At 69.8% G+C, this 115,343-nt stretch carries 107 protein-coding genes, 1 tRNA gene, 1 other RNA gene and 1 pseudogene (1 of these 110 running past the window's edge); 70 read left to right on the forward strand and 40 right to left on the reverse strand.

The genetic code is table 11. The annotated features are described in order from the left end of the window. Positions 1-1,518 (reverse strand): annotated as a pseudogene (locus AC4D12_RS04790) (hypothetical protein); the annotation flags it as partial. A 318-nt stretch (positions 1,519-1,836) separates the two neighbouring features. Here AC4D12_RS04790 and AC4D12_RS04795 point away from each other — a divergent pair. The 17 genes from AC4D12_RS04795 to AC4D12_RS04875 all read left to right on the forward strand — a co-directional run bounded on the left by AC4D12_RS04795 (position 1,837) and on the right by AC4D12_RS04875 (position 16,459). Continuing rightward, the gene (locus AC4D12_RS04795) at positions 1,837-3,063 is read left to right on the forward strand and encodes a TadA family conjugal transfer-associated ATPase (protein WP_490948787.1); all 1,227 of its coding nucleotides are present in this window, start codon (positions 1,837-1,839) and stop codon (positions 3,061-3,063) included. Beyond that, complete coding sequence (locus AC4D12_RS04800) at positions 3,060-3,917, forward strand: type II secretion system F family protein (protein WP_490948788.1); 858 nt, start codon at positions 3,060-3,062, stop codon at positions 3,915-3,917. Before AC4D12_RS04795 ends, AC4D12_RS04800 begins: the two co-directional genes overlap by 4 nt. After that, entirely contained in the window at positions 3,914-4,855 is a 942-nt protein-coding gene (locus AC4D12_RS04805) for a type II secretion system F family protein (RefSeq protein ID WP_490948789.1), read from the forward strand. Before AC4D12_RS04800 ends, AC4D12_RS04805 begins: the two co-directional genes overlap by 4 nt. Positions 4,856-4,893: 38 nt before the next feature. Beyond that, the gene (locus tag AC4D12_RS04810; RefSeq protein WP_490948790.1) at positions 4,894-5,109 is read left to right on the forward strand and encodes a hypothetical protein; all 216 of its coding nucleotides are present in this window, start codon (positions 4,894-4,896) and stop codon (positions 5,107-5,109) included. A 75-nt stretch (positions 5,110-5,184) separates the two neighbouring features. Then, positions 5,185-5,532: a TadE family protein gene (locus AC4D12_RS04815; RefSeq protein WP_490948791.1), complete on the forward strand. Its 348-nt coding sequence runs from the start codon at positions 5,185-5,187 to the stop codon at positions 5,530-5,532. Next, the gene (locus AC4D12_RS04820) at positions 5,513-6,025 is read left to right on the forward strand and encodes a hypothetical protein (RefSeq protein WP_490948792.1); all 513 of its coding nucleotides are present in this window, start codon (positions 5,513-5,515) and stop codon (positions 6,023-6,025) included. Before AC4D12_RS04815 ends, AC4D12_RS04820 begins: the two co-directional genes overlap by 20 nt. A gap of 94 nt (positions 6,026-6,119) precedes the next feature. Further along, entirely contained in the window at positions 6,120-6,530 is a 411-nt protein-coding gene (locus tag AC4D12_RS04825; protein ID WP_490948793.1) for a pilus assembly protein TadG-related protein, read from the forward strand. Between the two features lie 46 nt (positions 6,531-6,576). Further along, on the forward strand, positions 6,577-7,692 hold the full coding sequence (gene prfB, locus AC4D12_RS04830) for a peptide chain release factor 2 (protein WP_490948794.1): 1,116 nt from the start codon (positions 6,577-6,579) through the stop codon (positions 7,690-7,692). Positions 7,693-7,876: 184 nt separating this feature from the next. Beyond that, positions 7,877-8,581: a cell division ATP-binding protein FtsE gene (gene ftsE / locus AC4D12_RS04835; RefSeq protein WP_490948795.1), complete on the forward strand. Its 705-nt coding sequence runs from the start codon at positions 7,877-7,879 to the stop codon at positions 8,579-8,581. Then, positions 8,578-9,492 (forward strand): permease-like cell division protein FtsX, encoded by a 915-nt coding sequence (gene ftsX, locus AC4D12_RS04840; protein ID WP_490948796.1) that lies wholly within the window; start codon positions 8,578-8,580, stop codon positions 9,490-9,492. The genes ftsE and ftsX overlap by 4 nt, the downstream gene beginning before the upstream one ends. A 4-nt stretch (positions 9,493-9,496) precedes the next feature. Then, positions 9,497-11,113, forward strand: coding sequence for a peptidoglycan DD-metalloendopeptidase family protein (locus AC4D12_RS04845; RefSeq protein WP_490948797.1), 1,617 nt, complete (start codon positions 9,497-9,499; stop codon positions 11,111-11,113). A 71-nt stretch (positions 11,114-11,184) separates the two neighbouring features. Further along, positions 11,185-11,658 carry an SsrA-binding protein SmpB gene (gene smpB, locus AC4D12_RS04850; RefSeq protein ID WP_105030166.1) on the forward strand — a complete coding sequence of 158 codons (474 nt, stop codon included), beginning with the start codon at positions 11,185-11,187 and terminating at the stop codon, positions 11,656-11,658. Continuing rightward, a complete protein-coding gene (locus AC4D12_RS04855; protein ID WP_490948798.1) occupies positions 11,655-12,041 on the forward strand; it encodes a hypothetical protein in 387 nt (128 codons plus the stop codon). The genes smpB and AC4D12_RS04855 overlap by 4 nt, the downstream gene beginning before the upstream one ends. Positions 12,042-12,154: 113 nt before the next feature. Next, positions 12,155-12,522, forward strand: a transfer-messenger RNA (tmRNA) gene (ssrA, locus tag AC4D12_RS04860). Between the two features lie 140 nt (positions 12,523-12,662). Beyond that, a complete protein-coding gene (locus AC4D12_RS04865; protein WP_490948799.1) occupies positions 12,663-13,967 on the forward strand; it encodes a D-alanyl-D-alanine carboxypeptidase family protein in 1,305 nt (434 codons plus the stop codon). A 58-nt stretch (positions 13,968-14,025) separates the two neighbouring features. Continuing rightward, complete coding sequence (locus AC4D12_RS04870; protein ID WP_490948800.1) at positions 14,026-14,253, forward strand: hypothetical protein; 228 nt, start codon at positions 14,026-14,028, stop codon at positions 14,251-14,253. Positions 14,254-14,308: 55 nt separating this feature from the next. Further along, a complete protein-coding gene (locus AC4D12_RS04875) occupies positions 14,309-16,459 on the forward strand; it encodes an alpha-galactosidase (RefSeq protein WP_490948801.1) in 2,151 nt (716 codons plus the stop codon). A gap of 100 nt (positions 16,460-16,559) precedes the next feature. On the opposite strand, the gene AC4D12_RS04880 is transcribed toward AC4D12_RS04875, so the two are convergent. From AC4D12_RS04880 to AC4D12_RS04930, 11 genes are all read right to left on the reverse strand, one after another. Beyond that, positions 16,560-17,657, reverse strand: a complete 1,098-nt coding sequence (locus AC4D12_RS04880; RefSeq protein WP_490948802.1) for a carboxylate-amine ligase — start codon at positions 17,655-17,657, stop codon at positions 16,560-16,562. Positions 17,658-17,862: 205 nt separating this feature from the next. Further along, positions 17,863-18,588, reverse strand: coding sequence for a metal-dependent transcriptional regulator (locus tag AC4D12_RS04885; protein WP_490948803.1), 726 nt, complete (start codon positions 18,586-18,588; stop codon positions 17,863-17,865). Further along, complete coding sequence (locus tag AC4D12_RS04890; RefSeq protein WP_490948804.1) at positions 18,585-19,538, reverse strand: metal ABC transporter permease; 954 nt, start codon at positions 19,536-19,538, stop codon at positions 18,585-18,587. Before AC4D12_RS04890 ends, AC4D12_RS04885 begins: the two co-directional genes overlap by 4 nt. Positions 19,539-19,541: 3 nt before the next feature. Next, positions 19,542-20,330, reverse strand: a complete 789-nt coding sequence (locus tag AC4D12_RS04895; protein WP_490948805.1) for a metal ABC transporter ATP-binding protein — start codon at positions 20,328-20,330, stop codon at positions 19,542-19,544. Continuing rightward, positions 20,327-21,244 (reverse strand): metal ABC transporter substrate-binding protein, encoded by a 918-nt coding sequence (locus AC4D12_RS04900; protein ID WP_490948806.1) that lies wholly within the window; start codon positions 21,242-21,244, stop codon positions 20,327-20,329. Before AC4D12_RS04900 ends, AC4D12_RS04895 begins: the two co-directional genes overlap by 4 nt. A 31-nt stretch (positions 21,245-21,275) precedes the next feature. Then, entirely contained in the window at positions 21,276-22,034 is a 759-nt protein-coding gene (locus AC4D12_RS04905; protein WP_490949482.1) for a class I SAM-dependent methyltransferase, read from the reverse strand. A 26-nt stretch (positions 22,035-22,060) separates the two neighbouring features. Beyond that, positions 22,061-22,870: a histidinol-phosphatase gene (hisN, locus tag AC4D12_RS04910; RefSeq protein WP_490948807.1), complete on the reverse strand. Its 810-nt coding sequence runs from the start codon at positions 22,868-22,870 to the stop codon at positions 22,061-22,063. A gap of 182 nt (positions 22,871-23,052) precedes the next feature. After that, positions 23,053-23,256 carry a cold-shock protein gene (locus tag AC4D12_RS04915; protein WP_490948808.1) on the reverse strand — a complete coding sequence of 68 codons (204 nt, stop codon included), beginning with the start codon at positions 23,254-23,256 and terminating at the stop codon, positions 23,053-23,055. A gap of 161 nt (positions 23,257-23,417) precedes the next feature. Next, positions 23,418-24,548, reverse strand: a complete 1,131-nt coding sequence (rsgA, locus tag AC4D12_RS04920; RefSeq protein ID WP_490948809.1) for a ribosome small subunit-dependent GTPase A — start codon at positions 24,546-24,548, stop codon at positions 23,418-23,420. Then, positions 24,545-25,984 (reverse strand): 3-phosphoshikimate 1-carboxyvinyltransferase, encoded by a 1,440-nt coding sequence (aroA, locus tag AC4D12_RS04925; RefSeq protein ID WP_490948810.1) that lies wholly within the window; start codon positions 25,982-25,984, stop codon positions 24,545-24,547. Before aroA ends, rsgA begins: the two co-directional genes overlap by 4 nt. Positions 25,985-25,988: 4 nt before the next feature. Beyond that, a complete protein-coding gene (locus tag AC4D12_RS04930; RefSeq protein ID WP_490948811.1) occupies positions 25,989-26,537 on the reverse strand; it encodes a DoxX family protein in 549 nt (182 codons plus the stop codon). Between the two features lie 197 nt (positions 26,538-26,734). Between AC4D12_RS04930 and AC4D12_RS04935 the strand changes: the two genes are divergently transcribed. Continuing rightward, complete coding sequence (locus AC4D12_RS04935) at positions 26,735-27,553, forward strand: sigma-70 family RNA polymerase sigma factor (RefSeq protein WP_490948812.1); 819 nt, start codon at positions 26,735-26,737, stop codon at positions 27,551-27,553. Further along, positions 27,550-27,810, forward strand: coding sequence for a mycothiol system anti-sigma-R factor (gene rsrA, locus AC4D12_RS04940; RefSeq protein ID WP_490948813.1), 261 nt, complete (start codon positions 27,550-27,552; stop codon positions 27,808-27,810). The genes AC4D12_RS04935 and rsrA overlap by 4 nt, the downstream gene beginning before the upstream one ends. A gap of 102 nt (positions 27,811-27,912) precedes the next feature. Here rsrA and AC4D12_RS04945 read toward each other — a convergent pair whose 3' ends face one another. Further along, positions 27,913-27,987 (reverse strand): 50S ribosomal protein bL37, encoded by a 75-nt coding sequence (locus tag AC4D12_RS04945; RefSeq protein ID WP_490949483.1) that lies wholly within the window; start codon positions 27,985-27,987, stop codon positions 27,913-27,915. A 155-nt stretch (positions 27,988-28,142) separates the two neighbouring features. Here AC4D12_RS04945 and AC4D12_RS04950 point away from each other — a divergent pair, with 155 nt between their 5' ends. Beyond that, on the forward strand, positions 28,143-29,108 hold the full coding sequence (locus tag AC4D12_RS04950; RefSeq protein ID WP_490948814.1) for a zinc-binding dehydrogenase: 966 nt from the start codon (positions 28,143-28,145) through the stop codon (positions 29,106-29,108). 120 nt (positions 29,109-29,228) lie between these two features. Here AC4D12_RS04950 and AC4D12_RS04955 read toward each other — a convergent pair whose 3' ends face one another. The 6 genes from AC4D12_RS04955 to AC4D12_RS04980 all read right to left on the reverse strand — a co-directional run bounded on the left by AC4D12_RS04955 (position 29,229) and on the right by AC4D12_RS04980 (position 40,302). Next, positions 29,229-31,007, reverse strand: a complete 1,779-nt coding sequence (locus AC4D12_RS04955; protein WP_490948815.1) for an ABC transporter ATP-binding protein — start codon at positions 31,005-31,007, stop codon at positions 29,229-29,231. Continuing rightward, a complete protein-coding gene (locus AC4D12_RS04960; RefSeq protein WP_490948816.1) occupies positions 31,007-32,041 on the reverse strand; it encodes an ABC transporter permease in 1,035 nt (344 codons plus the stop codon). The genes AC4D12_RS04955 and AC4D12_RS04960 overlap by 1 nt, the downstream gene beginning before the upstream one ends. 9 nt (positions 32,042-32,050) lie before the next feature. Continuing rightward, positions 32,051-33,583: an ABC transporter permease gene (locus tag AC4D12_RS04965; RefSeq protein ID WP_490948817.1), complete on the reverse strand. Its 1,533-nt coding sequence runs from the start codon at positions 33,581-33,583 to the stop codon at positions 32,051-32,053. A 100-nt stretch (positions 33,584-33,683) separates the two neighbouring features. Further along, entirely contained in the window at positions 33,684-35,468 is a 1,785-nt protein-coding gene (locus AC4D12_RS04970; protein WP_490948818.1) for an ABC transporter family substrate-binding protein, read from the reverse strand. Between the two features lie 293 nt (positions 35,469-35,761). Next, positions 35,762-36,361 (reverse strand): GDSL-type esterase/lipase family protein, encoded by a 600-nt coding sequence (locus tag AC4D12_RS04975; protein WP_490948819.1) that lies wholly within the window; start codon positions 36,359-36,361, stop codon positions 35,762-35,764. Positions 36,362-36,474: 113 nt separating this feature from the next. Continuing rightward, on the reverse strand, positions 36,475-40,302 hold the full coding sequence (locus AC4D12_RS04980) for a multifunctional oxoglutarate decarboxylase/oxoglutarate dehydrogenase thiamine pyrophosphate-binding subunit/dihydrolipoyllysine-residue succinyltransferase subunit (RefSeq protein WP_490948820.1): 3,828 nt from the start codon (positions 40,300-40,302) through the stop codon (positions 36,475-36,477). Positions 40,303-40,611: 309 nt separating this feature from the next. Between AC4D12_RS04980 and guaB1 the strand changes: the two genes are divergently transcribed. The 6 genes from guaB1 (at position 40,612) to AC4D12_RS05010 (ending at position 47,897) form a co-directional block, all read left to right on the forward strand. Beyond that, entirely contained in the window at positions 40,612-42,063 is a 1,452-nt protein-coding gene (gene guaB1, locus AC4D12_RS04985; RefSeq protein ID WP_490948821.1) for a GMP reductase, read from the forward strand. 273 nt (positions 42,064-42,336) lie between these two features. Then, a complete protein-coding gene (locus AC4D12_RS04990) occupies positions 42,337-43,839 on the forward strand; it encodes a hemolysin family protein (RefSeq protein WP_490948822.1) in 1,503 nt (500 codons plus the stop codon). Then, complete coding sequence (locus AC4D12_RS04995; RefSeq protein ID WP_490948823.1) at positions 43,836-44,927, forward strand: hemolysin family protein; 1,092 nt, start codon at positions 43,836-43,838, stop codon at positions 44,925-44,927. Before AC4D12_RS04990 ends, AC4D12_RS04995 begins: the two co-directional genes overlap by 4 nt. A gap of 95 nt (positions 44,928-45,022) precedes the next feature. Next, the gene (locus AC4D12_RS05000) at positions 45,023-46,081 is read left to right on the forward strand and encodes a metal ABC transporter solute-binding protein, Zn/Mn family (RefSeq protein WP_490948824.1); all 1,059 of its coding nucleotides are present in this window, start codon (positions 45,023-45,025) and stop codon (positions 46,079-46,081) included. 89 nt (positions 46,082-46,170) lie between these two features. Beyond that, a complete protein-coding gene (locus AC4D12_RS05005; RefSeq protein ID WP_490948825.1) occupies positions 46,171-47,010 on the forward strand; it encodes a metal ABC transporter ATP-binding protein in 840 nt (279 codons plus the stop codon). 2 nt (positions 47,011-47,012) lie between these two features. Next, the gene (locus AC4D12_RS05010) at positions 47,013-47,897 is read left to right on the forward strand and encodes a metal ABC transporter permease (RefSeq protein ID WP_490948826.1); all 885 of its coding nucleotides are present in this window, start codon (positions 47,013-47,015) and stop codon (positions 47,895-47,897) included. A gap of 48 nt (positions 47,898-47,945) precedes the next feature. Here AC4D12_RS05010 and AC4D12_RS05015 read toward each other — a convergent pair whose 3' ends face one another. The 3 genes from AC4D12_RS05015 to AC4D12_RS05025 form a co-directional block, all read right to left on the reverse strand. Beyond that, the gene (locus AC4D12_RS05015) at positions 47,946-48,518 is read right to left on the reverse strand and encodes a MarR family winged helix-turn-helix transcriptional regulator (protein ID WP_490948827.1); all 573 of its coding nucleotides are present in this window, start codon (positions 48,516-48,518) and stop codon (positions 47,946-47,948) included. 65 nt (positions 48,519-48,583) lie between these two features. Beyond that, complete coding sequence (locus AC4D12_RS05020; protein ID WP_490948828.1) at positions 48,584-49,180, reverse strand: MarR family winged helix-turn-helix transcriptional regulator; 597 nt, start codon at positions 49,178-49,180, stop codon at positions 48,584-48,586. A 112-nt stretch (positions 49,181-49,292) separates the two neighbouring features. Continuing rightward, entirely contained in the window at positions 49,293-49,730 is a 438-nt protein-coding gene (locus tag AC4D12_RS05025; protein WP_490949484.1) for a Fur family transcriptional regulator, read from the reverse strand. A gap of 132 nt (positions 49,731-49,862) precedes the next feature. Here AC4D12_RS05025 and AC4D12_RS05030 point away from each other — a divergent pair, with 132 nt between their 5' ends. The 4 genes from AC4D12_RS05030 to AC4D12_RS05045 all read left to right on the forward strand — a co-directional run bounded on the left by AC4D12_RS05030 (position 49,863) and on the right by AC4D12_RS05045 (position 52,895). Further along, the gene (locus AC4D12_RS05030; RefSeq protein ID WP_490948829.1) at positions 49,863-50,519 is read left to right on the forward strand and encodes an MBL fold metallo-hydrolase; all 657 of its coding nucleotides are present in this window, start codon (positions 49,863-49,865) and stop codon (positions 50,517-50,519) included. 160 nt (positions 50,520-50,679) lie between these two features. Beyond that, positions 50,680-51,501, forward strand: a complete 822-nt coding sequence (locus tag AC4D12_RS05035) for a sulfurtransferase (RefSeq protein ID WP_490948830.1) — start codon at positions 50,680-50,682, stop codon at positions 51,499-51,501. Between the two features lie 295 nt (positions 51,502-51,796). Next, positions 51,797-52,222 carry an HIT family protein gene (locus AC4D12_RS05040; protein WP_490948831.1) on the forward strand — a complete coding sequence of 142 codons (426 nt, stop codon included), beginning with the start codon at positions 51,797-51,799 and terminating at the stop codon, positions 52,220-52,222. Between the two features lie 58 nt (positions 52,223-52,280). Continuing rightward, on the forward strand, positions 52,281-52,895 hold the full coding sequence (locus AC4D12_RS05045) for a hypothetical protein (protein ID WP_490948832.1): 615 nt from the start codon (positions 52,281-52,283) through the stop codon (positions 52,893-52,895). On the opposite strand, the gene hrpA is transcribed toward AC4D12_RS05045, so the two are convergent. The 11 genes from hrpA to AC4D12_RS05100 form a co-directional block, all read right to left on the reverse strand. Beyond that, positions 52,855-56,946 carry an ATP-dependent RNA helicase HrpA gene (gene hrpA, locus AC4D12_RS05050; RefSeq protein ID WP_490948833.1) on the reverse strand — a complete coding sequence of 1,364 codons (4,092 nt, stop codon included), beginning with the start codon at positions 56,944-56,946 and terminating at the stop codon, positions 52,855-52,857. The two genes, AC4D12_RS05045 and hrpA, sit on opposite strands and share 41 nt — an antisense overlap. A 45-nt stretch (positions 56,947-56,991) precedes the next feature. Next, positions 56,992-57,975 (reverse strand): helix-turn-helix transcriptional regulator, encoded by a 984-nt coding sequence (locus tag AC4D12_RS05055; RefSeq protein WP_490948834.1) that lies wholly within the window; start codon positions 57,973-57,975, stop codon positions 56,992-56,994. 56 nt (positions 57,976-58,031) lie between these two features. Continuing rightward, entirely contained in the window at positions 58,032-58,613 is a 582-nt protein-coding gene (locus AC4D12_RS05060) for a hypothetical protein (protein ID WP_490948835.1), read from the reverse strand. Continuing rightward, a complete protein-coding gene (locus tag AC4D12_RS05065; RefSeq protein ID WP_490948836.1) occupies positions 58,610-60,076 on the reverse strand; it encodes a DUF58 domain-containing protein in 1,467 nt (488 codons plus the stop codon). The genes AC4D12_RS05060 and AC4D12_RS05065 overlap by 4 nt, the downstream gene beginning before the upstream one ends. Beyond that, a complete protein-coding gene (locus AC4D12_RS05070; RefSeq protein ID WP_490948837.1) occupies positions 60,069-61,040 on the reverse strand; it encodes an AAA family ATPase in 972 nt (323 codons plus the stop codon). The genes AC4D12_RS05065 and AC4D12_RS05070 overlap by 8 nt, the downstream gene beginning before the upstream one ends. Before the next feature lie 98 nt (positions 61,041-61,138). Beyond that, complete coding sequence (locus tag AC4D12_RS05075; protein ID WP_490948838.1) at positions 61,139-61,582, reverse strand: hypothetical protein; 444 nt, start codon at positions 61,580-61,582, stop codon at positions 61,139-61,141. Continuing rightward, a complete protein-coding gene (locus AC4D12_RS05080) occupies positions 61,579-62,331 on the reverse strand; it encodes a DUF4129 domain-containing protein (protein ID WP_490948839.1) in 753 nt (250 codons plus the stop codon). Before AC4D12_RS05080 ends, AC4D12_RS05075 begins: the two co-directional genes overlap by 4 nt. Positions 62,332-62,455: 124 nt before the next feature. Continuing rightward, positions 62,456-62,528 (reverse strand) — tRNA-Arg (locus tag AC4D12_RS05085). A 169-nt stretch (positions 62,529-62,697) separates the two neighbouring features. Next, positions 62,698-64,215 carry an FAD-dependent oxidoreductase gene (locus tag AC4D12_RS05090; protein ID WP_490948840.1) on the reverse strand — a complete coding sequence of 506 codons (1,518 nt, stop codon included), beginning with the start codon at positions 64,213-64,215 and terminating at the stop codon, positions 62,698-62,700. Continuing rightward, entirely contained in the window at positions 64,212-65,072 is an 861-nt protein-coding gene (locus AC4D12_RS05095; protein WP_490948841.1) for an FAD:protein FMN transferase, read from the reverse strand. Before AC4D12_RS05095 ends, AC4D12_RS05090 begins: the two co-directional genes overlap by 4 nt. Before the next feature lie 11 nt (positions 65,073-65,083). Further along, a complete protein-coding gene (locus tag AC4D12_RS05100) occupies positions 65,084-65,671 on the reverse strand; it encodes an FMN-binding protein (RefSeq protein ID WP_490948842.1) in 588 nt (195 codons plus the stop codon). 242 nt (positions 65,672-65,913) lie between these two features. Between AC4D12_RS05100 and argS the strand changes: the two genes are divergently transcribed. The 10 genes from argS (at position 65,914) to AC4D12_RS05150 (ending at position 79,169) form a co-directional block, all read left to right on the forward strand. Beyond that, a complete protein-coding gene (argS, locus tag AC4D12_RS05105) occupies positions 65,914-67,563 on the forward strand; it encodes an arginine--tRNA ligase (protein WP_490948843.1) in 1,650 nt (549 codons plus the stop codon). Between the two features lie 2 nt (positions 67,564-67,565). Then, the gene (lysA, locus tag AC4D12_RS05110; protein ID WP_490948844.1) at positions 67,566-69,143 is read left to right on the forward strand and encodes a diaminopimelate decarboxylase; all 1,578 of its coding nucleotides are present in this window, start codon (positions 67,566-67,568) and stop codon (positions 69,141-69,143) included. Further along, positions 69,140-70,471: a homoserine dehydrogenase gene (locus tag AC4D12_RS05115; RefSeq protein WP_490948845.1), complete on the forward strand. Its 1,332-nt coding sequence runs from the start codon at positions 69,140-69,142 to the stop codon at positions 70,469-70,471. The genes lysA and AC4D12_RS05115 overlap by 4 nt, the downstream gene beginning before the upstream one ends. Next, entirely contained in the window at positions 70,472-71,575 is a 1,104-nt protein-coding gene (gene thrC / locus AC4D12_RS05120) for a threonine synthase (protein ID WP_490948846.1), read from the forward strand. A 1-nt stretch (position 71,576) separates the two neighbouring features. After that, a complete protein-coding gene (thrB, locus tag AC4D12_RS05125) occupies positions 71,577-72,566 on the forward strand; it encodes a homoserine kinase (protein WP_490948847.1) in 990 nt (329 codons plus the stop codon). Positions 72,567-72,911: 345 nt separating this feature from the next. Next, the gene (gene rho, locus AC4D12_RS05130) at positions 72,912-75,152 is read left to right on the forward strand and encodes a transcription termination factor Rho (protein ID WP_490948848.1); all 2,241 of its coding nucleotides are present in this window, start codon (positions 72,912-72,914) and stop codon (positions 75,150-75,152) included. Between the two features lie 252 nt (positions 75,153-75,404). After that, positions 75,405-76,484 carry a peptide chain release factor 1 gene (prfA, locus tag AC4D12_RS05135; protein ID WP_490948849.1) on the forward strand — a complete coding sequence of 360 codons (1,080 nt, stop codon included), beginning with the start codon at positions 75,405-75,407 and terminating at the stop codon, positions 76,482-76,484. A 2-nt stretch (positions 76,485-76,486) separates the two neighbouring features. Then, positions 76,487-77,350 (forward strand): peptide chain release factor N(5)-glutamine methyltransferase, encoded by an 864-nt coding sequence (prmC, locus tag AC4D12_RS05140; protein ID WP_490948850.1) that lies wholly within the window; start codon positions 76,487-76,489, stop codon positions 77,348-77,350. Beyond that, entirely contained in the window at positions 77,347-78,303 is a 957-nt protein-coding gene (locus AC4D12_RS05145) for a glycosyltransferase (RefSeq protein ID WP_490948851.1), read from the forward strand. Before prmC ends, AC4D12_RS05145 begins: the two co-directional genes overlap by 4 nt. Positions 78,304-78,344: 41 nt before the next feature. Continuing rightward, entirely contained in the window at positions 78,345-79,169 is an 825-nt protein-coding gene (locus AC4D12_RS05150) for an L-threonylcarbamoyladenylate synthase (protein ID WP_490948852.1), read from the forward strand. 168 nt (positions 79,170-79,337) lie between these two features. Here AC4D12_RS05150 and AC4D12_RS05155 read toward each other — a convergent pair whose 3' ends face one another. Both AC4D12_RS05155 and AC4D12_RS05160 read right to left on the reverse strand, forming a co-directional pair. Then, positions 79,338-80,267, reverse strand: a complete 930-nt coding sequence (locus AC4D12_RS05155; RefSeq protein WP_490948853.1) for an NAD-dependent epimerase/dehydratase family protein — start codon at positions 80,265-80,267, stop codon at positions 79,338-79,340. Beyond that, complete coding sequence (locus AC4D12_RS05160; protein WP_490948854.1) at positions 80,264-81,256, reverse strand: glycosyltransferase; 993 nt, start codon at positions 81,254-81,256, stop codon at positions 80,264-80,266. The genes AC4D12_RS05155 and AC4D12_RS05160 overlap by 4 nt, the downstream gene beginning before the upstream one ends. 231 nt (positions 81,257-81,487) lie before the next feature. Here AC4D12_RS05160 and AC4D12_RS05165 point away from each other — a divergent pair, with 231 nt between their 5' ends. From AC4D12_RS05165 to AC4D12_RS05225, 13 genes are all read left to right on the forward strand, one after another. Continuing rightward, the gene (locus tag AC4D12_RS05165; RefSeq protein WP_490948855.1) at positions 81,488-83,332 is read left to right on the forward strand and encodes a polysaccharide biosynthesis protein; all 1,845 of its coding nucleotides are present in this window, start codon (positions 81,488-81,490) and stop codon (positions 83,330-83,332) included. Further along, positions 83,329-84,351 (forward strand): MraY family glycosyltransferase, encoded by a 1,023-nt coding sequence (locus AC4D12_RS05170; RefSeq protein WP_490948856.1) that lies wholly within the window; start codon positions 83,329-83,331, stop codon positions 84,349-84,351. The genes AC4D12_RS05165 and AC4D12_RS05170 overlap by 4 nt, the downstream gene beginning before the upstream one ends. Before the next feature lie 170 nt (positions 84,352-84,521). After that, positions 84,522-85,085, forward strand: a complete 564-nt coding sequence (locus AC4D12_RS05175) for a Cg1360 family ATP-synthase-associated protein (RefSeq protein ID WP_490948857.1) — start codon at positions 84,522-84,524, stop codon at positions 85,083-85,085. Further along, the gene (locus AC4D12_RS05180; protein WP_490948858.1) at positions 85,082-85,420 is read left to right on the forward strand and encodes a hypothetical protein; all 339 of its coding nucleotides are present in this window, start codon (positions 85,082-85,084) and stop codon (positions 85,418-85,420) included. Before AC4D12_RS05175 ends, AC4D12_RS05180 begins: the two co-directional genes overlap by 4 nt. Before the next feature lie 85 nt (positions 85,421-85,505). Beyond that, on the forward strand, positions 85,506-86,327 hold the full coding sequence (atpB, locus tag AC4D12_RS05185; RefSeq protein WP_490948859.1) for a F0F1 ATP synthase subunit A: 822 nt from the start codon (positions 85,506-85,508) through the stop codon (positions 86,325-86,327). A gap of 74 nt (positions 86,328-86,401) precedes the next feature. Beyond that, complete coding sequence (locus AC4D12_RS05190; RefSeq protein ID WP_490889163.1) at positions 86,402-86,617, forward strand: F0F1 ATP synthase subunit C; 216 nt, start codon at positions 86,402-86,404, stop codon at positions 86,615-86,617. A gap of 50 nt (positions 86,618-86,667) precedes the next feature. Further along, a complete protein-coding gene (locus AC4D12_RS05195; protein ID WP_490948860.1) occupies positions 86,668-87,237 on the forward strand; it encodes a F0F1 ATP synthase subunit B in 570 nt (189 codons plus the stop codon). After that, a complete protein-coding gene (locus AC4D12_RS05200; RefSeq protein WP_490948861.1) occupies positions 87,237-88,049 on the forward strand; it encodes a F0F1 ATP synthase subunit delta in 813 nt (270 codons plus the stop codon). Before AC4D12_RS05195 ends, AC4D12_RS05200 begins: the two co-directional genes overlap by 1 nt. Before the next feature lie 96 nt (positions 88,050-88,145). Next, positions 88,146-89,780 carry a F0F1 ATP synthase subunit alpha gene (atpA, locus tag AC4D12_RS05205; RefSeq protein ID WP_490948862.1) on the forward strand — a complete coding sequence of 545 codons (1,635 nt, stop codon included), beginning with the start codon at positions 88,146-88,148 and terminating at the stop codon, positions 89,778-89,780. Between the two features lie 84 nt (positions 89,781-89,864). Continuing rightward, positions 89,865-90,758: a F0F1 ATP synthase subunit gamma gene (locus tag AC4D12_RS05210; protein WP_490948863.1), complete on the forward strand. Its 894-nt coding sequence runs from the start codon at positions 89,865-89,867 to the stop codon at positions 90,756-90,758. Positions 90,759-90,839: 81 nt separating this feature from the next. Beyond that, the gene (gene atpD, locus AC4D12_RS05215) at positions 90,840-92,303 is read left to right on the forward strand and encodes a F0F1 ATP synthase subunit beta (RefSeq protein ID WP_490948864.1); all 1,464 of its coding nucleotides are present in this window, start codon (positions 90,840-90,842) and stop codon (positions 92,301-92,303) included. 6 nt (positions 92,304-92,309) lie between these two features. After that, the gene (locus AC4D12_RS05220; RefSeq protein ID WP_490948865.1) at positions 92,310-92,603 is read left to right on the forward strand and encodes a F0F1 ATP synthase subunit epsilon; all 294 of its coding nucleotides are present in this window, start codon (positions 92,310-92,312) and stop codon (positions 92,601-92,603) included. A 5-nt stretch (positions 92,604-92,608) separates the two neighbouring features. Next, positions 92,609-93,040 (forward strand): DUF2550 domain-containing protein, encoded by a 432-nt coding sequence (locus AC4D12_RS05225; protein WP_490948866.1) that lies wholly within the window; start codon positions 92,609-92,611, stop codon positions 93,038-93,040. Between the two features lie 26 nt (positions 93,041-93,066). On the opposite strand, the gene AC4D12_RS05230 is transcribed toward AC4D12_RS05225, so the two are convergent. Then, positions 93,067-94,275, reverse strand: coding sequence for an N-acetylglucosamine-6-phosphate deacetylase (locus tag AC4D12_RS05230; protein WP_490948867.1), 1,209 nt, complete (start codon positions 94,273-94,275; stop codon positions 93,067-93,069). A 39-nt stretch (positions 94,276-94,314) separates the two neighbouring features. Further along, complete coding sequence (gene nucS / locus AC4D12_RS05235; RefSeq protein WP_490948868.1) at positions 94,315-95,010, reverse strand: endonuclease NucS; 696 nt, start codon at positions 95,008-95,010, stop codon at positions 94,315-94,317. A gap of 147 nt (positions 95,011-95,157) precedes the next feature. Here nucS and AC4D12_RS05240 point away from each other — a divergent pair, with 147 nt between their 5' ends. Together AC4D12_RS05240 and AC4D12_RS05245 are read left to right on the forward strand one after the other, a co-directional pair. Next, the gene (locus tag AC4D12_RS05240; protein WP_490948869.1) at positions 95,158-95,490 is read left to right on the forward strand and encodes an Rv1322 family protein; all 333 of its coding nucleotides are present in this window, start codon (positions 95,158-95,160) and stop codon (positions 95,488-95,490) included. A 67-nt stretch (positions 95,491-95,557) separates the two neighbouring features. Beyond that, positions 95,558-96,364 (forward strand): alpha/beta hydrolase, encoded by an 807-nt coding sequence (locus AC4D12_RS05245; protein ID WP_490948870.1) that lies wholly within the window; start codon positions 95,558-95,560, stop codon positions 96,362-96,364. A gap of 94 nt (positions 96,365-96,458) precedes the next feature. Here AC4D12_RS05245 and AC4D12_RS05250 read toward each other — a convergent pair whose 3' ends face one another. After that, positions 96,459-97,745, reverse strand: a complete 1,287-nt coding sequence (locus tag AC4D12_RS05250) for an AI-2E family transporter (protein WP_490949485.1) — start codon at positions 97,743-97,745, stop codon at positions 96,459-96,461. Positions 97,746-98,087: 342 nt separating this feature from the next. Between AC4D12_RS05250 and AC4D12_RS05255 the strand changes: the two genes are divergently transcribed. From AC4D12_RS05255 to AC4D12_RS05290, 8 genes are all read left to right on the forward strand, one after another. Continuing rightward, positions 98,088-99,827 carry a DUF8094 domain-containing protein gene (locus AC4D12_RS05255; RefSeq protein ID WP_490948871.1) on the forward strand — a complete coding sequence of 580 codons (1,740 nt, stop codon included), beginning with the start codon at positions 98,088-98,090 and terminating at the stop codon, positions 99,825-99,827. Positions 99,828-99,943: 116 nt separating this feature from the next. After that, positions 99,944-100,900: a co-chaperone YbbN gene (locus AC4D12_RS05260; RefSeq protein ID WP_490948872.1), complete on the forward strand. Its 957-nt coding sequence runs from the start codon at positions 99,944-99,946 to the stop codon at positions 100,898-100,900. 17 nt (positions 100,901-100,917) lie between these two features. Further along, positions 100,918-102,054 (forward strand): NADH:flavin oxidoreductase/NADH oxidase, encoded by a 1,137-nt coding sequence (locus tag AC4D12_RS05265; protein WP_490948873.1) that lies wholly within the window; start codon positions 100,918-100,920, stop codon positions 102,052-102,054. Positions 102,055-102,142: 88 nt separating this feature from the next. Next, complete coding sequence (locus AC4D12_RS05270; protein WP_490948874.1) at positions 102,143-102,952, forward strand: ABC transporter ATP-binding protein; 810 nt, start codon at positions 102,143-102,145, stop codon at positions 102,950-102,952. After that, entirely contained in the window at positions 102,934-104,499 is a 1,566-nt protein-coding gene (locus AC4D12_RS05275; RefSeq protein ID WP_490948875.1) for a transporter, read from the forward strand. Before AC4D12_RS05270 ends, AC4D12_RS05275 begins: the two co-directional genes overlap by 19 nt. Before the next feature lie 97 nt (positions 104,500-104,596). Next, positions 104,597-104,896, forward strand: coding sequence for a DUF3039 domain-containing protein (locus tag AC4D12_RS05280; protein ID WP_490948876.1), 300 nt, complete (start codon positions 104,597-104,599; stop codon positions 104,894-104,896). Positions 104,897-104,947: 51 nt separating this feature from the next. Beyond that, a complete protein-coding gene (locus AC4D12_RS05285; protein ID WP_490948877.1) occupies positions 104,948-106,390 on the forward strand; it encodes an MFS transporter in 1,443 nt (480 codons plus the stop codon). Then, positions 106,387-108,168, forward strand: a complete 1,782-nt coding sequence (locus AC4D12_RS05290) for a DEAD/DEAH box helicase (RefSeq protein ID WP_490948878.1) — start codon at positions 106,387-106,389, stop codon at positions 108,166-108,168. The genes AC4D12_RS05285 and AC4D12_RS05290 overlap by 4 nt, the downstream gene beginning before the upstream one ends. Positions 108,169-108,247: 79 nt before the next feature. Here AC4D12_RS05290 and AC4D12_RS05295 read toward each other — a convergent pair whose 3' ends face one another. Then, positions 108,248-108,871, reverse strand: a complete 624-nt coding sequence (locus AC4D12_RS05295) for an isochorismatase family protein (protein WP_490948879.1) — start codon at positions 108,869-108,871, stop codon at positions 108,248-108,250. Next, positions 108,868-110,136 (reverse strand): nicotinate phosphoribosyltransferase, encoded by a 1,269-nt coding sequence (locus AC4D12_RS05300; RefSeq protein WP_490949486.1) that lies wholly within the window; start codon positions 110,134-110,136, stop codon positions 108,868-108,870. Before AC4D12_RS05300 ends, AC4D12_RS05295 begins: the two co-directional genes overlap by 4 nt. A 177-nt stretch (positions 110,137-110,313) precedes the next feature. Here AC4D12_RS05300 and clpS point away from each other — a divergent pair, with 177 nt between their 5' ends. The 7 genes from clpS to AC4D12_RS05335 form a co-directional block, all read left to right on the forward strand. Beyond that, complete coding sequence (gene clpS, locus AC4D12_RS05305; protein ID WP_490948880.1) at positions 110,314-110,622, forward strand: ATP-dependent Clp protease adapter ClpS; 309 nt, start codon at positions 110,314-110,316, stop codon at positions 110,620-110,622. A gap of 8 nt (positions 110,623-110,630) precedes the next feature. After that, positions 110,631-111,206: a DUF2017 domain-containing protein gene (locus tag AC4D12_RS05310; protein ID WP_490948881.1), complete on the forward strand. Its 576-nt coding sequence runs from the start codon at positions 110,631-110,633 to the stop codon at positions 111,204-111,206. Positions 111,207-111,349: 143 nt separating this feature from the next. Beyond that, on the forward strand, positions 111,350-112,261 hold the full coding sequence (gene murI, locus AC4D12_RS05315) for a glutamate racemase (protein ID WP_490948882.1): 912 nt from the start codon (positions 111,350-111,352) through the stop codon (positions 112,259-112,261). Further along, complete coding sequence (locus AC4D12_RS05320) at positions 112,258-113,055, forward strand: MBL fold metallo-hydrolase (RefSeq protein ID WP_490948883.1); 798 nt, start codon at positions 112,258-112,260, stop codon at positions 113,053-113,055. The genes murI and AC4D12_RS05320 overlap by 4 nt, the downstream gene beginning before the upstream one ends. A gap of 110 nt (positions 113,056-113,165) precedes the next feature. Then, positions 113,166-113,957, forward strand: a complete 792-nt coding sequence (gene rph / locus AC4D12_RS05325) for a ribonuclease PH (protein WP_490948884.1) — start codon at positions 113,166-113,168, stop codon at positions 113,955-113,957. Continuing rightward, positions 113,950-114,585: an RdgB/HAM1 family non-canonical purine NTP pyrophosphatase gene (gene rdgB / locus AC4D12_RS05330; protein WP_490948885.1), complete on the forward strand. Its 636-nt coding sequence runs from the start codon at positions 113,950-113,952 to the stop codon at positions 114,583-114,585. The genes rph and rdgB overlap by 8 nt, the downstream gene beginning before the upstream one ends. Positions 114,586-114,677: 92 nt before the next feature. Further along, on the forward strand, positions 114,678-115,343 hold the 5' portion of the coding sequence (locus tag AC4D12_RS05335) for a DedA family protein (protein WP_490949487.1). It continues 15 nt past the right edge of the window; only the first 666 of its 681 coding nucleotides appear in the window; the start codon lies at positions 114,678-114,680; its stop codon lies beyond the right edge, outside the window.

The following is a 115,343-nucleotide window of genomic DNA, read 5'->3' on the forward strand; positions in this document are numbered from 1 at the left end:
GGTGCGGGCCGCGACCGCCGCGATCGCCGCCCCAGCCGCCGACGTGGTGGACTCCGGACCGGCGATGGTGACGGTCGCCGCCTCGTTGCTCACGGAGTTGATGCGTACCTGGGTGCCACCGTGGGTCGTGAAGGTCTGACCCTGCTGCCAGGTGAGCGACGAGTTCCCCCACCCTGAGCGCGTGCTGTTCGGGGTCAGCACGATCGACGCATTGCCGCTCCATCCGAGGATGTCCTTCTTCGTGATCTTCACGCCCCGGTTGCCTCCGATTGCGGTCGCCGAGTCGAAGCCGACCGGTGCACGCAGTTCCAGGTAGTACACCTCGCCGCTCGTCGGATCGGTGAAGCGGGCGGCCCTGTTGGACGCGGTGCCCGACCACGGGCGGAGTGTCACGGTCCTTGTCGAAGAAACGGTTCCCATGTTGAGGATCTCGTCGCCGCGTCCGAAGCCTCCGTATTCCCAGAGGAAGGCGTTGATGGGCGGGGTGCTGGTCTGCGCGAACCCCATGAGGTCGGTGAGGTCGCTGTACTCGGAGGAGTAGCAGGCGGGGTCCGCCCACGAGCCCCCGGAGCGGGGGACGTCCGACCGCGCGTTGGAGCAGACGAGGGAGTTGGCGTGGTGCAGGCCGAGTACGTGGCCGAATTCGTGCGCCACGACATTGTTGGTGAGTGCCGAGGGGTAGGGCATGAGGATCCGGCCACTCGTGGGGCCGTCCGTGAAGCCACCGCCCAGGATTCCGCCCCCGTTGCCGTACTTGAGGTCCGCGTGCGGAACGAAGACGAAGAGTGATTCGTACGGTCGCGTCTGCCAGTTCAGTTCGCGCGTGACGGTCGCCATGATCGTGGTGTAGGAATCCGTCGATCGGGCGGCTGACTTGTGTCGTCGTTCGTCGACCTTCGTGAGGGACAGCCGCCCCGCGGACATCGTGTTCCAGAACTCGCTCGCCTTCGTGATGGAACCTCGCGCGGCGTTCATGTTGATGGCGTCCGTGTCCGCGACGGTCTTGTCGGCGAGCTGCACCGTCACGAGCGTGATCCTGAAGACGCCGGAGCGCGGAGCGATGGCGGCCAGACCGGCCGCGTCGTTGTTCAGCGTGGGTGCCTTGAGGGGCGTGATGGGCTCCGCGAAGTGCTCCCCGTAGCGGGCGTCGGAGTTCGGATCCGCCAGGGGGTTCCACGAGAGGTCGGGAACGAAGGACGTGATCTTGTCCTGGGAGGGTCCCGAGCCGGGAGCGGTCGTCGCCTGCCCGGCGGCCGGTGCCGGCCGGCCCGCGTCGGCAGGATCCGTGACGGTCGACGTCGGCGCCGCTGTCTGTGTGTCCGATACTTCGGCGACCGGAGTCTGGGACGGCGACGGCGACGGCGACGGTGCGGTTCCGCTCGTTCCGGTGGGCGCCGAGGTCGCCTGGGTCGGCGGTGGGGGCGCCGTCTGCAGCGCCACCGCGGGAACTGCACCGCCCAAGAGACCGATGGACAGGACCGCGGCGCACAGGAGCCGAACGGGGAAAGGCAAGGTCACGGGTTTCTCCAGCAGAATCCGGGCGTTAGCCAGCGTGTGAAATCCCGTGCAGCCTACATTCGTGTTACCAGTGTGACGAACGTTTCGGATGTGAAGGCGGAATACTAGGTAAAACCTGCGCGTGTCGCGGTATTTACAGCGGCGTGTCGTGGGTGTGCGGGGGTGGCGTGGGTCTCAGCGTCCGGTGCATGTGGTTATGCACACCCGACGAGCACGTCTGGGCAGGCGCGTGTGCGCTCTATATTGTGAGGGAGTCACGAGCCGATCGGCTCCGATCCGCCGTTGTCATGACCGCGGGAATGCACACGGGGGATACGTATGGATGCTGTGCGACTGGTCGAGGACGAGGTGCGTGAGCTCATCCGCCGGCGTGGCCTCGACCCTGCACGCCAGGTGGTCGAAGTGCAGTCGCTCGTGCGGGACGCCGTTGCCGACTACGAGGACAGGGCGCTCCTCGGCGTTCTGCCTCCGCTGGGCCGGGGAGATCTCGCCCGCAAGCAGGTGTATGACGCCGTCGCGGGCTTCGGGGCCTTGCAGCCTCTCCTCGATGATCCCACCGTCGAGGAGATCTGGATCAACGCGCCGTCCGAGGTGTACGTCGCCCGGAACGGGGAGTCGGAGCTCACTGCTCTCTCGCTCAGCGACCAGCAGGTCCGCGACCTCGTGGAGAAGATGCTTAAGTCCTCCGGCCGCCGCCTCGACCTCTCCTCGCCCTTCGTCGACGCGTCGCTGCCCGACGGCTCGCGTCTGCACGTCGTGATCCCCGATGTCACGAGGAACCACTGGTCCGTCAACATCAGGAAGTTCATCGCACGCGCGTCGAGACTCGAACACCTGGTCGAACTCGGTTCGCTCTCCCCCCAGGCCGCACGATTCCTGCACGCGGCGGTCGCGAGCGGCCTCAACATCCTCGTGTCGGGTGCCACGCAAGCCGGCAAGACCACCTTGCTCAATTGCCTGGGAGCATCGATCGGTCCCCGCGAACGCGTGATCACGGTCGAGGAGATCTTCGAACTGCAATTGCCCCTGCGGGATGTGGTCGGTCTCCAGTGTCGTCAGCCGAACCTCGAGGGACACGGCGAGATACCGCTGCGTCGGCTGGTGAAGGAGGCGCTACGCATGCGGCCGGACCGTCTCATCGTCGGTGAGGTCCGCGAAGCGGAGAGTCTGGACATGCTCATCGCCCTGAACAGCGGGCTGCCGGGGATGTGCAGTGTCCATGCGAACAACGCACACGACGCCATCACCAAGATCTGCACCCTGCCGCTTCTCGCGGGTGAGAACATCTCGAGCAGCTTCGTCGTGCCGACCGTGGCGTCATGCATCGATCTCGTCGTGCACTGCGCCCGGCTCTCCAGTGGCCAGCGGCGTGTCATGGAGATCATGGCCCTTGGCCGGAGGGTCGAGAACGGCGTCATCGAATCCTCGACCGTGTTCAAGCGTGTCGACGGTGTGCTCGAACTGACCGCCACCGGGATGCCGTCCGAGGAGAAGTTCGCCGCGGCCGGGGTGGACGTCTCGGCCCTCCTGGGGGCCAGGGCGTGAGCACCGCCCTCGGGATCGCGCTCGGAGCCGGCTTGTTTCTCATCTGGTGGTCCTTCTGGGAGCGCCCTGAACGTGCGCGGGCCGAGCAGGTGCGGCGACACCGCCTGGACGACCTCCTGTTGCGTGCAGGGATCGAACGCGTCTCGTCCACAGGTCTGATCGGATCGTGCATCGCGGTGGGCTCCTTCGTGCTGCTGGCCGGGTTCGTGCTCACCGCGTCGGTGCCGATCGCCCTGTGTTTCGCCCTCTTCGGCGGCTTCCTCCCCTTCACTGTCGTCCGGTGGCGGGCCGCGAAGCGCACGGCTTCCCTCCGCGAGCTGTGGCCCGACGTCGTGGATCATCTTCGTTCCGCCATCCGCGCGGGCCTGTCCCTCCCCGAGGCGCTGATGCAGCTCGGCGACAAGGGTCCCCTCGAGCTGCGGCCCGCCTTCCGCGCGTTCGGTGCGGACTACCGCGCAGGCGGACGGTTCGACGACGCCCTCACCCGGCTCAAGGAGCGCCTCGCCGACCCCGTTGCCGATCGCATCGTCGAGGCCCTCCGTATGACCAGGGAGGTTGGTGGGTCCGACCTCGGGCGCCTGCTCGGCACGCTGTCGGAGTTCCTCCGCGATGCCGCACGGACACGGAGTGAACTCGAGGCGCGTCAGTCCTGGACCGTCAACGCAGCTCGCCTGGCGGTCGCAGCTCCCTGGCTCGTGCTCATGCTCCTCGCGACCCGCCCCGAGGCCGTCCGTGCCTACAACTCCGCCGCAGGGGCTGCCGTCCTCCTCGGAGGTCTCCTCGTCTCGGTGGTCTGCTATCGCGTGATGCTGCGCATAGGGGCGCTGCCCGAGGACGAGCGGGTGTTGCGATGACCCCGGTGCTGGCCATCGCGGCCCTGTGCGGCGTGGTGCTCGGTGCAGGACTGTGGCTCGTCGTAGTGCGACTGCCTCCCATGCGTCCGGTGTCCCTGACCGAGCGGATCGCGCCACAGCTCCGCGCGGTGGACGTGCAGTCGCGTCTGCTCGCCGAGACGAATGCGGACGTCACGCCGTTCGGGCCGCTGGGTCGCATCGTCCGGCCCCTCCTGGTGGACCTCGTCACCTGGTCGCACCGCTTCAATCCTGCAGCGGCCACGCTGGCGCGTCGCCTCGCGCAGGCCGGACGGGGACAGAGCACCACGGACTTCCGCGCCCAGCAGCTGCTCTGGGCCGCGGCGGGCCTCGCGGCGTCCACGCTGGTGATGGTGCTTCTGGCGGCTGCGGGTTCCGTCAACGTGCCGCTGGCCGTCGTCATCATCCTCGGCTGCGCCGTCATGGGCTTCGTCGGACGCGACTACGTCCTGTCCGCCGACATCCGCCGCCGTGAGGCACGGATGCTCGCCGAGTTCCCCAGTCTGGCGGAGCTGATGGCGCTTGCCGTGTCCGCGGGCGAGAGCACCACGGGAGCACTCGAACGCATTTGCAGGACGGCGCACGGAGAGCTCGCGCGGGAATTCGGTCTGGTCCTGGCGGCGACCCGCGCCGGGAAGCCCCTGGTCGACGCACTGCAGGACTTCTCGCACCGCACCCGTCTGGCCCCGCTCGCGCGGTTCGTCGACGGGATCACGGTTGCCGTCCAACGCGGGACGCCGCTCGCCGACGTCCTTCGTGCCCAGGCTCAGGACGTCCGTGATCTCGCCAAGCGCGACCTCATGGAGTCCGCCGGGAAGAAGGAGATCGCGATGATGGTCCCACTCGTCTTCGGGGTCCTTCCACTGACCGTCCTGTTCGCCGTCTACCCCGGCATCGCTCTCATCAATCTGGGTTTCTGACCAATGCACGCTGTCCACAACAACCAGGGGGACCTTCCATGAAGATCCGAACCACCATCATCCGCATCGCCGTCCTGATCCTCGCCGTCCTGACCTCCCTCGTCAGAGGAGGGGAGGACCCGGAGCGCGGTGACGTCCCGGGATGGGTCATGATCACGCTCATGTCGGCGGTTCTCGTTGCTGCGCTGCTCGCGATAGCAGGGCCCGCCCTCGAAGGACTGTTCAACCAGGCGATCGACCAGGTCTCGCCCTAGGTGACACTCGCATCACGTGCCCGGGCCCAGCGGGCTGCTCCGCGCTCGGGGGATGACGGGGAACGAGGGGCGGCGGTGGTCGACTTCGCCTTGATCGGTGGTCTGCTCACGGTCATCTTCATCGCCATCATCCAGCTCACGCTGGTGCTCCACGTGCGGAACACGCTCATCGACGCCGCGGCGTCCGGCGCACGGTACGGGACGCTGGCGGACCGCACCCCGCAGGACGCCGTCGGACGGACGTCCGATCTGATCCGCGGGTCCCTCGCGGATGCGTACGGTTCCGACGTGACCGTCGGAACCAGTTCGGTCGGCGGGGTCGAGACCCTCGAAGTCATGGTCCGCGCACCCCTGCCCGTGATCGGGCTCGTCGGGCCCGGCGGTGTGATGGAGGTGCGAGGCCATGCTGCCCTCCCGTCGTGAGCGTTCCCGCGCGCGGAACCCGAGCGGGGCCGCTCCGGGTATCGACACAGCGACGCGCCGCAGGTCACTACGGCTCGCGGCGATCGCCGAGGAAGGCAGCGCCGTCGTCGAGTTCGTGTTCCTCGGCGTGCTGCTCCTCGTCCCGGTGGTCTACCTCGTGCTGACGGTGGGGCAGCTGCAGGGTGGCTCCTTCGCCGTCGTCGGCGCTGCCGATCAGGCTGCGAAAGTGTACGTCGATGCTTCCGGCCCGGAGGAGGCCGACGCCCGGGCACGCGAGGCGGTCGCCGTCGCCCTCGCCGATTTCGGATTCACGCAGGACCAGGTGGACGTCGCCATCAGCTGCAGCGACGAGTGTCTCGCACCGGGCTCGTCCGTGACCGTGACCGTGGCCCTCGAGGTTCCGCTGCCGCTCATCCCCGCGATCGCAGGATCGTATCCCTCGGCCGCCACGGTCGATTCGGCGGCGACGCAGATCGTCGAGCGCTTCGGGTGACGGCGGCCGGACGATGAAGGCGCGAAATTGTCCTGCCACGAGCTGCCCGGCCATACTGTGCGACCGCGATGACGCGGAGAGCGGACAGGTCGGTGTGCTGATCATCGGCTATCTGCTCGTCTCCCTGCTGGTCGTCACCGTGGTGCTCGCGGTGTCCGCCGTCTACATAGAGCACAAGAAGCTGTTGTCCGCGGCGGACGGCGCAGCCCTCGCGGCTGCTGACGAGTACAGCATCGGCGTGGGCACGGGTGACGGAGCCGCGACGCCCCTTCCGGCGCTGCAGGATTCCGGCGTCGAGCGCTCCACCGCCGGGTACCTCACAGCCGTCGGAGCGGACGCGCGGTTCGAGCAACTCGCCGTGGATCCGTCCACAGGAGCGCCTGACGGCCGGACCGCCCGCGTGGTCCTGACCGCCGTCGTGCGGCCGCCGATCGTCAACTTCCTCGTTCCCGATGGCATACCGATCGTCGCGCAGTCGGACGCCCGTGCCGAGCTGACCCGATGACACCACGATCGGGGCCTCGAAGGCCATGACGTAGGCTGGAACAACCATGGCAGCCACTGATTTTCCCGCTGAGATCCGCGCACTCCGCGCCAAGTACCAGTCCATCGAGCAGGTGTCGGACGTCGAAGGCATCCGTAAGGACATCGAGGAACTGAGCGAGGAAGCAGGCGCCCCCGACCTCTGGGACGATCCCGCCGCGGCCCAGAAGGTCACCTCGAAACTCTCGCACCGCCAGTCCGCGCTCGAGCGCCTAGAGACACTCGAGAGCCGGATCGACGACCTCGAGGTGCTCGTCGAACTCGGGCAGGACGAGCACGACGACGACTCCATGGCGGAGGCCGAGAAGGAGCTGATCTCGCTGGGGAAGTCCCTCGACGACCTCGAGGTCGTCACGCTGCTGGCCGGCGAATGGGACGAGCGTGAGGCGGTCGTGACCATCCGGTCGGGCGCGGGGGGAGTGGACGCCGCCGACTTCGCCGAGATGCTCCTGCGCATGTACCTGCGGTGGGCCGAGCGCCACGGGTACCCCACGCAGGTGCTGGACACCTCCTACGCGGAGGAGGCCGGCCTGAAGTCCGCGACGTTCGAGGTCAAGGCGCCCTACGCGTTCGGGACCCTCTCGGTCGAGGCGGGAACGCACCGCCTCGTCCGAATCAGTCCCTTCGACAACCAGGGCCGCCGCCAGACCTCCTTCGCCGCCGTCGAGGTCATCCCGCTGATCGAGCAGACGGACGTGATCGAGGTGCCGGACAACGAGATCCGCGTCGATGTGTTCCGCTCCTCGGGCCCAGGAGGGCAGTCGGTCAACACGACCGACTCCGCCGTCCGGCTGACACACCTCCCCACCGGCACGGTCGTCTCGATGCAGAACGAGAAGTCCCAGATCCAGAACAGGGCAGCGGCCATGCGGGTGCTGCAGTCGCGCCTGCTGCTGCTCAAGAAGGAGCAGGAGGACGCCGAGAAGAAGGCGTTCGCGGGCGACGTCAAGGCGTCCTGGGGGGACCAGATGCGGTCCTACGTGCTGAACCCGTACCAGATGGTGAAGGACCTCCGGACGAACCACGAGGTGGGGAACACCTCGTCGGTGTTCGACGGCGAGATCGACGACTTCATCGACGCGGGTATCCGGTGGCGGACCAACAACAGGAACGACACCGCCTAGGCATCACGCAGCGCATCACCAGCAATGACGGCGGACCACGGCGTGGGCGACCCCCGGCGCACGACGACACACCCCCCGACTACGGCCCTCGCCGTGACGCCGTCGTTATAGTCGGAACAGCCGCGGCTCCCTTTCCCCCATCAAATGCCCGTGCCCGGCGCAGTTCCATGGGCGCAGAGTGATCATGATCAGATTCGACAGCGTCACGAAGACCTACGACCAGAAATCGCAACCGGCCCTCGAGTCCGTCTCACTCGACGTAGACCGTGGCGAGTTCGTCTTTCTGGTCGGCGCCTCCGGCTCGGGAAAATCCACGTTCATCCGCCTGGTCCTCAAGGAGGACCGCGCGACGAGCGGTGCGGTGTACGTCGCCGGGCAGAACGTGGCCAACATCCCCAGCTGGCGCGTACCGCGCCTCCGCCGGGGGATCGGCGTCGTCTTCCAGGATTTCCGCCTCCTGCCCAACAAGACCGTGTTCGCGAACGTCGCCTTCGCCATGCAGGTCATCGGCAGGAGTCGGGCCGTCATCCGCGAGACCGTGCCCGACGTCCTCGCGACGGTGGGCCTCGAGGGTAAGAACAACCGCATGCCGCACGAACTCTCCGGCGGTGAGCAGCAGCGCGTCGCGATCGCTCGCGCCATCGTCAACCGCCCCGGGATCCTCCTGGCCGATGAACCGACCGGCAACCTCGACCCGACGACGTCGATGGGGATCATGAAGGTCCTCGACAGGATCAACCAGAACGGCACCACGGTGGTCATGGCCACGCACGACGACGACATCGTGAACACGATGCGCAAGCGCGTGGTGGAGCTGCGGGCCGGGTCGGTGGTGCGCGACGACGCGCAGGGAATCTACGTGGGCGAGCCCGGAGTGCTGGCCGAATGAGGCTCGCCTTCATCCTCTCGGAGATCGGCTCCGGTCTCCGACGCAACCTCTCCATGGTGACCTCGGTGATCCTGGTGACCTTCATCTCGCTCACCTTCGTGGGTGCCGCAGGCCTCTTCCAGTTGCAGATCAACCAGATGAAGGGGTACTGGTACGACCGCGTGCAGGTGACCATCTACCTCTGCGTCGACAACTCCTCGCAGACCAGCTGCGCTGCGGGTCCTGTGACGGACGAGCAGCGCGAGACGATCCGGACCACCCTCGAGTCCGAGCAGTTCGCCCCCTATGTCGACACCGTCACCTACGAATCGCAGGAGGAGGCCCTCGGCCACTTCCGCGACCAGTTCGCCAATTCCCCGATCGTCGATTCGGTGACGGCGGACCAGCTGCCGGAGTCCTTCCGCGTCAGTATGGTCGACGCCGAGAAGTACGAGGTGATCGACGAGGCCTTCTCGTCAGAGCCCGGCGTCGACGCCGTGAGCGACCAGCGCACCTTCCTCGAGGCCATCTTCCGGTACATGAACTGGGCCTCGGTGGTGGCTCTCGTGATCGCGGGCATCATGACGTTCTGCGCCATCCTGCTGATCGCCACGACCATCCGGCTGTCGGCCTTCAGCCGCCGCCGTGAGACGGGCATCATGCGACTGGTCGGGGCGTCGAAGGCCGTGATCCAGCTGCCGTTCGTGCTCGAGGGAGTGATCGCGGCCGTGATCGGGGCCGTCCTCGCGTCGGCGACGCTGTGGGGTGCATCCCGCTTCGTGATCGACGGCTGGCTGGTGAACACGTTCCCGCAGACCGCCTTCATCTCCTCGCAGCAGGTGCTGATCCTCGTCCCCGCCCTTATACTGCTCGGAGCCGTGCTCGCAGGACTCTCATCCCTGCTCACACTCCGACGATATGTAAAGGTCTAATGCCATGCCGCTCAGCGCCAGGGGACACGCGCGCTCGCCAGGAGACTGGTGGGCGCGGCAGGACAAACGGGCGTTGACCGTGCGGACGACGGCGGGAGGCTCGATCGCGCTCGTCGTCGCCCTGACGATGGGTCTCTCGACACCCGTTGCCGCTGACGAGCTCGACGACAAGCGCAATGCCCTCGAGAACGAGATCGCCCAGGTGCAGCAGTCGCTGGAGTACCTCGATTCCGACATCGCGGAGACCATCGGGCAGCTCAAGGCCTATCAGGGCCAGTTACCCGCGGCGCAGCAGTCGCTCGCGGACGCGCAGGGCAGGGTCGAGACCGCCGCCGGCGAGGTGAGTGCACTCTCGGTCCGCGTGGACCTGGCCCAGGAGACCAAGAACAAGATCACCGAGGAACTGCGCGTCGATCAGCAGCAGATGGAGGAGACCCGCGAGGTCATCGGCCAGATCGCCACGGAGGCCTACAAGAACGGCGGGGTCCCGACGAACGTCTCCCTGCTCCTCGGTGCCGAGGGCGTCGAGGACTTCACGGAGTCGATGGACATGGTGGACCAGGCGCTGCGGAGCCAGAACGCCGCGATGGAGCGCCTCTCGGAGCAGAACGCCACGAACGCGAACATCCAGGCCCGCCTGGTTGCCGTCGAGGCGGAGATCACCCGGCTGAAGGAACGGGCCGAGGAGGCGCTGGCCGCCGAGCAGTCCGCACGCGACGCCGCCGCAGGGGAAAAGGCCAAGGTGGACAAGCTCGTGGCCGACACCACGGCGCTGTCCGAGAAGCTGCAGGCGCAGAAGCCCGTGATCGAGGCGGAGCTCGCCGGCGTGGAGCAGGCCCAGCAGCAGAACAACGCGGACATCGCCGAGCGTCAGCGCCGCCTCATCGAGGAGGCGCGAAAGGCCGAGGAGGCGCGGAAGGCGGAGGAAGCCCGGAAGGCGGAGGAAGCGCGACAGGCAGCCGCAGCGGCTGCCGAGCAGAAGCGCGTCGCTGACGCAGCTGCAGCGGAGGAGCGCGCACGCCAGCAGGCCGAGAACGATCGCATCGCCGCAGCGGAGACGCAGCGCCTGGCCGACGAGGCAGCAGCGGCGAACAGACCTGCTCCGCCCGCGGTGGTCCCGGACGTCGAGCCGCCCTTCGTGCCCGCTCCGGCGCCGCCCCCCTTCGTTGCCCCGCCCGTCTCCCAGCCGTCGCCGCCCAGTTCCTTCGGCCTCCGCCCGCCGGTCAATGCGCCGATCAGCTCGGGATTCGGCTGGAGGCCCACGCCGATCGGGACGATCGACTTCAACGGTTCCGGCGGGTACATGCACACCGGCATCGACTACGGAGTGGGGTGCGGAACGGCCCTCTACGCGCCGGCGGCGGGCGAGGTCTGGTACGCGGACTCGAACGTGCTGCCCGGTGCGGGCAACAGGATCGTCATCAGCCACGGTGTCGTCGGCGGCAACGCGCTCGCCACGAACTACTACCACCTCACGAGCTACATCGTGTCGGTGGGCCAGCGCGTGAGCGCCGGTCAGCTCATCGGCTACACCGGCACCACGGGTAATTCCACCGGCTGCCACCTCCACTTCGAGACCATGCTCAACGGCACCCTGGTGGATCCGCTCGGTTTGCTCTAGGTCGTAGGATGGAAGGCACTGTCCACCAGCGGGCCGCCGTCCGCAGCAGTGTCGCGAGAAGGAGTTGTGCCGTGCCGAAGGAAAGTGGCCGGAAGGTTGTGGCCACCAATCGGAAGGCCTTCCACGACTACGCGGTCCTCGACACCTACGAGGCCGGCATCGCCCTGATGGGTACCGAGGTGAAGTCGCTGCGGGCCGGACGCGCCTCGCTGATCGACGGCTACGCCATCTTCTACGGGGACGAGCTGTGGCTCGAGGGTATTCACATCTCTGAGTACTCGCAGGGCAGCTGGACCAACCACGCTGCCCGTCGCCGGCGGAAGCTCCTGCTGCACCGCGAGGAGCTGACGAAGATCTCGCAGAAGATCCGCGAATCAGGGTTCACCCTGGTGCCTCTTCAGCTCTACTTCCTCAACGGCCGGGCGAAGGTCGAGATCGCCGTCGCACGTGGCAAGCGCGACTACGACAAGCGTCAGACGCTGCGGGAGAAGCAGGACAACCGGGAGGCGCTGCGCGCCATGCGCGAGAAGAACCTCGGGGCGTGAGTGATGTCTTCTGGGACGCCCAGGACGAGGACGACGAGGAGATCGAGCCCTCGGAGCTGACCTACGAGCGCCCGTGGTGGGTCACGGTCGGCGCCGTCGTGGACCTGGTCATGCTGCTCGTCGTGGTGCCGGTCGGCATCCTGTCGCTGATCCCGTTCGTCTTCCTCGTCTACATCTACTTCGCGCAGGTGCTCGTGTGGATCTCGCCCGTCATGCTCCTGCTCAACGTAGCGATCTTCTGGTGGAGCTTCCGGCGGCGGCAGGCGGCCACCACGGCACTCGCCGGCCTCGGGATTGCCTTCGTCACGCTGGCGTTCGTCGTCGTACGCCTCTGGCAGGCACCCGTCGTGGTCCTGGGGATCACCTTCGGTCAGCAGGGATGACGGCGGGGAGCAGCGACGTGCGTCGCCAGGTGCCGGCATGAACGTCGTGGAGCAAGTGCGCTAGACTTGTCGAGTGGCGTTCGCGTCGCAGCACCACCTTGATAACTGAACACGGGGATGACAGGTTTCGACGATGTTAGTCGCGACAGGGGAAGCGGGCCGAGGATACAGGGTTATCTCGTAAACGCTCCTTGTAAAACAATAAGTGCCGAACAAAAGCGCACTGACTTCGCTCTCGCTGCCTAAGCAGCCTGACTAGTCCGTCAGACCGGGTGTGCTCTCGCCCCGGATCCTGGCGTCATTTAGAGGGCCACTGCTCCCGATCCTCGTTGTAGGGATCGGGGGGACTCTTATACAACTGGGCTTGGCAGCCACTCGTTCGCACGATGGCTGAAGCCGAGAAAAACCGACGCGAACTGCGCCCGGAGAAGCCCTGACAACACTGCATCGGACGCGGGTTCAATTCCCGCCATCTCCACCCACTCGAAGCGCCTCACCGGTCACCGGTGGGGCGCTTCGTCATGGGAGGACGGGTCGGCCTGCGGGTGGCCCGCTCCCTTGTGCCTTCTCCTGCGCCCACCTAGCCTGTGAGCACACGCTCCAATGCTTGAGGGGACCCCTGTGCGCAGATCACTCGCCCATCTGCTGGCCGTGCTTGCCTGCGCGCTGATGGTCGCCGTGGGGCTCGTGACCGCTCAGCACGCCGCGGCAGCCAGCCCCATCGACACGAGGTACGGCGAACTGGGCGGCAGCGCCGGCCGTCTCGGCGCACCGACGGGTCCGGAGGTGTGCGGCATCCGCGACGGCGGCTGCTACAAGAACTACCAGCGCGGAGCGATCGTCTGGTCGCGGGCCACCGGAGCGCAGCCTTCCTGGGGAGCCATCCGCGACGTCTGGCGTGTCACGGGCTTCGAGAACGGCGGCCTGGGTTATCCGACCAGCACGGAGGTGTGCGGGATCCGCGACGGCGGCTGCTACCAGAACTTCCAGGGCGGCGCGATCGTCTGGTCTCCCGCGACGGGCGCGAAGGTCTCAGTGGGTGCCATCCGGGGGAGCTGGGCGGCAACGGGTTACGAGCGTGGACGGTTGGGGTATCCGACGTCCGACGAGGTCTGCGGACTGCGTGGTGGCGGCTGCTATCAGAACTACCAGGGTGGGGCCATCATCTGGTCGCCGACCACGGGCGCCCGCACCTCCTGGGGCGCGATCAGGGCGGCCTGGCAATCCACCAGCTTCGAGAACGGCGCACTCGGGTACCCCGTGAGCGACGAGGCCTGCACGGCCAACGGCTGTGACCAGGTCTTCCAACGCGGGAGGATCTCGTGGACGCCATCGGCCGGTACGCGGGTGTCCCGAGACATCGACGTCGCCGCCTCGCCCGTGGTCGTGGTCAACAAGAGGCGGGCACTCAACCCGGCGGGGTACGTGCCGGGTCCACTCGTGGGCGTCGAGGGTCCGCTGCTCCGCAGCGACGCCGCGCAGCAGTTCTCGAGGCTCCTGGCGGACGCGCGGGCGGCCGGGATCGCCATGGTGCCGGTCAGCGGGTACCGGTCCTACGACACCCAGGCCTCGCTCTACGCCTCCTACGTGAGCCAGTACGGCCAGGCGCAGGCGGACCTCATCTCCGCCCGGCCCGGACACAGTGAGCACCAGACCGGACTCGCCATCGACATCGGTAACGCAAACGGGGCCTGTGGTCTCCAGTCGTGTTTCGCCGGGACCCCGGCGGGAAACTGGGCCGCGCAGAACGCCTGGCGGTACGGCTTCATCGTCCGGTACCCGTCCGGACTCACCTCCGTGACGGGCTACTCCTACGAACCATGGCACCTCCGCTACGTCGGCACCGCCATCGCCGGGGAGATGCGCGTCCACGGTGTGCCCACCCTCGAGCAGTACATGGGTCTTCCGGCGGCGCCGTCGTACTGATCTGGCAGCCGCGAGATTCACCGGGAGCACAACCGCGCGGGCGAACTACACTGGGGCGATGAGCTGGACTGACAGGCCGCCGTCGTGGCTCCCGCCACTGCCGCCGCCGAACAGGGGCCGTGCTCTGATCGTCCTGGGCTGGTTGCTCGTCGGGGGCACGTTCATCTACATCTTCGTGATGAGCTACCTCGGGGGCACCCACACCCTCTACACGCTGCTGCCCCTGCTCGTGGGCCTGCTCTGCCTCATCCTCGGTCTGCTGCGCCGCGACAGCCGGGAACGCTGACGCTGGACCGTCGCGGCATTTGGCCCTGCGCGGGGCCGCGCGGTACAAAGAACCAATGAGTGATCAGGTCGTCCACCTCGTCCGCGGCGGTACCAGTGTGGTCCTCGAGCAGCATCCCCATGGCTTGCCCGTCCTGACCTACTGGGGCCCCTCACTCGGCGATCCCGGCCCCGCGGAACTCACGGCGCTGGCCACGGCGCAGCAACCGCAGCGCGTGTCCGGCGGCATCGACGTGCCGGCCAGGCTGAACCTCGTCCCGCTCGAGTCGAGCGGCTGGCAGGGCACGCCGGGGCTCGTCGGGGACCGCACGGGAACCCACCTCTACCCCCGCTTCACCCTCCGGTCGCTGGAGGTCACAGCGGACGGATCCGCCGCCGTCGTCGTCGGGCACGACGCCGACGCCGGGCTGACGGTCACGGCCCGCCTGCGCGTGACCGACGTCGGTCTCCTCACGCAGCAGCTCGAGCTGACGAACGACGCCACCACGGAGTACGAGGTGCGATCGCTCTCCGTCGTGTTCCCCCTCGCCGCCACGGCCGCCGAGGTGCTCGATACCACCGGCAGGCACCTGCGCGAGCGGTCCCCGCAACGCCACGACCTGACGACGGGTACGTACGTGCGCGCCAGCCGGCGCGGCCGCCCCGGTGCGGATGCGACGGTGGTGCTCGCGGTGGGGCAGCGGTCCTTCGGCTTCGAGCGGGGTCACGTCCAGGGCGTGCACCTGGCTTGGAGCGGCAACCAGCAGGTCCTCGTGGAGAGGACTCCCGCCGGCGTCGCCTTCCTCGCCACCGGGGAGGTCCTCGCACCCCGCGAGGTGGTGCTCGGGCCCGGGGAGAGCTACGCGACGCCGATGGCCGTGGCCTCCTGGGGCGAGGGTCTGAACGAGCTCTCCGGGCGCTACCACCGCGAGCTCCGTGCACGCCCGACCCACCCGCGGCGTCCGCGTCCCGTCACCCTCAACACGTGGGAGGCGGTGTACTTCGACATGCAGCTGCCGCGCCTGAAAGCACTTGCGGACCGGGCAGCGAGCCTCGGCGTCGAACGCTTCGTGCTCGACGACGGCTGGTTCAGGGGCCGCCGGGACGACACCTCGAGCCTGGGGGACTGGTTCGTCGACGAGACGGTGTGGCCCGACGGCCTCGCGCCGATCGTCGATCACGTCCGGGGGCTCGGCATGGAGTTCGGCCTGTGGTTCGAGCCCGAGATGGTCAATACCGACTCCGACCTCGCGCGCGCCCATCCGGACTGGATCCTCGGACCCGTCGGGCGGCTGCCCCTTCCCGGGCGGCAGCAGCAGGTGCTCGATCTCGGCAACCCCGACGCCTACGCCTACATCCTCGAGCGACTCGACGACATCCTCTCCTCGACGGACATCGCCTACGTGAAGTGGGACCACAACCGTGACATCCTCGAAGCCGCCGACCCCGTCACGGGACGCGCTGCGGTGCACCGTCACGTCGAGGCGCTGTACCGGCTGCTCGACGAGATCCGCAGCCGGCATCCGGAGCTCGAGATCGAGAGCTGCGCATCCGGGGGAGCCCGCGTGGACCTCGGGATCCTCGCGAGGACGGACCGGGTGTGGACGAGCGACTGCATCGATCCCATCGAGCGGCTCGTGAACCAGAAGTACACCGGCCTGCTGGTCCCGTCCGAGCTCCTCGGCATGCACATCGGCGGCCCGGTCTCGCACTCGACGGGCCGCGCGCACACCCTGCCGTTCAGGGCGGCGACCGCGATCTTCGGCCATTACGGCATCGAGTGGGACATCTCGGCCCTGACCGAGGAGGAGTACGAGGTGCTCCGCCGCTACATCGACCTCCACAAGGAGTGGCGTGACGACCTCCACCGCGGTGTCCTGGTCCACGCGGACCTCCTCGACCCCGCCATGGACCTTCGCGGCGTGATCGCCCCGGACGGTCGGCGTGCCCTGTTCGCCTACTCGCTCACGGCGTCGAGCGCGAGCTACCCGCCCGGGCCCCTCACGTTCCCGGGCCTCGACCCGGACGGCCTGTACGAGGTACGCCTCGCTGTTCCCGAGGAAGGGCACCCCGGCAACGGACAATCGCCGCTGGGCTGGCTCCAGGCGGCTCTCGAAGGCCAGCCCCTCCGCTTCACCGGCCGCACCCTCGCCCTGTCCGGACTGCAGGCACCCGTCCTGCTGCCCGAGCAGTCGCTCCTCATCACGTTGGACGCCGTGCAGCGGTAGCCACGGCCGACGGCGGCGTACCGCCTGGTGCCCCGGCAACCGGTAGTGCGTCCCGGCTTCGGTTCGTCGTTCGCCCGGCCTGATGCCGTTGCGCGTGGTGTCAGCTCTGGACGAGGCTCCGCCCGTACAGGTCGAGGAGGCCCTGCTGACCGCCGTCGCGCATCGCGTCCCGCTGTCGGTCCGCGCCCGATCCGCGCTCGCGCAGCCGCGCGAGGCCCTCGGACACCCACGCGGTGTCACCCTCCGACTCCAGGGCGTCCCCGACGAGCTCGAGGAACGTGGCGAGGAGCTGGGATGCGGGGACCGGTGTGGCCGAGACGGGATCCACGAGGTGGCCGGTCATGCCGTCGCGTGCCGCCTGCCACAGGGCGGCGTCGAGCAGCTCGGGGTCGGGTACGAGCGGCTGCGTGTCCCTCTCGGCGTCGCGGAGCGTCGTGACCACGAGGGCCCGGGTGAGTGCCCCGAGGAGCACCGACTCGCGGGCCTCGAGCTGGACGTCGCCGGCGCGGAGCTCGAGCGTCGGGTACGTGTCGGAGAGCCGCGCCACCCAGGTCAGGACGCCGCGGTCGAGGATCGCCCCTGTGGCCCCGAGCCGGGTGATGCGCCGATCGTAGTCCGCTGCGCCCGCGAAGAACGGCGCGATGCCCTGGACGGCCCATCGGCGGTAGTGGATCACGCGCCAGCTGCCGAAGCCACTGTCCCGGCCCATCCAGAACGGCGAGTTGACGCTCAGGGCGGTGAGCAGGGGAATCCATGGCCTGATGCGGTTGAGGGCCTGCACGCCGAGCTCGGGGTCCGGCACGGCGACGTGGACGTGCAACCCGTTCACGAACTGGTCCCCGACGATTCCCGGGGCGCTGGCCCGCAGGTCCTCGTAGCGCTGTTTGTCCGTGAGCTCCGGATAGGACTGACGGATCGTCGGCGCCGTGCCGGTGGCCGCACCGAGCGAACCCGCGCGGCGCGCAGCGTCGTCGAAGGAGCGCCGGAAGGTGAGGAGCGACTGCTCGGCCTGCTCGAGCGTCTCGCACACGGGCGTGGCCGTCTCGATCTGGCACGAGAGCAGCTCGCGCTGGATCTCGTCGTCGCCGATCCCGGGCGTCGCCTCGAGATGCCCCTGCACCTCGGCGGCGCGGTGATCGGGCAGCCCCGACTCCGGGTCGAACAGCAGGTATTCCTCCTCGAGTCCGAGGGTCGTCATGGGTGCGTCCGTTCAGCAGGGGGTCGGGGAGTCGGGGTGAGTGACGGGCGGTGCGGCGGGCCGGGCATCGGCGCGTCCGGTCACGCGCTCGGGCTCCCAGTCTAGGAGCGCGACGCCGGCGGGAGCACGACGATCCTCCAGGTCGACGGGAGCGTCGGATGTCGGGCAGCTGCGATGCTCGGGAGGGATGAACCAGCGTGCAGGGTCAGGACACCGCCATCGAACAACCTGCGTGCGGACTCGTGGTCGCGATCCACAGGGCGCGGGCCACCGGTGGGTCGGCGACCAGCGATGGAGCGGTGGACCGGTCGATGAGGCGAATCCGAACCGCCGCCCCCGCTGGCCGCGCGACCACCACGTGCTCGTCCAGCGAGACACCGTGTCGGTCGAGGAAGCGCAGGACCTCCGGGTCGTCATCGCTGACGCGCACCAGCGCACCCGCATGGCCGTCGTCGAGCGCGTCCAGCCGGTGGGCGTCCGGGTAGCGCACGGAGCCGTCGGCAGCCGGGATGGGATCGCCGTGCGGGTCGCGGGTGGGGCGCTCGAGCTTCCGGTCGAGGCGCTCCACGAAGGCGTCGGAGACGGTGTGTTCGAGCAGTTCTGCCTCGTCGTGGACCTCCTCCCAGCCGTACCCGAGTTCGGTCGTGAGGAAGGTCTCGATCAGCCGGTGCCTGCGCACCATCGCGAGCGCGAGGTTGCGGCCCGGAGACGTGAGCGTGATCGGTCCGTACTTGCGGTGGTTCGCGAGCCCGAGGTCCACGAGTTTCGCGACCATCCCGGTGACCGAGGAATTGGCCACGCCCAGGCGCGCGGCGAGGTATCCGGCGGTGACGGGGTCGTCCTGCCATTCCGTGGCCGCATAGATGGTCTTCACGTAGTCCTGCACGCTCGTCGACTCGATCCTGAGGACGGCGCTCCTCCGCCCGGTCACGCGGCGCCGCCCGGCGCTGACGACGCTGACGGCGTCGGCGAATCCCCGGGCACCGCGGGCGCTGGGGTCGGCTGCACGTCGGGGGACCCTGCGGTCCGGCGAGCGCCCCGCCGTCGTCGTACCTGCCACAGCAGACCGTCCGGGCGCCCCACGAGATACACGGCAGCGAACACGAGGGCCTGGCACAGCACCACGGAGGCGCCGGTGGAGATGTCGAGGTAGTAGCTCGCGTAGATGCCGCCCACGGAGGCGGCCACGGTGAGGGCCACGGAGATCACCAGCATCCGGTCGAAGCTCCTGGTGAGCAGGAACGCGGTCGCGCCGGGCGTGATGAGCATCGCCACGACCAGGATGATGCCGACGGCCTGCAGGCCCACCACCACGGTCAGGGCGAGGAGCCCGAGCAGCAGCACGGAGAGGAAGCGCGTGTTGAGCCCGATCACGTGGGCGTGCGTGCGGTCGAAGGCGAGCAGCGTCAGGTCGCGTCGCTTGACGAGCAGGACGGCGAGGGTGATAGCGCCGAGGACGAGCACCTGCCAGACCTCGGCGGCCGTGACCCCGAGCACGTTACCGAACAGGATGTGCATGAGGTCCACCTGCGACGGCGTGGCGGAGACGATCGCGAGTCCCACCGCGAAGAGAGCGGTGAACACGACGCCGATCACGGTGTCCGGTTTCAGCCGCGTGGTGGACCGGACGCCGCCGATCAGGGCCACGGCGAGCGCCCCGAACACGAACGCGCCGATGGAGATGGGGATGCCGATGATGTAGGAGAGGGCGACGCCCGGCAGCACCGCGTGGGAGACGGCGTCGCCCATCAGCGACCACCCCATGAGGATGAGCCAGCAGGAGAGCACCGCAGCGACCACCGCCGCGGCGACCGTCACCGCGAGCGCACGCGTGAGGAACCCGTACTGCAGGGGTTCGAGGATGAGGGCGAGGATGTCCATGGCTCAGGCCTCCCGGCTCGTGGCTGCGACCTGCGGGCCGGTGGCCGGCCCGAAGGCGAGCGCCAGGTTCGCATTCGTGAGGACGTCCACCGGTGCGCCCTGCGCGAGCACGCGCCGGTGCAGCAGGACGGCGTCGTCGCACAGGTCGGGTACCCCGGCGAGGTCGTGGGTGGAGACGAGCACCGACCGGCCCTCGCCCCGGAGTTCCTTGAGGAGGGCGGACATGCTCTCCTGGCTGGTCCGGTCCACACCCGCGAACGGCTCGTCGAGCAGCAGCAGACGTGCGTCCTGCGCGATGCTGCGGGCGATGAACACGCGCTTGCGCTGTCCGCCGGAGAGCTGCCCGATCTGGCGTCTCCTCAGCGTGGCCAGTCCCACGCGCTCCAGGGCCTCGTCGACGGCCGCGCGGTCGGCGGCGCGGAGCCGGCGCGCCGAGCCGAGGCGGCCGTACAGCCCCATGCCCACGACGTCCGCGACGGACACCGGGAACGTCCAGTCCACGCCCTCGGCCTGCGGCATGTAGGCGACGAGCCCCTGCTTCCGTGCTGCGGCCTCGGTGCCACCGAAGAGGCGGACCGACCCGTGATCCGGCACGAGCAGACCCATGATGGCCGTGAACAGGGTGGACTTGCCCGATCCGTTGACGCCGATGAGTCCGCAGATGCTCCCGGCGCGTACGCCGAGGGTGACGTCGTCGAGCGCCTGGACGTCGTCGTAGCGGACACTCAGGTGCTCCACGTCGAGCGCGTGGTCCGCGCGGTCGTCCCGGGGCAGGGGAGCGGTGGCCGTCATCGGGTCAGTCCTTCCGAGATGGTGTCGAGGTCGTGGCGGAGGAGATCCAGGAAGGTGGGGACGGGGCCGTCCGCATCCGACAGCGAGTCGACGTACAGGGTGCCGCCGAGGCTCGCGCCCGTGGCCGCTACCACCTGCTCCTGGGCCGAGGGATTGACGGTCGACTCGCAGAAGACCGTGGGCACGCCGTTCGCCTCGACGAAGTCGATGACGCCGCGGATCTGCCGTGGCGTACCCTCGGCGTCGGCGTTGACCGGCCAGATGAACGCCTCCTGGAGTCCCGCGTCGCGGGCCAGGTAGGAGAAGGCACCCTCGCAGGTCACGAGGGCGGCCGCGTCCGCACCGGAGAGCTCCTCGCGGAAGTCCTCGAGGAGCTCGTCCAGGGAGGCCTTGAGGCCCTCACCATTCGCCTCGAACTCGGTGCTGTGTTCCGGTGCGAGACGCGAGAGGGCCGCAACGGTGTTGTCGACATAGGTTCGGGCGGCGAGCGGTGACATCCACGCATGCGGATTGGCGGAACCCGAGTAGTCGCCCGAGCGGATGGGTACGGGCTCCACGCCGTCGGACAGCACGGCGCGGGGAGCGTCGACGCTCTGCAGGAAGCGTTCGAACCAGCGTTCCAGGCCGAGCCCGTTGTCGAGGATCAGATCCGCGTCCTGGGCCCGTACGAGGTCGGACGGCGTCGGCTCGTACCCGTGGATCTCGGCGCCGACCTTCGTGATCGACTCCACCCGGACATGACCGCCACCCACCGTGTCGACGAGGTCCGCCAGGACGGTGAACGTAGTGAGCACGAGAGGGCGGGAGTCGTCCGGCGGCGGGACGGCTCGAGCGGAACATCCCCCGAGGAGGAGAGCGACGACGACGAGCCCGGCGGAGACTGGGAGGGCCGGAGCGACCGAGGACGTGGGCATACACCACCGTAACTTTTAGGCATGCCGAAAACTAGCCGGTCGGCAGATCCGCCCGCCACGCGTGGGTGTAGTAGGGCAACCGCAGGAGAGCCTCGGGGGAGAAGGCGAGGTAGTCGGTGAGGTACCAGGACAGGTTCGCCTCCATGCGTCCCTGGACGGCCTGCGAGGCCCTGCGGTAGTAGCTCCTGGACCGCATGAGATCGGCGACGTCCCCCACCACGAGGTCCTCCGTCCAGTGCACGACGAGTTCCTCCGGCGGACCGAAGGCCGGGCCGACGTCGGGTCGGTAGGACGGCCCGAACACGTCACCGGCGTGCATGATGCGCGAGAGCCGGTGCACCCAGGGGATCGAGACGTCCAGCTGGTTCCAGAGCAGCGCGAGCCGTCCCCCGGGCTCGAGGATCCGGGCGGCCTCGCGGAGCGCGGCCGGCTGATCCAGCCAATGCCACGCCTGGGCGACCGTGAGCAACTCGACGGAGCGGTCCGGCAGACGCGTGTCCTCGGCCGTCGCGACGATGCAGCGGGCCTCCGGCAGGCGGGTCGCGAGGACGGCGAGCATGTCCGCCGAGGGGTCGACGGCGATGACCTCGAGCCCCCGTGCGGCCAGCAGGACCGTGAAGAGCCCCGTACCCGCTCCGACGTCCGCGGCGCGGCCGGTCCCCGGTGGCACGAGCCAGTCGGCCACCGCTCCCGGGTAGCCGGGGCGCACGCGGTCGTAGCGCCCGGCACCCTGCAGGTACGCATCCGCAAGGGCACGACGACGGTCCGGGTCGAGGCGCGGTGCGGACATCACGGCCGGGACGCTCCTGGACGCTGCTAGAGCAGGTCGTCGACGTCCGGGTTCAGTGTTCGGAGGACCTCGCTGTGGAGGGTGCCGTTGGTCGCGAGGGCGTTGCCGCCGAACGGCCCATCCGCACCGTCGAGGGAGGTGAAGCGCCCCCCGGCCTCCGTGACGATCGGCACGAGAGCCGCCATGTCGTGGAGATTGAGTTCCGGTTCGCAGGCGATGTCCACGGCGCCCTCCGCAACGAGGCAGTAGGACCAGAAGTCACCGTAGGCGCGGGTCCGCCAGACCCGCTCGGTCAGGTTCACGAACTCGGCGAGGGCGCCGCGCTGGCGCCACCCGGAGAGGCTGGAGTAGGACAGGGAGGCATCCTCGAGTCGTGAGACGTTCGAGACCCGCAGGCGCTGCGCGGCCGCGAGGGACTTGCCCGTGTAGGCGCCGGTGCCCTCGGCCGCCCACCACCGTTTGCCGAGCGCCGGCGCGCTCACGAGGCCGACCACGGGCCGGCCGTCATCGATCAGCGCGATGAGGGTGGCCCACACCGGCACCCCCCGCACGAAGTTCTTCGTGCCGTCGATGGGGTCGATCACCCATTGCCGGGAACCGGAACCGGTGCTGCCGAACTCCTCGCCCAGCACGGCGTCGCGGGGCCGTGCCCGGGACAGCTGGCCGCGGATGGCCTCCTCGGCGCCGCGGTCGGCGTCCGTCACGGGGGTGAGGTCGGGCTTGGTCTCGACGCGCAGGTCCAGTGCCTTGAAACGGGACATCGTCCGGTCGTCCACGGAGTCGGCCATGATGTGGGCGAGGCGGAGGTCGTCGTTGTAGCCCTGGGTGAAACTCATACCGCCCAACCTATCGTCTCGTTCGCTGCACCCCGGGCAGACCCGTCGGCAGGCCGGGGGATGGGCTGGGCGAGCGGCGAGGTAGGAGGCCGGACGATCGTCCCCGGACACGGGAAAGCCACCGCCGGCTTGCGCCGTGCGGTGGCTCTCGGTCCGTTCCCGCGTGAGCGGAACGGGGAGGATCAGAGGACGTTGATGTTCTCCGCCTGGGGGCCCTTGGGGCCCTGCGTGGTCTCGAAGGAGACCTTCTGGTTCTCTTCGAGCGAGCGGTAGCCGTTCGAGTTGATCGCGGAGAAGTGGGCGAACACGTCAGCGCCGCCGTCCTCGGGAGCGATGAAGCCGAAGCCCTTTTCGGCGTTGAACCATTTCACTGTGCCAGTAGCCATGTTGTACATCCTTACCCTGTCGCAGACCCGACGTTCGGGCTGCCTCGTGGTGTTCGTTACTCGCTTATCAGAGAAGCTGTCGAACTCCGGACGGAGGGTCAAGGCTCAGAAATCAAATGCGCAAACAACAACGGGCTCAACACTACCAGCCCGGCGGCCGGTCACTGCTGGCCGAGCTCCTTCGCGTCGTGTGAGTTACCTCGCGCGTCGGCGATGCCCGCGCTCAGGAGGCGCCGGAGGGAGGCGAGCCGCACGGGTCCGGAGTCACCGGCGAGCCCCTCCTCCACGAAGCCGTCCAGGCCGCACCCCACGGCGTCGTCGTCGTGCCGGCAGCCGCGCTCGCAGCGCTCGGTGCCCGGCTCGAGGTCGGGGAAGGCCTTGAGGATGCGGTCGGCGTCCACGTGGGCCAGCCCGAAGGACCTGATGCCCGGGGTGTCGATGATCCAGGTACCCGGAGAGGCGTCCGTGGCCTTGAGGGCGAGGGCGGAGGAGGACGTGTGGCGTCCGCGACCCGTGACGGCATTCACGCCTCCCGTGGCGCGCGTCGAACCCGTCAGTGCGTTCACCATGGTGGACTTGCCGACGCCGGAGTGGCCGAGCAGCACGCTCACCTGCCCGTCGAGTTCCTCCCGCAGGGCGTCCACGGCGCCGTGCTGCAGGAGCGCGGAGTGGCCGTCGTCCGAGGTGGCGTCGATCCCGACGGCGTCGTCGGTCCGGCTGATGATGACGCGGAGGTCGAGGTGCTCGTAGTTGGCGAGGAGGGCGGCGGGGTCCCGGAGGTCGGCTTTCGTGATGCAGAGCAGCGGTTCGATCCCGGCGTCGTAGGCGGCCACGAGTGCGCGATCGATGAAGCCGGTCCGCGGTTCAGGATGGGCCGCCGCCACGACGATCACGAGCTGGTCCGCGTTCGCGACCACCACGCGCTCCACGGGATCTGTGTCGTCCGCGCTGCGTCGCAGTACTGTACGCCGCTCCTCGATCCTGACCAGCCGTGCGAGCGAATCGGGACCGCCGGTGAGGTCACCCACGAGCGCCACCAGATCACCGGCGACGACGGCGTTGCGCCGTAGTTCACGTGCCCGTGCGGCGACGACGATCCGCTCGTCGGGCGTGTCCTCGTCGACGACGGCGGTGTAGCGACCGCGATCGACGGTCACCACGCGACCCGTGACGGCGTCGTCGTGGGCGGGGCGCGTCTTCGTCCTGGGGCGCGTCCCCTTCTTGTTCGGGCGGATGCGGACGTCGGACTCGTCCCAGGACCTCGATCCGCGGCGGTTGCCGGCGTCGGTCATGCGCGGGCCGCCCGGGCGTCCTGCTCGGACTGCCGCGCGGGCTCCGAAGATCCTGAAGCCTGGTAGGGCACTGGAGCCTCGGGCGGCGACGACACGGGCGCATCTGTCCCCGAGTCCGCCGACGTCTGCGCCATCGCCGCCCAGAGGTCCGGGAACTCGGGCAGGGTCTTCGCCGTCGTACCGATGTTCTGGACCCGCACGCCGTCCACGGCGAGGCCGATGATGGCTCCCGCGGTCGCCATCCGGTGGTCGTCGTAGGTGTGGAAGAGGCCGCCGTGCAGGGTTCTCGGCCGGACGACCAGGCCGTCGGCGGTCTCCTCGGCGTCCCCGCCGAGCGCGTTGATCTCCGTGACGAGAGCCGCCAGGCGGTCGGTCTCGTGGCCGCGGAGGTGGGCGATGCCCGTGAGGGTCGACGGCGTCGTCGCGAGCGCACACAGGGCGGCGACCGTGGGCGCCAGCTCGGACGTGTCCGCGAAGACGCCGCCGGTGATGGCTCCACCTCCGCGCACGGTCAGGACGTCGTCGTCGAGGGTCACCGAGGCTCCCATGCGGGGGAGGATGCTCCGCCACTGGTCGCCCACCTGGGTGGTGGTTCGCGGCCAGTTGCGGATGCGCACGGTGCCGCCGGTCACGAGCGCGGCCGCGAGGAAGGGGCCGGCGTTGGAGAGGTCGGGTTCCACGGCGACGTCGAACGCCGCGATGGGGCCGGGGGAGACGCGCCAGTGATCAGGCACGGTGTCGTCGACCGCCACGCCGAGGGATCGCAGGGTCTCCACGGTCATCCGGACGTGATCGAGGCTCGGGACAGGCTTCCCCACGTGCTCGAGGGCGAGGCCGTCACGGAAGCGGGCTCCGACGAGCAGGAGGGCGGAGACGAACTGCGAGGAAGCCGAGGCGTCGATGACGAGCCGGCCGCCCGGGACGGACCCGGTGCCGTGGACCGTGAACGGCAGCGTGCCTGTCCCGTCGTCGTCGACCACCATCCCGAGGCCGCGCAGCGCGTCGATGATGCTGGCCATCGGCCTGCGGCGCGCATGCGGGTCGCCGTCGAACGCCGTTGCCCCGGTGGCGAGGCCCGCGAGGGGAGGCACGAACCGCATGACGGTCCCGGCGAGGCCGCACTCCACGGCCCGATCCCCGGGCACCGCGTCCGCGCGCAGTGGGGTGACCAGGAGGTCGGGGCCGAAGCCGCCGTCGCCGGAGATCTCCTCGACACCCACACCGAGCGCCCGCAGGGCTTCGATCATGAGCGCCGAGTCACGCGAGTGCAGCGGACGGCGAATCCTGCTGGGGCCCTCCGCGAGCGCGGCGAGGACCAGGTAGCGGTTCGTCAGCGACTTGCTGGCCGGCACCGTGAGCTCCGCGTCCACCGGACGCGTCAGACGGGGCGCCGGCCACTCGTGCTGGTTGGGCGCCCCGCCTGACGTCGCTGCCACGGAGTCAGGAACCGACGACGTCGGCGGCGGTCTTGCGCACGGCCTTGTCGGCCTTCTTCAGCTTCTTCTTCGCGTCCCTGCCGAGCCCGGTGGCGTTGCGCCGCGCGTCGATGGCGAGGTGCTCGGCGCGCCAGGCGATCCCGGGACGGCCGTTCGTGTCCACGGCGGCCAGCAGGACGGCACCGATCAGCGAGAGGTTCTTGAGCAGTGTGGTGCGGCGCTGCTTCTTCCCCTCCGGTGTCGTGGCGTCCGCCGAGCGGTAGTCCACGAGCGTGTTGACGGTGGCGGTCACGGTCAGGAGCAGGGCCGCGACGCGCGAGAAGCGTCCGATGCCGAGCAGGAGCGCTGCTCCCACCTGGGTGGCGCCGAGCACCTGACCCACGAGCTTCTCGTTGTTCGTGACGGCGGCCGCGGAGGGGATCACCCTGGTCACCCCCGCGAGCACGGGCTTCAGCTGGGGAGCGGTGGCGCCGGCGTTCCGGAGTCGGTCCACCCCGGAGAACACGAAACTGCTGGCGATCAGGGGTCGGGCTACTACGCGGACAAGGGTCACTACTGCCTCCTGGTGGTCGGCGCTCTGCGCCGGACGTCAATGAAGTCGATGGATACGAAGCACGCTGAGTCTAGTTTCACACGTGGCGGGTGCGCACGCCGTCGGCGGACCGCTGATCGGTGGTGGTCGGCGGGGAGGAATAAGGGGTAGGGGAGTGCGGTTGAACCCTGCATGACACACGACCACGAGGACCGCACATGACGGGCGTGAGTACGGCGCACCCCCGGGTGGTGACGGAGTCCGCGGACTTCCAGCTGTCGACGTCGGTGCGACGTCCGGCGTCCCCGGCCGTGCGGCGACCGGGCCGCGTAGACTTCAGCACGATGAATACAACAGCCCCCTCAGGCAGCGCGCAGGCCGAAGACGCAGATCTCGACGTCTCGACGGAGTCGGAGGCGGACCGCAAGGCTCGCTTCGAGCGTGACGCCATGCAGTACGTCGACCAGCTGTACTCGGCCGCCATGCGCATGGCCAGGAACCCGAGCGACGCCGAGGACCTGGTGCAGGAGGCGTACACGAAGGCGTTCTCCGCCTTCCACCAGTACCGGCCGGGCACCAACCTGAAGGCATGGCTGTACCGGATCCTGACGAACACGTACATCAACCTCTACCGCAAGCGTCAGCGTGAGCCCCTGCAGTCCCACTCGGACACCATCGAGGACTGGCAGCTCGCGAAGGCCGCGGAGCACACCTCCAGCGGGCTCAAGTCCGCCGAGGCGGAGGCACTGGACCACCTGCCGGATTCCGACGTGAAGAGCGCACTGCAGGCGATCCCCGAGGAGTTCAGGTTGGCCGTCTACTTCTCGGACGTCGAGGGCTTCGCCTATAAGGAGATCTCGGAAATCATGAACACCCCGATCGGGACGGTGATGTCCCGTCTGCACCGCGGCCGCAAGCTGCTGCGCGAGCTCCTGGCGGAGTACGCGTACGAGCGCGGACTGGGTCCGGCGGCCGCGGAGGCGCGGGCCAGGGCACAGGTGTCGGCAGGATCGGCAGAGAAGGAGATGACCACATGAGTGACTGCGAAAGCATGGGCGACTGCGCCGACACGAGGATCGAGAGGCTCTACGAGTACCTCGACGGTGCGCTCTCGCACCAGGACCTCGTCGACATCAAGAACCACCTGGACGGCTGCCCCCAGTGCGCCGACGAACATGACCTCGAGTGCGTGATCCGCTCGGTGGTGAAGCGCTCCTGCACCGAAGTGGCGCCCTCGACCCTGAAGGCGAGCATCCTCGATCGGATCAGCCAGCTGAAGACGGTGGATCACTGACCCGTCGATTCCCCACGGAATCCTGACCCCGATCACGACGAAGCCCCCGGCACCTTCAGGTGCCGGGGGCTTCGTCGTCGGTGGTGCAGTCAACGCCTGGTGTCAGGTGTTGGGGCGCTTACCGTGGTTGGTGCCTCCGCGCTTGCGGTCGCGACGCTTGCGTGCTCGCTTGCTCATGGCAGCCTCCTTCTTGATCAGGCACTGTAGACGTGCAGAACTGACCCAAGTCTCCCATACGGTCGGGAGGCCACCTAAACAGCCGGGCTGCGGGCCCCGCCCCGACGAGGGCCAAGCCTAGGATGGGGACACCCGCCGTCAGCGAAGGAGCTCGAATGCGTGCCGTGTACGCCGCCAGTCAATCAGCGGAAGATCCGCTCGCCGGTCTGACGATCGGCGATCTCGCCGTCCCTGCCCCCCGCGACGGCGACGTCCGCGTCAGGGTCATGGCCTCCAGCCTCAACCACCACGACCTGTGGTCGCTCAAGGGCGTGGGGCTTCCTGCCGAGCGGCTCCCGATGATCCTCGGGTGCGACGCGGCGGGGATCGACGACGACGGCAACGAGGTCATCGTCCACGGCGTGATCTCGAGCGCCGACTGGCGTGGCGACGAGACCCTCGACCCGCGGCGGTCCCTGCTCTCCGAACGGAGCCCGGGCACCATGGCCGACCACGTCTGGGTGCCCGAGCGGAATCTCGTGCCCAAGCCGGCGGAACTCAGCTTCGAGGAAGCGGCGTGCCTGCCCACCGCCTGGCTCACCGCCTACCGCATGCTGTTCACGGTGTCGCCCGCGGCGCCCGGCTCCACCGTCCTGGTCCAGGGGGCCGGCGGCGGCGTCGCGACCGCACTCATCGCCCTCGCCTCGGCCGCCGGGTTCCGCGTCTGGGCGACGAGCCGGAGCGAGGAGAAGCGGCAGCGCGCCCTCGACCTCGGGGCGCACGAGGTGTTCGCGACGAACGCCCGCCTGCCCGAGCGCGTCGACGTCGTGTTCGAGAGCGTGGGGGAGGCGACGTGGGCGCACTCGATGAAGTCCCTTGTCCAGGGAGGGACCATCGTCACCTGCGGTGCGACGACCGGCCCCGCTCCCTCCGCTGACCTCAACCGCCTGTTCTTCCTGCAGCTGCGGGTCCTGGGATCCACGATGGGCACGCGTGAGGAGCTCGTCCGCCTGACGCGCTTCCTCGTGGCGACGGGGGTGCGGCCGGTGATCGACAGCATCCTCCCGTTCGACGAGGCGGCGACCGGCTTCGCGCGGATGCTGGAGGGCGACGTCGTCGGGAAGATCGTCCTCCGCCACTGACCGAGGCGATCCCGGCGCCGCCCGTCGCCGGACCACGAAGGGAGCTCTCCGTCGCCGGAGGGCTCCCTTCGTCGTCGCGCGTGGCCGGCCTGTGCTTCCGGCCGGCATGGTCCTGTGCGCCTAGTCGGTGACTCCCGCGGCGAGGATCGCCGAGCGCTGCTCGCGGCGCCTCGACTGCTCACCCGGATCCGGCACGGGGGCGGCCGCGAGGAGCCTCCGCGTGTACGGGTCACGGGGGTACTTGAGGATCTGCTCGGTGGTCCCCAGCTCGACGAGGCTCCCCTTGTTGAGCACGGCGATATGGCTGGCGAGCAGTTCGACGACCGCGAGGTCGTGGCTGACGAACAGGCATGCGAAGCCGCGCTCACGCTGCAGGTCCTGCAGCAGGTCCAGGACCTTCGCCTGCACAGAGACGTCGAGGGCCGACGTCGGTTCGTCGGCGACCAGCAGATCCGGCTGGAGGGACAGCGCGCGGGCGATCCCCACGCGCTGGCGCTGCCCGCCCGAGAGCTCGTGGGGGTACCGGTTGCGGAACGCGACCGGCAGCTGGACGTCCTCGAGGAGCGAGGCGACCCGCGTGTCGAGCTCCTTGCGGCCCAGCTTCTCGTGCAGCAGGAGAGGCTCACCGATGCTGTCGCCGATGGAGAGCCTCGGGTTCAGTGATGCGGCCGGGTCCTGGAACACGATGGCGAACTTCTTCCGCAGCGGCAGCAGCTGCCGGGCGCTGAGCTTCGTGATGTCGGTCCCGCCGATGCTCACGCGGCCACCGGCGGTGCCGATGAGCCCCGTGACGGCACGCGCGATGGTCGACTTGCCGGAGCCGGATTCGCCGACGAGCCCCAGGACCTCCCCGGGATTGATGGTGAACGAGACACCGTTGACGGCCTTGAACGGCGGCTGGCGGAATCGGCCCGGGTACTCGATGTCGACGTCCTGCAGTTCCAGCGCGGGAACCACGCCGGCTGCCGTGTGCGTCTCGCGGGACCGCAGCGCCTGCTCCGCGTACTCCTCGTGGATGCTGACGTGCCCGTCCACGACCTCGACGTCGGTGAGCACCCCGCCCACCTTCGAGCCCAGGTGGGGTACGGCGCCGAGCAGTTGACGCGTGTAGGCCTCGGCAGGAGCAGAGAACAGCTGAGCCGTGGGAGCCGCCTCGACGATCCGCCCCTTCTCCATGACGATCACGTGATCGGCCAGATCCGCGACCACGCCCATGTCGTGCGTGATGAGCAGCACCGCGCTGTTCAGCCGCTTGTTGAGCTTCCGCAGCAGGTCGAGCACCTCGGCCTGCACCGTCACATCCAGCGCCGTGGTGGGCTCGTCGGCGATGAGCAGCATCGGATCGTTGGAGAGCGCGATCGCGATCATGGCGCGCTGGCGCTGCCCACCGGAGAACTGGTGCGGGAAGGAGTCGTAGCGGCGTTCCGGTTCGGGGATCTCCACCATCCGCAGGAGCTCGATGGCACGCTGCTTCGCCTGCGCGGGTGAGAGCTCCGTGTGCTGTTCCACGGCCTCGCGGATCTGCTCACCGACGGTCAGCACGGGATTCAGTGCCGTCATCGGCTCCTGGAAGATCATGGCGATCTCCTTGCCGCGGACCTTCCGCAGCGTGCCCTGCGAGGCGCCGATGAGTTCCGTGCCGCGCATCGTCGCACTGCCCGTGGAGCGACCGTTGCGGGGGAGCAGGCCGAGCAGGGCCATGGAGCTCATGCTCTTGCCGGAGCCCGATTCGCCCACGATCGCGAGGATCTCGCCGGGGTGGATCTCGTAGGAGACCTCCTCGGCGGCCATGACCCACTCGTTGTCGACGTTGAACTCCACGCCGAGGTTCTTCACGGCGAGGATCGCGCCGGTGCCGACCGGCTGCTGCTCGTCGGAGATGACGACCGAATGTGCCATTACTGCTTCACCCTTGTCTGCTTGGGGTCGAAGGCGTCGCGCAGGCCGTCACCGATGAAGTTGACGGCGAGAGCGATACCGATGATGAACGCGCCGGGCCAGAGGAACAGCCAGGGGCGCACGGTGAGTGCGGAACGGTTGTCGTTGATGGCCTTCCCGAGCGAGGTGTCCGGAGCGACGACGCCCAGGCCGAGATAGCTCAGCGCGGTCTCGAGCAGGATCGCGCTCGAGATGGCGAGTGTGGTGGACACGATGATGACGCCGACCGTGTTGGGCAGGATGTGCCTGAAGATGATGCGGAACGAACTGGCGCCCACCGATTTCGCCGACTCCACGAACTCCTTCTCGCGCAGGGACAGGAACTCACCGCGCACGAGCCGCGCGAGACTGGTCCAGGTCACGGCCCCGAGGAAGAGCGCGAACGGTATGACGCCCGCCTTCGCGACGATTCCTGCGACGGCCGCCGCGATCACGACGGTCGGGATGGTGATGACGACGTCCGTGATGCGCATGAGGAAGGCCTCGGTCCACCCCCGGAAGTACCCGGCGACGGCGCCGACGGCCGTACCGATGACCATGGCCACGAGCCCGACGATGAACGCGATGATGAGCGAGGTCTGGGTGCCGCGCATGGTCAGGGCGAAGTAATCACGACCGAGGACGTCCTGACCGAAGGGGTGCTCGCCGAGGCTGAACGGCCAGAGGGTGAGCGTCGGACGGCCCTCGTTGAAACGGTCCGCGAGGACGTCGTACTCCTTGTCCCACCACCCGGGAATGCCCGCGAAGCCGATGGAGCTGAAGGCCAGCAGGACGATCACGGCCAGCAGCCCGATGCCGGCGAGAGCACCCTTGTGGCGGAGGAAGCGCTCCCGGATGAGGCGTCCCTGGCTCTTGGCCTCCGTGGTTCGGATCTGGTCCGTCTGCAGGCGCGTGGGCGTAGCCGTCGCGATGTCGGTGTCCTGGCTCTGCAGTGTCAGCTCGGACAGTTCGACCGAGGGCCTGGCGTCGTCCTGCGGGTTCTGATGTTTGCTCATGGGAGTGTCCTAGCTCAGGGTGATGCGCGGGTCGAGGAACGCGTAGGCGATGTCGGCCAGCATGTTGAACAGCACGGCTGCGGTACCGACCACGAGGAAGAATCCCATGACGGGTCCGGGATCCACGTTGGCGATCCCGTCGACGAACATCTTGCCCATGCCGTTCCAGCCGAACACCTGCTCCGTGATCACGGCGCCGCCGAGGATGCCGGCGAAGTCGAAGGCCATCAGCGTGGTGATCGGGATCATGGCGTTACGGAAGGCGTGCTTGACGAGGACCGTGCGCTCGCTCAGCCCCTTGGCCCGTGCCGTGCGGATGTAGTCCTGGTTCATGACGTCCAACTGGCTGGCTCTCGTGTACCGCGTGTACAGCGCGAAGGAGATCAGCGTCAGCGCGATGGTCGGCAGGATGAGGTGCAGCGCGTAGTCGAGGTTGATCTCCCAGAACGTGCCCTCGAGGTTCGCGGACTGCGAGCCGGTGGTCGGGATGGGCCGCCCGCCGGATTTCGCCGACAGCGTCGGGTACGCCTGGAGGAGTCGGTCGACCAGGATCATCAGGGTCATGGACACGGCGATCAGGGCACCGATCTTCGCGGCCTGCGCCCTGAAGGGTCCGGCGACGATGCCGGCGACCACATATGCGACCACCGCGAGCACCACGACGAATCCCAGGATGAGCAGCCAGTTCGGCGACTCGAGCAGCGGGATCGAGACGAGGTAGCCGATGAAGGCGACCGCTCCCGCAGCGAGGGCGGCGTGCAGGACGCGACGGCGCCGGAATCCGGCCAGCAGTGCGGTCCAGAGCACGGCGATGCCTGCTGCGGAGATCAGCATGCCCACGACTCCGAACCCTGGATCGACGAACCAGCCCGTGACGAGGAGCAGGTAGAGCGCGAGCGCGGTGGCAACAGCGGCGACCCCGAACGTGATGAGTCTCCGACGCCGGTCGCCCCCGACGATCACCGCCCAGATGACGCCGGCGACCACCCCGACCAGCGCGATCGTCAGATACGACGCCTGCGGATTCGACAGCCAGGTGTTGAGGTCGATTGCGAGGTACTGCTTGAGGAGCGTCGAGAGCCAGAACAGCGGCAGGGAGAACAGCAGGAAGGAGATGAAGGTCACGGAGTAGTCGAAGGCGCTGTACTGCCGGATGGCGGTGACGATGCCCACGACGACGCCCAAAACCAGAGCGAGCACCGTGGCGACCACGACGAGTCGCAGGGTCGAGCCGATGGCGTTCTCGAGTTGCGGGAGGATGGCCGCTCCGGAACGGTCCTGGCCGAGGGTGCAACTCACGCCACCGGGAACGAGGCAGTGGCCGACGTCCTGCAGCCACAGGAAGTACCGGGGGATCGGGGGGACGTCGAGGTTCATGGCGGCCCGGCGTGCCGCCTCGGTTGCTGCTCTTTCCGGGCCGCTCTGTTCACCCAGATCCTCCATCGGGTCGCCCGAGGAGATGGTGAGGAAGTACATCAGCGTTGTGGCCGCGAGCATGATGAAGAACGAGATGAACGTCCGTTTGGCGATGAAGTAGAACACGGGGAGCTCCTAGGAGGCGTGCAGATGATGGTCGGAGCCGGGCACAGGGACGGGCAGGCCCGAGGGCCTGCCCGTCCTCATGCGGTTCCGGCTGGGATGATCAGTTCTGCTTCGTCCAGCGGTAGGCATTCCAGGTGATACCGGTCTGCGTCGGGTTAAGTTCGACGCCCTCGAGCTTCGAGGAGTAACCGATGATGTCCGCGTTCGAGTAGAGCACCACGTTGTACTGGGTCTCCGCGAGACGCTGCTCGAGTTCCGTCTTGAGCGGGACGACCTGCTCGGCGTCGGTGCTCGTGGCGATCTCCGTCCACAGGCGATCGACCTCCGCGTCGCTGTAGCCGCCGAAGTTCTGCTCACCGTCGGTCACGTAGATCGACTGACCCGAGGCGACCAGTCCGGAGCCGGACCAGCCGAAGATGACCGCGTCCCAGGTGCCGGGCTGGGAGAGCTTGGCGCTCCACTCTGCCTCGGGCTGGGGAGTGATCTCGAAGCCGGCCTGGTCGCAGGAATCCTTGATGAGTGCAACCTGATCGGCGCGCAGCTGGCTCGTCGAGGCGAACATCAGCGAGACGCTGACAGGCTCGGTCTTGCCGGCCTCTGCGAGGAGGGTCTTGGCGCGCTCGATGTCGGCAACGCCGTCGCCCTGGGCAGCCGGAGCGCCCTCGAGAACGGTTTCGTAGTCGGTCTGCGAGGTCTGGTACTCGTGCAGGTTCAACACGGAGCCGGACGGATCGATCGGCGTCACGAACTTGTCGACCATGTCGGCGCGCGGCATGCAGGCGGCGAAGGCCTGGCGGACCTTGACGTCCTCGAAGACCGCGCCGGGGCGCTGGTCGAGGTCCACGTGGGAGAACGTGAGCGACTGCCCGGTGTCCACGGTGACGGTCTCGCCGATCTGCTCGAGAGCAGCCTTGGTGTCGACCGTGGGGCTGGAGGGATCGATGACGTCGACGTCGCCGTTCTGCAGAGCCTGGACGGCTTCCTCGTCGACGATCGTCTTGAAGACGATCATGTCGGTCTGGCCGGCGCGGTCCTCGCCCCAGTACTGGTCGTTCTTGACGAGCGTCAGGGTGCCGTTCGTGGCGTTGTCCAGCTTGTAGGGACCGGAGGAGGGGAGGATCGCGGTGTCGGGGAGCGTGGGCAGGTCGACCTCGTAGTTCCAGCCCGTGTTCCAGAATTCCGCCACCGGGGTCAGTGCCGCGATGTCCTTCGCCTTGATGGCCTCGACCAGTTCGGCACCGTCACCCTCGACGGACATGCCGCCCTGCTCCGCGGCGATGTGCGCTGGCATGAAGACACCCGTGGTGAAGAGGGCTTCCCAGTCCGCGTAGGGCTCGCTGAAGACGACCTCGAACTCCTTGTCGCCCGGCTCACCCTCGATCATCTCCATCTGGGCGAAGCCGTTGGTGGACGCAGCCAGGAACAGATCCGCCTCGGCGCCGGTCTCGGCGTCGGTGACGCCGCTCGGGTGCGTGCCGGAGGACGCGGCCCACGTGAGCAGCGCGTCGTCGTAGTCGATCGGCACGCCATCGGACCACACGGCATCTTCGTTGATGGTGTAGCTGATGGTCAGGGGATCGTCACTCGTCTTCTCGAAGGTCCCGAAATCCGTGTTCTGCTCGAGCTCCGCAGTGGGACTGTACGAGACGAAGGAACTCGACGTCAGGTTGTCCACGTAGGTGTTGTAGACGGCGTTGGTCGCGGCGGTGTTGCCGTTGTAGCCGGTGGGCGCCTGGCTGATGGCGATGTTGATGGTCGTGGCCAGGTTCTCCTCGGCACCTTCCGATGCCGGGGTCTCGGCGGTGCCGCCCGCTGATCCACAGGCGCTCAGCAGGAGAGCTCCGATGGACAGTGCGGCGAGCGTCGTAGCGCGCTTATTACGCATTGGATAGTCCTTACTCTGCTTGGTGCGAGGGACGCAGGGCGGCCCCTCGAGGCGGATTGCGGCAGTGACGGCAATCACACGGGGAAAGCATAGCGAACAAAAGTTGCCCCGGATACTCAGTGAGGAAGTGATAACCCAGTCGTTACCTCAGCGAAACATCAGGGCCCTGAAAACCCGCGAACGCCCCGGGACCAGTAGGGTCTCGGGGCGTTCTGGAGGTTCTCGGCGCGTTCGCGGGAAGTCACCCAGGGCCGCGAGGGCGGCCTCGGACGTGCCAGATGATGGACCTGCGGCTACTCGGGCGTCGGCAGGTCCAGCCACTGGAACCAGCCGCGGTGCAGCACGAGCCATGCCATGAGGCCATGACCCGCCTGGCCGGGTGCCCCGCCGTTGGCCGCGAGATCGTGTCGCCACTGCTCGTGCGCGAGGAGCGGCGTGAAGGTGTCCACGAAGACGTGCTTGCGGCGCGTGGTGACGTCGCCGAACGCGGCGGAGAGATCGGCGAGGCGGCGGTTCCGCTCCGCGTCCAGGCCCGGCGGGGGCCCGACGACGAGCACGCGCACGCTCATCTGCGCGGCGCCGTCGAGGATGTTCGCGAGATTCAGTCGACTCCGGGCGGTGGAGAGCTCGAGGTCCAGATCCCGGTCGGAGAGACCGATGACGAGGCGGTTCTCGTGGCCGTCCGCGAAGCGTCGTCCCACCTCCTGCAGCCACCTGTTGGCCAGGGCCTCCGTGCCCTCGCCGGGAGCCGCGAGACTGTAGGCCTCGACCGGTACGCCGTCGGGCCGCGTCCGGGCCATCACACGCCCGAACCATCCGAGAGCACGGGGGTCACCGAGCCCTGCGAGGAGTTCGTCGCCCACTGCTGCTAATCGGATTCTGCGTTGTTCCACGGGTCCCTCGGTGTGCTGGTCGGTGCGCTGAGACGCGACGGGTACGGGCTGCGTTCGCGCCCTTAAAGACGATGGGTGGGGCCGCTGGCCCCACCCATCATCATACTGACGGCTTACTGCTGGCGACCGAAGGCCTTCTTGATGAGGAGTTCCTGCTCGATCGCGTGGTTCTTCGCGGACCCCGTGGCCGTCGCTGCCGAAGCCGGCCGGCTGGCCAGACGCACGGGCCGGTCGAGTTCCTGCGGCAGGTTCAGCCCGATGAACGGCCACGGCCCCTGGTTCGCGGGCTCGTCCTGCGCCCAGACGACCTCCGCGTTGGGGTACTGCCGCAGCGCAGACGTGATCTCGTCGACGGGCAGCGGATAGAGCTGCTCCACCCGGACGATCGCCGTCCGCTCGTCGTCCAGCTTCTGCCTGGACGCGAGGAGGTCGTAGTACAGGCGACCGGACACCAGGATCACGCGTTCGACGTCCTTCACCGGCGTCCCGAGCGTGTCCGTGATGACGGGGCGGAACGTGCCCTCCGTGAACTCCTCGACGGGGCTCGCCGCTCCCTTGAGCCTCAGCAGCTGCTTCGGCGTGAAGACGACCAGCGGCTTCCGCGGACGCGTGTAGGCGTGCCGGCGCAGGAGGTGGAAGTGCGACGCCGCCGAGCTGGGGTTCGCCACGACCATGTTCTGCTCGGCGCACATCTGCAGGAAGCGCTCGATCCGGGCCGAGGAGTGGTCGGGGCCCTGACCCTCGTAGCCGTGGGGCAGCATGAGCACGAGCGAGGACCGCTGGCCCCACTTCTGCTCGGCCGAGCTGATGAACTCGTCGATGATGGTCTGCGCGCCGTTGACGAAGTCGCCGAACTGCGCCTCCCAGATCACGAGGGCGTCCGGGCGCTCCACCGAGTAGCCGTACTCGAAGCCCATGGCCGCGTATTCGCTGAGCAGCGAGTCGTAGACCCAGAACTTCGCCTGGTCCTCGCTGAGATCGTCCAGGGGTAGCCATTCGTGGCCGGTCGCGCGGTCGTGGAACACCGCGTGGCGCTGAACGAAGGTCCCGCGGCGGGAGTCCTGGCCCGCGAGCCGCACGGGCACGCCCTCCATGAGCAGCGAGCCGAAGGCCACGATCTCGCCGAAGCCCCAGTCGATGCCGCCCTCGCGGGACATCTGCTCGCGCTTGTCGAGCAGTGCCTTCAGCTTCGGGTGGACCGTGAAGCCGTCCGGGATCGCGGTGTGCGCCGCACCGATGTGCGCGAGGGTCTCCGCGCTGACGGCGGTCCTCGGTGCGTCACCGTCGGCACCGTCGGCCTGCTGGGCGAGGGGCCGCTCGAGGTCCGAGACGGCCTGGGGATCCTTCGTGATGACGGGGATCGGCGAGGTCTGCGCGGCATGGGTCTCGGCGAAGACGCGCTCGAGGCGCTCCTGGTAGTCACGCAGCGCCTGCTCGGCCTCCTCCTGCGTGATGTCGCCCCGCCCGATCAGCGCCTCGGTGTAGAGCTTCCGGACGGAACGCTTGGCCTCGATGAGGTTGTACATCATGGGCTGCGTCATCGAGGGGTCGTCGCCCTCGTTGTGCCCGCGGCGGCGGTAGCAGACCATGTCGATGACGACGTCCTTGTTGAACCGCTGGCGGAACTGGTAGGCCATCTGCGCGACGCGCACCACGGCCTCGGGGTCGTCGCCGTTCACGTGGAAGATCGGCGCCTGGACCATCTTCGCGACGTCCGTCGAGTACACGGAGGAGCGCGAGGACGTGGGGCTCGTGGTGAAGCCCACCTGATTGTTCACGATCACGTGGATGGTGCCGCCGGTGCGGTACCCGCGCAGCTGCGACAGGTTGAGGGTCTCGGCCACGACACCCTGACCCGCGAATGCGGCGTCGCCGTGGATGAGGATCGGCAGCACGGGGAAGCTGTCGCCCTGGTCGAGGAGGTCCTGCTTGGCGCGGACGATGCCCTCGAGCACGGGGTCCACGGCCTCGAGGTGGGACGGGTTCGCCGCGAGGTAGACCTTCGTCTGGTTGCCGGCGTCGGACGTGAACGTTCCCTCGGTGCCGAGGTGGTACTTCACGTCACCCGAGCCCTGCACCGAGCGGGGGTCCTGGGTGCCCTCGAACTCGCGGAACACCTGCGCGTAGGTCTTACCGGCGATGTTCGTGAGGACGTTGAGGCGGCCGCGGTGGGCCATGCCGATCGCCACTTCGTCCAGACCGTCGTCGGCCGCTCCGGAGATGACGGCGTCGAGCAGCGGGATCAGCGATTCGCCGCCCTCGAGGGAGAAGCGCTTCTGACCCACGAACTTCGTCTGGAGGAACGTCTCGAAGGCCTCCGCCGAGTTCAGCTTGTGCAGGATGCGCAGCTGCTCCTCGCGGCCCGGCTTCGAGTAGGGATGCTCCAGCTCGTCCTGGAACCACTGGCGCTCCACCGGATCCTGCAGATGCATGTACTCGATGCCCGTGGTGCGGCAGTAGGCGTCACGGAGCACACCGAGCATGTCGCGGAACTTGAGCATCTGCTTGCCGCCGAAGCCGCCCGTGGGCCATTCGCGGTCGAGGTCCCACAGGGTGAGCCCGTGCGTGCGGATGTCGAGGTCCGCGTGCTTGCGCTGCACGTACTCGAGCGGGTTGGTGTCCGCCATGAGGTGACCGCGGACGCGGTAGGCGTGGATGAGCTGCTGGATCCGGGCGACCTTGTTGATCTGGTCCACCGGGTCCACCTGGATGTCGGCACTCCAGCGCACGGGCTCGTAGGGGATCCGGAGCGATTCGAAGATCTCGTCGTAGAAGCCCTGCTCGCCGAGGAGCAGCTGGTGGATGATCCGCAGGAACTCGCCGCTGCCCGCACCCTGGATGACCCTGTGGTCGTAGGTCGAGGTCAGCGTGATGGTCTTGCTGATGGCGTTCTTCGCGAGGGTCTTCTCGCTCGATCCCTGGAACTCGGCGGGGTACTCGAGGGCGCCGGCGCCGATGATGCAGGCCTGGCCCTTGGAGAGGCGGGGGACGGAGTGCACCGTGCCGATGCCGCCCGGGTTGGTGAGGGAGACCGTGGTCCCGGCGTAGTCGTCGGCGCCGAGCTTGCCGGCGCGCGCCTTCTTCACCAGGTCCTCGTAGGCGTGCCAGAACTCCGAGAAGTTCATGGTCTCGGCCTTCTTGATGTTCGGCACGACGAGGGAGCGGGTGCCGTCCGGCTTCGGCATGTCGATGGCGAGGCCGAAGTTGACGTGCGCGGGCTGAACGGCCGAGGGCTTGCCGTCGATGACGTCGTAGTACACGTTCTGCGACGGGAACTGGGCGAGTGCGCGGATGATCGCGTACCCGATGAGGTGCGTGAAGGAGACCTTGCCGCCGCGGGCGCGCGCCAGGTTGCTGTTGATGACCACGCGGTTGTCGATCAGGAGTTTGGCGGGGATGGCGCGGACGCTCGTCGCCGTGGGGACGCTGAGGCTCGCCTCCATGTTCGTGGCGATCGCCTTCGCGGGACCGCGCAGCACGTTGACCTTGTTCTCGTCCATCTCGGCGTTCCTGGCCGAGGCGGGGAGCTGGGCCGGGATGGGCTTGCCGGCCGGCTTGTCCTCGCGGGAGGTCTCGGGCTTCTTCGCGGCTTCCTCGGCGGGTTCCTTCGCGACGGGTGGCTTGCCGCTCTGCTGTGTGCTGGCCGGGCTCTCGCCCGAGGCCTTCGGCGCGGGCGCCTCCGCCTTCACGACGGGCAGTTCACGCGTGGTCGGATGGGCCGTCGGGGACGGCGCCTGGGGGGCTGGGGCCTCGGCGGGCTTGGCCGCGGCGTGGCGTCCGTTCTCCTCGGTGGAGTTCTCCGCGTCGAAGGAGTCGAAGAGATCCCACCATTTGCGGTCGACCGACTGCCTGTCCTCGCGGAACTGCTCGTACAGCTCGTCAACAAGCCACTCGTTTCCGCCGAACTCTTCAGGTAGACGGTGGCTGGTCTGTTCTGGCACTTGGTATACGCCTCTTCCGTAAGTTGCCCTGAGCGCGGTGGGTCGGCAGGCATCGCAACGACGCGACCAGACCTCTGTCAAGTGTAGTGACAGGGGTGACCAACAGGCCAATCAGCCGGGCCGTGACGGGGCGGGGACATCGCGGGGGGATCGCTGGGGAGACGGCGGACACGGCGGACACGGCGGAGAGGCGGGCGCAGTCCCGTACGGCGTCGGCGGCGCGCGTGCCGGGGGGGCAGGCACTAGACTCTTCGCGGCCGATCATCCGCCCGTCGAGGGCGCGGGGACACGCGCGACACAGGGAGAACCATGCGCTTCATCAACCCACCCACCACCGATCTCACCTACTCCGACGTGTTCCTCGTTCCCAGCGCGTCCGAGGTGATCTCCCGCTTCGACGTCGACCTCTCCTCGGAGGACGGCTCGGGCACCACCATCCCGCTGGTCGTGGCCAACATGACGGCCGTGACCGGGCGGCGCATGGTGGAGACGGTGGCGCGCCGGGGCGGTATCGGGGTCCTGCCGCAGGACGTGCCCGTCGAGGTCATCGCCGAGGTGACGGGCTGGGTCAAGGCCCGGCACCCGATCTTCGAGACCCCGCTCAAGCTCCAGCCGCGCAACACGGTCATCGATGCGCTGCACCTGATGCACAAGCGTGCGCACGGCGCGGTGCTCGTGATCGACGACGCCGGAACCTGCGTCGGCGTGGTCAACGCGTCGGACTGCGAGGGGGTGGACCGCTTCGCGTCCCTCGAGGCCGTCATGCGGCCCGCTCCCGCCGCCTTCGAGGCGTCGCTGTTCGACGACGAGCCCGCCACGGCGCTCCAGAAGGCCTTCGAGGACCTGGACGGTGCCCGCACCTCGCTCGCCCCGGTGGTGCGTGACGGCGTCCTGCAGGGCGTGATCACCCGCACGGGTGCGCTCCGCTCCACCATCTACGATCCCGCGCTCGACGGCGCGGGGCGGCTGCGCGTCGCCGCGGCGGTGGGCATCAACGGCGACGTCGAGGCGAAGGCGGCCGCCCTGATCGATGCCGGCGTCGACGTGCTCGTGGTCGACACGGCGCACGGTCACCAGCGGAAGATGCTCGACGCCCTCGCCGTCGTGCGCGGGCTGGACCCGAAGGTCCCCATCGTGGCCGGCAACGTGGTCAGCGCCGACGGGGTCCGCGATCTCGTCGCCGCGGGCGCGTCCATCGTCAAGGTCGGCGTGGGCCCCGGCGCCATGTGCACCACGCGCATGATGACCGCCGTCGGACGCCCGCAGTTCTCCGCCGTGCAGGAGTGCGCGCAGGCCGCGGCCGAGCTGGGCGCCCACGTGTGGGCCGACGGCGGTGTCCGCTACCCCCGCGACGTCGCCCTCGCCCTCGCCGCGGGCGCGAGCCAGGTCATGATCGGCTCCTGGTTCGCCGGGACCTACGAGAGCCCGGGCGACCTGCAGACCGACAGCGACGGCCGCCGCTACAAGGAGAGTTTCGGCATGGCGTCGGCCCGCGCGGTGCAGAACCGGACGCGGCGCGACGACGTCTTCGCGCGCGCCCGGAAGGGACTGTTCGAGGAGGGCATCTCCACCTCGAAGATGTACCTGGACCCGGCGCGCCCCGGCGTCGAGGACCTGATCGACATGATCACCGCAGGCGTCCGCAGCTCCATGACGTACGCCGGTGCGGCATCCCTGGCCGAGTTCCGGGAGCGGGCCGTGGTCGGCGTGCAGTCCGCTGCGGGGTACGAGGAGGGCCGCCCGCTCCAGCAGAGCTGGTAGCGGCGGGGCCCTTCCGGTGACGGACGCTGGCGCGTCGTCGTCGAGCCGGTAAACTGGCCTCCTTATGGACAGTCCTTCTAGGGGCCGGCTATCGGCCGGCAGCCCCTCATTTCTCGACCATCCGCCGCACGAGCCCGGGTCCGGGCGTCCCGTCGGCTCCGGTGAGGACGCGGCTCCCGAGCCCGCCGACGCCGCCGACCCCCTCAGACGCGGACCGCTGCACCCCTCCGATCGGGCGAACCGACGGACCTCCGTCACGGAGGGGATGTAGCGGTGGAATGGATCTATCTCGCGGCGGGACTGCTCCTCGTCCTCGGCACGGGCTTCTTCGTCGCCGTGGAGTTCGCGCTCGTGGCGCTGGACCAGACCTACGTGCAGCGCGCGGTCGACGACGGCGACACCAAGGCCGAGCCGCTCCTTCGCTGCCTGAAGTCCCTCTCGACACAGCTCTCGAGCTGCCAGCTCGGCATCACCCTCACCACGCTGCTGACCGGATACGTGATGGAGCCCTCGGTGGGTCGGCTGCTGGAGACCCCGCTGGCCGCACTCGGGCTCTCCGAGGCGCTGATCGCGTCCTCATCGATCATCATCGCCATGGTCCTCGCCACCCTCCTCTCGATGCTCATCGGGGAGCTGGTCCCGAAGAACCTCAGCATCTCGCTGCCGTTCCAGGTGGGACGCGCCCTCGCCCGCCCGCAGCTCATGTTCACGGCCGTGTTCAAGCCGGCCATCGTGGTGCTCAACGGGTTCTCGAACCGCATCCTCCACATCGTGGGACTCGAGGCGAAGGAGGAGATCTCCGGCGCGAGGACACCCTCCGAACTGTCCTCCCTGGTGCGGCGCTCGGCGGAGATGGGCACCCTGGACCAGGGCACCGCCACCTTCCTCGCGCGCACCTTCAGCTTCTCCGAGCGCACCGCGGCGGATGTCATGACGCCCCGTATCCGGATGGAGACCATCGACTCGGACCAGACCGTCGCGGACGTCGTCGAGGCCGCCCGACGGACCGGCTTCTCCCGGTTCCCCCTGATCGGCGATTCCGCCGATGACATCCGGGGTCTCGTCCACGTCAAGAAGGCCGTGTCCGTACCCCGCCACAAGCGCGCCGACCTTCCCGCGGGCACCATCATGACCGAGGTGCTGCGCGTCCCGGAGACCGTGCACCTCGACTCCCTCCTCAGTGAGCTCCGCGAGGCCAACCTGCAACTCGCCGTCGTCCTCGACGAGTACGGCGGGACGGCGGGTGTGGTCACGCTCGAGGACCTGGTCGAGGAGATCGTGGGCGAGGTCGCCGACGAGCACGACAAGCTCAAGCCCGGCGTGCTGCAGAGTGCCACGGGGGACTGGTACTTCCCGGGGATCCTGCGCCCCGACGAGGTCAGCACCCTGGTGCCCGGTCTCGTGGTGCCCGACGACGCAGGCTACGAGACCGTGGCCGGTTTCCTGATGGCGGAACTCGGCCGGGTCGCCGAGAGCGGGGACCGCGTGGAGGTGCCCGCCGGGTCGCTGACGGTCGAGCGCATGGACGGTCGCCGGATCGACCGCGTCCAGTTCCGGCCTGCGCCCGTCCCGTCGGATGGTGCCGAGGGTGCCGAGGGTGCCGAGGGTGCCGAGGGTGTGGAGGGCGACGACCATCGCGGCCGCGGGTCAGTCGATCGTGCGCCGGCTCGTCCCGATCCAGCCGTCGTCCCGGAGCGCCGGGCGACATCCGGAACCGGCGCGGAGCCGCGCCCCGCGCTCGCCGGCAGCACCGCCGTCCGGAGGAGTGAGCGATGAGCGACTGGGCGGGAATCGTCTGGCTCGTCGTCCTGCTGGCGGGCAACGCCTTCTTCGTGGGCGCGGAGTTCGCCGTGATGTCCGCGCGCCGCAGCCAGATCGAGCCGCTGGCGGAAGCAGGCTCCAAGCGCGCCCGCACCACCATCTGGGCCATGGAGCACGTCTCCCTCATGCTCGCCTGCGCCCAGCTGGGCATCACGGTGTGCTCCCTGCTGATCCTGCAGGTCGCGGAGCCGGCCATCCACCACCTGCTGGTGGTACCGCTGGAGGCCCTCGGTGTCCCGGGCGGTCTCGCCGACGGGATCGCCTTCGCGATCGCGCTGCTGCTGGTGACCTTCCTCCACGTCACGTTCGGCGAGATGGTGCCGAAGAACATCTCGGTATCGGTCGCTGACCGCGCGGCGCTGCTGTTGGCGCCGCCCCTGGTCATGATCGCCCGGGTGGTCAATCCGGTCATCTCCTCGCTGAACTGGGCCGCCAACCACATCCTCCGTGCACTCAAGGTGGAGCCGAAGGACGAGGTGTCCTCGACCTACACGCTCGAGGAGGTGCAGTCGATCGTCGAGGAGTCCACCAAGAGCGGGCTCGTCGACGACGAATCCGGGCTGATCACCAGTGCCCTCGAGTTCTCGGGCCAGACGGCGGCGACCACCATGGTGGCCCTGGACGAGCTCGTGACGGTGCGCACGGACGCCACTCCGGAGGACTTCGAGCGCGCGGTCGGCAGGACCGGTTTCTCCCGCTTCGTGATGGTCGACGACGCCGGGAACCTCACCGGCTACATGCACATCAAGGACGTCATGTCGATGCCGGAGTCCATGTACCGGCGGCCCATCACGGAGAACAAGGTGCGCACCCTGGCCAACATCTCGGTGGACGACGAGATCGAGGACGCCCTCACCGTCATGCAGCGCACGGGCTCGCACCTGGCCCGCGTGCTCGGCCCGGACGGAGCGACGCGCGGTGTCCTGTTCCTCGAGGACGTCATCGAGCAGCTCGTCGGGGAGATCCGCGACGTCACGCAGAACCAGGGCGTCCGCCGGACGGGTGAGGGGCTCGGGGCCGAGGCGCCCTCCCGCCGATCGTGACCTGATCGATCCGACCGCAATGCGAACCGTTCGCGTTCTGCGCTATGCTCGGGACCTAACGTAAACAGTTCTCATTAGTTCGAAGAGGTCACCCCATGCCGCTGCGCCGCCGTCTCCTGCTTCCCGGTCTCCTCACGGTGACCGCCCTCTCGGTGGCGGCGTGCGGGGACGGCGGAGCGGCCGACGCGGGAGCCGCGACCGAGGGTGGGCCGCTCCGCGTGGTGACGGCCACGAACGTCTACGGCGACATCGCCGCGGCCGTCGGGGGCGACGACGTCGAGGTCACCTCCCTCGTGAACAGCCTCAGTCAGGACCCCCACTCCTACGAGGCGACGGTGCAGGACAAACTGTCGGTGTCCGGCGCCGACCTCGTGATCGAGAACGGCGGCGGGTACGACGCGTTCCTGACCCGTCTGGCCGAGGAGACGGGCGTGGAGTCGGTCCTCACGGCCGTGGACATCGCCGGGCTGGACACCGAGGAGCCCGAGGGCTCCGAGGCGTCGGGCGAGCCCGGGGCGTCCGGAGAGGCCCCGGCATCCGGTGCTGCACCGGACGAGGCGGAGCACGCCGACGAGGCCGCGCACTCCGAGGAGGCCGAGCACTCCGAGGACGACGGCCATGGCCACGGCGCCTTCAACGAGCACGTCTGGTACGACCTCGCCGCCATGGCGGACCTCGCCGATGCCGTCGCGGAGGAGCTCGGCCGCCTCGACACCGCGAACGCCGACGCCTACCGCGAACGGGCCGACTCCTTCACCGCGGAGCTCGCGCCGCTGCAGGACCGGCTCGCCATGCTCTCGGGGTCGTCGGGCCATGCCGACGTGGCCGTGACCGAGCCCGTTCCCCTCCACCTGCTGGAGGACGCGGGACTGCACAACGTGACCCCCGAGGAGTTCACCGAGGCGATCGAGGAGGAGACCGACGCCCCGATCGCGGTGCTCGAGGAGATGAAGGAGCTCGTCTCGAACGGCTCGCTGACCTTCCTGGCGTACAACGACCAGACGCAGGGGTCCCAGACGGAGGCGGTGCGCGCCTCCGCCGAGAAGGCGGGCCTCCCGGTGCTCGATTTCACGGAGACCCTTCCCGAGGGCGAGGATTACATCTCGTGGATGACCTCGAACACCGAGAGCGTCGAGGCGGTCCTCGGGTCCTGACCCCACGAGCAATCCGTCCCTGAGCTTCTGCGCTGTATCGGCGCTATCCTCAGGAGCTACCGCACCCGACAGACTGGACACCCCTGCACATGGCTTCGCTCACGTCCCCGCGCCCGGATGCGCGCGGTGATGCGGGCAGCGTACCCGCCGTCAGCTTGCGCGACGCATCGTTGTCCTTCGGCTCCCGCACCCTGTGGCAGGGTCTCGACCTCGACATCATGCCCGGCGAGTTCTTCGCCGTCCTCGGGCCCAACGGCTCCGGGAAGACCAGTCTCCTGAAAGTGCTGCTCGGCCTGCAGCCGCTCGACGGCGGGACGGCAACCGTCGGTGGGCAACCGATCCGGCGTGGGAGCCGCGCGCTCGGGTACATCCCGCAGCAGAAATCCTTCCCGCCCGAGACTCCGCTGCGTGCACGTGACCTCGTGGGGCTCGGGATCGACGGTCATCGCTGGGGGCTGCGGGTGAAGGGCAGGGAGTACCGCCGCCAGGTGGACCGGCTGCTGACAGACGTCGGCGCGGACTCCTACGCCGATGCGCCGGTGGGACGCCTGTCCGGCGGGGAGCAGCAGCGGCTCCGCGCAGCGCAGGCGCTCGCCACCGACCCCGAGGTGCTCCTGTGCGACGAGCCGCTGCTCTCGCTGGACCTGCATCACCAGCAGGCGGTGAGCGCGCTCATCAGCAGGCAGAGCCGCGAGCGGAACAGTGCCGTGGTCTTCGTGACGCACGAGATCAATCCGATCATCGACTACGTGGACCGCGTGCTCTACCTCGCCGACGGCAGGTTCCGTGTGGGTCCGCCGTCGGAGGTCATGACCAGCGAGGTCCTCTCGGACCTCTACGGCAGCCCGGTGGAGGTCCTCCACAGCAACGGGCGGATCGTCGTCGTCGGGCTACCCGATGCCACCACGCACCACCACGAGAGCGTGTAGCCATGGACTTCCAGGAAGCCTTCAGCGCGATCTTCACGTTCGACAACTACGCCCAGCTCCTCCCGCTGGTGCGGAACTCGCTCATCGCCGGAGCAGTGCTCGGCCTGCTCGGCGGCCTGATCGGCACCTTCGTGATGATGCGTGACCTCGCCTTCGCCGTCCACGGCATCGCCGAGCTGTCCTTCGCGGGCGCCGCCTTCGCCCTGCTCGTCGGGGCGAACGTCGTCGGCGGTTCGCTCGTGGGGTCGGTGCTGGCTGCGATGGTCCTCGGGCTCATGGGGATCCGTGCGCGCGACCGCAACTCCATCATCGGCGTGGTCATGCCGTTCGGTCTGGGGCTCGGCATCCTCTTCCTCGCGCTGTACGAGGGGCGCGCGGCCAACAAGTTCGGCCTCCTCACGGGGCAGATCGTCTCCGTGGACGCCGTCCAGCTGAACCTGCTCGTCGGGTGCGCGGCGGCGGTGATCATCGCCCTGGCCGCCATCTGGCGCCCGCTCACCTTCGCGAGCGCGGACGCCGATCTCGCCGAGGCACGCGGGGTGCCGGTGCGCGGGCTGTCGATCCTGTTCATGCTCCTGCTGGGCGTCTCCGTGGCCCTGTCCATCCAGGTGGTGGGAGCACTGCTCGTGCTCGCCCTGCTCATCACGCCCGCGGCGGCCGCGCTCAAGGTGACCTCCGCACCGGGGCTCGTCGTCCTGCTCAGCGTCCTGTTCGCCTGCACCTCGGTGGTGGGGGGCATCCTGCTCGCGCTCGGCGGCCGCATCCCGATCAGCCCCTACGTCACCACGATCTCGTTCGTCATCTACCTGGTGTGCCGGTTCGTGGGGAGCAGGAGGGCGAGCGGGGGACGGACCCTTGCCCGTCCGGAGTCAGCGGGTACGGCCTGATTCCCGACCCTCGATGGCAGCGGCGCGGTGAGGGGCGCCACGACGTCGTCAGGACGCTGTGGGCTTGTCCTGCGAGCCGACGGCGTCCGAGATGGTCTGCTCCATCGAGCGGAGGAATCGCGTGACGGTCTCGGTCTCCTCCGAGGTGAGCGCGTCAGCCGCCGCCATGACGCCACGCTTCTCGACGTCGAAGGCGTCGCGGAACTCGTCGGTGGCCTTCTCGCCCGGTTCGAGGATGACCGCGCGGCGGTCCACGGGGTGCCTGCGGCGCCGGATGTAGTGGCCGCTCTCCAACCGGTCGATCACCAGGGTGGTCGACGCGCTCGAGATGCCGAGGGCGAGCGCCAGGTCCTTCGGGCTCGCCGTCTTGTCCGACTGCCAGACGCCGAGCAGGTAGCGGAGGGCCGAGAGGTCCGTCTCGTTGATGCTCAGTCTCTGGCTCAGACGCCGGCGGAGGCCGCTCTCGATCGAGCGGTAGGCCCGCAGGGCGTTCAGCACGTCGACGCCGGTGGCCGCGGGACGGTCCCGGGAGTCGTCGGGTGAAGCGGAGGCAGCGTGATCCGACGCTTCGGCGGGTGGGTACCAGTACCCGGATCCCTGCCGTGCGTCGGATGGCTTCATGCCATTACCTTAGACCATCTAGTAGCCAAGTTCTCTAGGTACCCGTTCGTGACGGCGGCTCGGGCCTACGCGGACGGCCCGCTCCGTCCACACGGATGTAATGCCTCCGACGACAGGGCGTACGGGAGATCCACACCATCGAGGGCAGTGCCGAGATCCTCGAGGAAGCGGCGGACGACGACCGCCTCCTCCGGGAGCAGCCGGGCAGCGACCTCCATCATGCGTTCGTGCAGCTCGCCCATCGTCGAGCGCACGTCGTCGTGGGACGCGGCGGTGGCGCGGACCTCCACGGAACGCGCATCCTTCGGGTTGCGACGGCGCTCGGCGTGACCGCTCCGCTCGAGGCGGTCGATGAGGACCGTCGTGGCCGCCGTCGAGATCTGAAGATCCCGGGCGAGTGCCGCCGCGTTGAGCGGGCTGCCGGCTCGGTCGGCATACAGCAGGAGGCGCAGGGCCGTCATGTCGGTGCGTCCGAGGTTCATCGAGTCGCGGCTGCGGGCGCGCATCGCGCTCTCCGCATCGCGGTAGCGGCGAACGGCGGTGACCAGGTCGTCGAGCGGGGCGGAGGCGTCTCCGGGTCCGTCCGAGGTGTCGCGGTCCGCCGGCCCCGTCGTCCCTGAACCCGCACCTGTGTCACCGGTGTCGGGGGAGAAGGACGTCACGCCACGATCCTAGGTGCGCGCACCGCCGCTGTGGCCGGGTAGATCCGGTCTCCCGCGAGCGTCGGGACGCGTGCGATCATGGGCGCGATCATGGGCGGGATCATGAGCGCCGTCACGGGGACGGGGGCGCCACCGCACCCTGCCGCGCCGAGCACTCCGGGCACAGCCCCTGGATCTCGACGGTGTGCGCGGCGTCGGTGAACCCGTGGGCCGCGGCCGTTCGGACGGCCCACTGCTCCACCGCGGGTGCCTCGATCTCGACGGCCCGCCCGCAGTTCCTGCACAGCAGGTGGTGATGATGGTGCTCGACGGCGCAGCGGCGGTAGACGGCTTCGTTGTCGGCGTTGCGCAGCACGTCCACGAGACCGTCGTCGGCCATGGACTGGAGGATCCGGTAGGTGGTCGCGAGCGACACCGAGGCGCCGTCGTCCTGGAGGAGACGATGCAGTTCCTGGGTGCTCACGAAGTCGTCGATCGCATCCAGGGCTGCGCTGACGGCGCGGCGCTGGCGCGTCACACGCTGTTCGGAGCCCTTCCGTGAAGCCGGCATGGCCGCCTCTGTCCCGGCCGGTGCCACTGCCGGGGGTGTCGCCTTCGGCGTCATGTCCTACCCTTCTCGCAGGCGCTCGCAGCCGCGGATCAGCTCCAAGATTATCAGCGTGGCCGCGGGTAGTCTGGGCGCATGCTGATGACCAAGTACTCCCACTCCTGCGTGCGCCTCGAGCTGGACGGCACCGTCGTCGTCCTGGACCCGGGGACGTTCTCCGAGGTCGAACAGGCGCTCGAGGGCGCACACGCGGTCCTCGTGACGCATGAGCACCCCGACCACATCGCCGTCGATCGCGTCGTCGCGGCGCTGACGGCCGATCCCTCACTCGGGCTGTGGGCGCCCCGGGGTGTCGCGGACACCGTCACCGAGGCCCTCGGCGACGCGGCGGGAGGCCGGGTGCACGCCGTCGCGAGTGGCGAGAGCTTCGCCGTGGCCGGTCAGCAGATCCGCACCTTCGGAGGTCAGCACGCCCTCATCCACGCGCTCATCCCCGTGGTCGCGAACGTCGGATTCCTCGTCGGCGACGTCTATCACCCGGGAGATTCCTTCATCGTCCCCGAGGGCGTCGAGGTGGGCACGCTCCTGGTGCCCGTGCACGCGCCGTGGTCGAAGCTCGGCGAGGTGGTCGACTTCGTGGCCTCCGTGCGCGCGCCACGCGCCTTCCAGATCCACGACGCCCTGCTCAACGAGGTGGGACTCGGCATGGTCGAGGGGCACGTGACCCGACTCGGCGCGCGCTACGGCTCCACGTTCCGGCACCTCGCGGTGGGGGAGAGCACCGAGGTCTGACCGGACGCCGGCCGCCGGTCGACAGCCGTCCCGGGAGCACCGCTCGCGCCGCAGCACGTTCGGCATGGCATCGACGATCTCCGTGTGGTGGACTGACCTGCATCAGGACCGGGCGCGGTCACCTCCGCGTCCCGGTCGCCACTTCCGACAGGAGATCTCGATGAAGACTCTGATGGATGTGCAGGAACTGCAGGACCGGATGACCTCCGGCGCGCAGACGATCCTGCTCGACGTGCGCTGGTCCCTCGGCGACCCGCACGGTCATGAGCACTACCGCGCAGCCCACCTACCCGGAGCCGTGTACGTGGACATGGAGTCGCAGCTCTGCGCTCCGGGCGGCCCCGGCCTGGGCAGGCACCCGCTCCCCGACGCCGAAGCACTGCAGGAGGCAGCGCGGCAGTGGGGCATCAACGACGGCGACACCGTGGTCGCCTACGACGATTCCGGGAACCTGGCGGCGGCCCGCCTCTGGTGGCTGCTGCGTGACGCCGGCTTCGAAGGCGTCCGGCTGCTCGACGGCGGCCTCGCGGCCTGGCGTGCGGCCGGCCACGAGGTGGAACGCGGCGAGGAGCAGCACTGCGTGGGGAACGTGCACCTGTCCGCGGGTCACATGCCCGTGGTGTCCGTCCCCGACCTGCTCGAGCCGGCGGGCCTGCTGCTGGATGCACGCGCCGCAGAGCGCTTCCGCGGCGAGCACGAGCCGGTGGACCCCCGAGCGGGTCACATCCCTGGTGCGATCAGCGCCCCGACCTCCGAGAACCTCGCCGAGGACCGGCGTTTCCGTTCGCCGGACGAGCTCCGCCGCCGGTTCGCGGCCTTCGGAGCGGACTCCCGGCCGGTAGCGGTCTACTGCGGCTCCGGGATCACCGCGGCGCACGAGATCGCCGCGCTCGACATCGCGGGCATCGATGCGGCGCTCTTTCCGGGGTCATGGTCCCAGTGGTCGACGACGGAGGGCCTCCCTGTCGCGACGGGTGCCTGAACCCGCCCTGTGATACCCCTCCGACTCGGCACGGGGTCATCGACGGGTATCGGAGGGTGGGACGCACGGTGTCCCGCCCTCCGTGCGCGTCCGGCCCTCCGTGCGTCCCCTGTGATGTGCTGGTCGGGCTGGTCGATATGCTGGTCGGGCGGAGGAGCGGCGCGGTAGCGTCGTAGCCATGAACCCAGGACGCCCGGCACCACCACCGCTGCGCGGCGCGGTGCCGCTGCCCCCGGCCGCCGTTCGCCCGAGCCCGGATCCAGAACCAGCACCCGCCGCAGAACAAGGAGTCCCGATGACCACGCTGTTCACCAAGATCATCAACGGCGAGATCCCGGGGCGGTTCGTCTGGAAGGACGACGACGTCGTCGCCTTCCTCACGATCGCGCCGCTCACGCCGGGTCACACGCTCGTGGTGCCGCGGCAGGAGATCGAGCACTGGCTCCGGGCCGACGAGGGAACGCTGGCCAAGGTCATGGCCGTCGCGCAGACGATCGGCACGGCCCAGGAGAAGGCGTTCGACGCCGAGCGGGTGGGACTCCTCCTCGAGGGCTACGAGGTACCGCATCTCCACGTGCACGTGTGGCCCACGCAGTCACCCGCCGACTTCGACGTCAAGCGCGTGGACCTGGCCCCGGACCCCGCCGCGATGGACGAGGCGGCCGAGATGCTGCGGTCGGCACTGCGCGATGCCGGTCACGGCGCCTTCGTTCCCGCCTGACCGGTCCGGGCAGCACGGACAGCACGGACAGCACGGACAGCGAAGGCGGTGACCGGCCATGCCGGACGAGGGCTGCTCGGACCGCGGCGGGGAGAGCCTGGAGAGGATGCTGTCCGGCGGCCACCCGAACTCGCTGGGCCGGACCGAGGAGGTGGCGGCGCTGCTGCTCGGGGACAGGGGGCGGCTCGACGAACTGTTCTGCTGCTACGACAGTCCCGACCCGACGGTGCGCCTCAGGACATCGAGCGTCCTCGTCCGGATCGAGGCCGCTCGTCACGCCTGGCTCGTGCCGTTCGTCGACCGGCTGATCGATGACGTCGGCGCGCTCGAGCAGGCGTCGGCGCGCTGGACGCTCGCGAAGCTCCTGCTGCGTCTCACCCCGGACCTGACGCCCGCTCAGCGCGGGCGGGCGGAGACGCTCCTGAAGGCCACGCTGACCGATGGCACGGACTGGATCGTCCTGATCAATGCCCTGGAGACCCTCGCCGCGTGGTCCTCCGAGAACTCCGCCCTCCAGGCGTGGCTCGGACCGCACCTCGCACGGCTGTCGCAGGACACCCGCAGGTCGGTGGCTGCCAGGGCCCGGAGGCTCGCGGAGCGGGTGCAGCAGGCGGCCGGGACGGCGGCAGCTCCTACCGCGCCGAGGCCATCGCCTCGTTCAGCGCCGTCCTGATCCGCTTCTCCGACACCGAGTACGCCGTCCCGAGGTCCTGGGCGAAGAGGCTGACGCGCAGTTCCTCGATCATCCAGCGCACTCGCCGCAGGCTCTCCGGCCGGTGCCGCCCGGCCGCCAGCGAGGCGACGGCGTCGTCGTACTCGTCCTCCAGGCGCTGCACCGCCGCCATGCCGACGCCGTCGCGCTGCACGTTCGTGGGCAGCTTCTCCAACCGGACCTCGATGGCCCGCAGGTAGCGCGGCAGATGCGCCAGCTGGGCGTATCCCGTCGCCGCGACGAAGCCCGGGTACACGAGGTGCTCCAGCTGGCTGCGGATGTCGTTGAGCGCGGAGATCAGCGCGAGGCTCGTGGTGCCCTTGAGCTGCTTCTGGATGCGGCGCGTACTGGCGAGCACCTTCTCCACCGTGGCGGTGACCGTGAAGACCGTGTCGATCAGTTCGGCGCGGACCTCCTCGTACAGCCGGGAGAACGCCTCCTCGGTCCAGGGCAGCTCCTCGGGGACGAGCTTGTCGATCGCGGCCAGCGAGCAGTCACGGATGAGCTCCGCGACGCTCCCGTGCGGATTCTGGCTGAAGGTGAGCTTCTCGGTGTTGCTGAGGTGCTCCAGCACGTACTTCGCGGGGCTGGGGATGCGCAGGGACAGGAGCCGGATGATCCCGGCGCGCATCACGGTGGCCTGCTGGCCGGCGTCGGGAAACACCTTCAGGCCGACGGCGGTGCCTTCGTCGACGAGGGCCGGGAAGCCCGTGACACGGTGGCCGCCCACCGTGCGGGAGACCTCGCGCTCGATGGCGCCGAACACCCACGCCTTCTCGCCTGTACGCTCGGCGACCGCGGGAGCCTCGGCGACGGCGATCCCGCCGCTGCGCGTCATCGCGGCAGCACCGGCTGCCTGCCGGTTCCCGGAGCCACCTCCTCCGGCGGCGACGGGCTCACGGTGGGCATCGTTCCGCCCCGCTGGGCCGGTGGCGCCCGCCCCGCTGCCGTTCCTGCCGCCGCGTCCCGAACCACCCGCTGAACCACCCGCTGAACCACCCGCTGAACCACTGGACGACCCACGCGATGACCCACCCGGGCGCGTGCTGCCGGGGCTCGCGCCGAGCGACTGGGCGATCGCCCGGCTGACGGCCGGCGCCAGGGACTCCTTCAGCGCCTCGAGATCGCGTGACTCGTCGAGCACGCGCCCGTCCGCATCCACGATTCGGAACATCATGAGCAGATGCTGCGGGACGGCGGACCAGTTCCAGGAGCCGGGCGGGATGATGTGTCCGCGCAGCCGCCGCAGGGCCAGCTCCAAGGAGGCCTCGAGGTCGTCCGTGCTCGGGTCGAAGTCGGTGGCGAGCGTCGCGACGGTGGTGCGCGCGACGTCGGGCGCGGGGACGAAGTTCTTCCGTACCTGCTTGGGTAAGGACTTGATCAGGGCCGTGACCAGTTCCACGCGCTGTCCCGGGATCTGCCAGCGGAACGGCCTGGGGTCGAGCTGGTTCAGGAACAGCACCGGGATGGTGACGGTGACGCCGTCGTGCGCGCCCGGTGTCAACGGCGAGAACTCGTAGGCCAGCGGCAGCTCGAAGCCCGCCTGCCTCCAGGTGCTGGGGAAGGCGTTCTCGTCGAGCTCCGCCGCGTCCTCGCTGAGCAACTGCTCGGGATCGAAGTCGAGCAGGTCGGGGGACTCGTGGCGCGCCTTCTTCCACCAGATGTCGAAGTGCCGTTCGGACACCACCTCGGGGCCGATCCGCTGGTCGTAGAACTCGAACAGGGTCTCGTCGTCGACCCTCAGGTCCCGACGCCTCAGGCGGTTCTCGAGTTCGTCGACCTCGGCGAGACGTGCCTGGTTGCGGCTGAAGAACGTGTGGTGCGTCTTCCAGTCGCCCTCGACCAGCGCGTGCCGGATGAACAGCTCGCGGGCCACCTCGCGATCGATCCGCCCGTAGTTGATGCGGCGCTGCGGCACGATCGGCACGCCGTACAGCGTGACCTTCTCGTAGGCCATGACCGAGCCCATCTTCTTCGACCAGTGCGGCTCGCTGTAGGTGCGCTTCACGAGGTGCGGCGCCACCTGCTCGGCCCACAGGGGGTCGATGCGGGCGACCACCCGGGCCCAGAGCCGTGAGGTCTCGACCAGCTCGGCGGCCATGACCCAGTCGGGTGACTTCTTGAAGAGCGCCGACCCGGGGAAGACGGCGAATCGGGTGCCGCGGGCGCCGGCGTACTCGCGCTTGCGCTGGTCGTAGAGACCGATGTTGCTGAGCAGGCCCGAGAGCAGGCTCACGTGGATCTGCTCGTGCAGGCCCACGGGGTCCACGGGCCCGGCGGGCAGGGTGATGCCGAGCGGCTTCGCGAGCTGGCGCAGTTGCTGGAAGAGGTCCTGCCACTCCCTGACGCGGAGGTAGTTGATGAACTCGGCCTTGCAGAGCTTCCGGAACTGCGTGGAGGACAGCTCGTCCTGCTTCTCCTGCAGGTACCGCCACAGGTTGAGGTAGGCGGTGAAATCCGAGTTCTCGTCGACGAAGCGCTTGTGCTTCTCCGCGGCCTGCTGCTGTTTCGCCGGCTGGTCGGCCGAGGGCCGTTCGCGGGGGTCCTGGATGGTCAGTGCGGCCGCGAGGACCATGACCTCCTTGACGGAGCCGCGTGCGCCGGCCTCGACGATCATGCGGCCGAGGCGCGGATCCACGGGGAGCTGCGCGAGCTTCCGACCCACGCCGGACAGACTGCCGTCGTCCTTGAGCGCCCCCAGTTCACGCAGCAGTGCGACGCCGTCGTTGATCGCCTTGGTCTCCGGCGGTTCGACGAACGGGAACTCCGCGATGTCCTTCGGGCTCCGCGTGACGCCCATGGCCGCCATCTGCAGGATGACCGCGGCGAGGCTGGTGCGCAGGATCTCCGGTTCGGTGAAGGGGCGGCGCGAGGCGTAGTCCTCCTCGGAGTAGAGCCGGATGGCGATGCCGTCGGAGACACGGCCGCTACGGCCCGAGCGCTGGTTCGCCGACGCCTGGGACACACGCTCGATGGGCAGGCGCTGCACCTTCGTGCGGTGGGAGTACCGCGAGATGCGGGCGGTCCCGGTGTCGATCACGTACTTGATCCCGGGCACCGTCAGGGACGTCTCCGCGACGTTGGTGGCGAGGATGATCCTCCGGTGGTTGCCGGTGGGGCGGAAGACGCGGTGCTGTTCCTCGAGGGACAGCCGTGCGAAGAGGGGGAGCACTTCCGTGCCCCGCAGCCGGTGCGTCGACTGGATACGTGCGCGCAGGGCGTCGGCGGCGTCGCGGATCTCGCGCTCGCCGGAGAAGAAGACGAGGATGTCGCCCGGCGCCTCGAGGGCGAGCTCGTCGACGGCATCGCACACGGCATCGAGGGGGTCGCGCTCCTCCTCGAGTTCGGTGTCCGCACCGCCGTCGCCGTCGTCGAGCCCACCGGGTGGCTGGTCGAGCGGCCGGTACCTGATCTCCACCGGGTAGGTGCGCCCGGAGACCTCGATGATCGGTGCGGGGGAGGTGTTCTCGACGGCGGCGTCGGCGGCGAAGTGCGCGGCGAACCGCTCGGGGTCGATCGTGGCCGAGGTGATGATGACCTTGAGGTCGGGACGCTGCGGGAGGATCCGCTTGAGGTACCCGAGGATGAAGTCGATGTTGAGGCTGCGCTCGTGCGCCTCGTCGATGATGATCGTGCTGTACTTCCGCAGCATGCGGTCGTGCTGGATCTCGGCGACCAGGATGCCGTCCGTCATCAGCTTGATCTTCGTGTTTCGGCCCACGGATCCGGTGAAGCGGACCTGGTAGCCGACCTCTTCGCCGAGGGGCACCTGCAGTTCCTCGGCGATGCGCTCGGCGACGGTGCGGGCGGCCAGCCGGCGCGGCTGCGTGTGACCGATCAGCCCGCGTTCGGCGAGGCCGAGTTCGAGGCACATCTTCGGGATCTGCGTCGTCTTCCCGGAGCCGGTCTCGCCGGCGATGATGGTGACCTGGTTGGCGGCGATCGCCGCCATGATGTCTGCCCGGCGTTCCGAGACAGGAAGGTCCGCGGGGTAGGAGAGTGTCAGTGCCATGGTTGCCTGCCAGTCTAGTTGCTCCCGGCAGGGTGGTCCCGGTGCTCAGTCGGAGCCGGGCGCCTGCAAAGGTGTCCCCGCCCCGGACCGTCGGAGGCGATCGGCGAGGACGACGGCACGCTCCCGCATCTCGGGCGGCTCGAGCACCTCGAAGTCGATGTCCCAGGCGGCGACGTACGCCAGCGGGAAGTCGAGGGAGTCGAACCCCGCCCTCAGCACGGTGTGGTTCTCGCCGTCGGCCTCGAGTGTGCCCGTGTTCGGCGGCACCCGGGCCTGCAACTCCTCGAGCGGGGCGTGGAAGCGGATCACGGCGTCGTACCCGTAGGGCGAGCGCGTGATGGACCTCTGCACGTAGGCGGCGAGGTCCGCCGCCGGGAGCGGCCGCGGTAGGAAGCGCTCGCGGGCCACCGGCACGCTCTGGCAGCGGTCCACCCGGAAGGTGCGCCAGTCCTCGCGCGAGCGGTCGTAGGCCACGAGGTACCAGCGCCTGCCGGTGTCCACGAGGCGGTACGGCTCCACGACCCTGCGGGAGGACTCGCCGTCGTGGCGGTCGTAGCGGAAGGCGACGCAGCGCCGCTCCGTGATGGCCGCCGAGAAACCGGTCAGGATCTCGGGGTTGACCGGCGTGCTCGCCGCCGCCATGCGCGTCACGGCGGATCGCAACCCGGAGAAGCGCGGCCGCAGCCTGGGCGGCAGCACCTGCTCGAGCTTCGTGAGGGCGCGGACCGATGCCTCACCCACGCCGGAGACGGGACTCGCGGTGACGGCCGTCAGGCCGATGGCTACGGCGAGCGCCTCGTCGTCGTCCAGCAGGAGCGGGGGGAGCTGGGCGCCCGCGCCCAGCTGGTAGCCGCCGGCGATCCCGGGGGAGGCGTTGATGGGGTAGCCAAGCGTCCGGAGCTTGCCGATGTCACGCCGCACGGTCCGCTCGGTGACCCCCATGCGCTGCGCGAGCCCCGGCCCCGTCCACTCCCGCCGCATCTGCAGGAGCGAGAGGAGATGCAGCAGGCGCGCCGAGGTCTCGATCATGCCGCCAGCGTACGGCCGCATGCGGACAGGACCGGTCCGCAGTGCCCGGTCCTGCGTCAGGTCCGCGGGGTGCGCCCCGCACCCACCAGCCACAGCGCCCACCCCGCGAGCGATGCGACGCCGACGATCACCGCGGCCAGGCTCGACCCGGCGTCGTCGACGAGGAGCGCGAGCAGCGCCACGGGCTGCGCGACGAGCTGGATGCGCAGGAAGCTGCGCGCGAGTTCCACCAGGGCCGCGACGCTGACCCAGCCCCTCATCGGCAGGTGCAGCAGGAGCAGGTACAGCACGAAGACCGCGTGCAGCCCTGCCACGAAGGCGAGCAGCCAAAAGGATCCGGCCGGCATGTTGACCGCGTAGGAGACCACCAGGAGCAGCAGGGCGAGCGTCACCAGACCGAGCGAGGGGAGGAAGGCGGCGGCCATCACGAGGAGGAGGGGGGCTGCGATCCATGCCGACCCGTTCCAGACGATCACCCCGAGCAGGAGGGCGACGAGCGCGGCCAGAAGGCGGAGCACGATCAGCGGGACGAGTCCGCTCCGGTCCGGGCGCACCCGGTGCACGGCATCCTCCACGGGCCGCGCGGCAGGCAGCCGCCCACGGAGCCAGGCGATCCGGTGGCCGGAACGTGAGGTCATGGCGTGCCCTTCCCCGCAGGGCGGACCGTGCCGGTCGAGGCAGGGCGGGCTCTACCCTGACCGGCCCGACGTCGAGCCGTCCGGGTGAGGAGCAGCAGGCCCTCCACGAGGTCCCCGCCCACGCGCGCAGGGTGGTCCGCCGAAGCGCCGGGCCCCGCGTCGTCGGCCCCGGTGATGCCAGGCGACCCAGTACCCGTTCCACTGCCCGCTTCGCCGCCGCCCGCTCCACGACCGCCCGCCGTGAGCACGGCGACGCCGTCGCGACGCAGGGCCTCGAGTCCCAGCGATCTGCGGAGCAGCGTGAGGCGCACCGCTCCGGCCTGCGCCGGCGAGGACTCCGAGCGCACCAGGGCCGGCAGGCAGTCGACGCCCACCACGAGGAAGCCCTGCGCGTGCCACAGGTGGAGCAGCCGCGCGGCCTCATCGTCGAGGAACGCGGAGAACACGAGCACCACGGCACCTGGCGGGGGCACGGGATCGCGGCGCCGGCCGGCCCGTCGGGTCACCGCCGTCCCGGTCAAGCGCGCTCTGATCTGTTCCAGGTGCCGCGTCCCGGAGGCGGTGCGGAGGGCCCTGCGGGTTCCGGAGAGGTCGTCGAGACCCACGCGATCGCCCACCGAGAGATAGGAGGCCGCCACCGCCGTCGCCGCCACGCGGGCGAGGTGCAGCGAACCGGCCGCCCAGGGGCGCGGCGTGCCCGCGAACCAGTCGTCGGTGGCCGACGGGACATCCTGCCCGGAGTCGACGACGAGGAACACGGAGGCTTCCGCGTCGGCGAACTGTCGGCGCACCATCAGGCGGTCCTGATCCGTGGAGCGCCGTGCCGTGGCACGCCAGTCGATGCGCCGCAGCGGATCGCCGGGCTGTCGCGGTGACACCGACCGCAGCTCCCCGCCCTCACCCGGGCGGTGCGAGACGTGGCTCCCGGTGACGCCGGCCAGCCGCTGCGACACCGGGCGGGCGAGCCGTGCGCGGACGGGCGGGAGGATGCCGACCCGCACGGGCGGGGCCTGCACGAAGGGCGTGGGGTCGGAGAAGTCGGCGCCGAGCGCGGCGGTGCCGTAGGCGAGGACGGCCACCTCCCCCGACGGCGGGGCCTCCACGAGCAGCGGGCACTCCTCGTCGTCGCGCAGGAGGAGCCCGTCGGCAGGGCCCCGGAGGCCGGGCGTGGCGAGGGTCGTGGCCACGAGGCGGCGCGCTGTCGGCGTCGTGCCCTCGGCTGGGGCGAGGACCAGACGGACGTCCCCCTCCGCGGTGGTACCGCCCTCGGCACCGATCACCGGGGGCGCACCGAGGTGCCTCCCCGACGGCACCTGGGCGGCGAGGGCGAGGAGGGCCAGCGGGGTGGCGAGGGCCGCCACGTCCGGCCGGCCCGCGGCCAGCCCGACGACGAGGCAGAGCAACGCGAGGATGGCGGCGAGGGCCTGCGCTGCCGGCCACCGCGTGGCGCCGTGCTCAGGCACGGGGAGCAGTGGACGGCACGGGCACCTTGCCGAGGGCGTCGCGCACCACCTGCTCGGTCGCAACCCCCTGCGCCCAGGCCGACGGCGTGAGCATGAGCCGGTGCGCCAGCACGGGCACGGCGCCTTCCACGGCGTCCTCCGGGAGCACGAAGTCCCGGCCGTCGAGCACGGCCAGCGCGCGCCCGAGCAGCACCAGCGCCTGGGACCCGCGCGGTGACGCACCCACCTCGACGGCGGGGTGCTCGCGCGTGGCCGCAGCGAGCCGCACCGCGTAGTCGATGACGTCGGCGTCGACGTCGACCGTCTCCACCGCGGCCTGGAGTGCCAGCACGCCCTCCACGGTCGTCACGCTCTCCACCTGCGTCGCGTCCCGACGGCGGGCGATCCGGCGTCGGATGATGTCCTCCTCGCCGCCGGGGCCCGGGTAGCCGAATCGCAGCCGCACCATGAAGCGGTCCAGCTGAGCTTCCGGCAGGGGATAGGTACCTTCGAACTCGAGCGGGTTGGAGGTCGCGAACACGTGGAAGGGCTGCGGCAGCGGCAGGGTGGTGCCCTCGGCGGTGACCTGCGATTCGGCCATGGCCTCGAGCAGCGCGGACTGCGTCTTCGGGGACGTCCTGTTGATCTCGTCCGCGAGGAACAGGTTGGCGAAGACGGGCCCGGGCTTGAACTCGAACTCACGCGTGGCGGGGTTGAAGATCGAACTCCCGGTGACGTCGCTCGGCAAGAGGTCCGGCGTGAACTGGAGGCGGCTGAACTGCAGGCCGAGTGCCTGGGCGAGCGTCTTGGCGGCCAGGGTCTTCCCCAGTCCGGGCAGGTCCTCGAACAGGACGTGGCCGCCCGCCAGCACGGCCGCCAGTGCGAGGCGCAGCGGGCCCTCCACCCCGACGACGACGGTGCCGGTGCGGTCGAGGACCTCCCGGCCCGCCCGAGCGGTATCGGCGTGGTGCTGTGGGGTGGTCATCGTGACTCCTGGAGATCCGGGGTGGGTGTCTGTCGAGCGGGTCGCCGGTCGGAGCGCTGGATGCCCTCCGGGCGGTCCGTCCAGTGGTTCGTGCGGCGTCACGGCCGCCCCACCCGCTCGCCGCCCGAACCGGCGGCGGAGAGTTCGCGGAGGAATCCCTCCAGCTCCCGGTGTGTGAGCGTGGGCGGCCGGGCCGCCGCGAGGAAGGACACCAGTGGGTCGCTCAGCTCCGCGTCAGGTCTCGCTGCCACGAGGAGCCTGCCCACGGTGTGCAGCTCGAGCAGGGCGCGGGCGCCGGGCTCTCCGGACGTGAGGGAGAACTCGAGCGCCTGGACGTCGGCGAGGCCGCGGGCCGGCGCCGGGACCGCCGCGAGGACAGGGCGCCGCAGGTCCACGGATTCGAGCAGGCCGTTGGCGACGCCGGCGGCGACCGCGGCACCCACGAGGACCACGGCGTGCGGGGCACCGAGACCGAAGAACCAGACGGCGACGAGCGCGAGCAGCACGGCCGCCCCGGTGATCGCCCACGCGGAGCGCTTCACGGCCGCTCCCGGGACGGGTGTCCGCCCGACGTGGCACGCCGGGCATCCAGCGCCGCGGACAGTGCCGTCACGCAGGCGAGGGCCGCGTCACGATCATCGGTGGTCAGGCGTTCACCGGCGCCGGTACGCCCGAATCTCGCCCGCTGGTAGAGGACGGTGAGGGTCGCGAGGGGCTGCTCGGGTACGGCGAGAGCCGCTGACACGGACGCCGCGAAGTCCGACGTCGTCTGCGTGGGCCGCCTCGCCGCGCCCGCTGCGGCGCAGGACCGCTCGAGCTCGAGCCAGCAGCGGATGACGGCGTCCGAGGTGTCGACGTCGTCCTCGAGGGCCGTGCGTGCGGTGACGGTCCAGGCCGGCAGCCGTTCCTCCAGCCGAGCCGCCACACCGTCCGGCTGGAGGTCCGCCCGCTCGACGTCCCGCCGTCGGTCACCCGCGCCCCGGCGCAGGCTCAGGATCACGCGGACCAGGAGGGCGAGGAGGGCCAGGACGATCACCAGGGCGGTCGCCACGAGCGTTCCGCCGTCGATCTCCAGACGGTCCTGCGCTTCCGCGGGTTGTTCGGTCGTCGGAGTCGCCGAGGGGAGTGGAGCAACCGTGCGCTCGGTCACGGGTACGGGTCCGTCGAGCACGGGGTCGGCGGTGAACTCACCGAGCAGGCCTGCCGCGAGGATCGTGGTGATCACCACGAGGATCGTCAGCAGGGCGGGCAGGCCGACCGCACGGCGATCATGCCGGCGCGAGCCGTCCATCCCCACGTGTCCCCCGTCGGTAGGTCGTGGCCACCCGGTGGGGGCCGCATGGCGTGGAGCCTACCAAACACGAAACCGCCGCCGGCCTGATGGCCGACGGCGGTCTACCCGATGGGTGGATCTGTGCCCTCGATAGGATTCGAACCTACGACCTTCTGCTCCGGAGGCAGACGCTCTATCCCCTGAGCTACGAAGGCAGACACGGCTCGGCCGTGCCCTTGCGGGACGTCAAGAGCTTAGCAGGTGGCGCCGGTCAGGAAGAACCCGGGAGAGCCGCGCGACGGGCACGCGACCGGCGGTCGACGGGCACGAGACGCTTCGTCGGGGCGTGGCCGCAGGCCCGCCGACGGCTGGACAGCCCGACGGTCAGTAGCCCAGGAACGCGTCCGTGAGCACCCGCGAGACACCGGCCTTCCGCACCGTCGCGCGGATCCCCGCGATGAAGGAGGGCGAGCCGGAGACGAGCACCTTGCGTCGTTTCAGGTCGGGGACGGCCGCGAGCAGTTCGTCCGCCCCTGCCACGGTGCCGCCGAACGTCCAGGCGACCGGCAGGGCCGCAGCGTCGGCTGCGTCGTCGCCGGTCACGAACAGCACCACGCGGGTCCCGAGTGCCACCAGCTCGTCGCGGAAGGCGATCTCCTCGCCGCTGCGCACCACGTAGACGAGGACGACGTCGCGCTCCTCCGCGCGGTTGGCGAGGTCACGGAGCTGGCTGATGAACGGGGTCACGCCGATGCCGCCCGCGGCCAGCAGCAGGGGAGCGGAGGCGTCCCGCGGCAGCCGGAAGTCGCCGCCCACGAGCGTGCCGGTAATGCGTGCGTTCTCCGGGAGCGCGAGCAGCGCCTTCTTGAACGAGCTCCCCGAGTCCGAGGTGCGCAGGCCGAAGGTGACGGCGTCGGTCCGCTGTGGCGCGGAGGTGATGCTGAAGACGCGGCGCCGGCCGCGGCGGTCCGCACCCCCGTGCGGGAGGTCGAGCTCCATGTACTGGCCCGAGTGGAAGCGCACGGGGCGGGAGGGCTCGAAGACCAGTTCGGTACTCGTGGGTGTGAGCTGCCGGGACCCGGCGAAGTTCAGCTTCACGCCGCGCCGCTGACCCATGAGGAACGCCACGGCGTTGCCGATCACGAGCGCGAACTCGGGACCGAGGAACACCGGGCCGATCGAGATCTGGAGGGCGAACACGACGGCCACGATCACCGCGAACAGCCACTGCTGCCACCGCAGCGGCGGGAGCGTGAGCGGCTCCGTCATCATGAAGCCGATGAGGAACAGCACGGGGTAGGACGTCAGCACCAGCTGCAGGGCGGGGCCCACGGTCATCCCGCTCTGCAGGAGGTTGACGACCAGGATGCCGACGGCCACTGCAATGAAGACGATTCCCATGGACACCTTGCGCGTCCGGTAGAGCAGGAGCGCGGCGCCCACAGCGACCACCGGCAGCATGTAGGCGTTGGCGACCCACCAGCCGGCCACGCCGACGCCGAGCAGCGTGGCGACCACGGCACCGGTGGAGGCGGGGTTGAAGATGTGGCGACCCCGGACGGCCAGGACGTACTTCGACGCACCCGCTGCGAGTCCGGCGACGAGGATACCGCCGAGGCCGGCGGCGGTCCCCTGCGGGAACATGATCAGGAAGAGGATCAGTCCGGTGATGAGCGAGGAGTCGCCGTGGGGCCGGAGCCTGAGGATCAGCGCCATCAGCCGTGTTCCCACGAAGGTGCCGGCCACGGCTGCCACGAGGGCCACGGCGAGCACGGTGGGCGTGTAGGCGAAGAGGCCGGCGAAGGAAAGCACGAACGCCTCCACCGTGAGGGTCAGGAGCAGCACCAGGGTCAACCGGTACATGGTCATGCGGCCCAGCAGGCCGTCGAGTACAGCGGTCATGGGAACAGTGCTCCTGAGAGGGGTGCGGAATAGCGGGCTCGCCCGTCCGAGTAGACGAGGACGTAGTCGAAGGCGAAGTCGGCGGCGAGGTCGCCGGGGTCCGCGAGGAAGAGGGCCGTGCAGAGTCCGTCCGCGGTCATGGCGTCCTCCGCCAGGACCCAGGTGGCCACCACGGTGTCCACACAGTGGCCGGTGCGGGCGTCGAGCACGTGGTGCAGCCCATCTCCCCAGACGCGGCGGTTCGACGCCGACGCGCAGAGAGCGCCGGTGCCCAGGCGCACGGTGCCGATCGCCGACGTCGGGTCGTACGGATGCTCCAGCGCGACCGAGATGCTCCCTGGCCCCACGCGCCGCATGTCGCCGCTGGCGTCGACGATCACGTCGTCGTGCCCGGCGTCGACGAGCTGCTGGAGCATCAGATCCACCAGCTGCCCCTTGCCGGCCGCCCCGACATCCAGGATGGCCGGCTCGCGCAGCGTGACGCCGTCCTCCGTCCAGTCGAGGACGTCCGTCCAGGCGCGCGCCGGAGCAGGAGCCTTCGTGGCGACGAAGGAGTAGTCGGCGTCGTAGCCCTGCGCCGCCAGGCCGTCCCCGACGAGGGGGGAGACCCCACCCCCGGTCGCGTCGTGCAGCGAGCGCAGCAGGCGTCCGAGGTCGGCGCCGTGTCCGGGGAGGGCGAGTGTCCCGCCCGACGCCGCGAGCGCCGTGACCCCCGAATCGGGCCGGAAGCGCGAATAGAGGACGTCGTACTCCTCGGCCAGGCGCAACAGATCCTCCCGCTGCGACCTCGGCAACTCGTCGCGCGTGTCCACGCGCCAGCGGGTGCCGATGGCCTCGAAGCTGAAGGAATCCGCCACGCCCCTACCTCCTACATCTGCGCTTCGCTCTTGATCTTGCCGAGGGCCTCGTTGAAGCCGCCGCTGGTCAGTGAGGAGCCGGCCACCTTGTCGACCGTGATGTCGTCGAGCTTCTGCCCCACGATCGCGTCCGAGATGCCCCCGGCGAACTGGCCCTGGTACTGCTCGGTGGTGGGGTTGTCCGGCATCGGCTCCACGGTGACGGCGGTGACGACGTCGGCGGCGAGCGTCACGGTGACGCCCACCTCCTCCGGGCCGGCGGGGGACTGGTAGGCGCCCGTCTGCGTGTAGTCGCCGTCGGTGTAGGTCTGGTCGGCCGCGGCTGCCTCGGTGGTCGGAGCGGCAGCGTCGCTCGATGCGGCGGCGCCGGGTGCGGCGGAGGTCTCGGGCGCAGCCGCGCTGGTCTCCGCCGCAGGGGCGTCGGCGGACGTCTCGGTGGCGGGCGCTTCCGCTTCGGCGCCGGCGCACCCGGCCGCTCCGAGGATCGAGACGGCCGCGAGTGCCGTCAGCACCCGCTTGTGAAGGGGGAAGGAGCTGGTGGTCGCGGAATCGGTGGTCCGGCGCGTGGCCGTCCGTGTAGTCGTCCGTGTGGTCGTCATCGGTTCTCCTGGTGCGTCGCGGGAAATGATCGGGCGAGGAACACGCTCCGACGGGCTGGCGGGTCCAACGTATCGTGGGTGATCGCCGTTCCACCCTCGATTCGTTCCCCGAGGGGCTCCGGACGGTCGCGCAGCCCCTCGGGTGTGACCTGGCCCTCCCCTCGAGGGAACGCGACCAGGAGGCGAGTGCCCGGCGGTCGCCCGAATCGGGGCCTGAGGGGCCCCGCGGCTATGCTTGACGGGTGACTCCCGAAGAACTCTCCGCCGCTATTTCCGCATGCCTGCAGGACGCCCTCGACGCCGGTGACATCAGCATCGAGCTCCCCTCCGAGGTGCGCGTGGAGCGGCCGAAGAACAGGGAGCACGGGGACTGGGCCACCAACATCGCCCTGCAGCTCGGCAAGAAGGCCGGCATGAACCCCCGCGACTTCGCGCAGATCCTGAGCGACCGCCTGGCGGGCATCGACGGCGTCAAGAGCGTGGACATCGCCGGTCCCGGCTTCCTCAACATCACGCTCGACGCCGGTGCCGCCGGCGAGCTGGCCCGCACCATCGTCGAGGCCGGCCCCGCCTACGGCGGCAGCGAGGCGCTCGCCGGACAGAAGATCAACCTGGAGTTCGTCTCGGCGAACCCGACCGGCCCCATCCACATCGGCGGTACCCGCTGGGCCGCCGTCGGTGACGCCCTCGCGCGCATCCTGCAGTCGCAGGGTGCGTCGGTGGTCCGGGAGTACTACTTCAACGACCACGGCGCGCAGATCGATCGCTTCGCGCGCTCGCTGTACGCGAGCGCCGCAGGCCGTCCCGCTCCCGAGGACGGCTACGGCGGACAGTACATCGAGGACATCGCGCAGCGCGTCGTCAGCGCGGAGCCCGACGTCCTGGCGCTCACGGAGGCCGACGCCGTCGAGCGGTTCCGAGCCGTCGGCGTCGATTTCATGTTCACCGACATCAAGAAGTCGCTGCACGACTTCGGCGTGGACTTCGACGTCTACTTCCACGAGCACTCGCTCTTCGAGGACGACTTCGTGGGCGGGCTCCTGGAGCAGCTGAAGACCTCCGGCAACCTGTTCTTCGAGGACGGCGCATGGTGGCTGAGGTCCACCGACTTCGGGGACGACCGCGACCGCGTGGTCATCAAGTCCGACGGCACGCCCGCCTACATCGCCGGGGACATCGGGTACTTCGTCAACAAGCGTCGCCGTGGCTTCGACCTGAACATCATCATGCTGGGCGCCGACCACCACGGGTACGTGGCGCGACTGAAGGCCGCCGCCGCGGCGCTCGGTGACGATCCCGCCACCGTTGAGGTGCTGATCGGACAGATGGTGAACCTCATGAAGGACGGCGCGCCCGTCCGCATGTCCAAGCGCGCCGGCACCGTGGTGACCCTCGAGGACCTGGTGGACGCCGTGGGTGTGGACGCCGCCCGTTACACGCTCGGCCGGTTCTCGGCGGATTCGAACATCGACATCGATCTCGATCTGCTGACGCGCCGCACCAACGAGAACCCGGTGTTCTACGTGCAGTACGCCCACGCCCGCACGCACGCCGTCGCCCGCAACGCGGTCGCGGCGGGAGTCGACACCGGCCTCTTCGACGCCGCGTCGCTCGGTCACCCCACGGAGGGCGAGCTGCTGGCCGCCCTCGGCCAATTCCCCGGCGTCGTGGCGCAGGCCGCCTCGTTCCGCGAGCCACACCGGGTGGCGCGCCACCTCGAGGTGGTCGCGGGTACCTACCACCGCTGGTACGACGCCTGCCGGGTGTCCCCGATCGGCGATGCCCCGGTCGAGGACGTCCACCGTTCACGCCTGTGGTTGAACAACGCCACGCAGCAGGTCCTCGCCAACGGCCTCCGGCTGCTCGGTGTCTCGGCCCCGGAGAGGATGTGACCGTGCACGAGACAGCGACGCGGCGGGGGAGCTCGCCCCTGGCGCCCTCCTGGTTGACGGTGCCCGAGCACCCGGCAGAGCTCGAGCGGAAGCTGTGGGCGGAGGACGTCGAGCGGAGGAGCGACGGCGTCCTGACGATCGACGGCGTCTCCGTGGAGGACCTGGCCGCCCAGTACGGCACGCCGCTCTTCGTCATGTCCGAGCGGGACTTCCGCTCCCGCGCCGCCACCTTCCGCGACGCGTTCAACGATGCCTTCCGTGAGCTGTGCGGGGGAGTCGACGTCTTCTACGCAGGTAAATCCTTCATCTGCACCGAGGTGGCCCACTGGGTGCGGGAAGAGGGCCTCGGCCTCGACACCTGCTCCGGCGGCGAACTCGCCGTCGGCCTGCGCGCAGGCATGCCCGGGAACCGCCTGGGACTCCACGGGAACAACAAGTCCGCAGCGGAGATCACGCGGGCCATCGACGCGGACCTCGGCCGCATCGTCGTCGACAGCCTGCAGGAGGTGGCGCTGGTCGGCGACCTCGCCGTCGAGCGCGGACGCCGCGCCAACGTCATGATCCGACTGACCCCGGGTGTCCACGCGCACACGCACGAGTTCATCGCCACGGCTCACGAGGACCAGAAGTTCGGACTCTCGCTCAGCACGGAGCAGGGTCCCGGACACGACCTCTCAGGCGGGAATGACGACGGCGGCTCCTCGCCCGCCGCCCGCGCGGTCGCGGACGCCCTGGCCCACCCGGGCATCAACCTCCTCGGCGTGCACTGCCACATCGGGTCCCAGATCTTCGAGTCCGAGGGCTTCGAGCTCGCCGCGAAGCGGCTCCTCGGGTTCCTCGCGGAGGTCCGCGACCGGCACGGCGTCGAGCTCCCGGAGCTGGACCTCGGGGGAGGCTACGGGATCGCCTACACCGAGGCGGACGAGCCGCGCCCCGCGGCGGAGATCGCCCGGGCGATGGCGGCGGTCGTCGGGGACACCTGCCGCGACCTCGACCTGCGGGTGCCGCGCATCTCGATCGAGCCCGGCCGCGCGATCGTCGGTCCCACCACGTTCACGCTCTACACGACCGGCACCACCAAGACCGTGCGCGTGGACGCCTCGGCCAACGGCTCCGAGACCGTGCACGACACCTCCGTGACGCATCCGCGACGCTATGTGTCGGTGGACGGCGGGATGAGCGACAACGCCCGTCCGGTGCTCTACGGCGCGGATTACTCCGCCGTCCTGGCCTCGCGGACGCCCGACGCCCAGCCCGTCCTCTCGCGCGTGGTTGGGAAACATTGCGAGAGCGGTGACATCGTGGTGCGTGACGTCTACCTCCCGGAGGACACCGGCGCCGGCGATCTCCTCGCCGTCCCGGGGACCGGAGCGTACTGCTGGGTGCTCTCGAGCAACTACAACTACCTGACGCGCCCGCCCGTGGTGGCGGTCGCCGACGGCCGTGCGCGGCTCATCGTCCGCGGTGAGACCGAGGAGGACCTGTTCCGCAGGGACGTCCAGCGCGAGCCCGCCCCGGGCGCGCCGGAAGCGACCGCCTCGGAACAAGCCCCGGAACAAGGAGCCTCACGGACAGCATGAATGTGCCAGCAACGCCCTCGTCCCAGCCGCTGCGTGTGGCCCTGCTCGGCTGCGGGAACGTCGGTTCCCAGGTGGCCCGGATCCTCCTCGAGGACGCCGAGAACCTCGGCCGCCGCGCCGGGGCGCCGCTCGACCTCGTGGGCGTGGCCGTTCGCACCCTCGACGCCGAGCGCGAGGTGGACCTCCCTGCAGGGCTCCTGACCACCGACGCCGAGGCGCTCGTCGAGCGGGCGGACATCGTGATCGAGCTGATGGGCGGCATCGAACCGGCGAAATCGCTGATCCTCCGTGCCATCGAGCACGGGGCCACGGTCGTCAGCGGTAACAAGGCTCTGCTGGCGCAGGACGGGCCCGAACTCTACGAGCAGGCGGACAAGGCGGGCGTGCAGCTCTCCTACGAGGCCGCGGTCGCCGGAGCCATCCCGATCCTCCGGCCCATCCGGGACAGCCTCTCCGGGGACCGCATCACGCGCGTGCTGGGGATCGTCAACGGCACCACGAACTACATCCTGGACCAGATGGACTCCACGGGCGCCTCCTTCGCCGACGCCCTGAAGGCCGCACAGGACCTCGGCTACGCGGAGGCGGATCCCACGGCCGACGTCGAGGGCCATGACGCCGCCGCGAAGGCCGCGATCCTCGCCTCCCTGTCCTTCCACACGCGCTTCGCCCTCGAGAACGTGCACTGCGAGGGCATCACCTCGGTCACGGCGGACGACATCAGGGCCGCCGCCGAGGACGGCTACGTCATCAAGCTGCTGGCCATCGCCGAGATCCTGACGGGCGAGGACGGCGCCGCGGGCGTCGGAGTCCGCGTGCACCCGACCCTGCTGCCCCGTACCCACCCCCTCGCGGCCGTCCGCGGCGCGTTCAACGCCGTCTTCATCGAGGCGGAGAACGCGGGCGAGCTGATGTTCTACGGTCAGGGCGCGGGCGGCACGCCCACCGCGTCGGCCGTCCTGGGCGACGTCGTCAGTGCGGCGCGCCGCATGGTGCTCGGCGGCCCCGGCCGTACCGAGACCACCACCGGCCACGTACCCCCGCTCAGCATCGACACCGTGCGCACCAGCTACTGCATCGGGCTGCAGGTCGCTGATCAGCCCGGCGTGCTCGCGCGGATCGCGCAGATCTTCGCAGAGAATGACGTCTCCATCGAGACCATGCGCCAGCGCATCCACCAGGGCGGGCCCGACGGCGGCACCACCGCCGAGCTGCGCATCGTCACCCACCGCGCACCCGAGGCGTCCCTGGCCGCGACGGTGAAGCAGGTCGCCGCGCTCGACGTCATCACCGCCGTCTCATCCGTCCTCCGAGTAGAGGGAATCTAAGTGGCACACCAGTGGCGCGGAGTCATCCGCGAGTACGCCGAACGCCTGCCCGTCAGCGACTCCACCGAGGTCATCACCCTCGGTGAGGGCGGTACGCCGCTGGTCCTCGCGCAGCACCTGTCCGAACTCACGGGGTGCACCGTGTACCTGAAGGTCGAGGGCATGAACCCCACGGGGTCCTTCAAGGACCGCGGCATGACCATGGCGATGACCGCCGCAGTGGCCGCCGGGGCCAAGGCCGTGGTGTGTGCCTCCACCGGCAACACCTCGGCGTCCGCGGCGGCGTACGCCACGCAGGCCGGGATCACGTGCGCCGTCCTCGTCCCCGACGGCAAGATCTCCATGGGCAAGCTCAGCCAGGCGATCGCCCACGGGGCGCAGCTGCTCCAGGTGAACGGCAACTTCGACAACTGCCTGGATGTCGCTCGGAAGCTCGCGGAGTCCTACCCCGTGTTCCTCGTGAACTCGGTCAACCCCGCGCGCCTCGAGGGCCAGAAGACGGCCGCGTTCGAGGTCGTGGACACGCTCGGCGACGCTCCCGACTACCACCTCATGCCGGTGGGGAACGCGGGCAACATCAGCGCGTACTGGAAGGGCTACACGGAGTACGCGGCGCCCTACGCCTCGATGCACCACGGCGAACTGCCGGCCGTCGCCACGCGGACCCCGATCATGTGGGGGTTCCAGGCCGAGGGCGCCTCGCCCCTGGTCAAGGGCCACCCGATCACCGAGCCGGACACCATCGCGACCGCCATCCGCATCGGCAATCCGGCGTCCTGGGACTTCGCCGTGGCTGCACGCGACGAGTCCGGCGGGCTCATCGAGGCGGTGACGGACGAGGAGATCCTCGACGCCCACCGCTGGCTGTCCTCCCGCGAGGGCGTGTTCGTGGAGCCCGCCTCCGCCGCCGGTGTGGCCGGACTCATCAAGAAGCATGCCGAGGGCGCCGTGCCCACGGGCAAGACCATCGTCATCACCGTGACGGGCCACGGCCTGAAGGACCCCCAGTGGGCCCTCCGCACCGCCGACGGTTCCGACGTCGAGCCCACGAAGGTGGAGTTCGACGTCGTCAGCGTCGCCGCGGCCCTCGGTCTCGAGGACTGAGATGGCAGGCCTCCACGTGACGCCCGTTCCGGCCGACGTGCTGGACCTGCCGGTCGTCGCGACGGGCCAGGAGGTCGAGGTCACCGTCCCCGCCACGAGCGCGAACCTCGGGCCGGGCTTCGACACCCTCGGACTCGCGCTCTCGCTCCACGACGTGGTGCGGGTCAGGACCACGGACGCGGGCACGACGACGGTGCGCGCCACCGGTGAGGGCGTGGGGAACCTCCCCACCGACGAGCGCCACCTCGTGGCGCGAGCCCTGATCAGCACGCTCCACCATGCCGGACGGCGTGCTCCGGGCCTCGAGCTCGAGACGGTCAACGTCATTCCCCACGCACGCGGCCTCGGCTCCTCCGCCGCCGCGATCGTGGCCGGGGTCCTCGCCGCCAACGCGCTGCTGCCCGCCGGCGAGCGCCTGGACGCCGAGGCCCTGCTGCAGTGGGCCGCGGCGATCGAGGGGCACCCCGACAACGTGGCACCCTCGCTCGCGGGTTCGCTCGCCATCTCCTGGGAGAGCGGGCGTGCCTATCGCAGCGCACGCGCGGAGGTGCATCCCGACGTCGTGCCCGTGCTGGCGGTGCCCGTCGCCTCGCTCGCGACGGACAGTGCCCGTGCCCTCCTGCCGCCGTCGGTCCCGCACCGCAGCGCGGCGGCGAACGCGGGCCGCGCGGCGCTCCTGGTCCACGCGCTGACCACCGATCCGTCCCTGCTGCTGCCCGCCACGCAGGACGCCCTGCACCAGGACTACCGCGCGCAGGCGATGCTCCCGAGTGCCACCCTGCTGCGCGCCCTCCGGGCCGCCGGTCTCGCGAGCACCATCTCCGGAGCGGGGCCGAGCGTCCTGACCCTGGCGGTCGGGCAGCACCGTGCCGAGGAGGCCGAGGAGCTCATCAGGACCTTCGTGGCGCAGGGCGACACGCCGGGCGGATGGCGGATTCTCCGGCTGTCAGTCGAGCGGGAAGGTGCTAAAGTGAGAGTGCATCAAGGGTAGGAACCGCTCAGGCGGATCTGCCGTGTCTCGCGGAGTTGGCGTCCATCGAAGGTTCCAGCCCCCGTCGCAGGCATCGGGTGCTTCTGTTGAGCCGGCCGTCCTGATCTACGGACCGCCGCACAAGCTGCAGGTTCATCAGCAGTAGTACATCCTCCGGTGTAGCCTCCGAACTTTTCTGCGTGCGCCTCGCGGCCTGACGCAGCGACATCCTCAGGCTCCAGTTCGCCCAGCCACTGCCACCCAGCACCCGGCACGGCTGGACCCCGCCTGCTTCCAATGCAGCACGGGGCAAACCACCGCGGACCACTCATCGAGTGGCCGCCCGACGAGGGGGAAGGATCCTTCGTGACTGAAACCACCGACCTGTTACCAGGTGTGGCAACCCAGGACGCCGACGCTAACGGCGCATCTTCAGCAGCTACTTCCAAGAGCAGCGGTCTCGCAGGCCTGAAGCTCGCGCAGCTCCAGGCGCTGGCGGGCCAGCTCGGCATCACCGGTGGATCCCGGATGCGCAAGGGCGATCTTGTCTCGGCCATCTCCGACCACCAGCGCGGCTCGGCCGTCGCGGACCGTCAGCGGCCCGTCGTCCGCAGCGAGCGCACCACCGACACCGCCGATGTTCCGGCACAGTCGGCATCGCCGGCCGCGAGCGAGCAGCCCGCCGCCCCGACGCAGGACGAGCAGTCCGCCCCGGCAGAGCGCCAGCCCCGGACCCGCAACCGCAACCGGCGTGCGGGCAGCGACGGAGTGGTCGCCGCTCCCGTGGCCGACGACGTCGTCGTCGCGGACACGCGCACCGACACCCAGACCGGCCGGGACGCCGCGGGCGACAGCTCGCGCACCTCGACCGTCGATCCGTCCGACGCAACGGACGAGCAGCAGGAGCGCGGCGAACGCCAGGAAGGCCGCGGGCAGCGCAACCGCCGCAGCCGCCGGGGCGAGGACCGCTCCGACGCACAGAACCAGGGCGACCAGCAGGGCGAGCTCCGCACGTCCGGTCAGCAGGACGCGCAGAACGACGGCCAGCAGACCGGTCAGGGCGAGACCCGCGGCGAGCGCAACGAGCGTCGCAACAGGTCGCGCAACGGCCGCGACGAGAGTGTCGGCAACGGCTCGAACAACGGCTCGAACAACGGCTCGAACAACGGCTCGAACACCGGCTCGAACAACGGATCAGCCAACGGCTCCGGCAACGGCTCGGCCAACGACTTCCAGAACGACGGCGGACGCAACGGCACCGAGCGCAGCGACAACCGCGGCAACGGAGCGAACGACGACGAGGGTCGCGGACGCAACCGCCGCAACCGCGCGGGCCGCAACGGTACCGCCGGCCCCGAGGACCGCAACAGCCGCTTCCGCGACCGCAACGAGCGCAACGACCGTCGTCGTGGGCGCAACCAGCCGGACGTCGACGACGTCGAGGTCACCGAGGACGACGTCCTGCTGCCCGTCGCGGGCATCCTGGACGTGCTGGAGAACTACGCCTTCGTGCGCACCAGCGGCTACCTGCCGGGCCCGAACGACGTGTACGTGTCCCTGGCGCAGGTCAAGAAGCACAACCTCCGCAAGGGCGACGCCGTGGTCGGCGCCATCCGGGCACCCCGCGAGGGGGAGACCGCCGCGAGCGCACGCCAGAAGTTCAACGCGCTGGTCCGCATCACCACGGTCAACGGCAAGCCCGCCGAGGATCTCAAGGACCGCGTCGAGTTCGCGAAGCTCGTGCCGCTGTACCCCTCGGACCGCCTGCGCCTCGAGACGGACGCGAAGAAGATCGGACCGCGTGTCATCGACCTCGTGGCACCGATCGGCAAGGGCCAGCGTGGCCTGATCGTCTCGCCGCCCAAGGCCGGCAAGACGCTCATTCTGCAGGCGATCGCGAACGCCATCACGATCAACAACCCTGAGGTCCACCTCATGATGGTCCTCGTGGACGAGCGTCCCGAGGAAGTCACCGACATGCAGCGGACCGTGAAGGGCGAGGTCATCGCCTCGACCTTCGACCGCCCCGCCGATGACCACACCACGGTCGCGGAACTGTCGATCGAGCGCGCCAAGCGCCTCGTGGAGATGGGCATGGACGTCGTCGTGCTCCTCGACTCCATGACGCGACTGGGCCGTGCCTACAACCTGGCCGCCCCGGCGTCGGGCCGCATCCTCTCCGGCGGTGTCGACTCGGCTGCGCTCTACCCGCCGAAGCGCTTCTTCGGTGCGGCACGCAACATCGAGAACGGTGGCTCGCTCACCATCCTCGCGACCGCACTCGTGGAGACCGGTTCGAAGATGGACGAGGTCATCTTCGAGGAGTTCAAGGGCACCGGCAACATGGAGCTCCGCCTCTCGCGCCATCTGGCCGACAAGCGGATCTTCCCCGCCGTGGACGTCAACGCCTCCGGTACGCGCCGCGAGGAGAACCTCCTCTCGCCGGACGAGGTCAAGATCATGTGGAAGCTGCGCCGCGTGCTGTCGGGTCTCGAGACCCAGCAGGCACTCGAGCTGCTCACCAACAAGATCCGGGAGACGCAGTCCAACGTCGAGTTCCTGATGCAGGTCCAGAAGACCACGCTGGGTTCCAAGGACTCCGACTAGCACCCTGACCAGCCGTTCGAGACAAGCCGGCCCCGCCCCTTCGCGCGGAGGCATCGTCCTGTCGGACGCGCACTCCGCGCTCCGACAGGCCCGATGCCACTCCCTGGCCGGCTTGTCCCGAACGGCTTCGGTGGTTAAGCGGCACTTCCCCTCTCGAGGGAGCAGCTTCGACCGGTGACCACGCCGGTCGTGGCCTTGTTGGGCTCCCGATCTTCGTAGACTGGCCGGACAGGCCGAAAGAGGTACACCCCCATGTTCGAATCCATCCAGGGACTGCTCGACGAGCACTCCGAGCTGCAGGATCAGCTCGCCGATCCCGCGGTGCACACCGACCAGCCGCTCGCGCGGAGGCTCGGACGCCGCTACGCGGAACTCGGGCGCATCGTGGATGCGCACAACCGGTGGACGGCCCTCGACGACGACCTCGCGGCAGCCCGCGAGATGGCGTCCGAGGATCCCGAGTTCGCGGCCGAGGTGCCCGTGCTCGAGGAGCAGCTCGCTGCGGCGCAGGAGCGCCTGCGACGGCTGCTGATCCCGCGGGATCCCAATGACAGCCGCAACGTCATCATCGAGGTCAAGGGCGGCGAGGGCGGGGACGAGGCAGCTCTCTTCGCCGGTGACCTGCTGCGCATGTACGCGCGGTACGCGGAGTCCCGGGGCTGGAAGACCGAACTCCTCTCCGCCAACGAGTCCGATCTCGGCGGGTACAAGGACGTCCAGATGGCCATCAAGGGATCCTCGAACGATCCCGCGGAGGGCGTGTACGCGCGCCTCAAGTTCGAGGGCGGCGTGCACCGCGTGCAGCGCGTCCCCGTGACCGAGTCGCAGGGCCGCATCCACACCTCCGCCGCCGGCGTGCTCGTTCTCCCCGAGGTCGACGAGCCCGAGGAGGTGGAGATCAGCCAGAACGATCTCAAGATCGACGTCTACCGCTCCTCGGGGCCGGGTGGCCAGTCGGTCAACACCACCGACTCCGCCGTCCGCATCACCCACCTGCCCACCGGCATCGTGGTCGCGATGCAGAACGAGAAGTCGCAGCTCCAGAACCGTGAGGCCGCGATGCGCGTGCTCCGCTCGCGCATCCTCGCCCACGAGCAGGAGAAGATCGACGCCGCGAACTCCGACATCCGCAAGTCGCAGATCCGCACGATGGACCGCTCCGAGCGCATCCGCACCTACAACTACCCCGAGAACCGGATCGCCGACCACCGCACCGGGTACAAGGCGTACAACCTCGACGCCGTCATGAACGGGGATCTGGAGCCCGTGGTGCAGTCGGCCATCGAGATGGACGAGCAAGCGCGTCTCGACGCCATCGGCACGGAAGAGTAGGCGTGGAGGACGCCCTGCGCCGGGCTGTCCGTCTGCTCGGCGAGGCAGGGGTGCCGAGCCCCGAGGTGGACGCCGAATTGCTGGCGGCGCACCTGCTCGGCGTCTCGCGCGGACGTGTGCGCGCCCTGGCCCTCACGGGGACCGCCGCGCCCGAGGGCTTCGAGGAGCTGGTGGCCGAGCGGGCGCGCCGCGTACCGCTGCAGCACCTCACGGGCACCGCCACCTTCCGTCACGTGGACCTCGCCGTCGGGCCCGGGGTCTTCGTTCCGCGCCCGGAGACCGAGACCGTGGCCCAGCTCGTCATCGACCACGCCGCGCGTCTGACCGCGCCGAGGGTCGTCGATCTGGGCACGGGTTCCGGCGCGATCGCCGCGGCCGTCGCGAACGAGGTGCCTCACGCGGAGGTCGTGGCGGTCGAACTGAGCGACCTCGCCCTCGCGTGGGCCGAGGCCAACCTGCGGCCGTTCGGCGTAACCCTCGTGCAGGGGGACCTCGCGACGGCACTGGCGGAGCAGAACGGCACGTTCGACGTCGTCGTCTCCAATCCGCCGTACATCCCCGCCGAGGCCGTACCCATCGAGCCGGAGGTGGCGGAGCACGATCCCCACATGGCGCTCTACGGCGGCGGAGCGGACGGCATGGCGCTGCCCCGTGCAGCGGCCCGGTCAGCGGCGAGGCTCCTCGTCCCCGGCGGGCTCTTCGTGATGGAGCACGCCGAGGTGCAGGCTCCCTGGGTCGCCGCCGTCCTCACCCAGGCCGGGGTCTGGACGGACATCACCACGCATCAGGACCTGAGCGGACGGGACCGCTCCACGAGCGCCGTGCTCTCGCGCCATCCACGAGCCACAGGGGAGTCACGAGCATGACCGATCACGCACGAGAGCCGGTAGGGCCCGGACGGGCGGCAGCGACGGCACCGACGGAGCGCGTCGCCGTCGCGGCAGTCACCTACGACCGCCACGAGGAGCTCGCGCAGCTCCTGGTGTCACTCGAGGTGCAAAGCGTCCCGATCACGACGATCGCCCTGGTTGACTCGGGCACCCGACCCGCGGGCGCCGTCGTCGACGCCGCCGTGGAACGCGGCGCGTCCGTGCACTACCTCCGCTCCGAGGCGAACCTGGGCGGTGCCGGCGGCTTCGCGTACGCCATCCTCGCGGCGGTCGCGAGTGGCGCCGAGTGGGTCTGGCTGATGGACGACGACGGCCACCCCGAGGACGAGCACTGTCTCGCCGCACTCCTCGAGGCCGCGCGGGAGCACCGCCTCGACGTCGTCAGTCCGCTGGTGGTGGCGACGTCGGACCCGACGCGGCTGTCCTTCAACTTCCGCATCAACGGTCTGCTGACGAACGACCGCGCCACGCTGGAGCCGATGGGCTACCTGCCCGGCATGGTGCACTTCTTCAACGGCGCCCTCATCCGCGCTGACGTGTTCTCGACGATCGGTGTGCCGGACATGAAGTACTTCATCCGCGGCGACGAGGTGGACTTCCTGGCGCGCGTGCGCAAGGCCGGCCTCACGTACGGCACGGTGGCGACCGTCGCCGTCCGGCACCCGGCCACCTGGTCCGAGATGAAGCCGATCTTCGGCGGCTTCATCACGCCGGTCATCCCCGAGGGCGAGTTCAAACGGTTCTCCTACTTCCGGAACCGCGCGTACAACGCGCGCAAGTACCGCAACCTGCGCTGGTTCGGAGCGGACATCATCGGCTTCCCGTACTACTTCCTCTCCCGGGGCGACATCCGCGGGCTCCGCGCCTGGGCCGCGGCCTACGGGGCGGGGCTGCGCGGGAAGGGCTTCGGTCCGCCGCCGGCGCCCTGAGCGATGTGCGGCACCGGGCGGACTGATGGAAGGATGACAGCGTGACCACGACGTATGACTGCTCCGATCCCGCTCAGCGCGCCGAGGGCCTCACCCAGGCCCAACGCGCCGTCTCGCTCAAGCAGTGCGTGGTGCTGCCGACCGACACCGTCTACGGCATCGGCGCCGACGCCTTCTCGCCGCAGGCGGTGGCGACGCTCCTGGCCTCGAAGGGGCGCGGCAGGAGCATGCCCCCGCCCGTCCTGATCCCGCGGATCCAGACGCTCGACGGTCTCGCGACGGATGTGTCCGTGGACGCCCGACGCCTTGCGGAGGCCTTCTGGCCCGGGGCGCTGACCCTGATCCTCCACGCGCAGCCGTCGCTGACCTGGGATCTCGGCGACACCCTGGGAACGGTGGCGCTGCGCATGCCGGACGACGAGATCGCCCTCGAACTCCTCACCCTCACCGGGCCGCTCGCGGTCTCCTCGGCGAACCGCACGGGGCAGCCGGCGGCGACGACGGCGGCGGACGCCGCCGCGCAGCTCGCGGAGTCCGTGGCCGTGTACCTCGAGGCAGGCCCGCGGCTGGACGCCAATGGCTCCGGCTCCACGATCGTCGACGCGACCGGTGAGGTCCTCCGCGTGGTGCGGCAGGGCACCCTTCCCCTCGACCGGCTGCGTCAGGTGGTCCCGGGGCTGGTCGGGATCGACGGGTCCACAGGCCCGGACGCGACCGAACCCGACGCGACCGAGCCCGACCCCGCCGCCCCCGACGCGACGGGTACGGACGCCACCGCCGCCGGCGCGACGGAGACGGACGCCACGACCGAGGACGTCGACGGGTCCGACACACGCTCGCCGTCGGGCGGCGCCTCGCTCCAGTAGATCTCAGCCGGCGCGAGATCCCAGTCAGCGCGCTCCACGCCGACGGAGACGGGCCCCGCATCAGGCCTGCGGCGCCGGGCAGCTCCACATCTACACCTGCGGTCCGTCAGCGATGCCGAGTCACCCTGCGATCCGTCAGCGATCCCGGTTCGCGTGCGGTGCGTCGCGTCAGCGGTCCCCGGCGGCGAGGGCCAACACCTCGCGGACCCGCGGCGCAGGCACCATCCCGTGGTACCGCGCCCACCCCGGCACCTGGTCCTGACCGAACCACAAAAGTTCGGCCCTGCGGACGCTGCCATCGAGCCGACCCCGTACCGCCGACGAGAGGGCGTAGCCGGACCGGACGAGGCCGGTACAGAGCGCTCGCGGCAGCACGCGGGGCCGTCCGCCCGCGGCCTCGAGCACCGAGCGCACCGTCAGGCCCTCCCACGGCTGCAGCACCCGGGCCGGGAGGTCGCCGGGGAAGGATCCGAGGGCGACGACGAACTCCGCGAGCGCGTCCACCGACGTCACGGGAGTGGGTGCGGTCCCGGGTGATGCCACCGAGGCCAGAGGCGAGCGGGCGAGGCGCGCGAGCGTCGCCGTCGTCGTCCTGCCCGGGCCCTGGACGGATGTGGCCCGGACCGTCACCGTCTCCGGGCGCTGCCCGCGGGTGGCGAGGTCCAGCGTCTGCTCGCCCAGGGCCTTGCTGAGCGAGTAGGCGGAGAACGGACGGACGTCCGGGCTCTCGTCGAGCACGGCGGCCCTACCCTGGACGGCCGCACTGCTCAGGTGTACCAGCCGGGCGGTCCCCGCCTCCGCGGCCGCGAGTGCGACGACGGCGGGCAGAAGGGCGTTCGCGCCGAAGAGCTCCGGGGTGTCGGGCGCGGACGGTGTCGCGAGGCCGGCGGCGTTGACCACGACGTCGTGGTCCGCGAGCAGTGCCCGGAGCCCTTCGCGGTCGGTCCGTCCGGCCTCGACGAGCAGATCCCGGGGAGTCCTGGCCGCGGTGACGAGGCGGGGTGCCAGGGCCGAGCGCGCCGGAATGCCGGCCTCCCGCAGGGCCTCGAGCACGGCGGCTCCGACGAACCCTGACCCCCCGAGGACGAGCCAGCTCACGCTGATCCCGCGCCCGGGATGCGGTGCGCACCGGACCCCGCCGGTGACAGCGGTGGTTCGGGCAACCAGTGCGGGTCGCGCAGGATCACGCGGGCAGCCCACCACCCGCGCCACACGGCGCCGACACCCGAGAGAGAGTGCTCGACGGCGACCAGGCGCAGCACCTCCTTGGCGGCCGAGAGCACGGTCCCCACACCGAAACCGAGGGGACTGTACCTGCCGTGCAGACGGAGGTACTGCGCCACGTGGCCCCGGTTCCGCATACCGCAGAACCGTGAGAGGTCGCTCGAGTCGTTGAGGTGCCGAACACCGAGGTCCACCTGACGCTGCGCGCGGGTCTTCCGCAGCACGAACGCGTTCACATAGGCCACGGGGTAGCTCTGCGAGACGAGCCAGCCGTACGTCGTGTCGTCCCCGTTGAGGAAGAAACGCGCGTCCGGCAGACCGATCTCGCGTACCACGTCGGCGGAGACCAGCATGCCCTCGAAGCACCCGACGTTGGTATGGAAGACGGAGGAGTCGGCGAAGACGTCCCCGCGGACCGGCAGGTGCACGCCGAGGCTCTCGTGCAGCCGGTGCTGCCAGAAGAACGGCTCGCCCGCGTGGTCGTAGCGCCGCCCGTGGATGCAGGAGTACCGCGCCATCCACGGCGCGAAGGAGGTGAGTGCGTCGGGGAGGGCCACCACGTCGTCGTCCATGAGCCAGAGCCAGTCCGCGCCCTCGCGGAGGGCGCGCGCCACACCCGCCGCGAATCCGCCTGCGCCACCCACGTTCACCGGGAGGCGTTCGACGACGACCGGGACGGGCAGGTCGAGTGCGGAGAGCACGCCGGGAGTCCCGTCGGTGCTCGCGTTGTCCACCACGACGACGCCGGCGGGCGCGGGGGAGAGGTCGGCGACGGAGGCGAGCAGTTCCTGCAGGTGCCCTGCCCTGTTGAAGGTCGTGATGACGATGAACACGCGGGGCGCGCCGTGGTCAGGAGCGGGCAACGGGGTCCTTCCGGGCCGCGCCAGGGCGGCGGCCGACGGCTCGGGCGCACAGGGGGCGGTTACTATTCTCGGGTAGCAGCAGTCTATACACCGTGCCCTCCGGGGCCTTCCGGACCTGAAGCCGCCGTCCGGGCCGAAAGCCTGACGCAGTGGACGCCGTCCGGGCCGAAGGCCTGACGCAGGATGCGTCGATGGTCGCGGTGCCTGCCTGCGTGACAATCGTTAGGAATCATGGGACTCACCGAAGGCCGGGCCTCCGCCCGGACATCCACCTCGGCCGGGGCGACAGCCGCCGACAAGCCGGCCATCTGGCTCTGGTCGCAGTACCTCCTGGATGCGGCCGCCTGGATCGTCGCCATCCTCCTCGCGCTGATCCTCCGCTACGAGCTCCTCGTGAAGGAGGTCAACGTCCCCGGCATCGCCGTCTTCTGCGCGGTCGCCGTCGTGGCCCAGCTGGGCGTGGGGCTGAGCTTCGCGCTGTACCGCGGGCGGTACAGCTTCGGGAGCTTCCACGAGGCGAAGCTGCTGGTGATCGTCGCGGTGCTCGTCGGCGTGATCCTGGTCCTCGTGAGCGTCGCCTTCTTCACGGTCCTCGAGGTGCCGCGCAGCATCGGGATCATCGCGTTCCCCTTCGCCTGCATGTTCCTCGCCGCCACGCGGTACCTGAAGCGCATGTACGTGGAGAGCAAGGCGAAACCGGGTGAGGACGCCCAGCGCACCCTCATCTACGGTGCCGGATTCCTCGGCAACTCGCTGGTGAGCCGGATGATGCAGGACCCGGATTCGCCCTACTTCCCGGTCGGCCTGATCGACGACGATCCGGCCAAGAAACATCTCAGGTTGTCCTCCGTGCCGGTGCTCGGCCGCATCGACGACCTGCGGGAGGTCGCCTCGAGGACGCAGGCCTCGCTCCTCGTCATCGCCTTCGCCGAGGTGGAGGCCGCCCAGGTGCGGCGTGTCTCCGATCTCGTGGCCGGCCTCGGGATCAAGGTGCTCGTGCTCCCGCCCCTGCGCGACATGCTGGGTGCCGGCGGAGCAGCCATCGCCGACTTCCGCGAGGTCGCCGTCGAGGACCTCATCGGACGCCGTCCGGTGGACATCCACCCGGACGAGGTGGCCGGCTACATCACGGGGAAACGGGTCCTGGTGACCGGGGCGGGCGGGTCCATCGGGTCCGAACTCTGCCGCCAGCTCTCGGCCTTCGCGCCGGCGGAGCTCATCATGCTCGACCGCGACGAGACGGGTCTGCAGTCCACCCAGATCTCCCTCACGGGCAGGGGCCTGCTGACGGGCCGGGACACCGTGCTCGCGGACATCCGCGATGCGGACGCACTGCTCGACATCTTCGAGGACCGCAAGCCCGAGGTCGTCTTCCACGCCGCCGCCCTGAAGCACGTCTCGCTCCTCGAGCAGTACCCCGAGGAGGCCTGGAAGACGAACGTCCAGGGCTCGCTGAACGTCCTGCGGGCCTCGGCCGCGGTGGGCGTGACCAACTTCGTGAACATCTCCACGGACAAGGCGGCGGATCCCACCAGCGTGCTCGGACACTCCAAGCGCGTCGCGGAGAAGCTGACCTCCTGGCAGGCCGGGGCCACAGGACAGAAGTACGTCTCCGTGCGCTTCGGCAACGTGATCGGCAGCCGCGGGTCCATGCTGCCGCTCTTCACCGAGCAGATCCGCAACGGCGGGCCCATCACGGTCACCGACCCCGAGGTGACCCGCTTCTTCATGACCATCCCGGAAGCGTGCCAGCTCGTGGTGCAGGCCGGCGCGATCGGCAGGAAGGGCGAGGTGCTGATCCTCGACATGGGGGAGCCGGTCCGGATCCTCGACGTCGCCCAGCGGATGATCGCGATGTCGGGCAAGGACATCGACATCGTCTTCACCGGACTGAGGCCCGGCGAGAAAATGCACGAGGACCTCATGGGCGTGGGCGAGGCCGATTCCCGGCCCCTCCATCCGAAGATCTCGCACACCTCGGTGGCCCCGCTGGATCCGCAGCAGCTCAGCCTGCAGCAGTGGAAGTCCGACGGCGGTTTCGACCCCTCGCAGCGCAGCATCGGCACCGCCTCGTGAACGCCCTGCTCTTTGTGATCGGCGCCCTGGCGCTCGTCCTCTCTCTCGCGCTCCCGGTGGTGGTCAAGCCCGTGCTCCGACGACTCGGCGTCATCGACATCCCGAACAGCCGCTCCTCCCACACCACCGAGGTGATCCGCGGCATGGGCGTCGCCGTCGCCGTGGCCATCCTCGTCGCCCTGACGGTGTCGCTCGCCACGGGACTCGTGGCCGTCGACCGCTCGCTGGTGCTCGTCATCATCGGCATGATCGCGGCGGCCGCCTCGCTCGGCTGGCTCGAGGACCTCCGCGGGGTGTCCATCCGCGTCCGGGCCTCCGCGCAGCTGGTGATCGGGGCAGTCGGCACCGCCGTCCTCGCCACCACCATCGACGACAGCAGCTACTGGTGGGTACCCGTGGGTGCCGTGGCCTTCGCGACGTACGTCAATGCGGCCAACTTCATGGATGGCATCAACGGCATCTCGGGCCTGCACGGTGTGGTGGTCGGGGCGTTCTACTCCTACGCCGGCGTCCTGAGCGACCAGGTGTGGCTGACGGTCTCCGGCCTCGTCGTGGCGGCGGCGTTCGCGGGATTCCTGCCCTGGAACCTCGGTCGCGGCTTCGTGTTCCTCGGCGACGTGGGAAGCTACCTCCTCGGCGCCTCGATCGCGGCCATCGCCGTCACGGGCCTGCTGGCGGGCGTGTACCTCGAATACCTGCTCTCGCCGGTGCTCATCTACCTGGCCGACACCTTCACGACGTTCCTGCGGCGCGCGCGCCGGGGTGAGCGTCTCTACACCGCGCACCGGCAGCACGTGTACCAGAGGCTCACCGACGCCGGCCTCTCCCACGTCCAGGTCTCCCTCCTCGTGGGGGTGTTCTCGGCCCTGACGGCGGCGGCCGGCTTCGTGCTCGCCACGGCTCCGGCGCCGCTGGCCGTCACGGCCTCGCTGGTCGCCGCTGCGGTCGTCGCGCTGTACCTGTATTCCCCGCGGATCGTCCGGAGGCTCGCTGCCCGGCGCGCGGCCGCCAGGGCCTGAGCGGGGCGGTGCGCTAGAATTCTGGCGCCGGGCACGAGGCGCACCACGCCTGCGGGGTGCAGTGCCCACGGAGTCCGCTCGGGGCCACCGAAACCCGACACACCGCCATCAGCGGGACTGAGCCGGAACAGAAGCAGACATCATGACGCAGTCGACAGAGCGGACGGAACGTGCGACGACGGGACGAGATCCCCACCCCTGACGGGAGCGCGGGGCACGTGACGGCCTCCGGCCCGACCGAATCGCCCTGGCTCCGGATCCTCGGCGTCAGCGCGACGTCCGCCGGCGCGATCGCGGTGGTCCTGGCGGTCGCAGCACTACTCACCACGTCCCCGGCAGCGGCACTGAGCGCGACGGCGGGGGCTGCGCTCGTGGTGGTCTTCTTCGGGATCAGCCTGCTGATCGGGCACTACACCGGCAGGACGAACCCGTCCGGTGCCCTGGGCCTGTTCGCCGTCACCTACGCCATCAAGGTGGTGGGTTTCGCGGCGGTGCTGTTCTTCGTCGGCACTCCGGACTGGCTGGACCGCACATGGTTCTTCGTCGGCGCCGTGGCCGCAGTCATTGCCTGGCAGCTCGCCGAGGTGGTGGCCTTCGGACGCCTGAGGACCCCCCTCTACGGCACCGATGACACACCCGCGACCGTGGTTAGCCCTGCTCCGCAGAGCACCGTGACCCGTGACGCGGCCGCCCACCCGACAGTCCCCACCGAGCAGGACGGAGCGCAGCGATGACACCCTCGACGCCCGAACGATCGACGCCTGATCCTCGCAGCGAGGGACGGTCCTCGAGCGTGCGCGAACAGGGCGGCGACGCCGACCCGAACGGCGGCTACAACGCCGGGATGGCCGTCTTCAGCTACATGATTGGCGGGATCTTGGTATGGAGTTTGATAGGCTTTGGGCTGGATAATCTCCTCGACACGCGCTGGTTGGTGCTGGCGGGAGCGTTCGTAGGTGCAGCGGGAGGTTTCTACCTCTCCCACAAGCACAACCTCACCAAGGGCCGCACGCCGGATCCGCAGAGCGGATCACGGTCGTCGTCCGGCGCCGAGGGTGGACCGGAGTGACTCCCCACAACTGAATGAGTCGGACCAGTAACGCTGCGACCGAACAGATCTTGCCCAACGATGGACACTGCAGAGAGGAAACGCGTTGATCGCGCTTGCGCTCCCGGCCGCAACTACTGAAGAGGGCTTCGTCGCCCCCACTATCGACGACACCCACTACCTGGACATCTACCCCTGGCAGGGCTCCTACGGTGTCTGGTTCGACCCCGGCTTCGGCAAGCAGATGCTCCTCATGATCCTGTCGGTCGTGCTCATCGCGACGTTCTTCCTCGTCGCCTCCAAGCGCGGGCAGCTCGTTCCCGGCAAGCTCCAGTTCCTCGGTGAGTCGGCCTACGGCTTCGTCCGGAACTCGATCGGCAAGGACATCATCGGCGCGAAGGACTACATGAAGTACGTCCCGTGGCTCTTCACGGCGTTCTTCTTCGTCCTCGTGAACAACATCTTCGGGGCCATCCCGCTGCTGCAGATCCCCACCTTCTCCCACCCGGGCAGCGCGTACGGGATCGCGGCGATCTTCTACCTCCTGTGGGTCGGGATCGGCATCAAGAAGCACGGGCTCCGCTATTTCAAGCTCGCTGTCGTGCCGTCGGGTGTGCCCTGGTACATCCTGCCGATCGTGGTGCCGATCGAGATCATCTCGAACTTCATCGTCCGACCGGTCACGCACTCGCTCCGACTCTTCGCCACCATGCTGGCCGGCCACCTCATCGTGACCCTCGCGGGAAGCGCCATCGAGTACATGGTCTCCACCGGCAACATCCTCCTGCAGGGCACCAGCGTGCTCGTGCTCGTCGGCGCCATCGCGATGTACATGCTCGAGGCCCTGATCATGATCCTGCAGGCCTACGTGTTCACGCTGCTGGCCGCGATCTACATCGAAGGCGCTCTGCACGCCGACGCCCACTGATTTTTACACGTCTTCCCCGTCGGGGATGATCCCAAACAACCTGTCGCACGAAGCGGCATCTTGAAAGGAACACAATGGAAGTTCAGGGTAGCCTCAACCTCATCGGATACGGTCTCTCCGCAATCGGCGGTGGTATCGGTGTGGGTCTCGTCTTCGCCGCGTACATCAACGGCGTTGCTCGCCAGCCCGAGGCGCAGCGCGTCCTCCAGCCCATCGCCTTCCTCGGTCTCGCACTGACCGAAGCCCTCGCGATCCTGGGTCTCGTCTTCGCCTTCGTCATCGGCGCCTGATTCATCCGCTCCGACCGACCGAAGATTAGTTGAAGAAAGACGGGTGAAACATGCTTAACGCAGCGATCATGGCGGCGGAGGAGGGCTCGAGCCCGCTCGCACCCAATCTCTGGGAACTGTTGGTGACCGTCGTCGGCTTCGCCTTGCTGATGTTCATCGTCATCAAGTACGTCATGCCGGCGTTCGAGAAGACGTTCGCAGAACGCACGGAGGCCATCGAGGGCGGTATCGCGAAGGCGGAGGCCGCTCAGGCCCAGGCCAACGCGGCGCTCGACGAGTACAAGCAGCAGCTCGTGGACGCCCGCACCGAGGCCAACCGCATCCGTGAGGAAGCGCGCGCCGAGGGAGCGCAGATCCTCGCGGACCTGAAGGAGAAGGCCGCAGCGGAGTCCGCACGCATCACGGAGCAGGCCCACGTGCAGATCCAGGCCGAACGTCAGGCGGCCGTGGTGTCCCTGCGCGCGGAGGTCGGCACGCTCGCGACCGATCTCGCGAGCCGCATCGTCGGGGAGTCCCTGGCGGATGACGCCCGCTCGGCCCGCGTGGTCGATCGTTTCCTCGCCGATCTCGAGACCTCCGCCCAGGGCGCAGGCTCGCGTAGCGCAGGTGCAGCGACCTAATGGCAGGTGTATCGAGCGTCTCCCTGGCGACGGTCCGTGAAGGACTCGAGTCGCGCTTGCCCGGCGCCACGCTGGCGCTCGCCGAGGACCTCTTCGGGGTCCTGTCCATCCTCGACAGCAACGCCGGCCTGCGCCGCGCGCTGACCGATCCGTCGCGTACCGGGAAGGACAAGGCCGTCCTGGTCGATCAGCTGATCGCCGGCCGGATCTCGCCGGACGCCGCCGCCGTCGCCAAGGAGTTGGTCCAGGAACGCTGGGCCGGCGCCCGTGACATCGGGGACGCGTTGGAAACCCTCGCCGCAACGGTGGTCATCTCCGTCGCGGAGCAGGGCAGTGGCGTCGAGGGCCTGGAGCGTCTCGAGAGCGAGCTGCACTCGTTCATCGAGGTCGTCGCGTCGAACCACGCGCTGCAGAGGGCGCTCTCCGAGGCTCAGGCCACGCCTGAGTCGAGGGTCGCGCTCGGGCTGAAGCTCGTGCCGCAGGCCGGACCCGCGGGTCGGCTGCTCATCACCCAGGCCGTGCGGTCACCGCGCGGACTGAAGCCCGCAGCTCTCGTGGAGCGTTTCCTGGAACTCGTCGCTGCACGCCAGCAGCGCTGGATCGCGAACGTCAGCGTCACCCGTCCGCTGACGGAGAGCCAACTGCAGCGGCTCGAGTCCGGGCTGAACGCGATGTACGGCCGCGAGCTGAAGGTCAACGTGAAGGTCGACCCCACCCTCATCGGCGGCGTTCGTGTCAGCATCGGGGACGAGATGGTGGATTCCACCGTCATCACCCGGTTGTCCGAACTCCGACGCAAACTGGCGGGATAGGCCAGCGCCTGTCCGTACGCGAGTTCCACCCACTGATACACACCCCGGTCGCCACGCACCCCACGGAGACCACAACACAGGAGAGCAGGGACTGAGATGGCCGAATTGACCATCAACGCCGAAGATGTCCGCAGTGCGTTGAACGACTTCGCCGCGTCCTACGAGCCCGGTAACGCCGAGCGCGTCGAGGTAGGCCGCGTCACCACCGCCAGCGACGGCATCGCCCGTGTCGAGGGTCTGCCCTCGGTCATGGCCAACGAGCTGCTGCGGTTCGAGGACGGAACCCTCGGGCTCGCGCAGAACCTCGACACCCGCGAGATCGGTGTCGTGGTCCTCGGCGACTACAACGGCATCGAAGAAGGCCAGGAAGTCCACCGCACGGGCGAGATCCTCTCGGTACCCGTGGGCGACGCCTTCCTCGGTCGCGTCGTCGATCCGCTCGGACAGCCCATCGACGACCTCGGAGAGATCGTCGCCGAGGGTCGCCGTGCCCTGGAGACCCAGGCACCCGGCGTGACCCAGCGCAAGTCGGTGCACGAGCCCATGCAGACCGGGCTCAAGGCCATCGACGCGATGATCCCGATCGGACGCGGTCAGCGTCAGCTGATCATCGGCGACCGCCAGACCGGCAAGACCGCCATCGCGGTGGACACCATCATCAACCAGAAGGCCAACTGGGCCTCGGGCGACGTCCAGAAGCAGGTCCGCTGCATCTACGTGGCGATCGGCCAGAAGGCGTCGACCATCGCCGCCGTGCGCCAGACCCTCGAGGACAAGGGTGCGCTGGAGTACACGACCATCGTCGCGTCCCCCGCCTCCGACCCCGCGGGCTTCAAGTACCTCGCCCCCTACGCCGGTTCCGCCATCGGGCAGCACTGGATGTACGGCGGCAAGCACGTCCTGATCGTGTTCGACGACCTGTCCAAGCAGGCCGAGGCCTACCGTGCGGTGTCCCTCCTGCTGCGCCGGCCGCCGGGACGCGAGGCCTACCCGGGTGACGTGTTCTACCTGCACTCCCGTCTCCTCGAGCGTTGTGCGAAGCTCTCGGACGAGCTCGGTGCGGGTTCGATGACCGGTCTCCCGCTCATCGAGACGAAGGCGAACGACGTCTCGGCGTACATCCCGACCAACGTCATCTCCATCACCGACGGCCAGATCTTCCTGCAGTCGGACCTCTTCAACGCCAACCAGCGTCCCGCCGTGGACGTCGGCGTGTCGGTGTCCCGCGTGGGCGGCGCCGCCCAGGTGAAGTCGATGAAGAAGGTCTCGGGCACCTTGAAGCTGGATCTCGCGCAGTACCGCGACATGCAGGCCTTCGCGATGTTCGCCTCCGACCTCGACGCGGCGTCCCGCCAGCAGCTGACCCGTGGGGCGCGCCTCATGGAGCTGCTCAAGCAGGGACAGTACTCACCGATGCCGGTGGAGCAGCAGGTCGTGTCGATCTGGGCCGGGACCAACGGGTACCTGGATGACGTCCCGGTCGAGGACATCAACCGCTTCGAGACGGAGTTCCTGGAGTACCTCGGCCACAAGACGCAGATCTTCACCACGCTCGCCCAGACGGGCAAGCTCGAGGATTCGACGGCCGACGAACTGAAGACCCAGATCACGGACTTCAAGCAGGGCTTCTTCGGAGCCGGCGCGAACGGTTTCGGTGCGGGTACCGAGCAGCACGAAGCGATCGACGCCGATTCGGTCGAGCAGGAAAAGATCGTTCGACAGAAGCGTTAGAGACCCTGCAGCCGGGAGCACGTCTCCCGGCTGAGGGGCTCTGGCCCGATCGCTTCCGGTACGGAGGCGAAGGAAAGGACAAGAATGGGAGCCCAGATCCGGGTCTACCGCCAGAAGATCGCGTCGACGACGTCGACGCGGAAGATCTTCAAGGCGATGGAGCTGATCGCGACGTCTCGCATCGGCAAGGCGCGTACGCGCGTCGCCGCGGCACTGCCGTACGCCAATGCAATCACCCGCGCGGTGTCGGCGGTGTCTTCGCAGTCGGAGATCGACCACCCGCTGACCACCGAGCGTGGCGAGGTGCGGCGTGCCGCCGTGCTGGTGCTGACCTCGGACCGCGGGCTCGCAGGTTCGTACTCGGCCAGCGCCCTGAAGCAGGCCGAGGGCCTGTTCGAGACGCTGCGTTCGGAGGGCAAGGAGATCTCCTCCTACCTGATCGGGCGCAAGGGTCAGTCCTACTTCGATTTCCGCGGACGCCCCTACGAGAGGGTGTGGACCGGCAACACGGACGCCCCCGAGTTCGAGACGGCCCGCGAGGTCGGCGAGGCCCTCCTCTCGACGTTCCTCACGGACTACGAGGACGGCGGCGTCGACGAGATCCACGTCGTCTACACGAAGTTCCGCTCTATGGTGGTCCAGGAGCCCTCGGTCATGCGCCTGCTGCCGCTCGAGGTCGTCGACGAGGAAGTCACCCACGAGGGTGACCTCCTGCCGCTCTACGAGTACGAGCCCGAGCCCGAGCAGGTCCTCGACGCACTGCTGCCGAGGTACATCGAATCGCGGATCTTCGCCGCGATGCTCCAGGCATCGGCGAGTGAGCTCGCCGCGCGTCAGCGGGCCATGAAGTCGGCCGGGGACAACGCCACCGAGCTCATCAAGAAGTACACCCGCCTGCGCAACACCGCCCGCCAGGCGGAGATCACCCAGGAGCTCTCGGAGATCGTCGCCGGCGCGGACGCGCTGAACGCGTCCTGACCGGCCCCGGCCCGGACCGAGAGGCTCCGGGCGCCCAGCTAGACTTGTTTGCACGCCCTCTACGTAAATGAAGTGAGAGAGATGACTGCCCAGACTGTTGAACGCGGAGCGGACTCCGTCGTCCCCGGCGCCACCGGCCGTATTGCACGTGTCATCGGCCCGGTTGTCGACGTCGAGTTCCCTGCCGACGCCATCCCCGCCATGTACAACGCCCTCACCACCGAGATCACACTCAACGGTGAGACCCGCCTGATCACCTTCGAGACCTCGCAGCACCTCGGCGACAACCTCGTGCGTGCCATCTCGCTGCAGGCCACCGACGGACTCGTGCGCGGCACGGTCGTCCAGGACACCGGCGCGGCGATCTCCGTCCCCGTCGGCGACGGCGTCAAGGGCCACATCTTCAACGTCCTGGGCAAGCCGCTCGACGTCGCCGAGTCCGAGCTCCAGATCACCGAGCGCTGGCCCATCCACCGCAAGGCCCCCAGCTTCGCCTCCCTCGAGGGCTCCACGGAGATGCTCGAGACCGGCATCAAGGTCATCGACCTCCTCACCCCGTACATCAAGGGTGGCAAGATCGGCCTCTTCGGCGGCGCTGGCGTGGGCAAGACCGTGCTCATTCAGGAGATGATCACGCGTGTTGCGCGTAACTTCGGTGGCACCTCGGTGTTCGCAGGCGTCGGAGAGCGTACCCGCGAGGGCAACGACCTCTGGGTCGAGATGGAGGAGGCGGGCGTCCTCAAGGACACCGCCCTCGTGTTCGGCCAGATGGACGAGCCGCCGGGAACGCGCCTCCGCGTGGCCCTCTCGGCCCTGACCATGGCGGAGTACTTCCGCGATGTGCAGAACCAGGACGTGCTGCTCTTCATCGACAACATCTTCCGCTTCACGCAGGCCGGTTCCGAGGTGTCGACCCTCCTGGGCCGCATGCCGTCCGCAGTGGGCTACCAGCCGAACCTTGCCGACGAGATGGGCCTCCTGCAGGAGCGCATCACGTCGACGAAGGGCCACTCCATCACGTCGATGCAGGCCATCTACGTCCCCGCCGACGACTACACCGACCCGGCACCGGCGACCACGTTCGCGCACCTCGACGCGACCACCGAGCTCTCCCGCGAGATCGCGTCCCGTGGCCTCTACCCGGCCGTGGACCCGCTCGCGTCGACCTCGCGCATCCTGGACCCGCAGTACATCGGGCACGACCACTACAACACGGCCGTGCGCGTGAAGCAGATCCTCCAGAAGAACAAGGAACTGCAGGACATCATCGCGATCCTCGGCATCGACGAGCTCAGCGAGGAGGACAAGGTGGTCGTGGCGCGTGCGCGTCGCATCCAGCAGTTCCTCTCGCAGAACACCTACACCGCCAAGCAGTTCACCGGCGTCGAGGGTTCGACGGTCTCCATCAAGGACACCATCGAGGGCTTCTCGGCGATCTGCAACGGCGATCTCGACCACATCGCGGAGCAGGCCTTCTTCAACATCGGCGGGCTCGACGACGTCGAGCGCCAGTGGGCCAAGATCCAAGAGCAGACTGGTAAGTAAGCGCTGATGGCATCGCACGGCGAACTCGAGGTCGAAATCGTCGCGGCCGACCACTTCGTGTGGTCGGGCGCGGCGCGCAGCGTCAACGCGCGGACGGCCAACGGTCAGATCGGAATCCTCCCCGGACACGCGCCCATCCTGGCGATCCTGGAAGCAGGAGAGCTGTCGGTGGAACCGGTCAACGGTGAGCGCCTGGTGGTCGGGGTGGACGGCGGGTTCTTCTCCGTCGACTCCAACCGCGTGGTCATCGTTGCGGACAACGCGAAGGTCGGCGGCTCGGTGACCTCGGAATCCGTCTAGGTTCCATGGAGGCACTCGGTGTGACGTTCATCGTCCTGGCGGCCGTCTTCGGCCTGCTCGTCCTGATGATCGGCGCCTTCCTCCACCGGCGCTTCCGGCTCTCCCGCGCTCTCGGTACGTTCGACGCCTCCATCCGCCTCCCGTCCTCGGGGTGGCGGGTGGGGGTTTGTCGTTACACGGACCGGAACCTCGAGTGGCTCAGCCTGCTGTCGCTGAGCCCGTTACCGCGGTTCCGTTTCCTGCGGAGCTCGCTCGAGGTGGACGGCTGGCGGGTGGCGACGGAGGCCGAGAAGGTCCGGATCCAGCCTGGGGCCATCATCGTCCAGCTCACGCACGAGGGGGAGTCCTTCGACCTCGCGATGAGGTACGACGTCTACGCCGGGCTGTCGTCGTGGATCGAGGCGGGTCCCGTGATCGGTGTCGGTACCTGGCGCTGACCGGCCGATCGGCCCCGTGTGGCCCCTCAGAGCTCCAGCGGCCTGATCCAGGATCCGCCGCGCAGCACGCCCCTGACCTCGAAGTCCTCCGACACCACGACGGCATCGGCCCGCAGGCCGAGGCGCAACGCACCCAACTCGTCCGCCAGTCCCAGCACGGACGCGGGGACGGCGGTCGCCGATCGCACCGCGTCCGCGACGGCGACGCCCGCCGACACGGTGCACCTCACGACGTCGAGCAGGCTTCCCGCCCCGCCTGCGAGGGCGCCCGAGGACGTGAGCACCGCTGACCCGTCGACGACGGTGATCTCGGCCGCGCCGAGCCGGTACACGCCCGCCGCGCACCCTGCGGCGGCCGTCGAGTCGCTCACGAGGCAGACGTTCTCCGACCCCGCGATGGTGAAGGCCATGCGGACCGTCTCCGGGTGCAGGTGCACGTTGTCCGCGATGAGTTCGACGGCGATCTCTCCGGCGCGGGCCCGCTGCAGCAGCAGGGGTACGGGTCCGGGGGAGCGGTGGTGGATGGCGGGCATCGCGTTGAACAGGTGGGTGGCGGTGGGTCTGCCGCTGAACCCCGCGAACCCCGTCGAGGCGAGTTCCTCGTTGATCAGGTCCAGGGCGGCCACGGTCTGCTCGGTGGAGCTGTCCGTGTGGCCGATCGAGGGAATGACCCCGTGCGTCACGAGTTCGTACACGAGGACGTCACTGCCGGGCAGCTCCGGCGCGTAGGTCATCGAGGCGAGGTGGCCCCCGCCTGCGGCGATGAGGCGGGCGGCGGCTTCCTGCGTGGGGAGGATCAGGAAGGCGGGGTCATGTGCGCCGCGCCGTTCCCCGGACAGGAACGGACCCTCGGCGTGGATGCCGGCGATGACACCGGATTCGGCAGCCGCGGCGAGCCGTCCGAAGGCCGCCTCCAGGTCGTCGAGCGGCGCCGCGCAGGTGCTGGCGAGCAGGGTCGTCGTCCCACTGCGGTGGAGATGGGCGGCGGCGGCGGCGATCTCGTCCGCGGAACCGGAGGTGAAATCGCCACCGCCCGCGCCGTGGCAGTGCAGGTCGATCAGCCCGGGGAGGATCAGGTGGCCGTCGGGGAGGCGCTGCACCGAGGCGGGTCCGGAGTCGGCGCCGGAGGAGGTGATGCGCGAGCCCTCCCAGCGGAGCGTGCCGTCCTCGATGATGCCCCCCTCGGTGACGAGCCGTCCGGACACTGCTGTGGGCGTGCTGCTCGCGAGGTCCATGCGTCGAGTGTAGGCGGTGGCGTCCGGCGTCCGGAGGGTTCAGAAAAGCCGCGAGGCGCTGTCGTCGACGCCGCGCATGGCGTCGTAGTCGAGGGTCAGGCAGTCGATGCCGCGGTCGGTCGCCAGCACGCGGGCCTGGGGCTTGATCTGCTGCGCCGCGAACACGCCGCGCACCGGTGACATGAGCGGATCGCGGTTGAGCAGTTCGAGGTATCGGGTGAGCTGCTCGACGCCGTCGATGTCGCCGCGGCGCTTCAGTTCGATCGCCACCGTGCGTCCCTGTGCGTCCCGCGCGAGGATGTCCACCGGGCCGATCGCCGTCATGTACTCGCGCCGGATGAGCGAGTAGCCGGCTCCGAGGAGTTCGATCTGTTCGGCGAGGAGGCGCTGGAGGTCGGCTTCGACGCCGTCCTTGACGAGACCCGGATCCACCCCGAGATCGTGCGAGGAATCGTGCAGGTGCTCACGGATGCCGATGACGAGGCGGTCGTCGCTCTTGGCATGCTGCACGGTCCACACCTCGATGATGCCTTCCGCGCGGTCGGCGTCGTCCGGCTCGGTCACGCGCAGCGCGGCGGGCGGGCTCATCCAGTTCAGCGGCTTGTAGGAGCCGCCGTCCGAATGCACCAGGACGGAGCCGTCCGACTTCACCATGAGGAGGCGGGTGGCGAGCGGGAGGTGAGCTCGGAGACGGCCGATGTAGTCGACGGAGCAGCGGGCAATGACGAGACGCACGACGACGAGCCTACCGGCCGGAGGCGCCGGACGGGGGCCGGCGACGTGCCCCGCGCGTGGCCCGACCGGAGTGGACATCGGACCGGGCACGGCACCGGGCACGGGTTCGGGCACGGGTTCGGGCACGGGATCGGGCAGACTGGGACGGTGCCCCGATCCAATCGCCCGAACCGCCCCCGCGGCTCGACCCGTGCAGTGCGCGGCAAGGCGACTGCTCCGCCCGAGTTCGACCTCGAGCGGGCCCGCGCCGGGCTTCCGCAGCGTGAATCGGCGCCCGACGGCGAGTGGGCCGTCCGCCGGATCACGGAGCGGAACGCTGCCAAGACCTACACGTGTCCGGGCTGCAGTTCGTCGATCGTTCCCGGCCTGGCCCATCTCGTGGTGTGGCGCGAGGACTCCCTCCTGGGCTCCGAGGCGGCCCTCGCCGACCGGCGCCACTGGCACGTCCGCTGCTGGCAGATCCGCAGCTTCCGCTACTGACCGGGCCCGCGCCCTCCCTGGCCCGAGGACTTCGGTTCGCGGCTGCCGGAGTCCCTAGACTGGACCGATGCCCACCGACACCCCCGACTACACCTTCACGACCACCCCGGAACCCGTCGAGATCCGGGCCTCCACCGTGCTGCCCGCCGATCGGCGGAACATCGAGCTGCGCACCGCGGACGGGCTGACGCTCGTCGGGGAGTTCGCCGCTCCGGAGTCGGGGACGCCGAAGGCGACGCTCGTGACCCTCCACCCGCTGCCGACTCACGGCGGCTTCATGGACTCGCACGTCTACCGTAAGGCGTCCTTCCGGTTGCCGGCGCTCGCCGACATCGCCGTCCTGCGCTTCAACACGCGCGGCACCTGTTCGCCGCGTGGCTGCAGCGAGGGGACGTTCGACGGCGGCGTGTCGGAGCGCCTGGATCTCCAGGCCGCGGTGGACTGGGCGGTGGCGCAGGGGCTCGAGCACATCTGGCTGGTCGGCTGGTCCTTCGGCACCGAGCTGTGCCTCAAGTACGGCGCCCAGGACCCGGTGGCGGAACTCATCGAGGGTGCCATCCTGCTCTCTCCGCCGCTGCATCGTGCGGTGGATGCAGATCTCGACACGTGGGGGGCGAGCGGACTGCCCCTGAAGGTCCTCGTGCCCGAGTTCGACGACTACCTGGTGCCGGGTGATGCCGTGGAGCGTTTCTCCCGGGTGCCGCAGGCCGACGTGACGGGCGTGGACGGCGCCAAGCACCTGTGGGTGGGGGAGAAGTACGCGGCCCGCGCCCTCGACGAGATCGTCGGCGTCGTCCGCCCTGATCTGGTGCTCCCGCTGCCGTCACGGTGGTCGGGTCCGCACGCCGTCGCCCCGTCTCCGGCCGCCGGCTGAACCGGACGCTCGCGACGAACGACAGAACTGCTCCGCCGCGAGCCGGCGCTCTCGGTGCGCTGTGCGCAGGAGGAGTCGTCGACGGAGCGTGGCCCTACTGGCCGTCCTGCCGGGCGATGAACACTTCCTTGAGCAGCAGCATGACGGCGGCGGCCGTCGGGATGGCGATCAGTGCGCCGAGGACGCCGAGCAGGCTTCCGCCGGCGATCACCGCGATCACCGCGACGGCGCCCGGCACGGCCACCGCGCGCTGCATGATGCGGGGCGAGATGAAGTAGGCCTCGAACTGGAGGTACGCGACGTAGGGGATGGCGAAGAACAGCGCCGTCTGCCACCCGACGGTCAGGCTGATGAGGGTCACGATCACGGCCGCGATGGTGCCGCCGACCAGCGGGATGAAGGCCAGGAGGGCGACGACGAAGGCCAGCAGGACCGAGAACGGGACGCCGACGATGCTCATCACGATGAAGGCGAAGGACCCGTTGAGCAGCGCGACGCAGGCCTGCCCGATCACGTACATGCCGACGCTCCGCGTGATCTCCTCGGAGAGGACCTCCACCCGGGGCCTGCGTGACCGGGGTGCCAGGCGGTAGGCCCACTTCTTCATGGCGGGGAGGGAGGCGAGGAAGTAGAGGGCGAGGACCAGTACCACCAGCGTGCCGAAGAGGCCGTTCAGGATGACCGTGCCGACGCCCAGCACGCCGCCGAAGATCCCGCCGACCGCCTCGCCGTCCGCGAAGAACTTGTCGATCTCGGAGGAGACGCGGTCACGGAGGTGGAACTGGGCGTCGAGGGTGGTGAAGAACTCGGAACTCAGGAAGTCGTCGGCGTACCCGGGCGCGCGGGCCACGATCTGCGACGTCTGGTTCACGATCGTGGGGATGAGGAGGGCGAAGAAGCCCGCGACGATCCCGACGAGCACGAGGAGGGAGAGGGCGATACCGGCCGGTCGCGGGACCCGCTTCGTCTCGAGCCAGCGCACGATCGGGTCCAGGCCCAGGGCGATGAACAGCGCGCCGCCGATCCACACCAGGAGCTCGCCCACGTTCGTGATGATGAAGAACGCGAGGAGGGCGAGGCCCACACCGACGCTCATCATGAACCCGAAGTGGATGGGATGCGCGCGCATGCTCCGGGGGTAGGCGCCGCCGAACTTGAGCCGCTCGTCCGAGAGACTGACGCTCGGATCGACGGAGACCGGTGCCGGCTCCCGTTCGGGCGGGAACTCGAAGCGCGGGCGGGGCCGCGCGGAGGGGAGGATCCTGCGGAGACCCGTGACGAGCGAGCGCGTGGCGGAAGGACCGGCGGGTGTTCCTGCAGCGTCGGCGGCGGCCTGCGGACCCACCACGACGACGGGGGCGCCGGGTGCGCTGGGGTTCATCCCCGGCCCGGCGGTCCCGCCGCCGGTGCCCGCCGCATCCGGCCTCGGGAGTGGCTGATCGAGAGGGACGTCCTGGTGGTCGGTCAACGAAGGCTCTACTTTCACGTGTGCAACGCCGCCAGCGCGGCGATCAGCTAGCGAAACCCTAACAGTCGGGCCACGGGCGGGCTCTGCTTGACGGGCCCGCGGCAGAGCCGAACTTCGTTACCATTGGGTGATCATTCCCGGGTCGGGCTCCGACGCGGCCGGACGGCCGGAGCACGACGGCGGTCGCTGCCGTACGGGCGGCGTCCGGCGGGCAGGGAAGAACAACGACCGGCAGACGATAGGTATCCAGTGCGCGTGAAGACAGCAGTACCGATCATCGTCCTGGGCCTCCTGCTGATGCTCCTCGGGATCGGGCAGCGTACGGTCTGGGCGCCAGCCGAGACCGTGACCGCGAGCCTCGCGCAGGACGTCGGGGCCGCGCCCGTCACCGTCATAGAGCCCGGCGCCCGTGGCGGCGGGGAAGGGTCCGTCGAGGTCACCGTGCGTGCCGACGGTCCGTTCGTCCTCGCGGTCGGGCGTACCTCGGACGTCGAGGCGTGGGTGGGGGACGCCGCGCACCTCAGCGTCACCGGTATCGCCGACACCACGCTCGCCTCCGAGTACACCGAGGGCGAGGACACCGTGCCCGACCCCCGCGGCAGCGACCTCTGGACCAGCGAGGAGCCGGGCGACGGCACCCTGACCTATCGCTGGAGCGAGCCCGTGGAGGGCGACTGGTCCATCCTGCTCGCAGCGGACGGGGCCTCGACCGCGCCGGCGGACGTGTCCGTCACCCGGCCCAACGACCAGAGCACCCCCCTCGCGCTCCCACTGATCATCGGGGGTGCCCTGGTGGTCGTGCTCGGGATCGCCCTGCTCTTCATCGCCCCGCGCGGGCGCCGCGGACCACGCGGGCGCGATGCGGTGGAGGGCACGCGTGCCCACGCCCGCCGACGGGCGAGTTCCGGCGCGGTGTCCATGGCCACGGCCGCGTCCGCGCTCGCCGTCGCCGGGCTGGTCGCGGCGGGAACGCTGGCCGGAGTGACGCCCGGGCAGGCCACCACGGCGTCCACCCCGCCGGTCACGCCGTCGCCGTCGTCCTCAGGGGCGAGCACCTCTTCCACAGCGGCCGCCCCGGGCGCGCCGTCCGCGGGCAGCGATGCCAGCGGCCCACCGGTGATCCTCGACAACCAGTTGGAGCGCATCCTCGGCTCGGTGGCGTCCGCCGTGTCCGAGGGTGATGCCGCGTTCGACGTCGGGCCCCTCTCGGCCCGCGTGGCCGACGCCGCGCTGGAGCTCCGCACGGGTGCCTACGCGGTCCATGCGAAGGACGAGCAGGCGACGATGCCCGCTCCCGTGGCCGCCGATCAGATCATGCTCAAGATGGTGCCGACGGACACCGAGTGGCCGCGCACCGTCGTCGCCCTGACCCAGGGCGAGGACAATCCCGTGCCCCAGGCGCTCGTGCTGGTGCAGCAGTCGCCACGGGAGAACTACCGCCTCACGTCCGCGGTGCAGATGCTGCCCGCCAGTACGTTCCCGTCGCCGCCCGCTCCGGGTGCCACGGGCCCCGTCCCGCTCGAGGAACCCGGCGCGCTCTCCACCGCCCCGCAGGCGGCGGTCGCGGCGATCGCCGACTTCCTGACCACGCCCGCCGGCGGTAACGCGGCGACTTTCGAGGAGAACTCCTTCGCGGCGGCCATCACCGAGTTCCAGGCGGGTGTCGTGGCCGATCCCGGCAACGGCGCCGCGAACATCACCTTCGCCCACACCGCTCAGCCCGAGCGCACCGATGCCCTGCTCACGGGCGACGGCGGCGCGATGGTCTTCGGGTACCTCACCCACACCTACTCGAGCGTGCCGAAGGCCGAGGGTGACACGATCGACCTGCGGGGTACGGTCTACGAGGCACTGACCGGTGAGGACACCACCGGTCGGGGCATCGACGTCACCTATGGGGAGGCGGTCATGATGTACGTGCCGCCCGCCGGGAGCGACGAGAGGATCCGGGTGATCGGCGCAGCACAGCAACTGCTCGGGGCGACCCTGCGCTGACGCGTTCCCGCGTCGGATCCGGTCGCACCGCGGACGACCGCACGTACCGCGCGAGGCACGAGCTACCAGCCACGAGTCACCAGCCGTTCAGCACCACGTCAGAGAGAGGCAGAGCATTGTCCACACCAGCGCAGCGCGGCGGCATGCCGCCGTCGAGCATGAATCTCCGGGGGGCGGTCGACCTGTCCGCCCTCAAGGCGCGCGCGGACGCGGCGTCCCGACCACCGGCCGCCCGGCAGTCGCCGCCGCAGCAGAGCCCCTACATCGTCGAGGTGACGGAGCAGACCTTCCCCCAGCTGGTGCAGCTCTCCTCCGAGGTGCCGGTGGTCGTCAACATGCGGGCTCCGTGGAGCGAGCAGTCGAACCAGGTGACCGAGGCGCTCGAGGCCATCGCCGTCGCCTTCGACGGCCGCATGCTCCTGGCGAACGTGGACCTGCAGGCCCAGCCGCAGATCGCGCAGGCGTTCCAGGCGCAGGGCGCGCCGACGGTCGTCGCCGTCGTCAAGGGTCAACCCGTACCCCTGTTCGAGGGAGTGCTCCCCGAACCGCAGATCCGTGCCTACCTCGACGAGCTCATGAAGGTGGCCGAGGCCAACGGCGTGACCGGGACGCTCAACGACGGCACGCAGGCTGCACCCGACGCGCCGGAGGAGCCGCCTCTGCCGCCGCTGCACCAAGCGGCCTTCGATGCCATCGAGCGGGGTGACTACGCAGCGGCAGCGGATGCCTACCGCCGGGCTCTCGCCGAGCAGCCGGCGGATGCCGATGCGAAGGCCGGCCTCGCCCAGGTGGAGCTCATGCAGCGCGTGCAGCACCTCGACGCGGTGGAGGTGCGGCAGCGCGCCGCGGACGCGCCCGAGACTCTCGAGGCCCAGCTCGCCGTCGCCGATCTCGATGTCACCGGCGGTCACGTCGAGGACGCCTTCGCGCGTGTGGTCTCGTTCATCGGCAGGAGCGCGGGGGAGGACAGGGAGACGGCGCGCAAGCGGCTGCTCGAGCTGTTCGACGTCGTGGGAGTGTCCGATCCACGCGTGACGAAGGCGCGCGGCGCTCTCGCCCGCGCGCTCTTCTAGCCGGAGCCGATTGCGCGATGACACCGACCCCTGACGTCCCCACGGGACTCCGCCCCGACGCTCCGGACACTCCCGGGCTCCTCGACCCGATCACGCTGCGGTCGCTCGTCCTTCCCCATCGGGGCTGGGTGGCGGCGATGTGCCAGTACTCGTGCGAGCCCGACGTCGCCCCCGGCGTCCCGACGGACTGGCACCTGGTGCACCTCGGGCAGTTCGCCGTCGGCGGGGCCGCGCTGATCATCACCGAGGCCGCCGCGGTGAGTCCGGAGGGCATGATCAGCCCGCGAGACGCCGGGATCTACTCCCGGGAGCAGGCGGAGGCGTGGCGTCGCATCAACGACTTCGTCCATGAGCACGGCACCGTGGGGACCCGGACCGCCGTCCAGCTCGCGCACGCCGGACGCAAGGCCTCGACCTACTGGCCGTTCAGCGGGAGGAAGGGATCCGTGCCCGTGGAGGACGGCGGCTGGACGACGCTCGGCCCAACGAATGAGCCGTTCGGCCGCTACGCCGCGCCACGCGCCATGACCGAGGAGGACATCGCGGCCGTGGTGCGGGACTTCGCGGCGGCCGCTGCGCTCGCCGTCGAGGCGGGGTTCGACGCCGTCGAGATCCACGCCGCCCACGGGTACCTCCTGCACCAGTTCCTCTCGCCGCTCGTCAACACGCGCCAGGACACCTGGGGAGGCTCCGAGGAGGGGCGTTTCCGCCTCACCCTCGAGGTGATCCGCTCCGTGCGCCGCGTGCTGCCCGCGGGGATGCCCCTGCTCCTGCGCATCTCGGCCACCGACTGGACCGAGGGCGGGCTCGACGCCGCGACGTCGACCCGTCTGGCCTCGGCCGCCGCGGAGGAGGGCGTGGACTTCGTCGACGTGTCCTCCGGGGGAGCCGTGCCCGATGCCGACATCCCGGTGGGGCCCGGCTACCAGGTGGCGCTCGCCGAGGAGGTCCGCGGCTCGGGAGTGCCCACGGGTGCCGTGGGGATGATCAGTGAGGCCGCGCAGGCGGACGCCGTGATCCGCGAGGGCCGGGCGGACGCCGTCCTCATCGCACGGGCGGCGCTCCGCGACCCGCAGTGGTGGATGCGGGCGGCCCAGGAGATCGATCACGAGCTGGAGCGGACGCCCCAGTACCAGCGGGCCGGGCGCTACTGAGCGGCGGACGTTCCCCAGCGTCCTTCCTCCTTCTTTGTCCTCCTTTCGGATGACGATCGGCGTATCGGCCCGTTGCTAGCGTGAAGCCATGAGTTCCCTCCTGCCACCACCGTCCGACGAGAACAATCCCCAGGCGAGAGCAGGGACCGCAGCCCTCAGCATCCGGGGGTTGGCGAAGCGATTCGGCGAGAAGATCGCCGTCAACGGGGTGGACCTCGAGGTTCCACCGGGATCGTTCTACGGCCTCGTCGGTCCGAACGGGGCAGGGAAGACCACCACCCTCTCGATGGCCACCGGCCTCCTGCGGCCCGACCACGGTCACGCCCTCGTGCACGGCGTCGACGTCTGGACCCAGCCGCTCGAGGCCAAGAAACTCATGGGGATCCTGCCGGACGGTGTGCGGCTCTTCGACAGGCTGACGGGCGAGCAGCTGGTCACCTACGCCGGCCTGCTCCGCGGGATGGACCGCGAGACCGTGGTGGAGCGCACGGGCGACCTGCTGCGGGCACTGGACCTGACGAACGACGCCGGGACGCTCGTGGTGGACTACTCCGCCGGCATGACCAAGAAGATCGCCCTCGCCTCGGCCCTCATCCACGCGCCCAAGCTGCTGGTGCTCGACGAGCCGTTCGAGTCGGTCGATCCCGTCTCGGCGGCGAACATCCGCGACATCCTGACCGGCTACGTGGAGTCCGGCGGCTCCGTGATCGTCTCGAGCCACGTCATGGACCTCGTCCAGCGTATGTGCGACCACGTCGCCGTGATCGCCGCGGGCACGGTGCTGGCGGCGGGGTCCGTCGACGAGGTCCGCGGCGACGCGACGCTCGAGGACCGCTTCGTCGAGCTCGTCGGCGGGCGCAACACCTCGGAGGGCCTGTCATGGTTGCGGACCTCCTGAGGCTGAAGCTCGTCCTGCTCCGGAACTCCTTCAAGAGGAGCACGGCGCAGCTCGTCGGAGTGATCTTCGGCGGCCTGTACGGGCTCGGACTGCTCGGGACCGTCGTCGTGGGCCTGGCGTTCCTCGGTCAGGCGGATCTCGACCTGATCCGCACCGTCCTGGTGATCGCGGGCTCCGCAACCGTTCTCGGCTGGATCGTCATCCCGATCGCCGCCACCGGGATCGACATGACGCTCGACCCGGCGCGCTTCGTGACCTTCGCGATCCCGCTGCGGCAGCTGCTCACGGGGCTCGTCCTCGGGGGGATCGTGGGGATCCCCGGCATCGTCACGCTGATCGCCGCCCTTGCGCAGGTCCTGGCGTGGATCCGCTACCCGGGTGCGGCCGTCACGGCGCTCGTGTGCGGTGTCCTCGCCGTCGTGCTCTGCGTGGTGGCGTCCCGGCTGGTGACGACGGCGGTCTCCTCGATGACCGGGTCCCGGCGCTTCAAGGACATCAACGGTGTGGTGGCGTTCATCCCGCTGCTGTTCCTCGGGCCGATCATCGGCGGCGTCACGGCCGGGTTCCAGAACTCACCGGGCTTCGCCACCTCACTCGCCGAGGTCCTCGCCTGGACGCCGCTCGGCGCGCTGTGGGCCGCACCGGCGGACGTCGCCGCGGGAAACATCGGACTCGCCCTGGTGCGTGTGCTCATCGGCGTCGTCACGCTCGTCCTGTTCGTGGCCCTGTGGAGCCGTAGCCTGAGCCACGCCCTCGTCACCCCGCCCTACAACGCGGTCACGAAGCGCTCCGGTGGCAACCTCGGATGGTTCGGGCGCTTCCCGGCGACGCCGGCGGGTGCCGTGGGAGCGCGGGCGCTCACCTACTGGCTCCGGGACCCCCGGTACTCGGCCTCGCTCATCGTCATCCCCTTCATCGCGGTGCTCCTCTACTTCTCGGGCGGACTGAGCGGCGGCGCCTTCGCGTTCCTCGGGCCCATCACCGCGTTCCTGCTCGCATGGTCCATCTCCGCCGACATCTCCTACGACAACACCGCCTTCAGTCTCCACGTCTCCACGGGCGTCAGCGGCCGGGACGACAGGCTGGGGCGCGCGGCGGCCCTCCTGGTCTTCGGCGTGCCCGTGGCCCTGGTGTTCACGGTGGCCCCGCTCCTGATCGCGGGGCGGCTCGAGGACCTGCCGGCCCTCCTCGGGCTCTCCCTCGGTCTGCTCCTGACGGGTGCGGGGCTCTCGAGCGTCGTCTCCGCCCGCTACACGTACAACGTCCCGCTGCCCGGCGAGAGCGCCTTCAAGACACCTCCGGGCACCAACTTCCTGATGTTCGCGGTGCAGTTCATCGGCTGGTTCGTCATGCTCCTGCTGGCGTCGCCCGAGATCGTCCTGACCGTCGTGTACTTCGTCACCGGCGACGCGCTCTTCGGCTGGCTGTCCCTGCTGGTGGGCCTGGTGCTCGGGGCCGTCCTCCTGGTGGTGGGCATCCGCGTGGGCGGGCGCTGGTACGAGCGCCGTGCGCCCGAGCTGCTGCTGGCGGTGTCGGCGAACCGCTGAGACCGTCCGCGGGAATCCTCGGGAGTCGTCGTGCGGTGCGGCTCGGTGGGCCTCCGGGCCCCGGACCCGGAGCCGCACCTGACGATAGACTGCCACCATGACGATGCCTGCTGATCCCTTCGAACGAGAGCCCCTCGACGGCGGTGGCTCCACCGCGACGATCGAACGCGAGGAGGTGCGCCAGGAGGTCGAGCCGGGCGACGCCGAGCGCTTCGCGCACTACGTGCGCAAGGAGAAGATTATGGAGTCCGCCTTCACGGGCGAACCCGTGATCGCTCTCTGCGGCAAGGTGTGGACGCCCGGGCGTGACCCCGAGAAGTTCCCGGTCTGCCCGGAGTGCAAGGAGATCTACAACGGCCTGCGACCCGGCAAGGACGGCAAGGACGGCAAGGACTGACCGGGCTCGACAGTATGAGTACCTGACCGCACGAGACGACCACCGGGAGGCATGGTGCAGACCGTGAGCCCCGGAGCCGGAGCCATGTCCGCGGAGCTGCGTCCGCTCACCCTCGGCATCCTCGCCATCATCACCTGCGCCGCCTTCGAGGCCATGGCGGTCGTCACCGCGATGCCGGCCGTCGCGAGCGAGCTCTCGGGGACGTCCAGCTACGGCCTCGCCTTCTCGATGTACCTCACCGCCTCCCTGCTCGGGACCGTGGTGGCCGGCTCGTGGTGCGACCGCAGCGGGCCGCGGCCCGCCCTCGCCGTGGGCATGACCCTCATGATCCTCGGGTTGCTCGCCGCCGGCGCGGCGCCGGAGTTCTGGCTCGTCACCGCGGGCCGGGCCGTCTCGGGACTGGGTGGCGGCTTCATGATCGTCGCCGTCTACGTGGTGATCGGCCGTTCGTTCCCGCAATCGGCGCAGCCCGTGGTCTTCGGCTGGCTCTCCGCCGCGTGGGTCCTCCCCGCGCTGATCGGCCCCGTGGTCGCCGGGTTCGTCACGGAACAGGTCGGGTGGCGCTGGGTGTTCCTCGGCGTCGCGCCGATCGTCCTCGCGGCCGTCCTGGTCGTCTGGCCGAGGACGCGCGCACTCGGACCCATCGCGTCACCGGACAGCGGGTCCGCGAAGGCCAGGACCGTCCGGGGCTTCGCCCTCGCGGGCGGCGTGTTCGCCGCTCAGTGGTCCCTCGTGCATCTCGCGGATCTGGCAGACCCGGGCGCCGGTACCGTCCTGGGGCTCCTGGGCATCGCTGCCGCCGGGGTCGTCGTCGTGCTCCTCGCCCTCCCGCCCCTGCTGCCGCCGGGTACGCTGCGGCTGGCGCGTGGCCTGCCGAGCATCATCGCCACGCGCGGTCTCGTGACCGTGTCCTTCTTCGGCACCGAGGCGTTCATCCCGCTGATGCTCGTGACCTCCCGCGGCCTCGATCCGGGGATCGCCGGCCTGACCCTGAGCGCCGGGGCCCTCGGCTGGAGCGGCGGCTCGTTCGTGCAGGCCCGCGTGAGGATCGGGCGGCAGTGGCTCCTCGTGATCGGCCCGTCCATCCTGTCGGCGTCCCTGGGCGGGTTCGCGCTGGCCACGGCCACGGAAGCGCCCCTCTGGCTGCTCGCCGTCGTCTGGGCCGCCTCGGGCTTCGCCATGGGCATGACGCTCTCGAGCACGTCGGTCCTGGTGCTGAAGCTCTCCGCCACGCGGGAGCAGGGACGCAACTCGGCCGCACTGCAGATCTCCGACCAGCTGGGAGGCGTGGTGGGAACCGCAGGCGCGGGCGCCCTCTACGCGCTCCTGCTCGACGAGGCCGACCCGGGACACATACCCACCTTCGTTGCGATCTGGCTGGCTCTCTGGGCGTTCACGGCAGCAGGTATAGTTTCGGGTTCGAGAGGGGCGGGCACAGCCCACACCACCCACCTCACCCCCAGCACGTCGATGGAAGGTACTGTCCGGCAGTGAGTAGTGACACCCTGTTCGGAGCCGGCGCAGCACTGCCTCCCGCCTACCCTGAACGCGCTGCCTGGGGCACGGCGCCGAAGCTCCGCCAGTGGCAGAGCGAGGCGCTCGAGAAGTACTTCGACGAGTCGCCGAGCGACTTCCTCGCGGTCGCGACGCCGGGCGCCGGGAAGACCACCTTCGCGCTCCGCGTGGCCACCCAGCTCGTGGACCGCGGCGTGGTCAACCGCATCACCATCGTGGCGCCCACGGACCACCTCAAGCGCCAGTGGGCGGACGCCGCCGCGAAGGTCGGTCTGGCGATCGACCCCAACTTCAAGAACGCCGACGGGCGGCACGGAGGCGCGTTCATCGGCGTCGCGGTGACCTACGCGCAGGTGGCGAGCAAGCCGATGCTGCACCGCGCGAAGACCGAGGCGGCCCGCACGCTCGTGATCCTCGACGAGATCCACCACGGCGGCGACGCCCTGTCCTGGGGCGACGGCATCCGCGAGGCCTTCGAGCCGGCCACGCGCCGGCTCGCCCTGACCGGTACGCCGTTCCGCTCGGACACGGCCGCCATCCCGTTCGTGGAGTACGTCGAGGATCGCGACGGGATCCGTCGCTCCCGGGCGGACTACACCTACGGCTACGGCCAGGCGCTGAGGGACCACGTGGTGCGGCCCGTCATGTTCATGGCGTACTCCGGTCAGATGCGGTGGCGTACCAGTGCGGGCGAGGAGATGGCGGCATCGCTCGGCGAATCGGCCGTCACGAAGGACATCACGGCCCAGGCGTGGCGGACGGCGCTCAACCCCGCCGGTGAGTGGATCCCCTCGGTCCTCGCGGCGGCGGACAAGCGCCTCACCGAGGTGCGGAGGACGGTGCACGACGCCGGGGGCCTCGTGATCGCCACGGACCACGACGACGCCCGCGCGTACGCGGGCCAGCTCAAGCGCATCACGGGGGAGTCCCCGACCGTGATCCTCTCCGACGACGCGAAGGCCTCGGGCAAGATCGAGGAGTTCTCCGCGGGCGAGAAGCGCTGGATGGTGGCGGTGCGCATGGTGTCGGAGGGCGTCGACGTGCCGCGGCTCGCGGTCGGCGTCTACGCGACCTCCACCGCCACGCCCCTGTTCTTCGCCCAGGCGGTGGGCCGCTACGTCCGTGCACGACGCCGCGGTGAGACGGCGTCGATCTTCCTGCCCTCGGTCCCCAACCTCATGGCGCTCGCCAACCAGCTCGAGCTGGAGCGTGACCACGCGCTCGACCGCCCGGACAAGGACGACGAGGGCTTCGGCCTCGAGGACGGCCTGATGGAGGCCGCGAACCGCGAGGACAAGGCCTCCGACTCCCTCACGAAGCAGAAGTTCGAGGCGTTGGAGTCACAGGCGTCCTTCGACCGCGTGCTGTTCGACGGCGGCGAGTTCGGGACCGGCGGGGAGCTGGGGAGCGAGGACGAGCAGGACTTCCTCGGCATCCCTGGCCTGCTCGACGCCGACCAGGTGGGCCAGCTGCTGCGCCAGCGCCAGCACGAGCAGCAGTCACGCCGGAAGGCGAGGGGCGGCGCCGTGGCCCCCGCGGCCGAGCCGCTCGTCGTCGACCACCGCCAGCTCACCGAACTGCGCGGCCAGCTGGCCAAGAACGTCTCGGCGTGGGCGGCCCGCACGGGTATGCCGCACGGCCAGGTGCACACCGAACTGCGGCGTCAGTGCGGGGGCCCGGCCGTCGCCCAGGCCAACGAGGATCAGCTGCAGCGCCGGTTGCAGAAGCTGCAGGACTGGTTCATCGGCAAGAAGTAGGGCTTCGCGCGCGGGCCACGCTGGAGTGGGCGCGGCGCCGACGCGCGGGTCCAGAGGGTCCTGCGGGGTCCGGCGGCGTCTAGCGGCGGAGTTCGATCCCCGCGGACTCGAGTTCGTCGAGGGCGTCCTCGGAGCCGTCCGCATGCACCCCGCGCGTGAGATCCGCGATGACGGAGACCCCGTACCCCGCCTGCAGCGCGTCGAGGGCGGTGGCCCGCACGCAGTAGTCGGTCGCGAGGCCCACCACCACGACGTCGTCCACCTCGTGGTCCCGGAGCCAGTCGTCGAGCGTCAAGGGATCCTCGTCGGTCTCGACCGAGCCCCCGCCGAGCTTCTGCTCTCCCGTGGGCACTTCGTCCTCCGGGGCCTTGACCCCCTCGAAGCCCGAGTACGCGGCCTCGAACTGTCCCTTCCGGAACACGGCGTCGATGCTCTCGGTGTCGAGGTCCGGGTGGAAGTCCGAGCCCTTGGTGTCTGCGACGCAGTGGACGGGCCACGAGTCCACGAAGTCGGGGGTCTCGCTGAAGTGGGCCCCCGGATCGATGTGCCAGTCCTGGGTCGCGACGATGTAGTCGTAGGACCCGGTCTGCTCGTCGATGTGGTCGCTGATGTCCGCGGCCACGCGTGCGCCGCCGTCGACGGCGAGGGAACCGCCCTCGCAGAAGTCGTTCTGCACGTCCACGATGATGAGTGCGCGTGTCATGGTGCTGCCTCCTCGTACTCGGTGGGGATGACGGGCTCGCCGCGCTGCAGGCGCCGCACGGCGCCCGGGAGTTCGGCGATCGAGAGCGTGTGCCGTTCGGCCGCGCGGGTGACGGCCTCAGCGCCCGTCCACCCGGGGAGGAGGACGCCGTCGCGGACGAAGTGCTGGACGAGCGGGCGGTCGTTGCCGTCGTCGGCCGGGCTGATGCCGATCCCCACCACTTCCGCCTGCGCGACGCCGCGTTCGTCGAGGCGGCGGAGGGCGTCCTTGTGGCCGCCGAGGGACGCCTTGTTCTTGGAGGCCTTCGCCACGGACACGTAGGCGCCGTCGTCCCCCTCCCGGCTCACGAGCTTGTAGACCATCCCGGCCGTGGGGGCACCGGACCCGGTGACGAGGGAGGTGCCCACGCCGTAGGAGTCCACCGGCGCGGAGGCGAGGAGACCGATCGCGAACTCGTCGAGGTCCGAGGTGACGACGATCTTCGTGGAGGTGTTGCCGAGGTCGTCCAGGAGGTGGCGCACCCATCGCGCCTGCGCCACGAGGTCCCCGGAGTCGAGCCGGACGGCACCGAGTTCGGGTCCTGCGACGTCCACGGCGGTGCGGACGCCCTGTTCGACGTCGTACGTGTCCACGAGCAGCGACGTGCCGCGGCCGAGCGAGGCGACCTGCGCCTCGAAGGCCGCCCGCTCGGAGTCGTGGAGGAGGGTGAAGGAGTGCGCCGCGGTCCCGACCGTCGGGAGACCGTACCGGCGGCCGGCCTCCAGGTTCGAGGTGCTCGCGAAGCCACCGATCACGGCGGCGCGGGCCGCGGCGACGGCCGCTTCCTCGTGCGTGCGGCGCGAGCCCATCTCGATGCACGGCCGACCGGCTGCCGCGCCTGTCATGCGCGAGGCCGCCGAGGCGATGGCGCTGTCGTGGTTGAGGATCGAGAGGACGAGGGTCTCGAGGATGCACGCCTCGGCGAACGAGGACTCGACGGTGAGGATGGGCGACCCGGGGAAGTAGGCCTCGCCCTCCGCGTACCCGGAGATCGATCCGCGGAAACGGAAGTCGGCGAGCCAGGCGAGCGTGGTGTCGTCGACGATCCTGTGGTCGGCGAGGAAGCCGAGCTGCACGTCGTCGAACGTGAAGGTCTCGAGCGCCTCCAGCAGACGCCCGGTCCCGGCGACGACGCCGTAGCGGCGGCCCGCCGGCAGGCGCCGGGCGAAGGCCTCGAACACGGAGCGGCGGTGCGCCGCCCCCGAGTGCAGCGACGCCTGGAGCATCGTGAGTTCGTACTGGTCGGTGAAGAGCGCGCTGTTCTGCGCGATCACCGGGGCGGGGGGCGTACGGGACGCGTGAGCGCCGGTCACGGGGATGGTCACCCTCAGAACGATAGCGGGGCGCCTGTCCTCCTGCGTACCCGGCGGCGGCACCCGGCCGTGCGACCTAGAATGGGCGGTATGACAGTAGGCTTCGCAACCGGCACGGACACGCTGGAGGAGGTGCGCTCCGCCGAGCGCACGGACCTCGACCAGCCCTGGGTGGTGGTGGTCTGGAACGACCCCGTGAACCTCATGAGCTACGTCAGCTACGTCTTCCAGACCTACTTCGGCTACAGCGAGGCCAGGGCCCGCACGCTCATGCTCGAGGTCCACGAGCAGGGGCGCTCCGCCGTCGTCTCCGGTACACGGGAGAAGGTGGAGCAGGACACCGTCGCGCTCCACTCCTACGGACTCTGGGCCACCTTCGAAAAAGCCGGAAGCGAGTAGTCCGCCCCATGGCGAAACCCTTCAAGTCAACGCGTCGCGGCATCACCGGGGCGCTCGAGCCCGGCGAGGCGCGCCTGCTGCGTGCACTGCTCGACGACGTCGTCTCCATGCTCGAGCCCGACACCGCACCGAGCGAGGACCCGCTGGCGGCGCTCGTGGGCATGTCCGGGGCGGACGCCGACGCGAGCGCCCCGGATGACTCCGCCGTGCGGCGGCTCCTGCCCGACGCCGTCCGCGGGGACGACGACGAGGCCCTCGCCTTCCGCCGTCTCACCGAGCGCTCCCTGCGCGAGCAGAAGATCGGGGCCCTGCGCAGTACCGCCCTGCTGACGGAGTCGAGTCCCATGACCCTCGGGGACGACCAGGCGCGCCTGTTCGCGCAGGCCCTCAACGACGTGCGGCTGGTCCTCGCGGACCGCCTGAGCATCGAGACGGAGGAGGACGCCGAGCGCCTGCACGACATCGCCGACTCGAAGGACGTGGACGACGTCGAGTCCTACCTGGCGCTCGTCTACAACTTCGTCACGTGGCTCCAGGAGTCGCTCGTGCAGGCGATGCTGAAAGCCGCGAAGCTCGAGCGCTGACGGCCGCGGAAGGCCCTCCGCGGGCGGGACGCACGTCCGGAGACGGGACACCTGCCGCGATGTCCCCCATGACACGCGCTGTGACACATCGCACGGACCGACGGATAGTTTTCGTCGGTGGCACACCATATTCTCGAGGGATCATGAGTCAACAGCCCCTGCCCGCTGACCGTGCGGAAGCGCCCATCGGCATCTTCGACTCCGGTGTCGGGGGATTGACGGTGGCCCGGGCGGTCATCGACCAGCTGCCCCACGAATCGATCATGTATGTGGGCGACACCGCGAACGGACCCTACGGGCCGCTGCCCATCGCCCGCGTGCGGGCGCACGCCCTGGGTGTCATGGACGAACTCGTGGACTCCGGCGTGAAGCTGCTCGTGATCGCCTGCAACTCGGCGTCGGCCGCCGTCCTCCGGGACGCCCGCGAGCGCTACACCGCGCGCTACGGCATCCCCGTGATCGAGGTCATCCAGCCGGCCGTCCGCCGGGCGGTCGCGGCCACGCGCACGGGCCGGATCGGCGTCATCGGGACGTCCGCGACCATCGGCTCGCGGGCCTATGACGACACGTTCGCCGCCGCACCGCACCTCGAGGTCACCTCGGTCGCGTGCCCCGCCTTCGTCGAGTTCGTCGAGGCCGGCATCACCGGCGGGCCGGAGCTGCTGCGCACGGCCGAGGAGTACCTCGCGCCGCTGCAGGCCGCCGACGTGGACACCCTCGTGCTCGGCTGCACCCATTACCCGCTCCTCACCGGGGTCATCTCCTACGTGATGGGCGACGCCGTCACCCTCGTCTCCAGCGCCGAGGAGACCGCGAAGGACGTCTACCGCGCCCTCGTCTCCCACGGTCTCGAACGGCGCGGCGATGCGCCGGGCGAGCACCGCTTCGTCGCGACCGGGGACTCGACGAGCTTCGAGGTCCTGGCGCGCCGATTCCTCGGGCCGGAGGTGGTGAGCGTGCAGCACGTGGATCACGTGGCCGCGCAGTACCCCACCGGCAGCCTGGCCCGGATCACGCCGGAGATGATCGCGGCCGCCGGGTTCCCGCGCACATGAAACTCACGATCGTCGGCTGCAGCGGATCCTTCCCCGGACCGCAGTCCCCGGCGTCCTGCTACCTGCTGAGTGCGGAGTGGGAGGGGCGCACCTGGCGGATCCTGCTCGATCTCGGCAACGGGTCCCTCGGTGCCCTCCAGCGCTACATGGATCTGCGGGAGATCGACGGTGTGTTCCTCTCGCACCTGCACCCCGACCACTGCATGGACCTCTGTGGTCTCCACGTGGCCGTGCACTGGGACCCCTCCGGCTGGGGACTGCCCCGCATCCCCGTCTGGGGTCCGGCCGCGACCGCGGACCGCATGGCGAGCGCCTACGGCCTTGATCCCGACCCCGGGATGCACGAGGACTTCGACTTCCGGTCCTGGGCGGACCGCGGGCCCGTGAGCATCGGGCCGTTCACCGTCACGCCGTACCGCGTGCTGCACCCCATCGAGGAGGCCTATGCGCTCCGGGTGGAGGTGGCGGAAGCCGACGCGTCCGGCGTCGTGCGCCCGCACGTGCTGACCTACTCGGGTGACACGGACGCATGCGACGGTCTCGTCGACGCGGCCCGCGACGCCGACATCTTCCTCTGCGAGGCGGCGTTCCACGAGGGGCGCGACGACGCCATCACGGGTGTGCACCTCACGGGCAAGCGCGCGGGTGCCGTGGCGACGGAAGCCTCGGCGCGACGGCTGCTCCTGACGCACCTGCCGGTCTGGAACGACGCCAACCTCGCCGTGAGCGAGGCGAGGGAGAGCTACGACGGCCACCTCGCCGTCGCGGTGGCCGGCGTCTCCTACTCCGTCTGACCGGTTGCTCAACCTGAGCGTCCGGCGCCGTGACGCGTCGTTGTGGAGACGTCGCGCGAAGGTCCAGCTGTTCACGTCGTGCCTTCAGGCCCCCGTCTAGACTGGGGACCATGACCCCCCCGAACCAGAGCTCCGAGCTCCCTGCTGCCGCACACGGCTCCCCCGCGCTCCGAGCCGACGGCCGCACGCCGGACCAGCTCCGCGCCATCAGCATCACGCGCGGCTGGTCGAAGCAGGCCGAGGGGTCCGCGCTCATCGAGTTCGGCAATACGCGCGTGCTCTGCACCGCATCCCTGACCAGCGGTGTTCCCCGGTGGCTGAAGGGCGAGGGGAGGGGCTGGGTCACCGCGGAGTACGCGATGCTGCCACGGGCCACCAACACGCGCTCGGACCGTGAGTCGGTCAAGGGGAAGATCGGCGGCCGTACCCACGAGATCTCGCGTCTGATCGGCCGTTCGCTGCGGTCCATCATCGACACCAAGGCGCTCGGCGAGAACACGATCGTGCTGGATTGCGACGTGCTGCAGGCCGACGGCGGAACCCGCACGGCGGCGATCACGGGAGCCTACGTGGCGCTCGCCGACGCCATCCGGTACGCCAAGGAGAACAAACTGATCCCCGCGTCGGCGTCCCCGCTGACCGACACCGTCGCCGCGATCAGCGTGGGCATCATCGACGGCGTGCCCATGCTCGACCTGCCCTACGTGGAGGACGTGCGCGCGGAGACGGACATGAACGTCGTCGTCACGGGATCCGGCAAGTTCGTCGAGGTGCAGGGCACTGCGGAGGGCGCACCCTTCGACCGCGCGGAACTCGATGCTCTCCTCGACCTCGCGCTGCTCGGCACGGCGCAGCTCGCCCGCATCCAGGTGGACACCCTGCGGGAATCGCACGGTGGGTGAGGCACCCGCGCCGCGTCTCGTCCTCGCCACGCGGAACGCCGGCAAGCTCCGTGAGCTCCGGGAGTTGCTCCGCGGTCGGGTGCCGGGACTCGACGTCGACACGCAGGTGATCGACGCGGCGACGGCCGGCGCGCCGGACGTGATCGAGAGCGGGGTGACGTTCGAGGAGAACGCACTCCTCAAGGCCGAGCAGACGGCCGCGGCCACCGGCCTGATCGCCGTCGCGGACGACTCGGGTCTCGCCGTGGACGTGCTCGGGGGAGCACCCGGGATCTTCTCCGCCCGCTGGGCGGGCACCCACGGGGACGACGACGCGAACATGCGCCTCCTCCTGGCGCAACTGTCCGATCTCCCCGACGGGCGGCGGGGCGCAGCGTTCGTCTGCGCGGCGGCGCTCGCCGGCCCCCCGGACAGCACCGTGACGGCGCACACGGAGCGTGGCGAGCTGAGGGGGATCCTCCTGCACGCGCCGCGGGGCAAGGGCGGATTCGGGTACGACCCGATCCTCGTCCCCGCCGGAACCGAGCGCACGTGCGGCGAACTGAGCGCCGACGAGAAGAACGCCATCAGTCACCGCGGGATCGCCTTCCGTGCCCTCCTGCCGTATCTGATCGATGCGTTGGCCTGAGCCGTGACGCCCGAGCGTCAGCCCCCTGCGCGATCGGTCCATCCGAAGCGCGGACCACGAACCACCGAAGAGACGGGAACACCGTGAGTATCATCCACACAGTCGAGGCCGTGCAGGTCACCGCGGCCACCACCTCCTCGGACGGCTCGGCCCTCGGCAGCGTGACCGACTGGGCCGTGAACCTGATGGAGACGATCGGGGCTCCGGGTGCGGGCCTCGCGATCGCCCTCGAGAACCTGTTCCCACCGCTGCCCAGCGAGGTCATCCTGCCCCTGGCCGGATTCACCGCGAGCCGCGGGAACTTCTCGCTCTTCGAGGCCATCCTCTGGACCACGCTCGGTTCCGTGGTGGGCGCCTACGCGCTGTACGCGCTCGGGGCCTGGCTGGGGCGCGACAGGATGCGCCGTCTCGTGTCCAAGGTGCCGCTGATCGACATCGAGGACGTCGACCGCGTCGAGGCGTGGTTCGCCCGCCACGGGTACCGCGCGGTCTTCTTCGGGCGCATGATCCCGCTGTTCAGGAGCCTCGTGTCCATCCCGGCGGGAATCGAACGCATGCCCGTCGGCATCTTCCTCCTGCTCACGACCGCGGGGAGCCTCATCTGGAACTCGATCTTCGTGCTCGCGGGCTTCTACCTCGGCGAGAATTGGCACGTCGTGGAGCAGTACGCGGAGATCTTCCAGCGGATCGTGATCGTCGGGATCATCCTCTTCGCCGTCTGGTTCGTGGTCACGAAGATCCGCAAGCACCGGCTCAGG

This window comes from Arthrobacter sp. TJ-266 (assembly GCF_058269115.1).

Coding starts and splice junctions, on each gene's coding strand:
- AC4D12_RS05280 (WP_490948876.1), top strand. CDS start 104,597: ATGACGATGCCTGCTGATCCCTTCGAACGAGAGCCCCTCGACGGCGGT.
- hrpA (WP_490948833.1), bottom strand. CDS start 56,946: ATGGCACTGACACTCTCCTACCCCGCGGACCTTCCTGTCTCGGAACGC.
- AC4D12_RS04900 (WP_490948806.1), bottom strand. CDS start 21,244: ATGCCCACGTCCTCGGTCGCTCCGGCCCTCCCAGTCTCCGCCGGGCTC.
- AC4D12_RS05055 (WP_490948834.1), bottom strand. CDS start 57,975: ATGATCGAGACCTCGGCGCGCCTGCTGCATCTCCTCTCGCTCCTGCAG.
- AC4D12_RS04915 (WP_490948808.1), bottom strand. CDS start 23,256: ATGGCTACTGGCACAGTGAAATGGTTCAACGCCGAAAAGGGCTTCGGC.
- AC4D12_RS05070 (WP_490948837.1), bottom strand. CDS start 61,040: ATGACCACCCCACAGCACCACGCCGATACCGCTCGGGCGGGCCGGGAG.
- AC4D12_RS05195 (WP_490948860.1), top strand. CDS start 86,668: ATGCTTAACGCAGCGATCATGGCGGCGGAGGAGGGCTCGAGCCCGCTC.
- rsgA (WP_490948809.1), bottom strand. CDS start 24,548: ATGACCGACGCCGGCAACCGCCGCGGATCGAGGTCCTGGGACGAGTCC.
- AC4D12_RS05295 (WP_490948879.1), bottom strand. CDS start 108,871: ATGACACGCGCACTCATCATCGTGGACGTGCAGAACGACTTCTGCGAG.
- AC4D12_RS05245 (WP_490948870.1), top strand. CDS start 95,558: ATGCCCACCGACACCCCCGACTACACCTTCACGACCACCCCGGAACCC.
- AC4D12_RS04895 (WP_490948805.1), bottom strand. CDS start 20,330: ATGACGGCCACCGCTCCCCTGCCCCGGGACGACCGCGCGGACCACGCG.
- clpS (WP_490948880.1), top strand. CDS start 110,314: ATGACAGTAGGCTTCGCAACCGGCACGGACACGCTGGAGGAGGTGCGC.
- AC4D12_RS05010 (WP_490948826.1), top strand. CDS start 47,013: ATGGACTTCCAGGAAGCCTTCAGCGCGATCTTCACGTTCGACAACTAC.
- AC4D12_RS05040 (WP_490948831.1), top strand. CDS start 51,797: ATGACCACGCTGTTCACCAAGATCATCAACGGCGAGATCCCGGGGCGG.
- AC4D12_RS05190 (WP_490889163.1), top strand. CDS start 86,402: ATGGAAGTTCAGGGTAGCCTCAACCTCATCGGATACGGTCTCTCCGCA.
- AC4D12_RS04995 (WP_490948823.1), top strand. CDS start 43,836: ATGAGCGACTGGGCGGGAATCGTCTGGCTCGTCGTCCTGCTGGCGGGC.
- AC4D12_RS05275 (WP_490948875.1), top strand. CDS start 102,934: ATGGTTGCGGACCTCCTGAGGCTGAAGCTCGTCCTGCTCCGGAACTCC.
- AC4D12_RS04845 (WP_490948797.1), top strand. CDS start 9,497: ATGCCGCTCAGCGCCAGGGGACACGCGCGCTCGCCAGGAGACTGGTGG.
- AC4D12_RS05250 (WP_490949485.1), bottom strand. CDS start 97,745: ATGAACCCCAGCGCACCCGGCGCCCCCGTCGTCGTGGTGGGTCCGCAG.
- AC4D12_RS04795 (WP_490948787.1), top strand. CDS start 1,837: ATGGATGCTGTGCGACTGGTCGAGGACGAGGTGCGTGAGCTCATCCGC.
- AC4D12_RS05180 (WP_490948858.1), top strand. CDS start 85,082: ATGACACCCTCGACGCCCGAACGATCGACGCCTGATCCTCGCAGCGAG.
- AC4D12_RS04880 (WP_490948802.1), bottom strand. CDS start 17,657: ATGACGACCCTCGGACTCGAGGAGGAATACCTGCTGTTCGACCCGGAG.
- AC4D12_RS04950 (WP_490948814.1), top strand. CDS start 28,143: ATGCGTGCCGTGTACGCCGCCAGTCAATCAGCGGAAGATCCGCTCGCC.
- AC4D12_RS05025 (WP_490949484.1), bottom strand. CDS start 49,730: ATGCCGGCTTCACGGAAGGGCTCCGAACAGCGTGTGACGCGCCAGCGC.
- AC4D12_RS04820 (WP_490948792.1), top strand. CDS start 5,513: ATGCTGCCCTCCCGTCGTGAGCGTTCCCGCGCGCGGAACCCGAGCGGG.
- AC4D12_RS05220 (WP_490948865.1), top strand. CDS start 92,310: ATGGCATCGCACGGCGAACTCGAGGTCGAAATCGTCGCGGCCGACCAC.
- AC4D12_RS05005 (WP_490948825.1), top strand. CDS start 46,171: ATGGCTTCGCTCACGTCCCCGCGCCCGGATGCGCGCGGTGATGCGGGC.
- AC4D12_RS04960 (WP_490948816.1), bottom strand. CDS start 32,041: ATGAGCAAACATCAGAACCCGCAGGACGACGCCAGGCCCTCGGTCGAA.
- AC4D12_RS04890 (WP_490948804.1), bottom strand. CDS start 19,538: ATGGACATCCTCGCCCTCATCCTCGAACCCCTGCAGTACGGGTTCCTC.
- ftsX (WP_490948796.1), top strand. CDS start 8,578: ATGAGGCTCGCCTTCATCCTCTCGGAGATCGGCTCCGGTCTCCGACGC.
- AC4D12_RS05210 (WP_490948863.1), top strand. CDS start 89,865: ATGGGAGCCCAGATCCGGGTCTACCGCCAGAAGATCGCGTCGACGACG.
- AC4D12_RS05300 (WP_490949486.1), bottom strand. CDS start 110,136: ATGCTCCAGGCGTCGCTGCACTCGGGGGCGGCGCACCGCCGCTCCGTG.
- AC4D12_RS05310 (WP_490948881.1), top strand. CDS start 110,631: ATGGCGAAACCCTTCAAGTCAACGCGTCGCGGCATCACCGGGGCGCTC.
- AC4D12_RS04810 (WP_490948790.1), top strand. CDS start 4,894: ATGAAGATCCGAACCACCATCATCCGCATCGCCGTCCTGATCCTCGCC.
- AC4D12_RS05230 (WP_490948867.1), bottom strand. CDS start 94,275: ATGGACCTCGCGAGCAGCACGCCCACAGCAGTGTCCGGACGGCTCGTC.
- AC4D12_RS05265 (WP_490948873.1), top strand. CDS start 100,918: ATGACACCGACCCCTGACGTCCCCACGGGACTCCGCCCCGACGCTCCG.
- atpA (WP_490948862.1), top strand. CDS start 88,146: ATGGCCGAATTGACCATCAACGCCGAAGATGTCCGCAGTGCGTTGAAC.
- AC4D12_RS05000 (WP_490948824.1), top strand. CDS start 45,023: ATGCCGCTGCGCCGCCGTCTCCTGCTTCCCGGTCTCCTCACGGTGACC.
- AC4D12_RS04875 (WP_490948801.1), top strand. CDS start 14,309: ATGAGTGATCAGGTCGTCCACCTCGTCCGCGGCGGTACCAGTGTGGTC.
- atpD (WP_490948864.1), top strand. CDS start 90,840: ATGACTGCCCAGACTGTTGAACGCGGAGCGGACTCCGTCGTCCCCGGC.
- AC4D12_RS05030 (WP_490948829.1), top strand. CDS start 49,863: ATGCTGATGACCAAGTACTCCCACTCCTGCGTGCGCCTCGAGCTGGAC.
- AC4D12_RS05035 (WP_490948830.1), top strand. CDS start 50,680: ATGAAGACTCTGATGGATGTGCAGGAACTGCAGGACCGGATGACCTCC.
- AC4D12_RS05115 (WP_490948845.1), top strand. CDS start 69,140: ATGAATGTGCCAGCAACGCCCTCGTCCCAGCCGCTGCGTGTGGCCCTG.
- AC4D12_RS05060 (WP_490948835.1), bottom strand. CDS start 58,613: ATGACCTCACGTTCCGGCCACCGGATCGCCTGGCTCCGTGGGCGGCTG.
- prfB (WP_490948794.1), top strand. CDS start 6,577: ATGGCAGCCACTGATTTTCCCGCTGAGATCCGCGCACTCCGCGCCAAG.
- prfA (WP_490948849.1), top strand. CDS start 75,405: ATGTTCGAATCCATCCAGGGACTGCTCGACGAGCACTCCGAGCTGCAG.
- murI (WP_490948882.1), top strand. CDS start 111,350: ATGAGTCAACAGCCCCTGCCCGCTGACCGTGCGGAAGCGCCCATCGGC.
- rsrA (WP_490948813.1), top strand. CDS start 27,550: ATGAGTGACTGCGAAAGCATGGGCGACTGCGCCGACACGAGGATCGAG.
- AC4D12_RS04905 (WP_490949482.1), bottom strand. CDS start 22,034: ATGTCCGCACCGCGCCTCGACCCGGACCGTCGTCGTGCCCTTGCGGAT.
- AC4D12_RS05090 (WP_490948840.1), bottom strand. CDS start 64,215: ATGACCGCTGTACTCGACGGCCTGCTGGGCCGCATGACCATGTACCGG.
- thrB (WP_490948847.1), top strand. CDS start 71,577: ATGGCAGGCCTCCACGTGACGCCCGTTCCGGCCGACGTGCTGGACCTG.
- AC4D12_RS05015 (WP_490948827.1), bottom strand. CDS start 48,518: ATGAAGCCATCCGACGCACGGCAGGGATCCGGGTACTGGTACCCACCC.
- rph (WP_490948884.1), top strand. CDS start 113,166: ATGACCCCCCCGAACCAGAGCTCCGAGCTCCCTGCTGCCGCACACGGC.
- AC4D12_RS04955 (WP_490948815.1), bottom strand. CDS start 31,007: ATGGCACATTCGGTCGTCATCTCCGACGAGCAGCAGCCGGTCGGCACC.
- AC4D12_RS04970 (WP_490948818.1), bottom strand. CDS start 35,468: ATGCGTAATAAGCGCGCTACGACGCTCGCCGCACTGTCCATCGGAGCT.
- AC4D12_RS05225 (WP_490948866.1), top strand. CDS start 92,609: ATGGAGGCACTCGGTGTGACGTTCATCGTCCTGGCGGCCGTCTTCGGC.
- AC4D12_RS04805 (WP_490948789.1), top strand. CDS start 3,914: ATGACCCCGGTGCTGGCCATCGCGGCCCTGTGCGGCGTGGTGCTCGGT.
- AC4D12_RS05165 (WP_490948855.1), top strand. CDS start 81,488: ATGGGACTCACCGAAGGCCGGGCCTCCGCCCGGACATCCACCTCGGCC.
- AC4D12_RS04935 (WP_490948812.1), top strand. CDS start 26,735: ATGACGGGCGTGAGTACGGCGCACCCCCGGGTGGTGACGGAGTCCGCG.
- AC4D12_RS05270 (WP_490948874.1), top strand. CDS start 102,143: ATGAGTTCCCTCCTGCCACCACCGTCCGACGAGAACAATCCCCAGGCG.
- AC4D12_RS05200 (WP_490948861.1), top strand. CDS start 87,237: ATGGCAGGTGTATCGAGCGTCTCCCTGGCGACGGTCCGTGAAGGACTC.
- hisN (WP_490948807.1), bottom strand. CDS start 22,870: ATGAGTTTCACCCAGGGCTACAACGACGACCTCCGCCTCGCCCACATC.
- AC4D12_RS05045 (WP_490948832.1), top strand. CDS start 52,281: ATGCCGGACGAGGGCTGCTCGGACCGCGGCGGGGAGAGCCTGGAGAGG.
- AC4D12_RS05320 (WP_490948883.1), top strand. CDS start 112,258: ATGAAACTCACGATCGTCGGCTGCAGCGGATCCTTCCCCGGACCGCAG.
- guaB1 (WP_490948821.1), top strand. CDS start 40,612: ATGCGCTTCATCAACCCACCCACCACCGATCTCACCTACTCCGACGTG.
- AC4D12_RS04870 (WP_490948800.1), top strand. CDS start 14,026: ATGAGCTGGACTGACAGGCCGCCGTCGTGGCTCCCGCCACTGCCGCCG.
- AC4D12_RS05080 (WP_490948839.1), bottom strand. CDS start 62,331: ATGGACGGCTCGCGCCGGCATGATCGCCGTGCGGTCGGCCTGCCCGCC.
- ftsE (WP_490948795.1), top strand. CDS start 7,877: ATGATCAGATTCGACAGCGTCACGAAGACCTACGACCAGAAATCGCAA.
- AC4D12_RS05285 (WP_490948877.1), top strand. CDS start 104,948: ATGGTGCAGACCGTGAGCCCCGGAGCCGGAGCCATGTCCGCGGAGCTG.
- AC4D12_RS05100 (WP_490948842.1), bottom strand. CDS start 65,671: ATGACGACCACACGGACGACTACACGGACGGCCACGCGCCGGACCACC.
- AC4D12_RS05145 (WP_490948851.1), top strand. CDS start 77,347: ATGACCGATCACGCACGAGAGCCGGTAGGGCCCGGACGGGCGGCAGCG.